This is a genomic window from Novosphingobium cyanobacteriorum (assembly GCF_029436685.1).
Classification (GTDB): domain Bacteria; phylum Pseudomonadota; class Alphaproteobacteria; order Sphingomonadales; family Sphingomonadaceae; genus Novosphingobium; species Novosphingobium cyanobacteriorum.
This window is the reverse complement of record NZ_JAROCY010000017.1, coordinates 1-99,948: the sequence shown is the minus strand read 5'-3', so window position 1 is coordinate 99,948 and position 99,948 is coordinate 1. Positions and strand designations below refer to the sequence as shown.

The following is a 99,948-nucleotide window of genomic DNA, read 5'->3' as shown; positions in this document are numbered from 1 at the left end:
GGACAGGAAGGGCCCTCGGGCCCTCCCTGTCCGGCAGAGAAGAGGGGGCTCGGATCATGTGTCCTGCTTGATTGGCAGAAGAGGACAGAAAGGACACGTTATGGATGGGACCTACCACGAGCTATCGCACTGGACCGGCCATGCCAGCCGCTTGGGACGGGATCTCAAGAACCGTTTCGGAACGGCAGCCTATGCCGCCGAGGAACTTGTCGCCGAACTTTCGAGCGCCATGCTCGGCGCCGAGCTGGGGCTGCCGGTCACGCACCTCGACAGCCACGCAAGCTATATCGAGCATTGGCTCAAGCTTCTGAAAGACGATGACCGCGCCATCCTGACCGCTGCAGCCAAGGCCGAAGAAGCCGCGAGCCTGCTCCTGAAGCTTGGCGGGAGGGCCATGCCTGAACAGTTTGACGACGCGTCTGTCGACGTGCTTGCGGCCTGAGGGAGGGTGCCATGGGTAGATCTGTCAGCTATCCCAGTGGCGCAATTGTCGCCTTCACGGTGCTCGAGTTCGAAGCCGAGGACGACTGGGAATTCGATTATGAATGGCTGCGCGAGGACTTGCGCGAGAGGGCGGCCAAAGCCTTCCCGTCCCTGATCCCGCATGACGGATGGCGTGGCCGGGTAGACCGGATCCTCATGCGCAATGCCTATGCGGATTTCGGTGTATCGATCTATGGAGGGCTGGTCGCTGTCTGGATCGTCGAACGCGATGACGGGGCATATCGGGACGCCGATTGGCGCGCGGCCCGGTCACCGCGGGCAAAGCGCTGGCTGTCCCAGATCGCATCCCGCTTCGATGTCATGTTTGGCGACTACGATTGCCTCGGGCACATGTCGAACGGCGAGGGGGTCTACACCAAGCGCGCAGCTTGAGGTCTGCGAGTTGGCCAGAAGCAGCGCTTTGGGTTGCCATCCCTGACTGAGCTTTGCCGGCCGCTCATGGTCTGGCGCCATGCGAGAGAGGCCCTGGGCCAGCCGCCAGCTTTGCGCAACCCGGCTTGGACGGGCCCGTGTTGGCCGTCGCCCTTCGGGCTCAAGGCCTGCCCGCGCCAGCCCGCCAAGCCGGGTTCCCCCTGACGGGTGCGCAATCCTGCCTGAAGCTGGCCCTGACGGGCTCTCGCTGGCGCAGCCATGAACGGGTGCGTCGGCCTCACGCCAGTCAGGAGGACTTCCCCATGCACACGTCATTTGCCGATCAACTCGCCGGGCTCGATCTTGCCGGCTTTTCCATCGGTCCTGCTCCCGTATCGACAAGCGATTTCCCGGTCCGCGAAGCGGTCGTCCAAACCCTCGAAGCGGTCTGGTCCGATCTTTTCGCCATGGTGTCCGGCACCGCTCTTGAAGCCGACGCCGAGGATCTTGGCTGGGCCTTCGTCAACATCTTCCACCGCTCGGCGGAACGCAAATCGACAGCTCTCGACCGGGCGACCGACGAGGTCCGCGCGCTGATTGCTACGGCCGACGGATCCGAGGTCCACACCCATGACCTTGAGACCCAGGTCGAGCGGGCGCAATGCGCCGAGAGCTCGATGCTGGCGCTCGAGGAGATGCGCGAAGTCGCAGCAGCCCTTTACCTGAACGAGTTCGGTTCCTCCTGGAAGCCGGTCTCCAGTTCGCGCTTCAATCACAGCGCCATGCTGACCTCGGCGCTCGTCGAAGGGCGCGACTTCCTGCGCGCCCGTGCCGAGGCCAAACGCCGTGCAGCGGTGCCCGAAGGAACCCCGGTCGTCTTCGCTGGCGGGCGCACTCGTCATGCCACCGAAGACGATGCACTGATCTTCGGCAACAACGTCTGGGCCACCCTCGACAAGGTCCGCGACCGCGTGCCTGACATGGTGCTCATCCATGGCGGCGACACCAAAGGCGTCGACCGTCTGGCATCGAGCTGGGCCGAACGGCGCGGCATCCCGCAGGTCACGTTCTCGCTCGATATGCGCCTGGGCGCCCGTGCCGGCTTCAAGCGCAACGAGCGGATGCTTTCCCTCGATCCTCGCTACGTCGTCGCCTTTCCAGGCAATGGCGTGCTCGAACGTCTGGTCATCGAAGCCAAGGCCCGGCGGATCACCGTGGTCGATCGGCGCGGGCCCCTCGGTACCAATCCGAAGAGCTCTTCGGTCAGGACCGACTAAGACCCTGTCGGTCTTCGCGCCAGCGCCGGATCGGCGCTGGCGTCGCCCATCAGAGGAAAGGCGCGCGCCTGTCAGTTTGAGCCAGCGGAGGTCGTTGGCTCCTTTCTACAGGAGGCAGTTCATGATCGATATCGAGGCTGTGATGGCCGATTTTGCCGTTCGCCAGGCCGAGCGGCAGATGCAGGTTGCTGAAGAGATTCAGCAGCTCAAGGTCGCCATTCTTCCGCGCTTGCAGGATGCCGGCATCGCCCGTGTCGAGATCCGCTTTGACGGCTGCGGCGACAGCGGTGCCGTTGAAGAATGTGCATGCCTCGATGCAGCCGGCGCGTGGATCCCGTGCCCGGATGTGACCCTCTTGGAAGGCGAAGCAGGCAGCGTTGATCGTACCGGTTCCAGAGAGCCGCAATCACTCGGGCAGGCACTCGAACAGCTGACCTACCTGGCGCTCGAACGTCACCATCCTGGCTGGGAGATCAACGACGGTGCCTGCGGCGAATTGGTGATCGATGTGGCTGAAGCGACCTTCGTGCTCGACTGCAGCCTGCGTTTCACCGCGACCGATGATCACTCGACCGAGCTCTAGGAGACCCGGCATGGCCCACTGCTACTACCACGCTCTCTCTTCGGTCCGGAAATGGGGCGGCACGGTCGATGACTATCTCCCGCTGCACCAGTGGTTCGACCAGTCCAAGGCAATCCTGGCAGACCCACGACACCGCGCGCTGCGGCACCATGCCGAGGGGATATTCATGCTGGAGGCGATCTTCGGCGAGACCCTCGTCAATGCCGATGGCCGGGTCGTTCCGGTGCGTCTGGTCGGCGAACAGCACGTGCGCGAAGACTTGGGCTCGATCCCCTCCTTTGCCGATTGGGCGCGCTTGATCACGCCGCAGGCCTGGATGCTTCGCGGCAACCCTTTGGACGGCGCTGAAGGGGTGACGATCGACATGCCTGGCCGCGGTGAAGCAGTTGCGCCCAGGAGCGTGCCACCTGCTGAAGCGGTCGGTACCGTGATCTAAGAGGGGGTTCTCCGGTGAAGGGGCGGGGTGGATGATCCTGCCAAGACCGGAGGGAAACGAGTCAGGGCAAACCTGTTCAAGGCATCCAGCTCCACCCGGCTTCGATGCAAACCTGTCCCTGAATCACCCCCCGTCGAGACGCGCAACCCGGATCAGGTCCGACCGAGTTGCCGGGCACGATTTTGCGCATCGCTGGTGCCGAAAACCGGTTCCCACTTTTCGGCGCGATGCTGCGTGCCCGGCTGCCCGCACCACCCGAACCAGTTCCGGGTTTCCCTTCGGTGCGCTTCGCCATGGGGCGCTTCTGCTCGGGTTTTGCAGCCGGGATGGACCCGGAATGCTCGATCAGGAGAAAGCCCATGACCAATCTCGTTATCCTCGTTGGCCGCATCGCTCGCGACCCCGAGACCCGCACCACCCAGGGCGGAACCAGCATCACATCGATCTCGGTCGTGACCGACCGTCCCGCCCGCAAGGATGGCAAGACCTACAAGGACGAAAACGGCTACACCGCCAAGGACAGCGAATTCCACCGGATCACCTGCTTCAACGGCCTGGGTCAGAACGTCGCTAAGTATTGCACCAAGGGTCAACTCGTGACGGTCGAAGGGCGCATCCACTACACCCAGTGGGAAGATCAGAGCGGCACCAAGCGCTACGGCTGCGAGATTATCGCCGACAAGGTCGACTTCCTCACCAAGGGCCGCTCCGGCAGCAACGAAGGTGCTCCCGATATCGATGAGGACTGAATGTCCTTGCCTCACGACAAGGCCCCGGTGGCAGGCGCCATCGGGGCCTTTTCTTTTATACGCCTACGATGCGGCGGCACGGGGCGTCGAACCCCTTGCCGCCGCGGGATGGGCTCTACGCGGGAGCAATCCGCTTCAGCGTTTCATCGATCCCGAGCGCCATCGATGCGCGAACGATCTGGCGCAACTGCGCCGGATCGATCGTCTCCGCGCCGCACTCGATCAGCAGCTTTCCGAGTTCGGTCGCTGCTTCTTCGCGGAGACGCGCCTCCTCGTTCTCGAGTTGGGCACGCTGTTCACGCAGCTTCTTCAGCGCATCGCGGGCAGTGGGTTTGGACCTGGCCATAGTGCTTCCTTCTTGCTGGCCGTTGGTCCCCTCCGCTGCCGATCTTGGCACTGCGGGGGCATGTAGGTGAACTTCGTGAGGGCAGGGGTGAAGGTCGTGTCAGCGCCGGCATAGGCGGCGCTCGCCGCAAGCGCCGCGATTGCGACCGGGATGGCAATGTTGAGGGTCTTGCCGAGACCCTTGACGCTCGCGCGCCTGGGGAGGGTGAGAGACTGCATGTGAAGCTCCGGTTGGAGGGGTGGTCACAGCGTTCTTGCGTTCGCTGTGTGTTCCACATGCATCTAGGAAATGGTCGTAGGAAAGTGTTCAGCGGCAAAACCGCCTGGAGGTGGAAGGATGCGGACGCATCTTTTCCAGTCCCGCGCCTGAAATCGACGATAACGACGTAAATTCAGTATTTTTATGTCGGCGACAGCCGTCAAGGCAGCTGGGGTTTGGCGACGAATCGGATAGAGGAACTGATTCGCCTCTAAACGAGATGTTCCGTATATGTTCTTTTCATTTTCCTACATGGGATGCTTCGCGTTATGCCTGCGAGTCGCACGAGTGCAGAACCTAGGAGACAACCATGTACCATCCAACCGCCGCCGCCAGACCGGCCAATGAAAGCCTGGCCCGCGTCCTTGCCCATGCGATCGAAGCCGCTGGCAAACCTCGCCACCGGATTGCCAATGAATGCGGCATGCATCGCGAGACCCTGCTTCGCCTTGCGCGCGGCGAGCGGCCTATCGGGCTCGACGAAGCAGCACGTGTGCTCTCCGCCTGTGGAGCCCATCCCCGCGCATCCATGATCCTCGCACTCGCCGGGCAGGAAGATCTCGCCTGCGAGTGGATGCATGGCGAGATGGGCGAATTTCTCGAAGAGTTCTTCACTAGCCTCCCAGTCCATCTTCAGCGGACCCTGGGACGGCGGATTGAGGATCTGCGGCCTCGGTGGGCCAACGGCACCTCACAGCTCGTGGCACGAATGCTTGCCAAGCACATCGATGATTTTGTGGGGCGCGACATCGCGATGTCGCTGTCGCGGTAAATCCCAAAGTTCGGAGGGGACCGAACCCAAGCGAATGAGATCAGCAATGCCGCTTTCTAATCAGGACACATCGAATACCCCTCAGCTTGCCGCAGCTGTGCCTGCCCGGTTTCTCCGCCTCCCGGAGGTCATCGCGCGGGTCGGGCTGCGCCGCTCCGCCATATATCAACGTATGAGCGAGGGGCGGTTCCCACGGTCGCGATCGCTAGGGCCGAAATGTGTCGTGTGGGTCGAAGCGGAAATCGACGACTGGATGCGCGAGATCGTATCAAGCTGATTCTCGCAGCCTATTTCATGTGGGAAGCGCGGCTTCCGACCAGGTCCGGTCGTTCATGTCTGGCAGGATCAACGTCTGGTTCCGCTCAAAGCCGTCACGTTGCTTTCGGGATTTTGCATCACTGCCGCACACGACCGTTAGTGGGTGGAATTTCGAGCGGCAGCAATGACGCAGTGCCGCATAAGATCAAAACTCGGCGTGCACACCGAAGCCCGGTCGAGAGTCAATGGTGGCTCTGCCAGAGTGTGCGGCAACGATTGCCGCAACCATTGCCAGCCCAAGACCATGGCCGGGCGTTGATCGGCTGCGGTCGGCCCGCGCGAAGCGCTTGAAGAGTTCTGGCGCCTCCATCTCCCCCACGCCCGGGCCATTATCGGAGACGGCGAGGCGGATGCCGTTTCGGGTGCTTTCGAGGGCGATGGAGACGGTCGTTCCCTGCGGCGTGTGCTGCGCGGCATTGTCGAGCAGGTTCGTGAGCATCTGCTGCAGCAGTCTTCGATCGCCGGGCATGGTCAGTCCGGGCGCAATGCTGGTGACAAGCTGGTGGCCGCTGCTCTCCATTGAGGGGCGGAACGCCTCCGCCACATCGGCCACCACTGCGCTGAGATCCACCGTCTGGAAGTGCGCGCGGGCGGCCAAACCTTCGACCTCCGCAATCCGCAGCAGGGCTGAAAAGACCTCCAGCAGCTCACCGGCCTCGCTTGCGGCCGCTTCGATCGCCTCGCGTTGTAGCTCTGGATTGCGCTCGCGTAAGGCCTCATCGAGACAGTTTTGCAACCGTGTCAGTGGCGTGCGCAGGTCGTGGGCTACATCGCTGGAGACCTGACGCAGATTCTCCATCAGCCCGGCGATCCGGTCGAGCATCCGGTTGAGCGTCGTGGCCACGCCGTCAAACTCGTCGCCGCTGCCGGTCAGTGGCACGCGCCGCGACAGATCGCCGGCAATGATCGCAGCAGCCGTGTGATCGATTCGGGCGAGCCGCCGCCGGGTGACGATACCAACCAGCCAGGCGGCACCGATGCCGAGCAGCAGCATTGCGCCAAACGCACCGAGGAACAGCAGGATGAAGCGGTTATCCATCTCGTCGATGGCGGCTCGATCCGCGCCGACAAGAAGGCGGTAACCACCCGGGAGGGCGGTGGTCAGCGATTGTGCGATACGTTCTTCGCCATTCGCCTTGTAAGGCAGCAGTTCGACATAGCCGGGCTTTGATGGGACAGTCGCATCGAGCGATCCCGCTACGGGTCTGTTTTGGGCATCAACGAGCCGATAGCCGAGGCTCGCTGTGCTGCTTGCCGCCTCCCGCCGACGGATGGCGGCGGCCACACCCTCATGCCCGTCCTGCCCTTCGTCGATCAGCGCCTGCGTTTCGATCGCGATGCGGTGATCGAGTTGCAGTTCGAGCGCTTCATGGGTGGTTTCGAAAGCCACCGCGCCGATCACCAGCGTCGCGAGAGCAAAGCCCACAGCGACGGCAGCCACCAGACCGAAAGTGCCGCGCCACCAGCGCTTCATCCGCCGTCCTTGATGAGATAGCCCGCGCCGCGCACGGTCTCGATCGGATCGCTGTCGAACCCGGCATTGAGCTTGGAGCGCAATCGGCTGAGGTGGGTCTCTACGATATTGGTCTTGGGGTCGAAGTCGAAATCCCACACCCGTTCGAGCAGCATGGTGCGGGTCATGATGCGGCCGGGGTTGCGCATCAGTTCGGCCAGAAGCGTGAACTCGCGGGGCTGGAGCGCAATCTTGTGGCCTGCGCGCGTAACCGTGCGGCGGTGCAGATCGAGCACGATGTCACCCGCCGTCAGCCGCGCAGGCTCCGCCGCCGCCGAAGGCCGACGCCCTAGCGCATGTAGGCGTGCCGCCAACTCGGTAAAGGCAAAGGGCTTCACGAGATAATCGTCCGCCCCGCCTTCGAGCCCCTCGACCCGGTCAACAATCCCGCTGACGGCGGTGAGCATCAGCACCGGGGTCATGTTTCCGGCAGCGCGCAGGGCCTTGACCAGCGCGAGGCCATCCAGCCCAGGCAGCATCCGGTCGACTACCATGGCATCGAAGCCGCCATCGGTCGCATGGAACAGCCCATCGCGCCCGTCGCCGCTGGTCACCACCTGATGGCCCAGTTCGGCCAAACCGCGGGCGATGAACTGGCTCGTATCGGCATCGTCCTCGACGATCAGGATTCTCATGGAGCTATTCTAACGGCTCGCCGCCGCTGCGCCAGCCACCGCCAAGCGCGCGGAACAGCGCCACCTGCGCCTGCGCGACGGCGAGTTCAGACTGCGCGAGCGACAGTTCGGCCTGTGCCAGCGTGCGGTCGGCGTCGACCCGCAGCAGCGGTGCGGCATCGCCGAGCCGGACACGCGCCTCGGCGCGGCGGGCGTAGAGGCGTCCTTCATCGCGGGCGTCGGCCAGCGCCCGGTTGCGGCGCACTTCTCCGTCATATGCCGCAAGCGCCGTCTCGACATCACGCAGCGCCCGGAGGACCGCGACATCCCACCCCGCCAACGCAACCCGTTCGCTTGCTTCAGCCTGTTCAATGCGCGCGCGGGCCGGGGCCTGATTGGGGAAGGCCCAGCTTACCAGCGGCGAGCCTGTCGCGACTAGTCCGCCGCTCAGTAGGCCCAGCGCCCCGCCAAGGTTGATTCGGGGGTAGAGATCGGCACGCGCCACTCCGATCCGCGCGGTGGCGGCAGCAAGGCGGCGTTCGGCTTCGCGAATGTCCGGGCGGCGCAGCAGCAAGGCCGTCCCGTCGCCGACCGGAGCCGCATTGCGTAGTTTCGGCGTTGCGGTGCAAGTCACGGGGTTGCTGCGTGCCTCTCCCGCCGGGCGTCCTGCGAGCGTGGCGAGGCGATAGCGCGCATTGGCCTGCGCTGCTTCCAGCGGCGCGATGGTCGCTTTGGTTACGGCGACGAGGTTGGCGGCCTGCGACACTTCCAGCGGGGAAACCTCGCCTGCCGCGAGCTGGCTGCGGGTGATTGTCAGCGCGCGGTCCTGAAGCGCGACCTGTTCTTGCACGACGGCAAGACTGCGGGTTGCGCCGCACAGATCGACATAGGCCAGAACGGTATCGGCGACGACCGCGACCTTGATGCCATCGAGCGCAGCGGCCTGGGCTTCTGCATCGGCGCGGGCAGCGAGCGCACCTGAGCGAAGCCGACCGAACAGGTCCGCATCCCAGCTTGCGGTTACCCCCAGGTCGTAGTCCGTCGTCGGCACATTGCCTGAGGCGCTGGGCTGATTGGCGGGATTGTCGATGCCGAGACTGCTCTCGATCGTGGTCTGAGGCAGCCGGGCGGCTTGCGCCTGACGCAGCGCCGCGCGCGCGCCATCGAGATTGGCATAGGCCACCCTGAGATCGGCATTGGTCGCGAGGCTGGCTTCGACCAAGCGGTCAAGCACAGGATCATCATAGAGCCGCCACCAATCATCGGGCACAGGCTCGATCGAGGCGACCGGCAGGCTCGCGAACGGTCCGGCAGCAATCGTGGGATCGATCTTAGTTGCCGCAGGCGGGGACGTGGTCGCGCAAGCGGTCACCATCAGGGCAGCGAGGGGAACAAACCGCTTCATGCCACCGCCTCCGCAAGGTCCGGCTCGGGTGCCGAGCGATCCTTGCCGAAGCGGGCATAGAGCGCGGGCATTAGGAACAGGTTGAGCGCGGTCGACGAGATCAGGCCGCCGAGGATGACGATTGCCATCGGATGCTCGATCTCGTGACCTGGCTTATCGCCCGCGATCACCAGCGGCACCAGTGCAAGCCCTGCGCACAGTGCGGTCATCAGGATCGGCACGAGACGTTCCTGCGCGCCGCGAAGTATCAGGGCCGGGCCGAACTCCTCGCCCTCGAACCGCCGAAGATGATCGTAATGCGAGAGCAACATGATGCCGTTGCGCGCTGAAATCCCGATCACGGTGACAAAGCCGACCAGCGATCCCAACGACAGAACCCCGCCGGTGAGCGCAACCCCGATCACCCCGCCGACCAGCGCGAAGGGCAGGCTGAGGCCCACCAGCGCGGTGATCCGAGCCGAACGGAACTCCAGCCAGACCAGCAGCAGGATACCCACGAGGCAGGCAAGGCCTACCGTCCACAGCCGCGAACGCGATTCCTTGAGCGCTGCATATTCGCCGAGGATCTCTGGGTGGTAGCCGGTGGCGAAGGGCACCTCGCTCACCGCCGCCTCGACCCCGCGCGCGACGGCTCCGAGATCGGCATCGCTAGCGATGTTGAGCGTGACATCAAGACGGCGCTGGCCGTCCTCGCGCTTGATTTCGTTAGGCGCGGGCACGATCACCACATCGGCGACGTCGCGCAGGCGGACGGGCGCGCCGACCGGGGTCTGGATCATCAGATCGGCAAGCGCGTGCTGGTCGCCGCGGATTTCAGGCTCGCCCCACAAGGCGACATCGAAAGCCTTCTGGTCGCGATAGATTTCGCCCAGCTTCTCTCCCGCCACGAGGGTCTGCGCCTGCCGTCGCACCTCGCCCGGCGTGAGGCCCAGGGTGACGAGATCAGCCGAGCGCGGGCGAATCTGTATCTGCGGCACCAGCACCTGCTGTTCGACCTTGAGGTCGGTCACACCGGGGATGCTGGCGACCTTGCCGCGCACCCGCTCGGCTGTGGCGCGAAGCTCCTCCTGATCGGGACCGTAGATCCGCACCACCACGGTCGCGCCTGCGCCGGAGAGCACCTCCTTGATGCGTTCGCGGAGATAGGTGAGCACGTCGCGGTAAAGGCCGGGGTAGCCTTCGACCACTTCCTTGATACGGGCGACGCTGGCGTCGTAGTCAGCTTCGTCATCGAGGCTGATCCACAGTTCGGTGAAGTTCGGGCCGACCACTTCGTCGGCCGCCTCGGCACGCCCGATATGCGCCCCGAAGTTGCGCACGCCGGGGATCGCGCGCAGCTCCTTCGAGGCGCGGATGGTGATGCGGTCCATCGCATCGATGCCGACGCCCGGCTTCTCGACGAAGTGCATCAGGAAGTCGGTCTCGCGGAAGTCGGGCAGGAACTGGTCCTTGAATCCCAGATAGCCCACGCCGGAAAGCAGCAAGCCGCCCGCGACGATGCCCATGGCAAGACGTGGCCGGTCGACCAGCCGGGGTAGGACGCCAAGATAGCGCTGCTTGAGGGAGGCGACAAAGCGCGTGTCGCGATGCTCCTTCATCGGCGCATTCGGCAGCAGCATCAGGCACATCGCAGGCGTCACCACCAGCGCTACCAGCAGGGAGGCGGCAATCGCCAGCACATAGGCAATGGCAAGCGGCCTGAAGAACGTCCCCGCCACCCCGCCAAGGAAGAAGATCGGCAGGAACACCAGCATGACGATCAGGGAGGCGAAGACCACAGCCGTGCGCACTTCGAGCGAGGCCGAGAGCACCACGGCAAAGGCCGAGCGCGGATTGCCCGCCTCACGGTTCAGGCGCAGGCGGCGGGCGATATTCTCGACATCGATGATTGCATCATCGACCACCTCGCCAAGGGCAATAACCAGCCCGGCGATCACCATCGTGTTGATCGTCGCCCCGCTCCACAGCAGCACGAGGCCCGCCGCCAGTAGCGACAGCGGGATCGCCACAAGGCTGATCGTCGCCTGCCGCCAGTCACGTGTGAAGGCGAACAGCACGATCGCCACCAGCAGGCAGCCGATCATCAGCGCGCGGGTGAGATTGTCGATCGACTTCTCGATGAAGGTTGCCGGGCGGAAGATCGTGGTGTCGATCTTCACATCCTTGAGGCCGGGGCGGAGCTCTTCGACCGCTGCCTCGACGTCGCGGGTCAGCTGGAGCGTGTTGCCGGTGGGCTGCTTCTCGACGATCAGCATGATGCCGGGGCCGTCGTCGATGATTGCATTGCCGATGGGGGCGGCAAAGCCATCGGTCACCCGCGCGACATCGCCCACCCGCACCGGCGCATCGCCTGCGATCTTGATGACCGTGCGGGAGAGGTCCTCGGCGGTCTGGATCGCGCCCGCCTGCTGAACGGGCAGTCGCTGGTTGGGCGTATCGACAAAGCCGCCGCCGCCGACCAGCACCGCATCCCCGGTCGCCGCGCGCAGTTCAGCCAGCGTGACGCCCGAGGCTTGCAGCCGATCGGGGTCGGCCAGCACCTGCAACTGCCGGTCGCGGTAGCCCCAGACGGCGACATTGGCGACGCCCGGCACCGACATTAGCTTGGGCCGGATCGTCCAGCGCACCAGCTCGGACAGCTGCATCTGATCGAGCTTCTTGGAGGAGATGCCGATCTTCATCGCACGGCTCGTGGACGACAAGGGCGGCAGCATCACAGGCGGGCGGGCAGCGGCAGGTAGCCGTGCCTGCACTTGTGCGACGCGCTCCTGTACCAGCTGGCGAGCGCGGATCACATCGGTGCCACGCTCGAACAGGATCGTCACCGACGAGAGGCCCAGCACTGACTTCGAGCGTAAGGTGGCCAGATCGGGGACGCCGTTGACTGCGGTTTCGATCGGTACCGTAATCAGACTTTCGACTTCCTCAGTCGACAGGCCCGGTGCCTCGGTCTGGATCTCGACGATAGGCGGGGCGAACTCGGGGAACACATCGAGCGGCACATCAGCAGACGCGCGTAAGCCGAGCACCACCAGCAGCGCCGCCATCGCAAGCACTAGCAAGCGCTGCTTGAGCGCGGAGCGAACGAGCCAGGCCAGCATCAGTGTGCGACCCCGAACTCGGTGCCAAACAGCTCGGCAGCGCCTGCGGTGACCACCAGTGTACCGGGACGCAGGCCCCGCGACAGGATCGCGCGGCCACCTTCGGTTGCGGCAACCTCGATCCGCTGACGCACATAGGTGTCGGCCTCGGTCTTCGCATAGACCCATTCACCGCCATAGATGTCTCGCAGGATCGCGGAGGTCGGCACTGAGAGCCCTTCGCTCCGCCTACCAGCAAGCGGGAGCGCGACGCTGACCCGCTGGCCGACGCGGTAGGCCCGATCACGATTGTCGAGCGCGAAATAGAGATCGACGGTGCCCGCCATCGCATTGGCAGACGGCGGCGCATCGACGGGACGCGCAGATCGTTTCGCGCTATCCTGTCCAAGCGGCGAGACCAGCGCCGACTGACCTTGTTGCAGCCCGGCAAGGTCGCTCCCGAACACCGGCACCCGCACCCAGACGTAGCGCTGGTTGCCAATGCTCGCCACCGCTGGCCCGAGCAGGCGGCGCTGGGCTGCGGCAGCGTCCGCTGCAGCCTTGGCAGCCCCGAGCGCCGCCGTCGCCTCATCACGCGCGCGAATGCTGCCTGCTTCTTCGTCGACCAAAGCCGATGCACGATCATAGGCGACGCGCGCCAAAGCAAGCTGCGCCCGTGCCCGCGCAAGTTCGCCATCAGCGGCGACCTGCTGGGCAGCGAGCTGTTGCAGATTGCTGGCGGAATTGATCGGCGCGCCACCGACCCCCGCCGGGACGACAATCTCACCGCTTGTCATGCGCATGGCCGATGCGGTGCCCGTCCCGATCCGCTCGGTCACAATCCCGAGCCGCTTCTGCGCTTCCGGCGTGAGCTTCAGGCGGACAAGCTCGGTCTCGTGCGCGATTGCTTCGCTGTGAACCGGAGGTTTGGCGGGCGCAGCGGGTTCGCCTCCGCAGGCGGTCAGGATGATGGCAGGAGCGAGAGCGACGAGGGCGAAGCGGTTTGGCATTCTCGCCTTGTAGAGCGCCCGGATTGGGGCAATGTTGGCAAAGCTATACAATATCCCAATGTTGAAGTGGATGCGGCTGCGCCGTAGGTGTGGCACAATGCAAAAGATGCATCGGGATCTTGGGTTTCAGGACGCTGACGTTCAATCGGCGCTCCACACTCTCATAGACAGGGTCGCGTCCGCTCCTGACAAATGCGGTCATTCGGTTTGCCATTCAGGTATGACGCCTATGTCCCACAATCTGGGTTTAGCGCGTACCGTTCTGTCAGGGCTTGAGCCAGCGATTGTCGCTCGGGTTGAGCCGGTCGGTCACATGGAATGTGCACCTTGTGAGGTCAGATAAAACGCCTAAGGCGAACGACCGTACGTCGCAAGAAACCCATTATGTGGGAGGAAATGTGGGAGAATGGATCTGAAAATCCATTATTTATCTATAAAATACAGTACTTAATGAGGTGGTTCGGTACAAGCCCTGCCACCACCGCTGCACTGCTCCGCTTCAAAAGCAGGTGGCCGCTTCAACTGAGCTGCCAAGTATTTTTGCGTGTGCTGGACATACCCGGAATTACCGTTGCCCGTTCATGCCAAGGCAGGACTGGCTCAGTACGGAGAGGGATGTGGGCATCTTGACCAGGCTCTGGCGCGACGAGGCAGGGGCGACAGCGGTTGAATACGGCCTGATCTGCGCGATCGTGGTCTTGACCGCGATGGCCGGGGCCTCGGTGCTGGGCAATACAGTGTCAAACACCCTGTTCGGGGCATCGAACCAACTCACCAACGCGCAGTAGGCCTGCCCAAGGGCGACGCGAGCCACGGAGAATGCGGCATGGACATGTTGTTGTTGGCGTTCCTGGTGGTTTTCGCATGCGGTGCGGGCACCGGCGTGCTGGTGATGCGGGCGTTGCAATAGAACCTCCTTCTAACACACGCGAGTTGTCGCCGGCTGCGGTGCACTGGTCCTCCAGGCTGGGCAGCCGTCGCTCGACGGCGGCCAACGCTTGGCTCTCTCCACACCCTTCGTTTTTCGCGCAGAAGGCCTGGCACCACGCCGCGAGCCGGGGCGAGCGCCTTGCGTGCCGGCGCGGGCAGGCTGCGTGGCGGGTGGATTTCGGGCTATCTGATGGTCTTGGGCAGCGGGCCTGATACTCCATGGCGATTGCCTGAAGAACGCACGTGCAGGGACGCGGGAGAATCGTGACAGGCCCGCGGCGGGTTGTGGATGGCGGCGCTTGCCCTTAGATGCAGCCAATGCCCGGAGACATTCTTGACAACCGCGGACGCGGTACCGCTGGCTGGAGCTGGCCCTCCATCCATCCCGAAGGACGCAAGTTTGCGCTGATCGCTGCGGCGGTCTGCGCCGGATGCGCATTCATGGCCTGGGAAACGCTGGCCTGGCCGCTGGGCGCGCTGGTGCTTGGCATCCTCGCCTTTTTCCGCGATCCCGAACGCGTCACCCCGCGCGACGACAACGCCATCGTCAGCCCGGCGGACGGCCTGATAACCCTGATCCAGAAGGTGAATCCGCCACGCGAACTGAGCGCCGACGATGGCAGCGGCGCAGCTGCCCTGCCTGACCGCCCGGTGACGCGCGTTTCGATCTTCATGTCGGTGTTTGACGTCCACATCAATCGCACGCCGATTGCCGGGACGATCCGCCGGGTGGTCTATATCCCCGGCAAGTTCCTGAATGCCGATCTCGACAAGGCGAGCGAAGAGAACGAGCGCCAGCACTTCCTGGTGGAGCGCGGCGACGGGGTGAAGGTTGGCTTCACCCAGATCGCCGGCCTGATCGCGCGGCGCATCGTACCCTTCGTGAAGGGCGGCGACATCGTTGCAGCTGGCCAGCGCATCGGCTTGATCCGATTCGGCAGCCGCGTGGATGTCTACTTGCCGGAAGGCACAGAACCGCGCGTGCTGATGGGCCAGAAGGTGATCGCAGGTGAAACCGTGCTGGCCGAGATCGGCCAGGCTCCGGCGATCGAGGGCATCCGCCAGTGACCGAGCCGGATGCGCCCGAAGATCGTGACCTGATCGCGCCCACGGGCGACGATTTCGGCAGGCGCAAGCTGCCGCGCGGCCTGACGCTGCGGGCGCTGGTGCCCAATGCGATCACATCGGGCGCACTGTGCTGCGGACTGACCGGCATCCGCTTCGCCATCGGCGGCGATTTCAAGGCGGCCGTGCTGGCGATCATCCTGGCCGGGATGCTGGATGGCATCGACGGGCGGGTTGCCCGGATGATGAAGGCGCAGTCACGCTTTGGTGCCGAGCTGGACAGCCTGTCGGACTCGATCTCGTTCGGGGTGGCGCCGGCGCTGGTGCTCTATCTGTGGAGCCTGCAACAGGTGCCGCGATTCGGCTGGTTCGCCGCGCTCGCGCTGGCGGTATGCTGCGCGCTGCGGCTGGCGCGGTTCAATGCGCAGATCGATCTGAAGGACCAGCCGCACAAGAGCGCAGGCTTCCTCACCGGCGTTCCGGCGCCTGTCGGGGCAGGGCTGGCCATGATGCCGATCTACCTGTGGATCGCGAGCGGAAACGAAATGTTTCGCCGGCCGGAAGCCGTGGCGGCTTGGACCGCGCTGATCGCATTCCTGATGATATCGAATACCGCAACGCTCAGCTGGGGGTCCATGCGTCCGCGCAAGGCGATACGGCTGGAGGTGATCGCGCTGTTCGGGCTGGTCTTTGCAGCCTTGCTGACAGAGCCGTGGCTGACGCTGGTGGGGATCTGCGCGGTTTATCTTGCGCTCGTCCCCGTGGGCGTGGTCCGCTATGCCCGGGTCAGGCGGCGCGCAGGTGATCGGGCCAGAGCGGACGCGGGCCAGAACGCCTGACCGACCGCTGCGGCACGCGGCGCAGGCGGGCGAAAGCGATCGGAGAGGTCCGCGTATCTCCCGTCATCCGAACGAGGAATTCGCGATCGTCGGAAAGCGACTGGGCATCGCACAGCACCTGACGCACTGCGCCGATCTGTTGACGCACGGTGGCCACGATTGCGATCACTGCCGCAACGCCGCCTGCAGCGATGAGGAGGGAAGCAAGAATTCCGAGCATCGTGACCGCCTTTCCGACCATTCCACCGACTGTTTCGCCACTGGCTTGACAGGTTGTGGATTTGCTGTGGATAACTGACCTGTTCCTGAACGGTTCCATTCCGTTCCAACGAGAGACAATGTTCTCTTTTTGTTCTCGCAAGTCAAGCGGGAATTGGGTGTTTTTGGAACACTTTCCCTAAGTTGTTCTGCTTAAGTCGGTTTTCGAGACGCTTTCGTTACGTCGCATATGCGCAGAACGGGGCTGGCACGCTGGTGACCTTCGGCCAGAGCACGGGGCGAAGACTGGCTGATTCGCACCCAGCCACTCCGCTTCGGCGCATTTGCGGTGGATTTCCCGGCAGGCGTAGGCTAAGGGCCGCGCCTTGCAGCCGGTGAGTCGGGCATTGGGCCCGGTTAGCGACAGGCGGCAAATCCACACGGGAAGCGCTTTCACCGGTGCCGCACGCGGGTTCCTCCGCCACGGTTCCAGCTTCCCGGAGGTGAAACCGGAAAGGAAAGACCTATGGCGGCTCCCGTCGTCACCATGCAGCAACTGATCGAGGCCGGCGCACACTTCGGCCACCAGACCCACCGCTGGAACCCGCGGATGAAGCCGTACATCTTCGGCGCCCGCAACGGCATCCACATTCTCGACCTGTCGCAGACCGTGCCGCTGATGGCCCGCGCGCTCGAATTCGTGCAGGCGACGGTGCAGGCCGGTGGCAAGGTGCTGTTCGTGGGCACCAAGCGCCAGGCGCAGGAACCGATCGCCCAGGCTGCGCGCGCTTCGGGCCAGCACTTCGTGAACCACCGCTGGTTGGGCGGCATGCTCACCAACTGGAAGACCATCTCGGGCTCGATCAAGCGCTTCAAGGCGCTGGAAGAGCAGCTTTCGGGTGACACCACCGGTCTCACCAAGAAGGAAGTTCTGCAGCTTACCCGCGAGCGCGACAAGTTCGAGCTGTCGCTCGGCGGCATCCGCGACATGGGCGGCATTCCCGACGTGATGTTCGTGATCGACGCCAACAAGGAAGAGCTGGCGATCAAGGAAGCCAACGTCCTTGGCATCCCGGTTGTGGCGATCCTCGATTCGAACGTCTCGCCCGATGGCATCGCGTTCCCGATCCCGGCGAACGACGACGCCAGCCGCGCGATCCGCCTCTATTGCGAAGCCGTGGCTGCTGCCGCGACCAAGGGTGGCCGTGACGCCGCCGTGGCTTCGGGCGCCGATCTCGGCGCGATGGACGAGCCCCTGCCGGAAGAATCGGTCGAGGCCTGATCCAGTGCATTTCGTGTGACGGCGCGCCCGGCGCGCCGTCACCGAATTGACCCAGGCATCCGTTATGGGCCGCGGCACTGCTGCGGCCTCACCCGTTTTCAAGAACAAGAAGGATCACTGCGATGGCTTACACCGCCGCTGACGTGAAGAACCTGCGCGAGCGCACCGGCGCCGGCATGATGGACTGCAAGAAGGCGCTCGACGAATCCGGCGGTGACTTTGAAGCCGCGGTCGACGCGCTGCGCGCCAAGGGCCTGGCTGCCGCCGCCAAGAAGTCCAGCCGCACCGCGGCCGAGGGCCTCGTCGGCGTGGCCGTTTCGGGCACCAAGGGCGTTGCGGTCGAGGTCAACTCGGAAACCGACTTCGTTGCCAAGAACGACCAGTTCCAGGACTTCGTGCGCAAGGCCACCGAAGTGGCGCTGGGCACCGGCGCTGCCGACGTGGAAACGCTGAAGGCCGCCGCTTATCCCGATGGCGGCACCGTGGCCGACAAGCTGACCAACAATGTCGCCACCATCGGTGAAAACCAGCAGCTGCGCCGCATCAAGCACGTTTCGGTGACGAACGGCGTGGTCGTGCCCTATATGCACAACGCCGCCGCCGCCAACCTCGGCAAGATCGGTGTGCTCGTCGCGCTCGAATCCGAAGCGGGTGCCGACGTGCTGGAGCCGCTGGGCAAGCAGATCGCCATGCACATCGCCGCAGCCTTCCCGCAGGCGCTGACCGCCGAGGACCTCGATCCCGAGCTGATCGCGCGCGAACGCAAGATCGCTGCCGAAAAGGCCGCCGAATCGGGCAAGCCCGCCGAAGTGCAGGCCAAGATGGTTGATGGCGCCGTGGCCAAGTATGCCAAGGAAAACGCGCTGCTCAGCCAGATCTTCGTGATGGACAACAAGACCTCGATCGCTGACGTGGTGGCGCAGGCGGGCAAGGCCGCCGGCACCAAGATCGCGCTGGTGGACTACGTTCGCTTCCAGCTCGGCGAAGGCATCGAGAAGGAAGAGACCGACTTCGCGGCCGAAGTGGCTGCCGCAGCCGGCATCAAGTAAGTTTCCTGCAACGCGGCGTCCCCGCGCGGGCGGTTCCCCTGCGGAACCTGCCTGCGCGGGGACGCCTGCGTCTGGAAAACACGTATTCTCCCGTTCTCGTGGCCTTCACACGCTGTTCATTGCGCGTATAAGGGCCGCCAAATTCCGCACCTGCCACGAGTGTTGACCGCCTTATGACTGCCCCTGCCTACAAGCGCATCCTCCTCAAACTCTCGGGCGAGGTGTTGATGGGGAACCAGCAATTCGGCATCGATACCGAATTCGTCGCCGCGCTGGCTGGCGAGGTGAAGGCTGCCAAGGACAGCGGGCTGGAACTGTGCCTGGTGATCGGCGGGGGCAACATCTTCCGCGGCATGGCCGGCGCCGCCAAGGGCATGGACCGCGCGCAGGCGGACTACATGGGCATGCTGGCCACGGTGATGAACGCCCTGGCGATGCAGAGCGCGCTGGAGCGGCTGGGCGTTCCCACCCGCGTGCAGAGCGCGATCGAGATGGACAAGGTGTGCGAGCCGGTGATCCGCCGCCGCGCCGAGCGCCATCTGGAAAAGGGCCGCGTGGTGATCTTCGCCGCGGGCGTGGGCGCCCCCTATTTCACTACTGATTCCGGCGCGGCGCTGCGTGCGGCGGAAATGAAGTGCGATGCGTTGCTGAAGGGCACGAGCGTGGACGGTGTCTACAACGCCGATCCCAAGAAGGACCCGACCGCGCGCCGCTATGACACGGTCGATTACGACACCGTGCTGGCCGACAACCTGCAGGTTATGGACGCCAGCGCCGTGGCGCTGTGCCGCGACAACAATATTCCCATCGTGGTCTTTTCGATCCGTGAACAGGGCAACCTTGCCCGCGTTCTGGCGGGTGAGGGCACGCAGACCATAGTCAAGAAGGACGTTTGAGCATGGCCAAGTATGACAAGGCGGACCTTGAGCGCCGCATGAAGGGCGCCGTGGAGTCGCTGAAGAACGACCTCAACGGCCTGCGCACCGGCCGCGCCAACGTCTCGCTGCTCGATCCGGTCACCGTGGAAATCTATGGCAGCCACATGCCGCTGAACCAGGTGGCCACCGTTTCGGCGCCCGAACCGCGCATGCTTTCGGTGCAGGTGTGGGACAAATCGAGCATCGGCCCGGTGGAAAAGGCGATCCGTTCGGCAGGGCTGGGCCTCAACCCCATCAACGATGGCAACGTCCTGCGCCTGCCGATCCCGGATCTGACCGAGGAGCGCCGCAAGGAGCTGGCCAAGCTTGCCAGCAAGTATGCCGAAGGCGCCCGCGTGGCGATCCGCAACGTGCGCCGCGATGGCATGGATGCGCTGAAGGTGGACGAGAACAAGAAGGAAATCTCGGAAGACGAGCGCAAGCGCGCCGAGACCGAGCTGCAGAAGCTGACCGACGAACAGATCAAGGCGGCAGACGAAGCCGCAGCGGCCAAGGAAAAGGAAATCCTCGGCAAGTGACCCTACCGCAGGCTCAGGGTGCGCGGGTCGATGGCCTGACGGGCGGTGCCGACCACGGCGCCCGCCACGTTGCCATCATCATGGATGGCAACGGGCGCTGGGCGAAGAAGCGCCACATGCCCCGTGCCCTTGGCCACAAGCGGGGGGTTGAGGCGGTCCGCCGCACCGTGCGCGCCGCGCGCGAGATGGGGTTGGAGGCGCTGACCCTCTATGCCTTCTCCACCGAGAACTGGAGCCGCCCCGAGGACGAGGTTTCGGCCCTGATGGGGCTGATGAAGCACTTCATCCTGTCCGATCTCGACGAGTTCGCCGCGGCAGGCGTGAAGCTGAAGATCATCGGCGATTACAAGGCGTTTGCGCCCGATGTTGTCGAACTGGTTGACCATGCCCTGGCGCGCACCGCCGGCAATGTGGGCACCACGCTGGCCGTCGCGCTCAACTATGGTTCGCAGGACGAGATCGTGCGCGCGGCGAACAAGGCGGCGGCCAAGGGGCAGATCACGCACGATACGCTGGCCGCCGAACTCGATACCGCGGACCTTCCGCCGCTCGACCTGCTGATCCGCACTTCGGGCGAGGTGCGCCTGTCGAACTTCCTGCTGTGGCAGGCGGCCTATGCCGAGATGCTGTTCGTGGATGTGCTGTGGCCCGATTTCGGCCCCGAGCACCTGCGCGAGGCACTGGATTGCTTTGCCGCGCGGGAGCGCCGCTTTGGCGGACGCTGAAGGTCCCCAGCCGGCTTCGCCTGCCGCGAAGCGCAGCGACCTGCCCGTGCGCATCGCCTCGGCAGTGGTCATGCTGCTGCTGGCCGGCTTTGCCTTCTGGCGCGGCGGATTGGTGAAGGATGGCTTCATCGGCCTTGTCGCTTTTGCCGTGTTCGTCGAATATGTCGGCCTCGCGGCCAGAATCGCGCCCAATCCTGCCAAGATGGGGGCGGCGGTGATCACCGGCGCGCTCTATATCGGCTGGGCCGGCCTTTCGCTGGTGGTCATTCCGCCGGCGCTGCTGCTGGCTGTTGTCGGGCTGGTGATCTGCACCGACACCGGCGCCTATTTCACCGGGCGCGCGATTGGCGGGCCCAAGATCGCCCCGGCGATCAGCCCTTCCAAGACATGGTCCGGCCTTGCCGGCGGCATGGCCGCGGCGGGGGTGTGGGCCGGGCTGGTCGTGCTGTTAGCAGGCTATGCGCTATCGGCGCTCGGTCCGAATGGGGCCAGCGTGGGTGAGGCGCTGCGCAACACCAACGTCGGTCTTGCCGCACTGGCCGGGGCAGGGCTGGCCTGCGTGGCGCAGGCGGGCGATTTCTATGAAAGCTGGCTGAAGCGCAAGGCAGGGGTGAAGGATTCGTCACGCCTCATTCCGGGGCATGGCGGGGTGTTCGACCGCGTTGACGGACTGTTGCCCGTGGCCATTGTCGTCGGTACGGTCTGGGCATGGGGTCAGGCAGCCTGATGCGGACGATCACCGTCCTTGGCGCCACCGGGTCGATCGGCGCATCCACGCTGGACCTGGTGCGGCGCAACCGTGACAGCTTCCGCGTGCTGGCGCTCACCGCCAATGCGCAGGCGGCGGAACTCGCCGTCCTGGCGCGTGAATTTGGCGCAGAAGTGGCCGTGGTCGCCGACGAATCCCGCCTTGCCGATCTGCGCGAGGCGCTGGCCGGATCGGGGATCGAGGCTGCAGCAGGCGAAGCCGCGCTGGTGGAGGCTGCCGCGCGCGGGGCCGACATCACGGTGGCCGCCATCGTCGGCTGTGCGGGCCTTGCCCCAACCATGGCGGCGATCGAGCAGGGCAAGGTCGTGGCGCTGGCCAACAAGGAAGCGCTGGTTTCCGCAGGCTTCGTGATGACGGCTGCCGTCGCGCGCACGGGCGCCACCCTGCTGCCGGTGGACAGCGAACACAACGCCATCTTCCAGTGCCTGACCGGCAACGACCCCGCCCACGTACGCTGGATCACGCTGACGGCGAGCGGTGGCCCGTTCCGTGACTGGTCGCTGGACCGGCTCCATGCCGCCACCCCAGCCGAGGCGGTCAAGCATCCCAACTGGTCGATGGGCGCGAAGATCAGCGTCGATTCCGCCACGATGATGAACAAGGGGCTGGAATTCATCGAGGCGTTCCACCTCTTTCCGGTGGGCGTCGAGCGGCTGCGGATCATCGTCCACCCGCAGTCCATCGTCCATTCGATGGTCGAATATCGTGACGGTTCGACCCTGGCGCAATTGGGCCCGTCGGACATGCGCGTGCCGATTGCTTCGGCGCTGGCCTGGCCCGAACGCATGGACACGCCCTGTGCCCCGCTGGATCTTGCCGCGATCGGCGAACTGACATTTCGCCACCCCGATGAGTCCCGTTTTCCCGCCACCCGCCTGGCGCGTGAAGCGGTGATCGCGGGCGGGGCCGCGCCAGCCATTCTCAACGCCGCGAACGAGATCGCCGTCGCTGCGTTCCTCGATGGTCAGATTGCGTTCACCCGAATCGTGCAGTGTGCTGAAAACGTGCTGGAATCCTGCCCGCTGCCACCGCCCGCCTCGCTGGACGAGGTGATTGCCGTGGACCGCGAGGCGCGGGTGAAGGCGCGTGAAGCGATGGAGCCCGTTCGTTGACGCCAGAGATGCATTCGCCCGGCCTGCTGATCACCCTGCTGGGCTTTGTGCTGGTGCTGGGGCCGCTCGTCTTCGTCCATGAATATGGCCATTACATCGTCGGGCGACTGTTCGGGGTGAAGGCCGATGTATTTTCGATCGGCTTCGGCAAGGAACTGGTCGGCTGGACCGACAAGCGCGGCACCCGCTGGAAGATCGCAGCGCTGCCCCTTGGCGGCTATGTGCAATTTGCGGGAGACATGAACCCCGCCAGCCAGCCCAGTGCGGAGTGGCTTGCGCTGCCGCCGGAGGAGCGCAATGCCACATTCCAGGCAAAGCCGCTGTGGCAGCGCGCGCTGATCGTGCTGGCAGGGCCGCTCACCAACCTGGCGCTGGCGGTGATCATCCTCGCCGGTTTCACCATGGCTTATGGCCGCGTCGTTTCGCCTCCGGTGATCGGGATCATCATGGAAGGCTCGGTTGCCGAAAAGGCCGGGCTGAAGCTGAACGACCGCGTCGTCTCGGTGCGCGGGGCCGCCGTGGAAAGCTTTACCGACATCCGCATGGCAGTGTCGCAGCATCCGGGCGAGGCGATGGACCTGGTGATCGAGCGCGACGGGCGCCGGATCGCGCTGCCGGTCACGCCGGCGGCCAAGGAACTCAGCGACAACTTCGGCAATACGCAGCGCATCGGCTTCCTCGGCATCGGGCCCACGCAGGTGGAGCGCGTGCCGGTCGGCCCCGTGGGCGCGGTGGGCGATGCAGTGGCGCAGACGCGCGACATCATCGGCATGACCATGACCGCAATGGGCCAGATCGTGACCGGCAAGCGCGAGGTGAAGGAACTGGGCGGGCCGATCAAGATCGCCAAGTTTTCGGGCGAGCAGCTCGTTTCCGGGTGGCAGCCGTTCGTCGCCTTCATCGCGATGATCTCGATTAACTTGGGGTTCATCAACCTCTTGCCAATTCCGGTGCTCGATGGCGGCCACCTCGCGATGTATGCGGCAGAGGCGGTGCGGCGGCGGCCCGTCAGCCAGCGCGGGCAGGAACTGGCGTTCCGCACCGGGCTGGCGCTGGTGCTGGGGCTGATGCTGTTCGTGACCTTCATCGACCTTTCGTCGCTGAAGCTGTTTGGAGGGTAGAAGTTCGGCGTCGTGGCTTCGGCCTGAGACGCCCTGATCGGTACCGGGCCGGGGAGCCGGATTTTCCACAATTTGCGGGGCTAAGGCCGTGGCGATTTGCGTGCTTGCTTGCGCGCCGCCCCGGCATCGGGCACAGGGCCGGAATTGTTTTTTCCGGCCATGCGCCCGCCTCGTCAGCGGCCTGCCGGAATGGTGTGCCGCACGAACTACGGGATGGCGCTTGGTGATGATTGCAAGGAACTCCTGCCCGGCCGCCAGCTTGGCCCACAGTGATGCCCGGCGCCGTCCGGGCTTCGCGGTAGCGCTGCTCGCCAGCACCGCGCTGTGCGTCGCACCTCAGGTCGCCTTGGCGCAGCAGAAGCCGGCCAAGGCCGAGAAGGCCAAGCCGGGCAAGGCCGTGCCGATCCCGCTCGATGCCCCGGCTGCCGCGCCAGCCACGGCGGCGCCTGCGCCGGTCGTGGCGCAGCAGCAGGTGAAGTCGATCACCATCGAGGGCGCCCAGCGCCTCGAATCCGATACGATCCTTTCTTACATCCGCATGCGCGTGGGCGATCCCTATACCCAAGCCAGCGCGGACCAGGTTCTGAAAGACCTCTACGCCACCGAGCTCTTCGCCGAAGTGCAGCTGCGCAACGCCAATGGCGACGTGGTGATCCAGGTGAAGGAAAACCCGGTCGTCAACCGCATCATCCTGGAAGGCAACAAGCGCCTGAAGGAAGACAAGATCCTCCCCGAGATCAAGCTGACGGCGCGGCAGATCTTTACCCGGTCCAAGGTGCGTGCGGACGTTGCCCGCATCATCGAGCTCTACAAGCGTCAGGGCCGTTTCGCCGCCTCGGTCGAACCGAAGATGGTCATGCTCGACCAGAACCGCGTCGACATCGTGTTCGAGATCCAGGAAGGGCCGAAGTCGAAAGTCCGCCAGATCAACATCATCGGCAACGACAAGTTCTCGGACAGCGAACTGCGCGGCCAGATGGTGACCAAGCAGGCGCGCGCCTTCCGCCTGTTCTCCAGCGGCACCAGCTATGACCCCGATCGCCTGGCGTTCGACCAGCAGAAGCTGCGCCAGTTCTACCTGACCAATGGCTACGCCGATTTCCGCGTCGTTTCGGCGGTGGCCGAACTCACGCCCGACAAGCGCGACTTCATCATCACCTACGTGGTCGAGGAAGGGCAGCGCTATCACCTTGGCGATGTGAAGGTGGACAGCCAGCTGCGCGATTTCGATGGCGAACAGCTGGCCAAGCGCCTGCCGCTGCGCAAGGGCGACTGGTATGACGCCAAGCTGGTGGAAGACACCGTCGACAGCCTTACCGAGACGGCGGGCAGCTTCGGCTATGCCTTTGCCGACGTGCGGCCCGACTTCAACCGCAACAAGGATGACCTGACGATGTCGGTCACCTTCCGCATTGCCGAGGCGCCGCGCGTCTATGTCGAGCGGGTGGATGTCAACGGCAACACGCTGACGCAGGACAAGGTGATCCGTCGCGAATTCCGCTTGGCTGAAGGCGATGCGTTCAACTCCTACCAGATCAAGCGCTCGTCCAACCGCATCAAGTCGCTCGGCTACTTCCAGGAAAAGTTCGAAGTCGAGCAGAAGCCCGGTTCCGCGCAGGACCGCATCGTGCTGGAAGCCAACGTCGAGGAAAAGCCGACTGGCCAGCTGCAGCTTTCGGCAGGTTTCTCCAGCCTTGAAAGCTTCATTTTCCAGGCCTCGATCCAGCAGAACAACTTCCGCGGTCGCGGCCAGACCGTCGGCCTGTCGGGTGACTATTCGCGCTTTTCGCGCTCGGTCCAGGTCAGCTTCACCGAACCTTACCTGTTCGATCGCAACGTCTCGATGGGTGTCGACATCTATCGCCGCGATTACAACAGCTTCAACTTCCTGAACACCAACCGCAACACGACCTACAAGCAGGCCACCACCGGCTTCCAGATCCGCGCTGGCGTTCCGCTCACCGAATACATGTCGCTGATCGGCCGCTACACGCTGAACTATGACGATGTGCGGCTGGACCAGGCCACGTACTTCCTCAATGGCAAGTGCTCGATCCTGCTGGCAGGGCGATACCTGTGCGATGCCATCGGCAAGCGCACCAGTTCGATCCTCGGCGCCTCGCTTGTCTATGATACCCTCGACAACCGCCTTCGCCCCACCAAGGGTACCACGGCCGTGGTCGGCGGCGACTTCGCAGGCCTTGGCGGGTCGGTGAAGTATGCGCGCATCACCGCGAACGCCGCACGTTACTTCCCGCTGGGCAAGGGCTTCGTGTTCTCGCTGCGCGGTGAGGGCGGCGCGATCAAGCCGTTGAGCAAGCGCTTCGACAATGACGGAGTCGAGATCGAAGGTGCGCGCCTGACCGATCGCTTCTTCCTGGGTGAGCCGCAGATCCGCGGCTTTGACATCCGCGGTGTCGGCCCGCGCGTGATCCGCAAGTTCTACAGCGGTTTCGATCAGGTGACCGGTGCGGGCGGCACTGTCTCGAATGATCGCAACAGCTGGTCGGATGACTCTGTTGGCGGGCGCTATTACTATCTGGCGCATGCCGAGCTGGAGATACCGCTTGGTTCTGGTGCGCGCGAAATGGGCCTTCGCCCTTCGATCTTCGCGGATGCCGGTGCCGTGTTCGGGGTGAGAAATCCCCTGATCTCCGCGACCAACCCGACCGGAGCTGGCTCGATCGGGCAGATCGTCTATCGCGATGCGAGTGGCAACCTGACCGACAAGCCGACCACCAATGGCGTCGCCAACACGCCCGCACAGAAGTATGACGAGCTTTATCTGGGCAACAGCCCCAAGCCGCGCATCTCGGTCGGTATCGGTGTAAACTGGAACTCGCCGTTCGGTCCTTTCCGCATCAACTTCGCCAAGGTCCTCAGCAAGGTCGATGGCGACGATCCCAAGACCTTCAATTTCAACGTGGGAACCCAGTTCTGATGAAACTCCGCATTGCTTCGGCCGCGCTGGTTGCCGGCCTTCTCGTTTCCGCCGCCCCGCACGCGATGGCCCAGGCCGCAGCGCCAGCTGGCCCGATCGTCGCCGGCATCGGCATTGCCGATCTGCCGGGCGTGCTGCGCGCGTCCAACGCCTATCGCACCGCGGCGCAGCAGCGCCAGACGACCTACAAGCCGCAGATCGATCAGGCCAAGACCCGTGCCCAGCAGATCCAGGCGCAGATCGACCCGCTGGTCGCCAAGTTCGATGCCGATCGCAAGGCCGCGAACCCCAACGAAGCCGCCCTGCGCGCCCAGTACCAGCAGATCCAGCAGATCCAGCAGTCCGGCCAGGAAGAGATCAACCGCATCCTGGCACCGCTGCAGCTGTCGGAAGCCTATGTCGAGGAACAGATTTCCGAACAGATCGGCAAGGCGCTGCAGCAGGCTTCGGCCAAGCGCAAGATCACCATCGTCCTGCCGCCGGATGGCGTCGTCACCGCCGACAAGGCTTATGACTTGAGCCAGGACGTGCTGACCGAGCTCAACACCCTGTTCCCTGCAGCGCAGCTGGTTCCGCCGGCCGGATGGATGCCGCGCGCGCAGCGTGAACAGGCCGCGCAGCAGGCGGCCGCCGCTGGCCAGCCGGCCGCTGCGGCTCCGGCTGCGGCCGCGCCCGCCGGCAAGAAGAAGCAGCCGGAAGGCCGCTGAGGCACGGCGCGGGGGCACGGGCAATGACCGAGACCGTGGAAGGGGCGGCGGCTGCGCCGCTCCAGCTCGATATCGTGAAGGTGATGGCGGCGCTTCCGCACCGCTATCCCCTGCTGCTAGTCGATCGCGTGGCCGAACTGGTGGTGGGTGAACGCATTCACGCCATCAAGGCCGTGTCGATGAACGAACAGTTCTTCCAGGGCCACTTTCCGGGCCGCCCGATCATGCCGGGCGTGCTGCAGATCGAAGCGCTGGCCCAGGCCGCGGGCGTGCTCGCGGTGGAAACGCTGAGCCTCGCCGGCACGGGCAAGCTGGTCTATTTCATGGCGATCGAGGAAGCGAAGTTCCGCACTCCGGTGGAACCGGGTTGCCTGCTCGACCTTCACGTCGAATTCACCCAGAAGCGCGCCCGCGTCTGCAAGTTTGCCGGCAAGGCCATGCTGGGTGACAAGATCGCCACCGAAGTCAGCTTCACAGCGATGATCGCGGATAGCTGATTGGTGCGCCTTGGGCATCCGCCCAAGGCTTGCGGCACCGGCCCGCTCCCCCGCCCGGCCACCCACGAGAGTACCCTGAATGGGTGGCCGGGCGGGGGAGCGGGCCGGTGCCGCAAAGCAAGGCCCGGATGGGCCTTGCGCACCCAACAAAGACTCATCTCGACAAAGCGCTGCCATTCCCTTATGCGCGCGGCTTTCCAGATTCTATGCGGCCGGTCGGAACCGGTTGCACATTGGAGCTAGACCCATGAAGGCCGATATCCACCCCGACTACCACATGATCAAGGTGCAGATGACCGACGGCACCGTGTTCGAGACCCGCTCCACCTGGGGCAAGGAAGGCGACACGCTGGCGCTCGACATCGATCCCACCTCGCACCCGGCGTGGACCGGCGGCACTCGTCAGCTGGACCAGGGCGGCCGCGTCGCCCAGTTCAACAAGCGCTTCGGCGGCCTCACTCTCAAGAAGTGAGCGCGTCCCCTTTGCGGGACCTGCGACAGAAGGGCGGCCTCGGCCGCCCTTTTTCGTGCGCGGTGCGGGCAGGCGGGTACACGCACCCCCATTGCTATCCTCGATAGCTATTTCTAGAGTGCCCCCATGGCACCGTTGACAAATTCGCTGGACAAGCTGCTGGGGTACCAGCTGCGTCGTGCGTCCACGGTGATGATGGCTGATCTCGCACGTGAACTTTCCGACGTGGAGATGCGTCCTGCGGAGATGACCACGCTGCTGATCATCGCCGAGAACCCCGATTGTTCGCAGAGCGAGGTGGGGGAGGCGCTGTCGATCAAGCGCGCCAACATGGTGCCGATCATCTCGCGCCTGATGGATCGCGGCCTGGTTACCCGCACCCGCGTGGATGGGCGGAGCCATGCGTTGCGCGTGTCGGCAGAAGGCGCCGCCATCGTCAAGGCCGCATGGGAGCGGATCGATCGCCACGAATCGCGCTTCACCGCCTTGTTTGACCAGAAGGATCATGGCGCGCTGATCGATGCGCTGCAGTCCATTCGCAACGTGCAGGACACGGATTGATCGCCTGCGCTTCCCGCGCGTAAGACCCTGCGGGTGAATGCTGCCATCCATCTCCGCCGCAACGGCTTCTCGCTGGTCGAGATGATGGTCGTCCTGTTCGTCATGGGCCTGCTCGCCGCCGTGGTGGTGATGACCCTGCCGGGCGACGAAGCCGCCCTGCGCAACGAAGCCGAGCGGATGGCCGCCCGGACTGTGGCCGCGCGTGACCAGGCCATCGCCACCGCCAGCCCTGTTTCGCTGGTGGTGGGCGATGCCGGATATTACTTCGAACGGCGCGATGACGGCCGCTGGCTGCCGCTTTCGGGGTTCGAACTGACCGCCTGGAGCAAGGGCACACAGGCTGCGGTGGGGGAAGGACGCACCCGCCTTGTCTTCGATTCGCTCGGCCTTGCCAGCGCCGATGCGACCGTGCGGCTGGCGCGGGACGATCGCCGGCTGGCGGTGCATATCGCCCGCAACGGGCAGGTCCGGCTTGATGCGCAATAGCCGCCGCCCTGCGCCTGATAGCGGTTTCACCCTGCTTGAACTGCTCGTCGCGCTGGCGGTCTTCGCCATTGCCGCGCTGGCCCTGATGCGCATGGAAGGCGCCTCGATCGCGCGCACTGCCGATCTCGACCAACGCCTTCTGCGTGAGGTGGTGGCCCAGAACATGGCGGCCGAAATCCTTACCGATCCCGCGCCGCCGCCCGTGGGCGATGCCACCGGCACCATCCGCAACGCCGGGCGGGTCTTCAGCTGGACGCGCACTGTTACCCGCCGCCCCGATGCCGCCGCGCTGGCCATCCGCCTGTCCGTGCGCGAGGTCACGCCCGGCCGTGCCAGCCAGGCCTTCACGCTCGATCTGGCCAGGCTGGCCGGCGCATGACCATGGCCCGCGTGCCGCGCAACGGCTTCACCCTCGTCGAAATGCTCGTCGCGCTCGCCGTATTCGCGGTGATCGCCGGCGGTGCGCTGGCGCTGCTGCGCTTCAGCGTCGATGCGGAACTTGCCAGCCGGGGCAAGACCGAGCAGGTTGCCGCCATGCGCCGCTTCCTTTCGGTGTGGACGGCGGATCTGGCGCAAGCCGCCGCCCGGCCTGCGCGTGATGAAGCCGGCCAGCCGCACCCCGCCTTCGAAGCAGGCGGGGGCTCGCTGGTCCTGCGCCTTACCCGCAGTGGCTGGGAAAACCTCGATGGTGCGGCACGGCCATCGCTGCAGAAGGTGGAATGGCGCTGGACAGGCAAGGCGCTGGAACGCGCGGGCTATCCATTTCCCGATGGCGCGGCATCGGATGCCGGCTCGGTGATGCTTCCGCTTGCCGCACCGCCGCGTCTGCGCTTCCGCATGAAGGACGGCCTGTGGCAGGACCGGTGGGAGCCGGAGCGCGCCGCCGACCTGCCCGTGGCGGTGGAACTGCTGCTGCCCCAGCCGAGCGGCGAACCGCTGCGCGCGGTCTCGCTGGTCGGGGTGAACTACCAGTGACCATCCGCCACACGGAACGCGGCGCTGCGCTGCTCTCGGTCCTGCTGCTTGTGGCGGTGATGGCGGTGATCGCGGCGGTCATGCTCGAACGGCTCAATCTCGCCACGCGGCTCGCGGCCAACGCCCAGGCGATGACCCAGGCTCGCCTTGCCGTTGCCAGTGCGGAAACGTTGGCGATGGCGCAGGTCAAGACGCTGGTCGATGCCGATCCCCGCGTCACCGTGGACCGATCCGGCCTGCTTGGCCGCCCGCTGCCGCTGCCTCTGGGGCAGGCCACGGTAGAACTGCGCATCGAGGACAGCGGCAACTGCTTCAACGTCAATTCGCTGGTGCAGCAGGACGCCGATGGCGTGCTCGCCCTGCGTCCCATCGCGCTTGATCAGCTGCGCGCGCTGCTCGCCACGCTCGCGGTTCCTTCGGCAGAGGCCATCCACCTCAGCGATGCCATGGCTGACTGGATCGACAGTGACGATTCGCCCGCACCCAACGGCGCGGAAGACGGCTGGTATCGCGCCCAGCCGGTGCCCTATCGCACTGCCGGGCGGCTGGTGGTCGACGTGTCTGAACTGCGTGCGGTGAAGGGGATGACGCCCCAGATCTACGAACGCCTGCGCCCCTGGGTCTGCGCACTGCCTTCGCCGGAACTTTCGCCGCTCAACATCAACACGCTGCGCCCCGATCAGGCGCGCCTGCTCACGATGCTCGCCCCGCAGGCGATGTCGGTTGATCGCGCCCGCGCGCTCATCACCGGCCGCCCGGCGCAGGGCTATGCTGATACGGCCGGGTTGCTGCAGGCGTCTGGTTCCGCAGGTGGCCTTCCACCAGGGCAGGTGCAGGTGCGCAGCCGCTGGTTCCTGCTCGATGCCGTGGCGCGGGTCGACCGCATTTCGGTGCAGGAACGCGCGCTTCTGGATGTGGGGCTCAGCCCGCCCCGCATTGCCGCGCGCAGTTGGGGCGGTGCGGACTCGCGTTGAACGATTGTGCGCTGGAATCATCCAGATGTCATTTTTCGCTTCCCATTTCGGCGCCTTTCTGCAAAGGGGCCGCTTCCCCGCCGCGGCGGGCATGGCGATCGTAGCTCAGTTGGTTAGAGCGCCGGTTTGTGGTACCGGAGGTCGAGGGTTCGAACCCCTTCGATCGCCCCATTTTCTCCCGAAAGCATGACAACGCGCAACACCATTGCGCAGGGCCGATCCAGCATCCCAAAACGCTGATCGCCGGGGCCTCCTTCGCGTAAGTTCTTGCTCCGCATGGGCGCTGGTGGCACAGCGCTTTCAAGCGCGGCGGCGGGGGTCGCCGGCGCAAGAGGATTCGAGTCCCACACGGACCATGCACGGTTTCGCCAATCCTGCCCGCTTCCTGCGCCTGGCGCGCTGGCTGATGCCGCTGATGCTCGTTCCCGGGCTGGTCATGGCGTTCGGCGCGCTGGCCTGGGGCCTGTTCATGGTTCCGCCCGATCGCCTGATGGGCGATACCGTGCGCATCCTGTTCATCCACGTTCCCGCTGCCTGGCTGGGCATGGCCGGATGGTCCACCATCGCCATTTCCAGCGTGGTCGAACTGGTCTGGCGGCACCCGCTGGCGGCCATCGCCGCACGCGCGGCGGCGGTGCCGGGGGCGGCCTTCACCGCCATCTGCCTCGCCACCGGCTCGATCTGGGCGCGGCCCACCTGGGGCACTTGGTGGGTATGGGACGGACGGCTGACCAGCTTCCTCGTGCTGCTGTTTCTCTACCTGGGCTACATCGCGCTGGCCGGCGCCGCGCAAAAGGATGCGCAGGCCGGGGGCGGCGCCAGCCGCGTCACCGCCATCTTCGGCCTTGTCGGCGCGATCAACATCCCGATCATCAACCGTTCCGTCGTCTGGTGGAACAGCCTGCACCAGCCGCCTTCGATCACCATGGGCAAGTCCTCGATCGATGGCACCTTCCTGTGGCCGCTGCTGATTGCGGCGGTCGGCTTTACGCTGATCTTCGGCGGGGTGGTGCTGGCGCGCATGCGCATGCTGCTGGCCGATATCCAGGCCGAGGCGCGGCTGCGCCGGAAAGCGATGGCCTGATTCCACCATGCACGAACGACTGAACCAATGGGATTTCGTGATGGCGGCGCTCGCCATCGGGGTAATCGGCACGGTGGTGCTGGTCGGGTGGTCCCTTTGGGCCATGGTGCGCGCCGAACGGCGACGGGATAAGGTGCGCGGCAAATGAGTGCGATCAAGCCCAAGCACCAGCGTCTCGTCCTGCTCGTCGTCGCGCTGATCGCGCTGGTCGGGGCAGGGCTGCTTGCCGCCTTCGCGCTGCGCAACCAGGCGAGCTACTTCTACGTGCCGAGCGAACTCGTGGCCAAGCCGCCGGAGCAGGGCCGTGCCGTGCGCCTTGGCGGCATGGTGGAAAAGGGCTCCATCAGGACACGCCCCGATGGCGTGACGATCGATTTCACGGTGGGCGATGGCAAGGCGCGCGTGCCCGTTCGCTTCACCGGCATCACGCCGGATCTTTTTGTGGAAGGCTCTGGCGTGGTGGCCGAAGGGCGGATGGAAGGGCAGACCTTCGTCGCCGACAATCTGCTCGCCAAGCATGACGAGAAGTACGTGCCGCGCGAGATGAAGGACATGAGCGCGCAGCAGGTGAAACAAGTGGTGGCCGAAACGAAATGATCGCGGAAATCGGCCTAGCAGTCCTGTGGATGGCGGCGGCGCTTGCCGTGCTGCAGCTTGTTGCCGGCGTGCTTGCGCTCAAGCCTCGGGGGGCAAACCTGATCGATGTGGTCCGGCCGGTGGCGGTGATGCAGGGCGTGCTGGTGCTGATCGCCTTCGCCTGCCTTGTCAGCCTGTTCCTCACCACTGACCTGTCGGTAAAGCTGGTTGCGGAAAACAGCCATTCGGCCAAGCCCTTCATCTTCAAGCTGGCAGGCACCTGGGGCAACCATGAAGGTTCGATGCTGCTGTGGGTCACCATCATGGCGGTGGCCGGCGGCATTGTTGCGCTGATCGAAAAGCGACTGCGGGAAGACACGCTGATCGCCACTCTGGCCGGTCAGGCCTTTGTCAGCCTTGGCTTCTACGCCTTCCTTCTGCTCAGTTCGAATCCCTTCGAACGGCTGCCCGAACCCGCGCCCGAAGGTGCCGGGCTCAACCCGCTGCTGCAGGACGTCGGTCTCGCCTTCCACCCGCCTACGCTCTATGTCGGCTATGTCGGCCTCTCGATCGCGTTCAGCTTCGCCATTGGTGCGCTGGTCACGCGCGATGTCGGCCCTGCCTTCGCCCGTGCCATGCGGCCATGGGTACTCGGCGCGTGGATATTCCTCACCCTAGGTATCACCGCCGGGTCCTATTGGGCGTACTACACGCTCGGCTGGGGCGGATGGTGGTTCTGGGATCCGGTGGAGAACGCCTCGCTTATGCCGTGGCTCGCCGCCACTGCTCTGCTCCATTCCGCATCGGTCCTTGCCAGCCGCAACGCCCTGCGCGCGTGGACGGTCATGCTCGGCGTGATCGCGTTCTCGATGTCGATGGTCGGCACCTTCCTCGTCCGTTCGGGTATCCTCACCTCGGTCCATGCCTTCGCGGTCGATCCGGAACGTGGCTCGTTCATCCTCGCGCTGCTCGCCATCTACATCGGCGGTGCGCTCACCCTGTTCGGCGTGCGCGCGTCAACCGTGACCGAAGGTTCGCGGTTCAGCTTCGTCAGCCGTGAAGCCGCGCTGGTGTTCAACAACGTGATGCTCTGCGGCATCCTCGGCATTGTCCTGGTCGGCACGCTCTATCCGCTGCTGACCGAGGCGATGGGGGTCAAGGTCTCGGTCGGCCCGCCCTATTTCAACCCGGTCTCTGCCATCTTTGCCATTCCCATGCTGCTGGTCCTTGCGGTCGGCCCGCTGCTGCGCTGGCGGCAGGACAGGCTGAACCGCATCACGATGCCCGTGGCCATTGCCGCGGTGCTGGCCGCAGCCGTGCTGCTCGGCGTGGAAGTGCTCGCGCCACAGATCAAGGTCCTCCCCCTGCTTGGCCTCGCCGTGGCGGTGGGTGTGGCCTATGCCAGCTTCCTGCCCCTGCGTGGGCGCAACCTGCACCGCACCCCGCTGCCGATCTGGGGCATGGTCATCGCCCACTTCGGCATTGCCGTGGCGCTGTTCGGCATGGCCAGCGAATCCGCCTTTTCCACCGAACGGCTCGCCGCGATGAACCCCGGCGACAGCCAGCAGGTCGGTCCCTACACGCTCACCCTGAAAAATATTGCCCCGGTCGCCGGACCCAACTGGACCGCGTTGGAAGCCACCGTTGCCGCCAGCTATGCCGGGGGCGAGCCTGCCATCCTGCATCCGCAGGCGCGCACCTTCTCCAACCCGCCGGGCAACCGCACCGAATCCGCGCTCAAGACGCGCTGGAACGGCCAGCTTTACGCCGTGCTGGGGGAAGAGGGCGAGGACGGGCGCTGGCAGATGCGCTTCTGGTGGAAGCCGTTCGTGCCGCTGATCTGGCTGGGCGGCCTGCTTGTTGCGCTCGGCGGCCTGCTTGCGCTGTTGGGCCGCGTGGCCAGCGACATCCGCCGTCTCGTCGCCACCGACAAGATTGCCTACCGCAGGCAGAGGCAGGGCCGATGACGACCGATCCCCGCGACCTCGTGAAGAAGAAGCCCGGCCTTGCGCTGTGGCTGCCGCTGGCGCTGTTCGGCGCGTTCTTCGTTCTCGTCATCTGGGGCCTCGTCCGCCCTGCGGATCGGGAGGTCGCTAGCGCCTTCATCGGCAAGCCGCTGCCCGAATTCAATCTGCCCCCCGCCACCGAAGCGCGCCCCGGCCTCGCCACCGCCACCTTCCGGGCCGGCAAGCCGCGCCTGCTCAACGTCTTCGCCAGCTGGTGCGTGCCCTGCGCGGTGGAAAGCCCGCAACTGGCCGCGCTCGCCGCCCAGGGCATCGAGATTGACGGCGTGGCCATCCGTGATCGCAAGGAAGACCTTGACCGCTTCCTCGCCACCAACGGCAACCCGTTCAAGCGCATCGGCAAGGATGATCTCAGCCAGGTCCAGCTCGCGATCGGGTCATCCGGCGTGCCCGAAACCTTCGTGGTCGATGGCAAGGGCGTGATCCGCTATCAGCACATCGGCGACATCCGTCCCGAAGACGTGCCGCTGATCCTCGGCAAGCTGGCGGAGGCGGCACAATGATCCGCCTGCTGTTCGCTCTGCTGGCACTCACGCTGACCGTCCCCGCCACCGCGCAGGACATGCTGCCGCCCGCACCCTATGCCTACAGGCAGCTGCCCGACTCCGCGCAAGAAGCGAAGGCCCAGGCGCTGATGGAAACGCTGCGCTGCCTCAAGTGCCAGAGCCAGTCGATCGCCGACAGCGATGCGCCGATGGCCGGCGACATGCGCCACCAGGTCCGCACCCGCATCGCTGCGGGCGAGGAGCCCGAACATATCCGCCAGTGGCTGATCGAACGCTATGGCGATTACGTCAGCTATACCCCGCAAGTGAAGCCGATCACCTGGCCGCTGTTCGCCGCGCCGCTGGTGTTCCTTGCGCTCGCCGCGCTGCTGCTGCGCGGGCGCTTCCGGCGGAGAGCCGAAACCCCCGTCGAAGGATCGGGCGAATGACCTGGGTTATCGTCCTCGTGCTTGCTGCCATCGCGTTCGGCACCATGGCCTTCATGCTCAAGCTTCCGCGCGCCGGGTGGGAAATCACCGGTGCGGCGCTGCTTTTCGGCATTTCCGGCTATGCGCTGCAGGGCCATCCCGGCCTGCCCGGCGCGCCGCGCACTGCTGTCGAGGATCAGAAGGTCGCGGATGCGGAGCTGATCAAGCAGCGCGCCGAAATGGGTGACCAGTTCGGCAAGGGGCAATCCTGGCTGGTCCTGTCAGATGCGCTGGCGCGGCAGGGACAGTATCGCGCCTCGGCCGACGTGCTGGGCAAGGCGGTGCAGGCCCAGCCCGGCGATGCGGACCTGTGGGTGGCGCTGGGCAATGCGCTGGTCGGCCACAGCGAAGGGATGATCACCCCCGCGGCGCAGTTCGCCTTCCAGAAGGCGGCAAAGATTTCGCCCGAGCATCCCGGCCCTCCGTTCTTCATGGGCCTCGCGCTGGCGCAGTCTGGCCGCCTGGCCGATGCCCGCGCGATCTGGGCGGAACTGCTCGCGCGTTCGCCCGCTGATGCCCCCTATCGTGCCGATCTGCAGGCGCGGCTGGCGCGCATCGATTCGATGCTGGCTGCTTCAGGGCAGGCACCTGCGACGCCGCCTGCGGCACCGCAGATGGAGCCCACCGCTGCACCCTCGGCCGATGCATCCGCTTCCGCCGAATAAACCCCTGATTTCCTTGGCTGGAACGCCCTGCTGCGCGTGGCGTTTCCCCATCGCGCAGCCCGATCGGCCTCCCATTGCGGGGTCTTGGGGCCAGTGCTAAAGCGCCGCGCCGCTCCGGCATCCGTGTGGATATCGGCGGCGTTGGGCGAAAGCCGGGGGCCCGCTTGCCATGGTTGATGCGCAGACCGTTACCGATGTTGCCCACAAGGCAGGAACCCCGGCGGGCAATGCGCCCTCTTCGGGCGCCCATTCCGATGGCCACGGGCATCATGGAGGACACTCCGGCAGCCTGCTGAAGCTTTCGGTCGGCGCGATCGGCGTCGTCTTCGGTGACATCGGCACCAGCCCGCTCTACGCCCTGCGCGATACGTTCGCCGGGCATCACAAGCTCCCGCTCGATCAGCTTCACGTCTATGGCATCATCAGCCTGATGTTCTGGTCGATGATGATCATCGTGACGCTGAAGTACGTCACCGTGATCATGCGTGCCGACAACAAGGGGGAGGGCGGCTCGCTGGCCCTGCTCGCGCTGATCAACCAGCACACGTCTGGCAGGCGCTGGGGCAAGGGCATCATCCTGCTCGGCGTATTCGCCACCGCGCTGTTCTATGGCGATTCGATGATCACCCCCGCCGTTTCGGTGATGGGCGCGATCGAAGGCCTGGCGGTCTACGAACCCTCTATGGGCCGTGCCGTGGTGCCGCTTGTCGTTGTCATCCTGATCGGCCTGTTCCTTATCCAGAGCCGCGGCACGGAAAAGGTCGCCACCTTCTTCGGCCCGATCATGCTGCTCTATTTCGCCACGATCTCTGTTCTCGGCGTGATGTCGATCGCGCTATTTCCGCATGTCGTCACCGCGCTTTCGCCGCACCATGCCGTGGCGATGTTCGTGGCCGATCCCTTCCGTGGCTTCCTTGCCATGGGCGCGGCAGTGCTGGCCGTCACCGGGGCAGAGGCGCTTTATGCCGACATGGGCCATTTCGGGCGCAACCCCATCCGCATGTCGTGGCTGGTCTTCGTGCTGCCCGCGCTGGTGCTCAACTATCTCGGCCAGGCTTCGCTGCTGATGCGGATGGGTGAACCGGCGCTGGAGAGCCCGTTCTATTTCCTTGCGCCGCAGTGGTTCCAGTGGCCGCTTCTGGCGCTGGCCAGCGCGGCTGCGGTCATCGCCTCGCAGGCGGTGATCTCGGGCGCGTTCTCGGTCACGCAGCAGGCAATCCAGCTCGGCTTCATCCCGCGGATGACGATCAAGCACACCTCCACGGCCGCCGGGCAGATCTATATCCCGGTGATCAACTTCGCGCTGATGATCGCGGTGATCCTGCTGGTGCTGGTGTTCCAGCATTCGTCCAACCTCACCGCCGCCTATGGCATCGCGGTGACGGGCGCGATGCTGATCGACAACTTCCTGCTCGCGGTTGTGCTGTTCAAGCTGTGGAGCTGGAGGCCGCCCTTTGCACTGGGGCTGCTGCTGCTGTTCTTCCTGATCGACGCCGGTTATCTCGGCGCGAACATGACCAAGATCCCCGATGGCGGCTGGGTGCCTCTGCTGATGGGCATTGCCATCTTCACGCTGCTCACCACCTGGTCGCGCGGCCGCGCGCTGATGCGGCAGAACATGGCCGAAGGCACCATCCCGCTGGAGGTCTTCACCAAGAGCGCGCACAACAGCGCCGCCCGGGTGCCCGGCACGGCCGTGTTCATGGCCAGCACATCGGACGGGGTGCCTTCGGCGTTGCTGCACAACATCAAGCACAACAAGGTTCTGCACGATCGCGTGGTGATCCTCACCGTCCAGATCGCCGACGTGCCCTATGTCGATGCGGGTGAACGCTTCTCGGTGAAGGACTATGGCAACGGGTTCTATCGCCTGTCGCTGCGCTTCGGCTTCCTGGAAGAAACCGACGTGCCCGCCGCGCTGCGCACCGTCACCATGTGCGGTGAACCGTTCGACATGATGAAGACCAGCTTCTTCCTCTCGCGCCAAACCCTGATCCCTTCGGACAAGCCGGGCATGGCGCTGTGGCGGGAAAAACTGTTCGCATGGATGCTGCGCAATGCCGCCAGTGCGATGGAGTTTTTCCGCCTGCCGACCAATCGCGTGGTCGAGTTGGGCAGCCAGCTGAAGATCTGATCGACGCTATCGAAAGACATCAGGTGTTTACACAGGGGTGTGTCAAAGGCTGTTGGCACCCGGTCGTAATCTGTTAATCCCTACAGGATTCAGGGGACGACGCCATGTTGCAAAATGCCGCCGTCTTGCGGGAAATACTCGACGATCAGCTTGAAATGGTCTGCCGTTTCCATGCGGATGGCACAATCCTGTTCGCCAATCGCGCTTATGCCAGCACAATGGGGCAGACGCCCGAAAGCATGGTGGGGCGCAGCTTGTGGGATTTTGTGCTGGCCGACGACCACGGCAACGTGCGGGCCGACATGGCCCGGCTCACGCCCGAAAAGACCGAAGTCACCATCGAAAACCGTCTGGATACGCCCGAGGGACCTCGTTGGACGCTATGGCGCAACCATGCGCTAGAATTTGATGACGAGGGCCACCTGCTGGTGGCCCAGTCCACCGGTATCGACATCACCGAACGCCGCCTGCTGGAAGAACGCACCAGCCTGCTGATCGAGGAACTGAACCACCGCGTGAAGAACACGTTGATGGTTGTGCAGGCGATGGCGCACCAGACCTTCCGCGGGCAGGACATGCCCCGCGATCCCGTGGTCAAGTTCAACGAGCGTCTCTCCGCGCTTGCCGCGGCGCACACGGCGCTGTCCAATGCGGCCTGGGCCGGCGCGCCGATCTTCGACCTGGTGCGGCAGGGCACCGCCATCTGTGGCCAAAGCGGCGCGGTGCGGTTGTGCGGTCCCGATCTGGTGATTCCCGCCGCGCCAACGGTTCCGTTGGTCATGGTGCTGCATGAACTCGCCACCAACGCCCTGAAGTACGGGGCTCTTTCGGTGGATGAAGGCTGCGTCGACGTGATCTGGCGGCGCATCGAAGATTGCCGGCGGCTTGAGTTGCAATGGCGCGAAATGGGTGGGCCCGCCGTTGTCGTTCCCACGCGCAAGGGTTTCGGTTCGCGCCTGATCGTCGATGCTGTCGAGCGCCAGATGCAAGGCACCGCCGAGGTTGCATATGCATCTGACGGGCTCGTCTGCACCATTTCCTTCCCCCTTGGAGCTTCTGCATGATTGCCGGCAAGACTATCCTGGTGGTCGAGGACGAGTTCATCGTCGCCGCCATGCTATGTGATGTTATCGAAGATGAAGGCGCCCAGGTTCTCGGCCCCGCCGGGTCGCTGGCGGAGGCGCTGGAGCTTGCCGCTGTGGAAGGGATTGATGCCGCTGTCCTCGATTGGAACCTTGGCGGCGAACCGGGCGAACCTGTCGCCCGCGCGCTGGCCAACCGTGGCGTGCCCTTCATCATCGCCACCGGCTATGGCAGCGTGGAAGGCGATTTTGCGGGAGTTCCGGTCCTGTCCAAGCCCTATGCACCTGGCAGGCTGCTGGAGACGTTGTCCGCTCTGTTCTGAAGCAAAGCACATCCAGATGCGTACGCCAGATACTCGTGGCGCCGCTCGTGATGAGCCATTCGAACCGCTTCTCCGCACAGAAAACCCGCCCGCAGCCAAAGGCCACGGGCGGGTCCTGAACCCCTTGAAGGGCGGGATGCTTACTTCGGCGTAGCGGTCGCCGTCGGGGTGGCGAGCACGTTCTTGGCGTCGCGCGCACCCTGCTTCACGCCATCGCCCATGCGGTCGGCAGCCTCGCCGGCCTTGTCGGCGGCGGCAGCGGCCTTGTCTGCAGCGGCGTCGGCGGCGCGGCCGGCGTCGTCCACTGCCTTGTTGGCAGCATCGCCCACGGCGTCGGCGCCTTGGGCGGCTGTGGTGGTCACGTCGCTGGCCGCGGTCGCCACGTCATTGGCGGCTGAGGTTGCCGTTTCAGACGCTGCGTCCTGCGTCTTTTCGGAACAGGCGGCCAGGCCCAGCGCGGCGGCAGCGGTGGCGGCGATCAGAACAAACTTGCGCATCGGATATCACTCTCCGTCCATGGCAGATGGGCGGGCAACGCCCGTTGCCCCTGCCGGTTCCTGCAAAAGCAGACGGCGCGGCGTTGGTGAACGCCGCGCCGCCCGTTTTTTGTCAGGTCTGGCGATCAGCCGAGGTTGGCGCTGACCATGCAATAGAGCATCGGCAGCGACAGCAGCAGGTTGGTGCGGCTGGCCATCAGCGCGCGCGGCGCAGCGGCGGCCTTCTCCTCGGCGCTCGCTTCCACGATGCCCAGGATCTTCTTCTGCGCGGGCCAGATGATGAACCACACGTTGAACGCCATCACCAGCGCCAGCCACATGCCCAGGCCGATCAGCTTCACGTTGCCTTCACCGGAGAAGGTCATCGCCTGGTGGGCATAGCCGGTGACAATCGCGATGCCGAGCCCGGTCACCACGGTGAGCAGCGCGGCATAACGGAAGAAGAAGAACACCTTGGGCGCGATGTGCCCGATGATCGCGGGCTTCTGCTCGGCCGGAATGGCCGGCATGGTCGGCACCTGCACGAAGTTCAGGTAGTACAGCAGCCCGATCCACAGGATGCCGAAGAACACGTGCAGCCAGCGCAGCACCGAATTTGCGTCCACCGGTGCGCTGGAGCCAAAGCCCAGCATCACGGCGATCGCGGCAACGAGGCCGACCACCAGCACCAGGTGCAGGTTTCCAAAGAACTTGGCCATAAAACGATATCCCCCTTATTTTTTACGCGCGTCCAGATCGGGCCCTGCCTGGCCGGGCGAGCCCTTCGCCGCGCATATTAAGGGGTGTGCGCCAAATGTCACACGGTTTTGCCGTGCGGCAGGGCGTTTCAATCGTGCGGCGGGCTCTCCACCACTTCATTTTCCGCTGTTTCGCCAAGACCATGGCGCAGCAACATGGGAATCTGCGTGAAGGTAAACAGGAACGAAATTGGAGTAACGAAGAACAGCTTCGCGTTCAGCCAGATCGGCGTGATCGGGTCTCGATCGTTCTTCAGAAGCACCTGCCAGTCGGGATATTGATGCTTCAAATACGCTATCAATCCCTCGTTCAATGCGGCCAGAACCAAGAAGAAGATTGCCCAATTGAAAGACAGCTTCAACCAGCCGAGATCGTTGAGTCCGGGGAAGGCCGATTGCAGAAGGTACTTCAGTGCAGCTTTGTCTCGCATCCAACCAGCAAATAGGACCAATGCAAACATAAGGTACACAGCCGTTGGCTTGTGCCAAATCCATTCGGGATCGCCCAGGAACACCGTCAGCGCGCCGAACCCGATGATCAACGCGGAAGACAGCCACAGCATTGGCGAGATCTTGCCGAGCCGCCATTTCGACACCACCAGCGCGATCACCGTTGCCACCATGAAGGCGATCGTGCCCTTGGTCACCGCCACAATGGCGCCCACGCCGCCCGCGTCCTTGGGGCTGAACTGGCGATAGGTGAGGAAGAACACCAGCAGCGGCCCGTAATCGACCGCCAGGTTCACCCAGGATGACGCCGCCTTCTTGCCGTCCGCGCTCACTGGAACACTCCCGCAATCACCTTGGCCAGCAGATCGGGGTCAAACGGCCGTAGGTCATCAATCTTTTCGCCCACCCCGATGGCATGAATCGGCAGGCCATATTGCTCCGCCGCCGCCACCAGCACGCCACCGCGCGCGGTGCCGTCCAGCTTAGTCATGATCAGGCCGGTCACTCCCGCCACCTCGCGGAAGATCTCGATCTGCTGCAGCGCGTTCTGCCCGTTGGTTGCGTCGAGCACCAGCACCACGTCATGCGGCGCCTCGGGGTTCAGCCGGCCCAGCACGCGGCGCACCTTGGCCAGCTCGTCCATCAGCTCGCGCTTGTTGTGCAGCCGCCCGGCGGTATCCACGATCAGGGCGTCGATGCCGGTTCCGGTCGCCTCCTTCACCGCATCAAACACGATCGAGGCGGGATCGCCGCCTTCCGGTCCGGTCACGATCGGCACGCCCAGCCTGTCGGCCCACACCTTCAGCTGGCCGATGGCCGCGGCGCGATAGGTGTCACCGGCGGCCAGCATCACCCCATAATCCTGTTCCTGGAACAGGTGCGCCAGCTTGGCGATCGTGGTGGTCTTGCCCGATCCGTTCACGCCGATCACCAGGATCACCTGCGGGCGGGGGAAGGCGACAACGTCCAGCGGCTTGGCCACCGGACGCAGGATCGCGGCGATCTCCTCGGCCACAGCCTCGCGCAGCGTGGTATCGTCCAGCCCCTTTTCGAAGCGCTGTGCCGCCAGCTTGCCCCGGATGCGCGCCGCCGCCCGTGGGCCCAGGTCCGAAAGGATCAGCGCGTCCTCGATCTCGTCCAGCTGCTCCTCGGTCAGCCGCGTCGCTCCGCCAAAGCCGGCCAGGTTGCCTGCCAGCCGCTCGGATGTCTTGCGGAAGCCGCCGAGAAGACGGTCGGACCAGCTTTCGCCACTCATGCCAGCATTCCTTCGATGATCCTTGTCGGCGTGATCGTCACCAAGTCCCCCGGCGCCACGCCTTCAGGCAGGCGATAGGGGGCAAAGTCCGGGGCATGGCCCGTGCCGTCGCGTTCGGCAAGCACTTGCGCAGGCTTGCCCAGCCGCGTCTGCAGCCAGCGGGCGCGCTCCGCCGCCACCGTCGCGCGCACTTCGCCGGCGCGTTCGCGCACCAGCGGCGGCGACACCTGCGGCATTCGCGCGGCGGGCGTGCCGGGGCGGGGGGAATAGGGAAAGACGTGCCCGTGCACCACCGCGCATTCGCGCACGATGGAAAGGTTGTCGGCATGCATGCCTTCGTCCTCGGTCGGAAACCCGGCGATCAGGTCGGCACCCACGGCGATCCCGGGCCGCGCCGCCTTCAGCAGATGCACCAGCGCGATTGCGTCGGCGCGGCTGTGCCGGCGCTTCATCCGCTTCAGCACCATGTCACTGCCCGATTGCAGCGAAAGGTGGACATGCGGCATCACCCGGTCCTCGCCGGTGATAAGCTCGAACAGCGCGTCGTCGATCTCCACCCCGTCCAGCGAGGACAGCCGCAGCCGTGGCAGGGCGGGGAAGGCGCGCAGGATCGCGTCCACCAGCACGCCAAGCTTCGGCGTATCGGGCAGGTCCGCGCCCCAACCGGTCACGTCCACGCCGGTCAGCACCACCTCGCGCACGCCCAGCGCCAGGTGCCGCTCCACCGTCGCCAGCACATCGGCCACCGGCGTTGAAACGCTGCGCCCGCGCCCCTGCGGGATCACGCAGAACGTGCAGGCATGGTCGCATCCCGTCTGCACCGGCACGAACGCGCGGGTGTGGATCTGGGACGATTGCAACATGGCGGCACTTCCGCCCCAGCTTGCCGGCAGCAGTTTGCCCGCATTGGCCACCACGCCATCCACTTCCGGCATCGCGGCAAAGCTCTCGGCCTCGATCGTCGCGGCGCACCCTGTCACCAGCAGGCGCGCATCGGGATGGTCACGCCGCAGCCGCCGCACCGCGCGGCGCGACTGGCGCACCGCCTCGGCCGTCACGGCACAGGAATTGACCACCACCGTCGGTCGCTCCGCTTCCGCCAGCATGGCGCGGATCACCTCGCTCTCGGCCAGGTTCAGGCGGCAGCCCAGCGTGACGACTTCAGGCAGGATAGTCCGCATCCTCGAACACGCCGGTAAAGCTGGTCGTCGCCGGCCCGGTCATCAGGATGGTGTCGTCCGCCGTCCATTCGATGGTCAGCGGCCCGCCCGGCAGGTCAACGCGGACCTTCCTGCCCGTCAGCCTGCGCCGCATGGCGCCAACCGCCGTGGCGCAGGCGCCCGTGCCGCACGCGCGGGTCAGGCCCGCACCGCGTTCCCACACCCGCAACTTCAGGTGATCCGGCCCCACCACGCTCGCCACGTTCACGTTGACGCGCTCGGGAAACAGCGGGTCGGTCTCGATCACCGGGCCCAGCCGTGCCAGGTCCACCGCATCGGCGTCGGGCACGAAGAAGATCGCGTGCGGGTTGCCCACGTTCACCGCGGTCGGCTGGTCCAGCTCTTCCCAGCCCACCGGCATGGCCAGGGTGTCCATCGCATAGGCCAGCGGGATCGCCTGCCAGTCAAAGCGCGGGCGGCCCATGTCCACCGCCACACCTTCACCCGTCACTTCAGAACGGATCAGGCCGCCCAGCGTCTCGATCGCCTGCGTGCCGCCCAGCAGCAGGCCCACCGCGCGGCTGGCGTTGCCGCAGGCTTCCACTTCGCCCCCGTCGTTGTTGAAGATGCGCATCCGGACGTCGGCCACGTCGCTCGGCTCCAGCACGATCAGCTGGTCGCAGCCGATGCCGGTGCGCCGGTCGGCCAGCGCGCCCGCGCGCCGCGTAGTCATCGCCACGGGCATCTCGCGCGCGTCGATCACCACGAAGTCGTTGCCGAGGCCGTGCATCTTGCGAAAGGGAACCTGCATGCCGCGCGACTTAGGCCTGCGCGCGGCCCTATGCAACCGGCGGAGGGCGGGAAATCAGCCGTTCACCACCGCTGCCGGACCTTCATCGTCCTGTGCAGGCGCGGTACCGGCCAGCAGGCCCTTCTCGCCCAGCTCGCGCCGCACGTCCTCGGCAGCCGCGGGCATGCCATAGAGATAACCCTGACCCTTGAACGATCCGAACTGGCGCAGCGCTTCCAGCACCTCGCGGTTCTCGATCCCCTCCGCCGTGATCGGCAGGTCCATGCCGCGCCCCAGAGAGGAGATCGCCTCGATGATCGTCGCGCTGTCCTTGCTGCGACCCAGCGTGGAGACGAAGCTGCGGTCGATCTTGATGCGGTCGAACGGCAGCGTGCGCAGCTGCGATAGGCTGGAATATCCGGTGCCGAAGTCGTCCAGGCTGATGCGGATGCCCTGGTTGCGCAGGCTGGTGATCATCGAACGCACCACGCCGATGTTCTCGTGAAGGCAGGTTTCGGTGATCTCGATGTCCAGCCTGTGCGGCGGGAAGTTCGCCTCCACCAGCAGCCGCAGGATGCGCTGCGCAAACCACGGATCGCGCATCTGCAGCGGCGATATGTTGACCGACAGCGTCAGCGCCGGGTCCCAATCACGCGCATCGCGCAGCGCACGGGCGATCAGCTGTTCGGAAAGGTCGGAAATCAGGCCGATTTCTTCGGCCACCGGAATGAAGATCTCCGGCCCCACCAGCCCGTGGCGGGGCGATTGCCAGCGCGCCAGCATCTCGAACCCGGTGATTTCGCCGGTGTCGATGTCCACCTGCTTTTCATAGAAGGGCACGAACTCGCCCTTGGCCAGTCCCTCGCGGATCCCGGCTTCCAGCTCGCTGCGAAAGCGCAGCTCCTTTTCCATTGAAGGTTCGAACCAGCAATAGCGGTTCCGCCCGGCCTTCTTGGCCTGGTACATGGCAAGGTCGGCACGGTGGACCAGGTCCTGCACCAGCCGGCGCCCGTCGCATTCCTCCGGAATCGGCATGGAGCGCGAAAGGCCGATGGAGGCGGTCACCTCGATCGTCGTGTCATGGGTGCGGATCGGCATGGCGATCGTCTCGTTGATCCGCGCCACGATGTTCTCTGCCGCACTGGGGTCTTCGGTCGTCAGCACGCCCGGCTCCAGCGCCAGCGCGCAGGTGAATTCGTCGCCGCCGAGGCGCGCGATCACCGCATGGCCCGGCAACTGCGCGCGGATGCGGCGGGCGGTCTCCATCAGCACCTCATCGCCCACCTTGTGGCCGTGCAGGTCGTTCGATCGCTTGAACTTGTCCAGGTCGATCATCATCACCAGCACTTCGCCGCCGCTGGCGCGCGCGATGTCCACCAGTTTCTCGATCGCCGGTTCCAGGCTGCGCCGGTTCAGGCACCCGGTCAGCGCGTCTGTCTGCGCCAGCCGCTGTGCGGTTTCCTCGGCCTTGCGCCGTTCGCCCACTTCGGTGCTGAGCTCCTTGTACCGTCGCCAGCCGAAGATGATCAGTGCGATGTTCAGGATCAGCGCGTTGCCCAGCAGCGCGTCGGTATTGCTCTCGCCAAACAGGTACGAGCGGGTGATGCGGGTCAGCACCGAAGAACCAGTGCCCACGAACAGGATGATTGCCGCCGCCAGGATGCCCAGCGCCACGATGTCGCGCTCGGCCTTCACCAGTTGGGGCTCGGCTCCCTTTGCCGCAGCGGCGTCATGGCTGGTCGCGTCCGGCTTGTTCATGCCCAGGGGTTCCGAAACTCCACATGCCGCCAAATGTCATGGCGTGCATTCCGGTCTTTACGGAAACTGTCCTCAACATTTGGTTAAGACCAGCTTTCCGACCCACCGCAATCCCCGGCTAGCGTCTGCAAACCTTGCGTTCCGGCCCAAAGGCGCGTAAGCGGCCGCGCAGGAAGGCAGGCCCCGCGCCCGCCAACCGTGGTTTTCCGTGTCGGCATCCGATGTTGACGCCCACGCTGGTCGGCGAGGTTTCGCCCACCGGCGTTTTTGGCGTTTTGCGGGCCTGATGCGCGGAAATCCTTGGGATTTGTGCAGGAGTTGCATCGTGTTCGATAGTCTTTCAGACCGGCTGAGCGGGGTCTTCGACCGCCTGCGTGGCCGCGGCGCGTTGCAGGAGGACGATGTCCGCGCCGCCATGCGCGAAGTGCGAATCGCCCTGCTCGAAGCAGACGTCGCGCTCCCCGTGGTCCGCCGCTTTGTTGACAGCGTGACGGAACAGGCCGTGGGCCAGTCGGTCCTGCGCTCGGTCACGCCGGGTCAGCAGGTCGTCAAGATCGTCAACGATGCGCTGGTCGAAATGCTCGGCGCTGAAGCCGCCGATCTCGATCTCAATGCCGCGCCGCCGGTCGTCATCATGATGGTCGGCCTGCAGGGCTCGGGCAAGACCACCAGCACCGCCAAGATCGGCAAGCTGCTGAAGGAAAAGCGCGGCAAGAAGGTCATGATGGCGTCGCTCGACGTTAATCGTCCTGCCGCGCAGGAACAGCTGAAGGTCCTTGGCGAACAGGCCGGCGTTGCGACCCTGCCGATCGTGCCGGGCCAGTCGCCTGTCGAGATCGCCACCCGCGCGCTGCATTCCGCCAAGCTCCAGGCCGTCGACGTCCTCCTGCTCGATACTGCGGGCCGCCTGCATGTCGATGCGGCCCTGATGGACGAGATGAAAGCCGTCGCTGCGGTCTCGGCGCCAAAGGAAACGCTGCTCGTCGTCGATGCGCTGACTGGTCAGGACGCGGTCAACGTTGCGCAGTCTTTTTCGGGCGAGGTCGATCTCACTGGCGTCGTGCTCACCCGCATGGATGGCGATGCGCGTGGTGGTGCGGCGCTTTCCATGCGCGCCGTCACCGGCAAGCCGATCAAGTTCGCCGCCACGGGTGAAAAGCTCGATGCGATCGAGCCCTTCCATCCCGAACGCGTGGCTGGCCGCATCCTTGGCATGGGCGATATCGTCTCCATCGTTGAAAAGGCGGCGGCGACGATCCAGGCGGAAGACGCCGAAAAGCTCGCCGCGCGCATGGCCAAGGGTCAGTTCGACATGAACGACCTGCGCACCCAGCTGCGCCAGATGCAGAACATGGGGGGCCTCGGCGTGCTGGCGGGCATGATGCCCGGCATGAAGAAGGCCAAGCAGGCGATGGCCCAGTCGGGCATGGACGACAAGGTCCTGCTCCACATGGATGCCATCATCGGCTCGATGACGCCCAAGGAGCGTGAACGCCCCGAACTGCTCAATGCCAAGCGGAAGATCCGCGTGGCCAAGGGCTCCGGCACGCAGGTGCAGGACGTCAACAAGCTGATCAAGATGCACATGGAAATGGCCAAGGCCATGAAGCAGATCCGCAAGATGGGCGGGCTGAAGGGCCTTGGCGCGCTGTTCGGCAAGGGCGGCATGGGTGCCGCGATGCCAGGGCTCGATCAGCAGATGGGGCCTGGGGGTCTTGCTGGTCTTGGTGGTGGTGGAATTGGAGGCCTTCCGGGTCTGGGCAGCGGCATGCCGTCCAACCTGGGTGACCTGCTGAAGAAGAAGTAAGTTCGCAAAGTTTCTGGAAAGGTAGTGTAAATGTCTGTTTCTATGCGTCTTTCGCGCGGCGGTTCGAAGAAGCGCCCCTATTACAAGATCGTCGTTTCCAACAGCCGCGCCCCGCGCGATGGCGCCTATCTTGAACAGGTCGGCACCTACAACCCGCTCCTCGCCAAGGACAACGCCGATCGCGTGCGCCTGGTCGAAGACCGTGTGCGCTACTGGCTGGGTGTTGGCGCGCAGCCGACCGACCGCGTTGCCCGCATGCTCGACAAGGCCGGCATCAAGGAACGCGCCGCCACCGTGAACCCGCAGAAGGGTGAACCCGGCAAGAAGGCCAAGGACCGCGCCGAGGAAAAGGCCGAGAAGGCCCGTGAAGCTGCCGAGGCTGCTGCCGCTGCAGCCGCCGCTCCAGCGGAAGAAGCTCCGGCCGAAGCCGCTGCCGAAGAGCAGACGGAAGCCTGATCTTGCAGGACAAGCCCGTAACCCTCGCCGCCATTGCCGGCGCGCACGGGGTCACGGGCGAGGTCCGCCTCAAGCTGTTCGGAGAAGGCGTGGCGGCGCTCAAGCGCTACCGCGCCTTCAACGACTCCAGCCTTACGCTGGAGAAGCTGAAGGAGGACGGCAAGGGCGGGGCGATCGCCCGCTTTGCCGAAGTGACCGATCGCACCGCGGCAGAAAAGCTGCGCGGCACCGCGCTCACCGTCCCCCGTTCGGCGCTGCCCGCGCTGGCCGATGGTGAATACTACCATGCCGACCTGATCGGCCTGCCCGCAGTCTCCACGACGGGAGAGGCGCTGGGCACCTGCATCGCGGTCGAAAACTTCGGCGCCGGCGATGTCCTCGAAATCCGCCGCGAAAATGGCAAGCGCTTCATGGTACCCATGCGCGCTCAGGCCGTGCCCGAATGGAATGCCGATCGCATCCTGATCGAAGCCGCCTACGCCGAAGACTGATCGCATGGGCTTCTTCATCATCCTGATGGTGCTGGTGGTCCTGCCCGCCATCCTCTCCACCGTCATCGCCTCGATCCTCGGCTACCGCAGCAAGACGATGCCGCGCGCCCGCCGCATCGCCTATGCCGCGCTTCCCGCTGGGCTGCTGCCGGTCTCCCCCGCCATCGTCTCGGTCCTCCACACGTACTCTTCGCCCGTCCCGGTTATCGCGGTCACCGCACTCGGCCTGATCGTCGCCGCAGTCATCGCCGCCCCCGCGGCCTGGCTCGCCACCCGCTCCAAGACCCCGCCGCCCGATCCCAAGGCCTTCGACTGAAAAGGCGTTGGCACGCGCCTTCCGGCGCGGCAGGTTCTTCCCGCAACACAGGGGAGGGCGCATATGCGGGCATTACTCAGGTTCATCGCGGCTGCGCTCGCCCTGCAACCCCTTGCTGCCCACGCCCAGACCGCGCCAGACCTCGCCGCGCTCGACCCGCAGATCGACGCTGTCCTCACCAAGTGGATGGCCGCCAACCACATCCCCGGCATGGTCTTCGGCGTCGTCAAGGATGGCCGCCTCGCCTATGTGAAGGGGGAAGGGGTGCAGGACCTCGTCCAGAAACGCCCGGTCACGCCCGATACCCTGTTCCGCATCGCCTCGATGACCAAGGCCTTCACCGCTCTCGCCATCCTGCGCCTGCGTGACGAAGGCCGCCTCGGGCTCGATGATCCGGCGGATCGCTATGTGCCCGAACTGCGCGGCTGGACCTATCCCACCGCCGACAGCCCGCGCATCACCATCCGCGATCTGCTCACCCACTCGGCAGGCTTCGTCACCGACGATCCGTGGGGGGATCGACAGACGCCCCTGTCGCAGACGGCCTTCACCGCGCTGCTGCGCACCGGCGTTCCCTTCACCCGGGTGCCGGAAATGAAGCACGAATACTCCAACCTCGGCTACGCCATCCTTGGCCGCGTCATCGCCAATATCACCAAGGCACCTTACCGCGCCTATGTCGAAAAGACCCTGCTCACGCCCTTGGGCATGACTGCCAGCGGTTTTGACGTTCTCGCCCATCCCAAGCACAGGCGCGCCCTGGGCTACCGCTGGGAAAACGACGCCTGGGCCGAAGAGCCGACGATGAAGGACGGCGCCTTCAATGCCATGGGCGGGCTGGAGGTCTCCGCCACCGACTATGCCAGGTGGCTCGCCTTCGTCCTCTCCGCCTGGCCGCCGCGCAACGATGCCGACACCGGCCCCGTCCGCCGCGCCACCGTCCGCCGTGTCGCACAGGGCCTGAACTTTTCCGCCGTGTTTCACCGCTACGCCACCGGCGGAGACAAGCAGTGCCCCGGTACCATCTCCTATGGCGTGGGCTGGCGGGTGATTGGCGATTGCGACTACGGCACCGTCCTCGCCCACGGCGGCGGCTACCCCGGCTATGGCAGCCACGTCATGGTCCTGCCCGAATACGGCGTTGCCCTCTTCGCGCTCACCAACAAGACCTACGCCGGCCCCAGCCAGCCGGTGTGGGACGTCGCCGCCCTGCTGCGCGAAAAGGGCGTGATCGCCAGGCGGCAGGAACCGGTCAGCCCCGATCTCGCCACCTTCTACGCCACCGCGCAGACCGTCTGGTCAGCCGGCACCGTCGACGCGCTGCAGGGCCGCGCCGCCATGAACTTCCCCATGGACCGCACCCCCGCAAACTGGGCCCGGGTCCTCGCCGAAATCAAGGCCAGATCCGGCCCCTGCGAAACATCCGCCCCCATCCAGCCCGACGGCAAAATGACCGGCACCTTCACCTGGCCCTGCGCCAACGGCACAATCACCGGCACCCTGATCCTCGCGCCCACCACGCCGATCACCCTGCAATCGCTGAAATACGCCTTCGAGCCGAAGGATTGAAAAGTGGAGCGCTAGCGTATATACAGAACGTATATACGGAGGCCGTTATGGGCATCGAGCATACTGCCAAGAGCTTCAAGTCCGGAAACTCGGTCGCAATCCGCATCCCGGCGGCCTTGGGCGTTGAGCCTGATCGCGAATGGAGCGTCGAGGAAAAGGATGGCGAACTGATCCTGCGCCCGAAGGACAGGCCCAAGCGCAAGTTCAACATCGACAAGGTGTGGGGCATCGGGCGGGGATCTGGCCTGAAGAGGATCGAGCCTGAAGATCGGGTGTTCGAGCATAGTCCGCGTCTTTGGGACGATCCCGAATGGCGCGCGAAGCATGGCTGGCCCGAGCCAACCGACGATGGCGCTTCCGCTTGAAATACATGCTGGATACCAATGCGGTGATCGTTGCCATAGAGGGCGACGATCCCGCGTTTCGTGCGCGCATGGCTGAGGCCGACGAGGGCGATATGGTCATCTCGTCGATCGTGCTCGGAGAAGTCGCCCTTGGCACCGAGCAGGGTAAGCCGCCTCCGGCCAGGATCCTGGAGATCTTTCTCGAAGAAGTGCCGCTCCTGCCCTTTGACGAGAACGCGGCCAGGGCTTACGCGAAGATTCCGTTCAGGCGGGCGAGCTATGACCGGCTGATTGCGGCTCATGCCATTTCGCTTGGGCTGACGTTGGTTACGGCGAATGCAAAGGACTTCGCCGATGTGCCGGGGCTGGTGGTTGAGAACTGGACGGTGTGATGTTCGCTGATCCGTGCATGGTCACGAGTGAAGAGACCATAATCTTCCTCGCCATGTCAGCAGCCTTCGGTGTCTTTATCGCGATTGCGCTGGCATGGATTATCCGGACCCGACTCCCGGAGCAGGGTGCCAAGGTCGGCTGCTTGGGTATGTCGTCGACAGGGGTGCTTGCAGGCTATCTAGCCAGGCTAGCTTTGCCTGACGGACGCACTTTCGCCGAATGTGGTCTCACACCCGACCTGATGTTCTTCCCCGGCTACGCATTCATAGTTGCGCCGTTGGCGATGCTGGCGGCGTTATTTCTCTTCCTTCGCGGGCGCCGTCGAGGCTAGGCGGCGCAAATGACCTTCGCCGCCACCGTCCTCACCCTCTACCCGGAGATGTTCCCCGGCCCCCTCGGCGTCAGCCTTGCCGGGCGGGCGCTGCGGGAAGGCACCTGGGCGCTCGATGCGGTGCAAATCCGCGATTTCGCCATCGACAGGCACAAGACCGTGGACGACACCCCCGCCGGCGGCGGCGCGGGCATGGTCCTGCGCGTCGATGTGCTGGCCAAGGCCATCGACCACGCGCGCACCTCCGCACCCGCAGCGCCCGTCATCGCGCTCACCCCCCGCGGAAAGCCGCTCACCCAGGCCCGCGTGCGCGAACTGGCGCAAGGGCCCGGCGTCATCCTGCTGTGCGGCCGGTTCGAGGGTTTCGACGAGCGCATCTTCGCCGGGCGCGATGTCGAGGAAGTCTCGGTCGGCGATATCGTCCTGTCGGGCGGGGAATGCGCCGCGCTGATGCTGCTGGACGCTTGCATTCGCCTGCTTCCCGGCGTAATGGGCGCGGCTTCCAGCGGGCATGAGGAGTCGTTCGAGAACGGCCTCCTTGAATACCCGCACTATACCCGGCCCGCTGAGTGGGAAGGGCGCACGATCCCTGAAGTGCTGCGATCGGGGGATCATGCGAAGATCGCGGCTTGGCGCAAGTCACAGTCCGAGATCGATACACGGCTACGCAGGCCGGACCTTTGGGAGCGCCACACCGGCGTTCGGGTCCAGTCTGCCTCTGGTGCGCAGCGTGAAGTGCAGGACGATTGAAAAATGAACCTGATTCAGCAGCTTGAAGCTGAAGCCATCGCCGAGTTCAAGGCGAAGAAGGACATCCCGGATTTCCGTGCGGGCGATACCGTGCGCGTTGGCGTGCGCGTTGTCGAAGGCGAGCGGACCCGCGTGCAGGCCTATGAAGGCGTGTGCATCGCGCGGTCGAACCGCGGCCTCGGCTCGAACTTCACCGTGCGCAAGATCTCGTTCGGCGAAGGCGTAGAGCGCGTGTTCCCGCTCTACTCGCCCAACATCGATTCGATTACCGTCGTGCGCCGTGGTGTCGTGCGTCGTGCGAAGCTCTACTACCTTCGCGGCCGCACCGGCAAATCGGCGCGCATTGCCGAGCGCAAGGTCACCAAGGCCAGCGCGGAGTGACCAGGAGGGGCTGAAAAGCTCCACGCCGCAAAACGGACAACACCGTAGGAAGGCGCCCTGGCACACCAGCCGGGGCGCCTTTTTCTTTGCGCGCCGAACCTTGCACCAGACCCACGCCGTTCGTGTCGAGCGAAGTCGAGACACCCCACCGTCTCGACAGGACCGATGGAAGAGCTACCCTGCCGGCATTCCCCGATGAAAGGCCCGCCCTTGTCATGCGCTTGCTCTCTCGCCTGCTTGTTGCATCCGCGTTCGTTCTCGCGTCCCCCGCGCTTGCCGCGCCTGCAGGCAACCCGCCCGTGACCGCCCGCGCGCCCGAACCGGCACCCGCGCTCACCCTGCAGCGCGTCTTCGCCAGCCCCTCGCTCAATGGCCCCGCGCCGATGGGGGTAAAGCTCTCGCCCGATGGCCGCACGCTGTCGCTGCTGCGCAACCGGGCCGACGATGCCGAACGCTATGACCTGTGGGGCTATGATCGCCAGTCGGGCCAGTGGCGCATGCTGGTCGATTCGCTGAAGCTGTCCTCGGGCCGCGCCCTGTCCGAAGCCGAAAAGATGCAGCGCGAACGCAAGCGCATCGGCAACCTGAAGGGCGTCGTCAGCTATGAATGGGCGCCCGATGGCAAGTCGGTGCTGGTGCCCCTGGATGGCGATCTGTTTCTCGCCGGGCTTGATGGCAGCGTGCAGCCCATCGCCGGTGCCAATGGCGGCGTACTCAACCCGGCGCTCAGCCCCAAGGGTGGCAAGCTCGCATTCGTCCGCGATGGCCGGGTTTATGTCGTGCCTGTCGCAGGCGGTGCTCAGCCGCTGGCCATAACCCCTGCCGAAACATCTCACACCGTCCACTGGGGCGAGGCCGAATTCGTCGCGCAGGAAGAAATGGATCGCATGAACGGCTTCTGGTGGTCTCCCGCCGCAGACCGTCTTGCCGTCGAACGCTTTGACGAGGCGCAGGTCGGCGTCGTTACCCGCGCCGCCATCGGTGCAGACGGCACCAAGACCTTCGACCAGCGCTATCCTGCCGCCGGCACCCCCAATGCCGATGTCTCGCTCTGGGTGATCGGTGCAGACGGGCAGGGCCGCGTGCAGGTCGATCTGGGGGCCGACAAGGACATCTACCTCGTCCGCGTCGATTGGGCACCCGATGGCAAGACGCTTTACGTCCAGCGGGAAAACCGCGCGCAGACCCGGCTCGACATGCTCGCGGTCGATCCCGCCACCGGCGCCTCACGCGTGCTGTTTACCGAGAACGCGGCTGAAAAGAGCTGGATAAACCTTTCCAGCAATTACCGTTTCCTCAAGGACGGCAGCCTGCTCTGGTGGTCCGAACGCGATGGCTACGGCCATCTCTACCACTTCAAGGATGGCGGCTGGACGCAGCTGACCAGCGGCCCGTGGATGGTCACCGGCCTCGTCGGCGTGGACCAGAAGGCCGGCCGCGTCACCTTCACCGCCACCAGGGACGGCGTGCTCGAAGGGCAGGTCTATGCCCTCGATATTGCGCATCCCGGCAAGATCGAGCGCCTGACGGAAACCGGATTTGACAACGCCGCGACGATGGACGCCGCAGGGCAGACGCTGCTCGTCTCGCGCAGTGCCGATACCCAGCCGCCGCAAAGCTATCTCGCCGATGCCCATGGCAAGCGCATTGCGTGGATCGAACAGAACAGGGTGGTCGGTTCGCATCCTTATGCACCCTATGTGGCCAGCCATCGCCCTGCGCAGTTCGGCACGATCAAGAGCCCCGATGGCAAGACCGACCTGCACTGGGTGATGATCACCCCGCCGCTGGAAGCCGGCAGGCAGTACCCCGTGTTCACCTATCACTATGGCGGCCCGCACTCCCGCGTGGTTCACGGCGGGTGGCAGGGCGCGCTGGCCCAGGCTGTGGTGGACAAGGGCTATATCTGGTTTGCCATCGACAATCGCGGCTCGTCCGATCGCGGCGTCGCCTTCGAAAGTACGATCTGGCGTGCGATGGGTTCTGTCGAAGTGGAGGACCAGCTCGCCGGCGTGAATTACCTGCGCACGCTGCCCTATGTGGACCCAAAGCGGATCAGCACCTTCGGCTGGTCCTATGGTGGATACATGACGATCAAGATGCTTGAAGCGCACCCCGGCGCGTGGAACGCCGGCATCGCGGTGGCCCCGGTCACCAAGTGGGAGCTTTACGACACCCACTACACCGAACGCTATCTGGGCGATCCGCGCACCGAGCCGCAGGTCTATACGAAGTCCGGCGCGCTGGCCGATACGGCGAAGATCGCCGATCCGCTGCTGATCGTCCACGGCATGGCCGATGACAACGTGGTGTTCGAAAACACCAGCGCCATCGTCGCCAAGTTGCAGGGTGAGGCGGTGCCTTTCGAGATGATGCTCTACCCAGGCTTCACCCACCGCATCAGCGGGCCCAAGGTCAGCCAGCATCTCTACGAAACCATGTTCCGCTTCCTTGACCGCAACGGCGTGGGGACGGGCCAATGATCTGATCCGCAATGCTCGGGAAACATGCAGAGGAAGCCCCCGCCCGATTGGGGAGGGGGTTGGGGCTGGGGTTCCAAGCCACCCGCAAGGCGAAGCCCCACCGCCACCCCGAACAGTTTCGCGTCCAAGCCGGGGTGTCTCCGGCAAAAGCGTTTTTAACTTGGCTGGTCGGCACCAGCCGCTAGGGAACGGCCCGAGCCTTCGGGCCTGAGGGAGTAAGACAATGGGTTACCGGGTTGTTGTCGTCGGTGCGACGGGGAATGTCGGCCGCGAAATGCTCAACATCCTCGCCGAGCGCGAGTTTCCCTGCGACGAGATCGCCGTGCTGGCGTCCTCGCGTTCGCAGGGCACCGAGATCGAGTTCGGCGAGACCGGCAAGATGCTCAAGGTGCAGAACGTCGAGCACTTCGATTTCACCGGCTGGGACATCGCGCTCTTCGCCGCCGGTTCTGGCCCGACCAAGATCTATGCGCCCAAGGCAGCCTCGCAGGGCTGCGTGGTGATTGACAACTCGTCGCTCTATCGCATGGACCCGGACGTGCCGCTGATCGTGCCCGAGGTGAACCCGGACGCCATCGACGGCTACACCGCGCGCAACATCATCGCCAACCCCAACTGCTCCACCGCGCAGCTGGTTGTGGCGCTCAAGCCGCTGCACGATGTGGCGAAGATCAAGCGCGTCGTTGTCGCCACCTACCAGTCGGTTTCCGGCGCAGGAAAGGAAGGCATGGATGAACTGTTCGAACAGAGCCGCGCCATCTTCGTCAACGATCCGATCGAGCCCAGGAAGTTCACCAAGCAGATCGCCTTCAACGTGATCCCGCACATCGACGTGTTCCTTGACGATGGCTCGACCAAGGAAGAATGGAAGATGGTCGCGGAAACCAAGAAGATCCTTGATCCCAAGATCAAGCTTACCGCCACCTGCGTGCGCGTGCCGGTCTTCGTCGGCCATTCCGAAGCCGTGAACATCGAATTCGAGGAAGAGCTGCCCGCTGAAAAGGCGCAGGAAATCCTGCGCGAGGCGCCGGGCGTCATGCTGATCGACAAGCGCGAGGACGGTGGTTACGTCACGCCGATCGAATGCGTCGGTGATTTCGCCACCTTCGTCTCGCGCGTGCGCGATGACAGCACCGTGGACAACGGCCTGTCGCTGTGGTGCGTGTCGGACAACCTGCGCAAGGGCGCGGCGCTCAACGCGGTGCAGATCGCCGAACTGCTCGGCCGCCGCCACCTCAAGAAGGGCTGATCCCTTCTTCATGGCCAACCGCAAGGACCCGGCCCGCACCCGTGCGGGCCGGGTCTTTTCGTGCCAGTCGCCCGATCTGCCGATCGCGCATCCGCGTCCAAACGCCCTGCCGCGCCAGTGAAGCGATGAAACTCCCCGCGTTTCCGCGCGTTGGCAAACTACGGGGGGTCCTGTCCGGCTGAGGGAAACCCGCGCCAATTCAATCCATGAAGTAGAGATTTTCCCGTTGCAGGTTCCCGGCTCCCGCCGGTATGGACCGCCGCGGGGATTATGGGACCCGGCCACGGGACCACAGGGGGACGAATGCTGGAACATCTGGATCTGCTTCACGGCATCGCCGGCCTGATGGTCGGCATACTCGTGGGGCTTACCGGCGTCGGCGGGGGCTCGCTGATGACCCCGCTGCTCATCCTCATGTTCGGGATCAAGCCGGAAACCGCCGTCGGCACCGACCTGCTCTTCGCCTCGATCACCAAGATGGCCGGTTCCGCCGTGCATCACCAGCGCGAAACCGTGGACTGGCACATCATGCGCCGCCTCGCCATGGGCAGCGTGCCGGCGGCGATCGTCACGCTCATCGCCGTCTCCACATTCGGCAAGCTGGGCAAGGAAACCGGCCACGTCATCATGACCGTGCTCGGCGTGATGCTGATTGCCACCGCCGTGGCCACGCTGGCGCAGAAGAAGATCGCCGTCTTCGCCAAGAGCCATGACCGGCTCGATGATCGCGAGGCGCTGATCCCCACCGTCGCGCTTGGTGTGGGGCTTGGCGTCGCCGTGTCGATCTCCTCGGTCGGGGCGGGCGCCATCGGCGTCACCGTGCTGCTGGTGCTCTACCCTGCGCTGCGCGTGGCGCGGATCGTGGGGACGGACATTGCCCACGCCGTGCCGCTCACCCTGGTCGCCGGCTTCGGCCACTGGTTCATCGGCGATGTGGACCTGTGGCTGCTGCTCAACCTGCTGCTCGGCTCGCTGCCCGGCGCGGTCATCGGCAGCATGCTCTCCAGCCGCGCGCCCGATCACCTGCTGCGCCCTGCGCTCGCCGCCGTCCTCGTCTTCTCGGGTTGGAAGCTGCTGACGTCATGACCGAACCTGTCACCGAATTCTTCACCGGCCACGGCGGCACGCGCCTCGCGCTTCATCGCATGGGGGCAGGGCGGCCCGTCGTCCTGCTCCACGGCCTGTTCTCCTCGGCGCAGGTCAACTGGATCAAGTTCGGCACGGCGGCACAGCTCACCGCTGCCGGGTTCGAATGCCTGATGCCCGATCTGCGCGTCCACGGGCAAAGCGAGGCACCGCACGATCCCGCAGCCTATCCGGCCGATGTCCTCGCCCTCGATGCCGAAGCCCTCATCGCCCACCTGAACCTTACCGATTACGATCTCGTCGGCTTCTCGCTTGGCGCGCGCACCGCGGCGCGCAGCGTCATCCGCGGCATGCGCCCGCGCCGCCTCGTGCTGGCGGGCATGGGGCTTGAAGGGCTGGCGGGCTGGGCCAAGCGCCAGGATTTCTTCGTGGATGTAATCGATCGCTTCGGTACCATCCGCCCCGGCGATCCGGCATACGTCTCGCAGCAGTTCCTCAAGACGATGAACGTCGATCGCGTCGCCGCGCGCCTGCTCCTGGGCTCGATGGAAGACACCGCGCCCGCCGCGCTTGCCGCCATCACCATGCCCACGCTGGTCCTGTGCGGAGACAAGGACGACGACAACGGCTCGGCGGACAATCTCGCCGCCGCGCTCCTCCACGCAAGCCGCGCCACCGTGCCCGGCACGCACATGAGCAGCGTCACCGTGCCCGAAATGGGCCGTGAACTCGTGGCTTTCCTCCATTAAATAGGCGCTTGCCGCATCCCGGTCTTTGTGAGAGCCTGCGGGCAACAACAAAGACAAATTCCCGAGGATGCCCCGCCATGAAGTCGTTTCGCGACTCGATCTGCAGGATCATTGCGCCCATTGCCATGCTGGCTCCCCTGCCTGCAGTGGCCGCTCCAGCGCCTGCCGATACTGTTTCCGCCACCCGTCCCCAGTCCATCGTCGTCGCGCTCCAGGCTGCCGGCTACACCGCGCAGCTTGGCCAGGACGATGCCGGCGATCCGCTGGTGAAGGCGGATATCGGCGGCTGGCAGACGCTGGTGGTGTTCTACGATTGCAACGAGGTGACGCACGAAGGCTGCCAGTCGCTGCAGTTCAATGCGGGTTTCATGCCCGAACGCCCCTTTGGCGCCACCCAGGCCGCCGCCTTCGTGCGGGATAACCGCTTCGGTGCGGTCTCGGTCAACGACGACAAGTCGCTCAACGTCACGTGGGACGTGATCACGGGCGAGGGGATCGATCCGTCCGTCTTCGCCCTTGTGGTCAAGAGCTACCGCCTCGCGCTCGATTCCATCGGCACCCAGGTTTTCCCCGGTAAAGGCCCGATGCAGGTGGCCAGCGCCTCACGCTGAAGCAGCCTGAGCAGCATAAATCCGTTCGCATCCCTCGTGTTGAAGGGTAGTCTTCCGCGATAGGGGGACGGATGGCGCGCATACTTCTGGCATGGGAACTGGGGGGTAACAGTGGTCACGCCGCGCGTCTGGCCGCCATCTCGCGCGGCCTGCTCGATGCCGGGCACCACGTCACCCTCGCGGTGCAGCGGCCCGATGCCTTTCGCAATGCACGCGATCTGGAAGGGCGTGTTGCCCTGCGCCAGGCGCCGGTCTGGCCCGGCCTGTGGCGGCATGGCGGGGCCGATCCGCTGGGTGAACCCGCCAGCTTCGGCGATGTCCTTGCCAACCTCGGCTTCACGGACTCGGGCAGCGTGGAATACCTCCTGCGCGCATGGGATGGCCTGCTGGCCGATTGCGCACCCGATGCGCTGATCGCAGATTTCGCCCCGCTGGCGCTTCTCGCCGCGCGTGGCCACATGCCGCGCATGGCCGTGGGTACCGGCTTCACCGTGCCACCTGCGGATGGCCCGTGCTTCCCACCCTTCGCGCCCGATGCAAGGCCGCTCGTGGCAGAGCCCATGCTCCTCGACGTCATCAACCGCGCGCTCGAAAGGCTCGGCCGCCCGCAGCTTGCCCGCCTGCCAGAACTCATCGCCGCAGAGGCCATGCTCCCCGGCGCCTTTCCCCTGCTTGATCCCTACGCCGGCCGCCGCGCCGAAGCGCTGCTGCCGCCTTTCCTCTCCGGCGCAACGCCCCTGCAGCCGGGCCCACCCGGCAATGCGGTCTTTGCCTATCTCCCCGGTCTCAGGCCTGAATCCGCCGCCGCCGCCGCGCTGGCCCGTGCCGCAGGCGCAGGCCTGCGCGTCGGCCTCCATGCCCCGGGCCTTTCACCATCTCAGGCCGATGCGCTTTCCGCCACGGGGATCGGCCTGCTGGCGCATCCCTTGCCCCCTGCCGAAATCGTGCGGCAGGCCCGCCTGGTGGTCTGCGCCGGTGGGCAGGGGCTTGTGTCTCTGGCGCTGGCTGCGGGCCTCCCGCTGGCCATCGCTCCCGCCAACATCGAACAACGCCTCACCGCCCGCGCACTGGCGGCGACCGGCCTTGCCCACACGGTCTCTGCGCAGACTGACCTGACGGCACTCGCCGCCGACGAAGCCCTGCAACAGCGTGCCCGCACCGCCGCTCCGCAGTTCCGTGCGCCGGCCGCAGCGTATGAAAGCGCGGTCACGGCCCGACTAGCTGTGCTGCTCGCCTGAATTGCCATCTCGCCAAAGGGCTGACTTCCCATGTGTCACGATTTTGCAATATTAATTACCTAATGATGATCTATATTTCCGATAATATGTAATAAATAATTACATATTCAGATTTCATTCTGTATATATAGCAATATATCTCGGTAATGATAAATACTTATATTTTAAATTGGTGGTGTATTTAATCGATGCATTATTGTGAATCATGATCGTATTGTTTAGTGGATCATCGCTCACTAGGTGATGGTTCGGAAAAATGACTTCGATAATTGATGTCGATTTCTCGCTGGCGATCTACAATCGCACCGGAAAATACTTTGTCGGCCGTGATATTCTCGAAGATCAGGGTCATCTTGTTGGCTCGGTTTATTATTGGCGACTTGCCGCCAATCGTCCTCCGGTAGGACTGAGGGCGAAGTTGCTAGGACGTGCACTCGCTATCGAAGATGGTCTGCGCGCCCGCTATGGTGACAGTACTGTTGCCGCACTCCGAAGCCGGCGACCGATGTTGCATATGGACCCGTCCACCGTCGTCCACGCCGCGCTGCGCGCCAGCGACATCGTGCTGTGCCACGATCTCGGTCCGCTCACCCATCCGGAACTGTTCACCCCCGCCGTTTGCGATCTCTATCGGCGCGCCTACGCCGTTGTCTCACGCGCAGATGCCCGCATGGTCTTCGTCAGCCAGGCCTCGATGGACGCCTATCGCGATCTCTATGGCGATAACTCCGACATGCGCGTGATTTACCCCGCAATCCGCGCCGAAATCGGCGGGCAGGGGGATCCGGTCGCCATTCCCGGCCCTTTTCTGCTCACAGTCGGCAGCGTTGGCAATCGCAAGAACCAGGCGACCTCGATCGAAGCGTTTGCCCGTTCGGGCCTCCACCAGTCGGGCGTGTCCTATGTCATCTGCGGCGCGCGCGAACCCGGCGCCGATGCCGTGGCTGCGGTTGCCGCGTCCACTCCGGGCGTGATCCTGCTACCCTATGTCACCGATGCGGAACTGCAGTGGCTTTATGGCGCGGCCTCCGGCTTCGTGCTGATGAGCCGGCTCGAAGGATTCGGCGTCCCCGTGGCGGAAGCCATTGCCCGTGGCCTCGTCCCGCTTGTCACCGCGGACAGCGTGCTTGAGGAAGTGGCCGGCGAAGGCGCGCTCGTCGCGCCCTGCCACGATGCCGATGCCATCGCCGCGCAGATGAACCGTCTCGTGGCGCTCACCTCGGCAGAACGCGCCCTGCGCCAGCAGCGCTTGGCCCGATCCATCGCCCGTTTCTCACGTCAGTCCTTCGCCCAAGGCTGGTCCACCCTGATCCATGATGTGGCCGGCCGCGCGCAACTTGTTCCGGCGGGGACCGTCGCATTCCAAGGGATGCAATCTGCCAGCCAGGCCTGTTGAAAGATACTTCGGCCGACCGTCCTGCACCATCCGAGCGCCGGTGGCGCACCGACAACTGCGAATGTGCCAACGGCCTATGGTGCAAATGACAGTCCGGTGCATACCGGCATGTTATCGTCAGCAGCGATGCCTCGCCTTTGCTCATGAGGGCCTGGCAGGCATGGGGCAGAGCCGGTTCCTTTCACCTAAGATCACCCATCGCCGCCTTCGGTACGATCCCCTATGGCGTAAAACCTAATCGGGCGCCGCCGTCCTTCCCGGAACTGGTAAACACAATTGGGCGGAGACGGCGGATGAGCCTCGATTTTCACGGCGGCGATTTTGGTGGCCTGCGCCGCGCGGCCCGCATCGGCGTTGAACTTCCGGTGCGCTGCAAGCACGGACTGACACGGTCTACGGTGATGCTTAAGGATCTCACACCGTTCGGTGCGCGGATCGAAGGCATAGGGCTGCAGCGCGAAGGCGAATCCGTCACCCTGATGCTGCCGGGCCTTGACCGCGCGATGACAGCTTTCGTCGTCTGGTCGGAACCGGCCACCTCGGGCCTGGAATTCGATATCCCTTTGGATGAAGGCAATTTCGCCCGCCTAATCGCCGATTATGCCATCGGCCAGATGGAACGTGTTGAAAAGGAAAAGGCCCCGGTCCGGCGTTTCGCGGCCTGAGTGTCCGATCCGAAACTCTCGTTTCGGATGGTGCGGTGCCTGCCAGCTCACCCCGGCCCTCCACGCGAGTATCCTGAATGGATGGCCCAGTTGGACATTCGGCTGGGGAGCGGGCCGGTGCCGCCTCCGGGATCGCCCAAATAACGGACTGGACGGATGCGGTTCCGGTCCTTATCGGCGCGCAGGTTGCGCAGCGTGGCTGCGCCATTTGTCGGAATGGACCGTTCGGCAATGGCCGGGACTGAATCGAGGCTTCACCACCTGGACGCTGCGCGCGCGCTGTTCCTGCTGCTGGGAATCCCTTTTCATGTCGCCACCACGGCGATCATGATCCTCTCGCCCGAAGCGCCCGGTTTCCGTGAAGACCCGGTGATTGGCTTCTCGCTCAGCGCGATCCATTCGTTCCGCATGTTCGCCTTCTTCATGCTCTCGGGCTTCTTCGCCGCGATGATGCGTGAACGGAAGGGCCGCAGTTCCTGGCTGGCGGATCGCTGGGTGCGCATCGGCGTGCCGCTGGCAGTCAGCGTCGCCAGCCTCGCGGTGATCCAGCACCACCTCAAGGTCGGCCTGTCGGAACTGTGGGCGGGCGGGTTCCACGGATTGCCGCTCGCCTTCGAACACCTCTGGTTCCTGATCGTGCTGCTGATGTTCGTCACCAGCTATTCGATCCTGCCGGTGCGCTGGAAACTGCCGTCGGACCGCCTGCGCCGCGCGTTGTGCCTCGAAGGCATGGGCGGTGCTGCGCTGCTCGGCGTGCTGGCGCTGTGGGGCGCGGCCTTGGCGGCGATCGTCTACCTGTTCGAACTGCAGGACAACGAAGCCTTCTTCGAACACCAGCTGACCATTCGCTATATGCAGTATGCACCCGGCTTCCTGCTGGGCGCGATGGCGTGGCACTGGCGCGTGGGCGCGCGCATGTTCAACCTGCCGCTGCGGGCGCACCTGCTCACCACGGCTGGGCTGCTGGCGGTCCACCTCTGGCTGGAACCGATGTTCCGGCCGGCGCTGGGCCTGCCGATGGAGATCGATCCGCCGCTGCGCCTGCTCGATGGTGCGGTGATGCAGCCGCTCGGGCTGCTGCTGTCGCTGCTCGCCTTCCGCCTGCTCGCCCGCGTCGCCAACCGGCCCAGCCGTGCCATCGCCTTCCTCGTCGAAGGCGCAATGGCGATCTACCTGTTCCACATGACGTGGGCGATGGTCACCGTCACCCTGCTTGCGCGCTTCCTGCCCGGTGCGCCGCTGCCGGTGGCGCAATGGCTGGCAGCCTCGGCGCTGGTGCTGGCCATGTCCACTCTGTGCTTCCTCCTCGTGCGCCGCCAGCCCCTGCTTGCGCTGGCCTTCTGCGGCACCCGCCTCGCGCGCCCTGCCGCAGGACGCGAAGCCACGGCGTGAGGCTTTCCCCAATCACTTCTTGCATTCGGCGGGAATCTCGCTAAGGGCCACCGCTTCCGCACACCTTGCGGGAATTGAAGAAAGCCGGAGGGGCCCCGCAATCCCGCGGATCAGCCAGCGATCGGTTAGTTAGATAAAAGGACGCGAAAGCATGCCGCTTTACGAGCATGTGTTTCTGGCGCGCCAGGATCTGAGCCAGGCTCAGGTTGATGCGCTTGCCGCCACCGCCACCGAGATCGTCGAGAGCAACAACGGCAAGGTCACCAAGACCGAAACCTGGGGCCTCCGTTCGCTGGCTTACAAGATCCAGAAGAACCGCAAGGCGCACTTCGTGATGCTGAACATCGAAGCTCCGGGCGACACCATCGCCGAGCTCGAGCGTCAGACCCAGATCAACGAAGACGTGATCCGCTACATGACCATCCGCGTCGACGAGCACGAAGCTGGCCCGTCGGTGATGATGCGCAAGAATGACCGCGAGCGCAGCCGCCGCCGCGAACGCGAAGGGGAATAAGACATGGCTCGTCCGTTTTTCCGTCGCCGCAAGAGCTGCCCGTTCTCGGGCAAGAACGCGCCCAAGATCGACTACAAGGACGTGCGCCTGCTGCAGGGCTTCATGTCTGAACGTGGCAAGATCGTGCCGTCGCGCATCACCGCCGTCTCGGCGAAGAAGCAGCGTGAGCTGGGCCAGGCGATCAAGCGCGCCCGGCACATCGGCCTCCTGCCCTACATCGTGAAGTAAGGAGCGCCCGCCATGCAGATCATCCTGCTCGAACGCATCGAGAAGCTGGGCACCATTGGCGACGAAGTCACCGTCAAGGACGGCTACGCGCGCAACTACCTGCTGCCCAACAAGAAGGCGCTGCGCGCCAACGACGCCAACCGCAAGGTCTTCGAAGCCAACCGCGCCCGCATCGAGGCCGACAACGCCGCTCGCCGCGACGAAGCCGGCAAGGAAGCGGGCAACGTTGAAGGCAAGGAAGTGGTGCTGATCCGCGCCTCGTCCAACGCCGGTCAGCTCTATGGTTCGGTCTCGGTGCGCGATATCGTCGACGCGCTGGTGGCGCAGGGCGCCAAGGTGACCAAGTCGATGATCGTGCTGGAACGCCCGATCAAGACGATCGGCGTGTTCGACGTGCGCGTTTCGCTGCACCCCGAAGTGGTCGTCGGCGTCAAGGTCAACGTCGCCCGCTCGCCCGACGAAGCCGAACTGCAGTCGCAGGGCGTCAACGTCATCGACGCGATGTTCGAGACTGACGAAGGTGGCTTTACCGAAGCCTATGACCCGAATGCCGAGCCGGGCGAAATCCCGGCTGAGCTGCTGGAAGAGGGTGAGGCGGAAGCCTGATCCTTCACCCGCAAGGGCTGCAAGACAAAGGGGGCGCTCCTGTTTGGGGGCGCCCTTTTTGCTGGGCTGGATCTTTTACGAACGTACCCACAGGCGATATGGTGAGTTTTGCGGATATCCTTTTATATCAAAAGGATATCCGATGCGCTGAGAGCGGGCAGGTTGGTGAGTGTGGCGATCAGGATCGCGCCGGCCGAGCCCGCCGTATTGCCGCCCACGTCATAATAGAGCGCGCCGGTGGTGGTGTTGTAGACGAGCACGTCATCGGCATCGTGGGCGCGGACTGCACCAGCGGCGGCGAAGAATTCCCCGGCTTCGAGCGTGGGGCCGATCGCGGTGAAGGCGGACTTGGCGAAGGCGAGCTTGTCCGTCCCGTGGACGAAATCGGTGATCACGTCGCGGCTGGAGGCCAGCGCGGAATCGAACACGAGACGGTCCGCCCCGTCCCCCCCGGTAAGCGTATCGCGCCCTGCTCCGCCGTTCAGCACATCGGCGCCGAGGCCACCGAGCAGCACGTCCTTGCCATCGTTGCCTGACAGCGCGTCATTCCCCGCGCCGCCATCGAGATAGTCGGCGCTGTTGCGCTGCAGGCTCTGCGTGGAGAAGGCGACATCGCTGATCCAAACGGCCTGATCGGTGGTGCCGCCGTTTTCATAAAGGATGGTGATGCGCTGCACCGGCCCGGCCACGCGCACCAGCACCGAGCCGGCAGCATCATTCTGCAGATCGGTGCTGTTGCCCGCGGTGATGGTATTGCCGGAAATGGTATCGTTGCCCGCAGCGACGAGGGTGACGGGCACTTCCTGCCCCGCGGCATTGAAAGCGCGCACGGTGAGCACGTCGACATGCCCGCCCGTGTCGATATCGTTGATGCGGAAGACCACGTCGCGCGCGTCGAAGGCCGCGCCGGTGCGCCTGGTGAAGGTGAGATCGAGCGTTCCGACCGGGGAATCGTCCACCCCGGCGAATTCCAGCGACGAGGCGGCGGAGAGTCCGCCGTCGCCCGTTTCGACATAGACGGGATCGGTCGAGACATCGGCATAGGAGAAGCCGATCCCCTGCGTGAGCGCGACGGTGACCGCCGCTTCGCCGGTCACCTGGGTAAAGCCGGTGCCAATGGTGACGGTGTCATCCGCAAAATCGGTCCACGACAGGTGCTCGGAATAGTCGACGGCGCCGGTGGCATCACCCACCAGCACATCGTTGCCATCACCGCCCAGCAGTCGATCCTTCCCGGCACCGCCGGTGAGCGAATCGTTGCCGCCTTCGCCCTGCAGCACATCGCCGCCGCCGCCGCCATCGAGGGTATCGGCAGATGCGCCCGCCTTGAGGACATCGGCACCGCCGCCACCCTTGATCACGTCAATTCCGGCACTGCCGACAAGCTTGTTGCCAAGGCCATTGCCCGTCAGTTCGGCAAAGGCGACGTTGATATCGAGCGTCACCGCCGGCTTTGCCTTAAGCGGGCTGCCGGTTTCGGAGACCCTGATCTTCACATCGAGATCGGGATGCCCTTCGAAATCGAGCGCTGCGCCCTTGCGCAGGTAAAGCATGCCATTTTCGATCTCGAACAGTTTGGCATCGGCGCCGCTGAGCACATAGTTGAGCGTGTTGGTGGTCTCGTCCGGATCGTCCACCGGCACCGCGCCAAGGAGGACGCGGCCATCGCGAGCGGCATGTTCCAGCAGGGTGAACGGCGCGGACATGCCCGGTGCGGAGATGATCGCCGGCTGTTCGTTGACGTTGTCGACCTCGATCCGCACGACATCTGCGGCAAGGCCGCCGACGCCATCGTTGTAGCTGACCTGGACGTAGAATTCCCGGAAGAGTTCGTAGTTCAGCGCCTTGGCCAGCACGATCTGGCCCTGCGCGTTGACCGTGAACGGGGCCTCGCTTCCGGTGAGCGTGACTAGCGAGCCATCGGCGCGCACGCCCTTGGCGACGAACGAGGTGATGGAGGGCAACTGGCCCGGCAGGTTGCGCAGGCCCAGCTGGCCGACGACCCGCCCCACGGTGGCGTTTTCAGGCAGGTAGGCATCGACATCAAGATGACGGCCGTTGAGCGTCAAGCCGGTGGAGGCGGAGGACTGCACTTCGGACAGCAGCCAATCGCCATCGGCAAAGCGGAACTGCGCCGGAAAACTGGCCGACGTGATGATGAGGTCGGTGCCATCGGGGCTGCCGCTGCGCAGATCGTGCAGGGTGATTTCATAACCGGTGGGATTGCCGCCACCATAGGGATCGGACCCGGTGCCGACCACGGTAATATCGTAGTCCGACCGTTTGCCCGAAAACACGGTGGTGGCATCGCCACGCACGGTATCATCGCCCGCGCCCGGCAGCGCAAAGCCACCGACAGTGCTGGTGAAGTCATCGGCGGAGGCGGTGCCGCGATCGACCACCACGCCATCATCGGAAACGCCGATCACCAGCGTGCGGGTGACACTGGCTCCGCTGCCGGCGGTGGCCTTTACCGAAACGGTGAAGCTGCTGGCATGATCGAAATCGAGCAGTGCACCTTCCGTGAGGCGCAGGCGATTGCCATCCAGGAAAACGGCGCCGCCGGCATCATCGAGCAAGGTATAGGTGAAACCGCTGCCACCTGCCGCCAGGCTGGCGCCGAGCAGGCCGATGGACGTGCCACCGCCGGACGATTCCGCGATCGTGGCATTCGCAGCGACACCATCGGCAAGGCTGCCGTTCAGAAAAATCGAGTCAACGGCCATGGTCCCCACCAGTTAGCTGTGTGTGGGCGCTGTTTAACACGGCGATTGGTCATCGCAACGTGCACGGTTACTTTGTTTTCACCTACGTTATTGTTTTATTACAGGTATTTATTGGAAATCAGACTTTTTGGTGGGGCGCTCGAGGTGATTTCGCGCGGCGTTTTGCGGTCGGTTGGGGGGAAAGCGGGACAACAGGTGGCGCAGCCAACGGACGGGTTGTTTGGACCCCAGGCTTACGTTCCGGCAAGGTCTGGCGTGTTATGGCAGGATGCGCCGTGGCTTTGCCAGGGGCGGCGATGGGGTGCGGGATGGATATCGAGGAGCAGCCGGGGGTGTTCAGCCGATTTGCCGACCGGGAGACCGAGGCGCGATACAACCTGCGCGCGCGCACGCTGCGGCGGCCGTTCGTGCGGGTTTACGGCGCCATCTTCATGCTGGTGGCGCTGGCCTATTCGATCGTGAACCCGATCTACCTGCAGCCGACGGAGAACGCGACGCTGGCAGTATTGCTGGGCGCGGCGCTGCTGGTGTGCGGAGGCTATATCGCGGCGACATTCTGGGACGACTATGTCCGCCACCCGATCATCGATTTTGCCGCGCTTCTGGTGCTGGCATTGCTGGTGGGGCGGATCAACGTGGTGCTGTTCGAGCATCTGGACGGCCAGGTGAGCACGCTGCACGCGGTGGGAGTGATCAACCGGCTGGTGATCACGAGCTTTGCCGCGGTGACGCTGGCCGGGCGGCCGCAGCTGTTCCTGGCGTGGCTGGGGTGCGATGCGCTGGGCTGGATCGGGCAGGTGGCGACCGGGCAGCCGGAGCTTTCGGCGCTGGTCTATGCCATACTGAGCTATTGCAGCGGCGCGCTGATCATGATCGCGGTGAACTTTGCGGTGGGACGCACGAGCCGTTCCGCCTTCAAGCTGGCCGACCAGCTGGACGCCGAGCGCGCGCGCAACGAGGAGCTGGTGCTCAACATGCTGCCACCCGCAGCGGTGGACCGCATCCGCAGCGGTTTGCTGGTGGCGGATGCCTATGCCGACGCGAGCGTGATCTTCATCGACATGGTTGGCTTTTCCAACCTGGCCAAGCGGGTCTCTCCCGGGCATCTGGTGGAGTTGCTGAATACCTTCTTCAACCATGCCGACGCCTGCGCGCGTGAGCTGGGGGTGGAGAAGGTGAAGACCGTGGGCGACGCCTACCTCGCCATTGCCGGGGGCAACGTGCCCAGCGGCAACAGCGCTGACGCGGCGATTGCCTTTGCCCGCGCGGTGATTGCCGGGGTGGCTGAAATGGGCCGCCTGGGCGGCGTGGACGTGGCGCTGCGTGCCGGCATCCATTCCGGGCCGGTGGTCGGCGGGGTGATTGGCGCGACACGCATGGCCTATGATTACTGGGGCGATACGGTGAACATCGCCGCGCGCATCGAAGGCACAGCCGAGCCCAACGGCATCGCCATTTCGGAAAGCACCTGGCTGCGCGCAAAGGACCGCAGCGGCTTTGGGCCGCCACGATTGATCACGTTGAAGGGCGTGGGCGACGTGGGCGTGTTCCACTGCGCGCCGGTGGTGATCGAGGCGGAAGAGGGGGCAGAAGAAAGCGCTGCGGCGGCCTGAACCGCCGCAGCACGGGTTGAATCAGTTGCTTGGGATGCTCGACGTCGCTTGGGCAAGTGCGGCGTGGTAGATGCCGTCTGACATGGGCGTGGCACCGAGAACGAAGCGGTTGGGCACTTTGCCACCATCCTGCGGCGCGCGATTCGGGTAATCGCTGCGGTCAAGCCCGGCATTGAGCGTGAGCACGACATCGTCCCAGAATGCGCGCTGGTCGAAATAGAAGCTGTGTGAAGGCGAAGGATCGAGGCTGTCGCGAATGGTGGGTGGCAGCGCTTCGAACACGCCGGTGCAGTTTACTTCAACCATTGGGCGCGGGGAATCGTCTGGCAGTCCGACGCGGCCAATGCGCGGGGCCAGAGCCAGGCGCTTCACGTTCGAAGCGAGCAGCGCCTTGTCGCGCCGGTTGGTATAGCATGTGAGCCGTCCGGCGTGTTCGACGAAGGCCTTGGCAGTGGCGTGTTCGGCCGAAAACACGGTGTGATCGACATCGCCAGACACGAGCAGGACCTGGCCTACGCGCCAGCCTTTCGGCACATCCTGATAGGCGTTGGTGAAGGCCTGCTGTGTGACGAAAGCGCCCATCGAATGTGCCATGACGTGAACGTTGATGGTGCAGTCCTTGGCCTGCCGATCCTGCAATACGCTGATGGCGGACCGGATCATCTTGCTGGCCGCATCGCGAGCGTCCTCCCGGTCGGGCAGATAGGCGAAGACAAGGCCGTCGGAGGGCCAGTCATAGCTGATGACCACCCCTTTCCACCCGCTGGCACGCAGGCTGGAGGCGCAATTGTGGTGGAATTTGAGCGCCTCGGCGGAATCGACGTTAAACCCGTGGACCAGAAACAGGATGTCGCCGGTACGGACGACCCGATCGGGGTTCTTCATTGCAATGGGTGGGAACTGGGCGATGACACGACTTGCCCAAGCGCTGAGCCCCAGTTGGGTCGGCGCAGCGGCACCATCCTCGATCACCAGATAGCGTGGTGCGGTCCGCCGCTTGGGATTGCGGGGATCGCGCAGTGAAATCATGAAATCCATGGCCCGTCCTCCTCGTTTGAGCGAGGAGGATGGGATCACATTCCGGCGACCGTTACGAGACGAATATACGTAGTTTTACTGCCATATTGGCAGGGGCGATCAGCGCTGCTTCTTCGAAATCGGCGCAGTGAAATCGGGGTCCTTGTTGGCCACCCAGTCAACGAACTTGCGGATTGCCGGATTGGCCAGCAGCGCTTCGACATCCAGCCCGTGACGCTGCAGTTCGGAATTGGTAAAGTTGGCGGTCAGCGTCTGCTGGCAGATGCCGTGCATGGGCACGACATCGCGCCCGCCGCGGCTCTTGGGCACGGGATGGTGCCAGACTATGGTGGAGCCGGTTGGGCGGCCGCAGAGCCAGCAAGGCACGGGCGGGGGCGCTTCGGCCTCGTCCGGTTCTTCGGCCCAATCATTGCGGCTGTGTTTGGAATGCTTGCGGGCCATGGCGTGCCTTACCGTGCCAACTGCTTTTCGACCAGCGCGATCGCAGCGGCAACGGCGGCTTCGCGGCCAAGCGCGCTGGTATCGAGCAGGGCGGCGCCGGGGGCCTGGACCAGCGGGGCGGTGGCGCGGGTGCGGTCGCGCTCGTCACGCGCGGCGAGGTCGGCTTCAATCGCTTCGCGGGTCACGTCCTCGCCACGCTTTCTCATCTCCATGAAGCGGCGCAGGGCGCGCGCCGCCACGCTGGCGGTGACGAAGAGCTTGGCGTGGGCATGGGGGGCGATGACGGTGGCGATGTCGCGCCCGTCGAGCACCGCGCCGCCGGGCTGGTTGGCGAAGGCCTGCTGCCGGGCGAGCAGCGCGGTGCGCACGGCGGGGTGGACCGAGACGCGGCTGGCGAGGCCGCCGGTGGCTTCGCTGCGCAGTTCGGGATCGTTGAGCAGGCCTTCGGGAAAGGTGGTGGCGGCGAGCGCGCTTGCCGGATCGTCGGGGTTGCCGCCATCGAGGAAGACCTGGCGGCCAACGGCGCGGTAGAGCAGCCCGGTATCAAGATGCGGCACGCCGAAATGCGCGGCCAAGGCCTTGGCAATCGTGCCTTTTCCCGATGCGGTGGGGCCGTCGACGGCGATGATCATTTGGCGCTCCGCTGGCGGAAGGCCTTGACCAGGCCCCAGATGGCAATGGCCGCCCAGAAGAATTCCAGCACCAGGCTGGCCGGGTTCATGTTGACCATGAGCGAGACCGTGAGCAGCGCTGCGCCCGCCAGGTTCACGCCGTGCTGGGCGAAAGGGTTGGGCGTGGCAGACCGGGTAGCATAGCCATAGGCGAAGATGATGCAGGCCATGCCGAGGAAGCCGCAGGTGTTGGCGAAAGTCTCGCTCATGCGGAGCCGGTCGCTGTCGCCAGCAGGCTTTCGAACACGGGGAAGCTGGTTGCGATGGGGCGGGTGTCGTCCACTTCCACGCCGGCGCGGCTGGCGAGGCCGGCAACGGCCATGCTCATGGCGATGCGGTGATCAAGGTGAGTGACGACTTGTGCGGCAGTGGCGGTGCCGGGCAGGGGATCGCCGCCGGTGCCATCAATGATCAGGCCGTCTTCGGTCTCGGTTACGCGCGCGCCGGCAAGTTCGAGCGCGGCGCGCATGGCGGAAATGCGGTCGCTTTCCTTGACGCGCAGTTCTTCGAGGCCGGTGGTGACGGTGCGGCCCTTGGCCAGCGCGGCGGCGACGAAGAGCACGGGGAATTCATCGACCATGCTGGGCACGACCGCGGGATCGACGTTGATGCCGGTGAGGGCGGAGGCGCGCACGCGCAGGTCGGCCACGGGCTCTCCGCCCACGTCGCGCGGGTTCAGTTCCTCGATGCTGCCGCCCATGGCGCGCAGCATATCGAACAGCGCGGCGCGGGTGGGGTTGAGACCGACGTTCTCGATCACCAGGTCCGAGCCCGGAACGATCAGCGCGGCCACGACGAAGAAGGCGGCGGAGGAGGGATCGCCCGGAACCTCGATCACCTGCGGCTTGAGGTCCGCCTCGCCCACAATGCGGATGGTGCGGGTGCCGGCGGAGTCCACCTCCACCGAAAGGTCCGCGCCGAAGCCGCGCAGCATGCGTTCGGAATGGTCGCGCGTGGGCACCGGTTCGATCACGGTGGTGACGCCGGGGGTGTTGAGCCCGGCGAGCAGGATCGCGCTCTTCACCTGGGCCGAGGCGACGGGCAGGCAGTATTCGATCGGCACCGCAGGGAAGGCGCCGCGCAGGGTGAGGGGCAGGCGGCCACCGGGCGCAGCCGTGAATTCCGCACCTATCTGCGAAAGCGGATCGATCACCCGGCTCATCGGCCGCTTTGACAGCGAAGCATCGCCGGTGAAGGTGGCGGTGATCGGGTGGCTGGAGACGAGGCCCATGAGCAGGCGGGTGGAAGTGCCGGAATTGCCCATGTCGAGCGCCTGCTGCGGTTGCAGCAGGCTGCCCACGCCGACGCCGTCGACTGTCCATTCGCCACTGTCATGCCGTTCGATCGTGGCGCCCATCGCGCGCATCGCGGCGGCGGTGGAGAGCACGTCCTCGCCTTCCAGCAGGCCGGTCACGCGCGTGCGCCCGACCGCGAGCGCGCCGAGCATGATCGAGCGGTGGCTGATCGACTTGTCCCCCGGAACGCGGATGCGACCGGTGAGCGGGCCCATGGCGGCGAAGCGGCGCGGGGTGGCGGATGCGGTATCGTGGGCGGACAACGTCAGGATTCTTTCGCGTGCGGCGGATATGAAAGCGCGCGGGCTTTTGACAGCGCGTTGCCGCTATGGCAAGGCGCGCGCTCTCTTGATTCCGCCGTCATGCGGAACCATCAAGTGTGCAGCTTTTCCGCCCGGTGCATCCACCGGGCAAGACTTGAGGAATTTTCATGGTCAAGCCTGAATGGGGCGCCAAGCACAGCTGCCCGAAGTGTGGCACCCGCTTCTATGACCTGGGCAAGGACGACCCGGTCACCTGCGTCGAGTGCAAGTATGCCTGGCAGCCGGAACCGGTGCTCAAGTCGAAGCAGCCGATCCCGTACGAAGAGATCCAGAAGGAGAAGGTCGAGGCCGATCCCGACGTTGATCTGGCGGACGAGGATCTGGACATCGACGAGGACGGCGATTCGCCCGACAACGACGTGGACCTGGGTGGCGACGACGACCTGGGCGTGGCCGGGCACGACGGCGAAGACGAAGAAATCTGACATCTTTTGCCGGGGCCGCGCGCGCAGGCGGCGGCCCCGGCGAGAAAATTCCGGCCGGCGAATTTTTCATCTTGCCAGCCGAATGGGCCTCCCCTAAAGGCCCGGCTCCCGGCGGCGAACACCGCCGGAAAGGCCGCCTCCCAGGGCAGCCTTGATGAAATGAATGGGGCCTTAGCTCAGCTGGGAGAGCGCCTGCATGGCATGCAGGAGGTCAGCGGTTCGATCCCGCTAGGCTCCACCATTTCTCTACTTTTTCCTGACATCGTTGAATGCGTGCCGGTGCTGGCCTGATGGCTTTGTGCGCGGCTCCGGATAGCCTTGCTCCGCTCGCCGCGACGGTCAGGCGGCAAGGCCCGCTTGCGCTCCCTGTACCTCGTGGCATGAGGAACTGAAGCAAGGGGCCAGATACATGATAGCCATTTCCATCGATGGGCCAATCGCGACCATCGCGTTCGATTCGCCGCGCACGCGCAATGCGCTGAACATGGCGGGCTGGCGGGCACTGGCCGATGCGGTGGAGCACGTGGCGGCCAGTGACGCGCGGGCGCTGGTGCTGCGCTCGGCCACGGCGGGGATGTTCTGTTCGGGATCGGACCTGAAGGAAATCGCCGCGCTGGCCGATCACCCCGATCGGCGCGTGCCCTTCCGGCAGGCGATGCGGGCGGCGATGGAGCCTTTGGCCAGCCTGCCGATTGCCACGGTGGCGGTGGTGGAAGGTGATTGCTTTGGTGCGGGCGTGGCGCTGGCGCTGGCCTGTGACATGCGCGTGGCGGCACCGGGCGCGGTGTTTGCGGTGACTCCGGCGAAGCTGGGCATCACCTATCCGCAAGAGGATGTGGCGCGGCTGGTGGCGCTGGTCGGCCGCGGGCAGGCCGCGCGGCTGCTGTATGGCGCGGGGCCGGTGGACGCGGCGGAAGCGGCGCGGATCGGGCTGGCCGAAATCGTGGCGGAAGACCCGATGGCGGCGGCGCTTGCCTGGGCGCGGGCCGCAGCGTCCAATGCGCCAGGCAGCGTGGCCAGCCTGAAGGCGATGGTGCAGGCCGATTATTGCGACGAAGCCTTTGATGAAGCGTTCGATTCGGCCTTTGCCGGGGCGCATTTTCGCGAAGGGCTGGTCGCGTTCCGGGATAGACGGCGGCCCGTGTTTACCTGATCGTTGGGTAACCCCCGCGATTGACGCGCGTCACACCCGGCCTTAGTTTTCTGCGCTATCGGGTCGCACCGTAGAACGATGCAAGCAAAGCAACGGAACGACGGCATAAGGGGGCCGTCGCCGAGCCCCTGCGAAGGATAACGATTCGATGATCAGTACCCCACGCAAGTCCGCGATGGCCGCCGCGCTGGCGTTCGCCATGGTGGCGCAGCAGGCCAGCGCCCAGTTTGGCGGGTTCAGCCTGCCGTCTTTTCCCACGTCATCCTCAAGCAGCTCGTCCAAGAGCAGCGACGGCTGCCCCAAGGGCAAGAGCAAGAGCGAGGGATCGGCGATGCTGGGCGGGCTGTTGAGCCAGGGTCTGGGCCGCGCGGCGAGCAATGCCGGGGTATCCAGCTATTTCCCCACGGCGGAAGTGGCCGATACGCTGACCAACGCCATCGCCTGCAGGCTGGACCCGGCCGAACAGCAGCAGGCGGCGCAGGCCACGTTGGCGGCGACGCGCGGCTCCGACGATGCGGAAGATTCGCCCCCCGAAGTGGGCAGCAGCAGTTCCTGGACCAGCGGCACGCGCGAGGACGTTTCGGGCACCAGCACGGTGATTGCCCGCAATGACAACGCCAAGGGCGGGATGCAGTGCATCACAGTGACCGACGTTATCATCGTGAAGGGCGAGGAAACCACGGCAGACAAGCGCATGTGCCGCAAGCCGCCAGCCACGCGTTACGCGCTTCAGGCGTGATGGCGGGAATCGCGCGCAAGGGACTGGCGCTTGGCGGTTTTGCGCTGGCGCTGATGGGGGCGGCGCCGCCGCCGCCCGCGCTGGACAAGGAAAACCCGACCTGTCCGGCCAAGCCCGACTGGGGACAGGCCAAGGCGATCACGGTGACGCCGGCGGTGCGCAACGGCAAGCACGTGCTGATTGCCGACGGGATCATCGACGCGGGCTTTCCCAACCGGCTGAAAGCGGCGATCGATGCCGACGAGCAGGTGGAGGAAGTGTGGATCCGCAGCCGCGGCGGCGATGCGCATGCGGGCAATGCGGCGGGCAAGGTGATCCGCAGCTATCCGGGCATGGTCACCCGCATTCCGGCAGGGTGGACCTGCTTTTCGGCCTGCAATTTCGTGTTCATGGGCGGGGACCGGCGCTTCGTGGACCCGGGCGGGGTGTTCATGGTGCACATGTTCACCCACACCGGGGATCGCGACACCATCGAGCTTTCGGTGGAGGAAGGGACCGAGGAGACCACCCGCCTGATCGGCGAGATCGAGCAATCGAGCGCGCTGCTGGCGAGCGAGGACAACGACTTCCTGATCCGCATGGGGATCAGCCGGAAACTGCTGACCGAGGTGATGTACAAGCAGCAGGCGGTGGCGAGCGCGGCGAACAAGAGCACGCGGTATTGCCTGACGCAGGACGAGGTGCGGAAGTACAACGTGATGCCCACTGAAAAAGTGGGTTAGCGACTGCTGATCCTCCCTGTTTTTGCAAAGCACAAACGGGGAGGGCGACCGCGCCTCGCCATTTGTCCTTCGGAAAGACGGGGAGGACCTTGGTTACTTCAGCCCGATCTCGCGCAGGCGTTCCTGCAGGTAATCGTCGGCGGTGATGCTTTTGGGGTAGCGGTCCGGGTTTTCCGGGGTGATGCAGCCGGGCAGCGTGGCGAAGCGGAAATCGCTGCGCAGGTGCAGGAAGAATGGCATCGAATAGCGGCTGGCGTGGGCGCGGGCCCCCGCCGGGTTGCGCACGCGGTGGGTGGTGCTGGGCAGGACGTGGTTGGTCAGGCGCTGCAGCATGTCACCGATGTTGACCACCAAGGCACCAGGCGGCGGCGAGACCTCCAGCCATTCGCCTTCGCGGGTGAGCAGTTCGAGGCCGGCTTCCTCCGCGCCCAGCAACAGGGTGATCAGGTTGATATCCTCGTGCGCGCCGGCGCGGATGGCGCCGGCGGCGTCACCCGTGACCGGCGGATAGTGCAGCAGGCGCAGCACCGAGTTGCCATCGGCGATGGCGGGATCGAACCACTGCGCGTCCAGCCCCAGCCACACCGCGATGCGCGCAAGGATGCGCGCGCCGGCATCCTCGAATGCAGCGAACAGGGCAGTGAAGGTTTCGCGGAAGCCGTCTGGTTCATCTGGCCAGACGTTGGGCGGCATCGAGGGGGAGAGCAGGGGGTGGCCGGGCGGCAGATCACGCCCGACATGCCAGAATTCCTTGAGATCGGCCACGGGGGCGCCCTTGGCAATTTCGCGCCCGAAAGGGGTGTAGCCCCGCGCACCACCTTGGCCCGGCACGTGCCAGCGGCGCTTTTCCGCATCGGGCAGGGCGAAGAACGTGCGCGTCAGTTCCCACCCGCGCGCGACCAATGCGGGATCGAGCCCGTGGTCCTTCACCATGGCGAAGCCGAACGTGCGAAAGCTGTCCCCAAGGCTTTGCGAGAGGGCTGCGGGATCGTCTTCAAGCGAAAGGATGGGGAGGGACTTGAGGGGCATACTGTTCCTGTGGCCGAAATCGGGTAAGGGCCCGGCTTAACGGGAATCGCCGGGGGTACCATGGGCAAAATCAACGTTAGCGACACCGAAGGACGCCAGCTGTGGCTGATGAAGTCCGAACCGGACGTCTACAGCTATGACGACCTCGTGGCCGAGGGCGAGGGCACGTGGGACGGGGTGCGCAACCACCTTGCCGCGCGCAACCTGCGCACGATGCAGCCGGGGGACCTGGCCTTCTTCTACCACTCCAACATCGGCAAGGAGATCGTGGCGGTGGCGATGATCAGCGTGGGCGGGATAACCGATCCGACCGACTTCGATGGCAAGTGGGCGGCGGTGAAGGTGAAGCCGGTGGTGAAGCTGAAGCAGCCCGTCACGCTGGCGCAGATCAAGGCGACCGAGGCGCTGCAGGAGATGGAGCTGATCCGCCTTTCACGCCTGTCCGTGTCTGCGGTGCGGCCGACCGAGTGGGCGCTGCTTCTGGAGATGGCTGGCGGAACCGAGTGACGCGCGGCGCGTAGTTTGCGGCAAGTGCGGGCGGAAACGCCTGCCCAGCCAAGGAGATACGCGATGGGTGAACTGACCGACCGGGCCAAGGCCGCAGGCAACAAGATTGCTGGTGGCGCCAAGCAGGTTGCCGGTGAAGTGACTGGCAACGACAAGCTGAAGGCCGAAGGTGCTGCGCAGTCGCTCAAGGGCGATGTGCAGAACGTTTCGGGCAAGGTGAAGGGCGCGCTGGGCGACGACGTCTGAGCCGCGGCTGACCTGTGATTGACGGCAGGGCCGCTTCCGCAAGGGAGCGGCCCTGTTGCATTGGGGCCTGTTGTCCCGTTGCGGCACGGGGCTTCAAAAACTGGCGAAGGGGCGGGTGCCAAATGGTCAACAAAGCGTTAACGCCTTTGTCATGAGTACGCCGCACCTCACCGCTGCCGCACCCTCCGGCCACCCGTTCCGCCGCAGCCTGCCGCCGCGCGTGCTGCGCCCGATGCCGCAGTTTGAGCCGGAAGTGGTCGCCGCGATGGAGCGCGCCGAAATGCAGCTGCGATCGCCCGATGTGAACTGGAAGAAGCTGACGCTGCAGGACGTGAAGGACTTCCTGCTGGCCTACTGCGCGTGCTTCCTCGCTGTGGCGACGTTCATCAGCTGAAAGCTGTTTGCTGTTTCAGCGAGGCTGAAACAGAGGGCGGCACCGGCCCGCTCCCCCGCCCAAATGTCCAACTGTGCCACCCAACGGAATTGAACGCTGTGGGCGGCCGGGCGGGGGAGCGGGCCGGTGCAGTGTCCGCGTAAGCGGAAGTAATCTTAGAAACTGTGGCCGATCTCGCCAGGGTGGGCGAGTTCGGCCTTGTGCAGCAGCCAGCCGAGCAGCGCGGAGACGAGGCACATCGCGGCGCTGAGCAGCAACTGGTTGACGATGCTGACGCCTGCCGCCGAAAGCCCCATCGCCAGCACCGCGCCGATCGCCATGGCAAAGGAATTGACCACGTTGTTGGCGGCGATGGTGCGTGCGGTTTCCGCCTTGTCCACCATGGTGGTCAGGAAGGCATAGAGCGGCACCACGAACATGCCGCCCGCCACCGCGATGCCGAGCAGGCTGAGCAGCAGCGGCACGGCGAGCGGTTCGGCCACGAAGGCCCAGGCATCGAGCAGGGTGCCGGTGGGATGCGGGGTCCATGATTGGCAGACCACGTGGAAGGCCACGATGAACAGGCCCATCACCAGTACAGAGGCGGGGGCGAAGCGGGCCGAAACCTTGCCCTTCAGCATGCGGTTGATCGCCACCGAGCCGATGGCGACGCCCACCGAGAACACGACGAGGAACAGGCTGGCCACTTCCTTGCTGGCATCGAGCACGTTCTTGGCCAGCGGCGGGAACTGGATGAACAGCACCGCGCCGATGGTCCAGAAAAAGCTGATCGACATGATCGCAAGGAACACCGGACGATAGTGCAGCGTGTTGCGCACCAGCCGCCAGGCCGAAAGGCCCTGGTCCGCCAGCAGCACCGGCAGGAAGCCGAGCGCGCGGGCCAGCGGATTGCGCCAGTGGTTCAGGAACGGGCGCAGCAGCGGGAATTCGAGCGGGCGATCGGCTTGCTGCGGCGGGGCAGAGGGCACCTGCCGCCCGGCGAAGAAGCCGAGCAGGGCGGTGACGACCACGGTAACCGCGGCGGCCTCAACCGGGATCCAGCCCGCCAGGATCGTGCCGGCAAGGATGGCGATATAGGTGCCCGCCTCGACCATGCCGGTGCCGGCGAGCACTTCTTCCGGGTGGAGATGCTGCGGCAAAATCGCATATTTGATCGGGCCGAAGAAGGTGGAGTGCAGGCCCATGGCGAAAAGCGCGGCGAGCATCAGCGGGATGGCGATGGTCGTGACCTGCACGCCCTGCCACGCCATGAACAGCCCGCCCGCGCCCACGGCCATGATGCCGATCTCGCAGGCCTTCACGATGCGGATGATCCCGGCCTTGTCGCGCAGGTCCGCCAGCTGTCCCGCCAGTGCGGACAGCGCCACGAACGGCACGATGAACGCGGCCGAGGCGATGGCGGAAAAGCGCGCTTCTTCAGCCTCTGAATTGTAGAGGCTGTAGACCACGTAAAGGACCATGGCGTTCTTGTAGAGGTTGTCGTTGAACGCGCCGAGAAGCTGGGTCACGAACAGCGGCAGGAAACGGCGCTGGCGGAGCAGGTGGGTTGTCGTGGTCATTCCGTCTGCCGGGTATCCTCGGATGACGCGCAGCCTTAGCGGCATGGACGCGCCCGGCAAGGGGCATTCGTTGCGGTCAATCTTTGCCCAAGTCTCGCATGGCGGTGCGAAGCGGGTTTGCAAGCGCCCCTGACGCGGTTAGGCAGAGGACGATGCTGACCCTGCCCAACCTGCTGACGCTATCGCGCATCGTGGCCGTGCCGCTGCTGGCCGGGCTGCTGTGGTGGCCGGAATGGGCGCTGGGCTATGGCCTTGGCTTTGCCATGTACTGCCTGATGGGCATCACCGACTACTTCGATGGCTACCTTGCCCGCGCGCAGGGTACGGTGAGCAAGCTGGGCGTGTTCCTTGATCCCATCGCCGACAAGATCATGGTGGCGGCGGTGATCCTGGTGCTGAGCGCGCAAGGCGTGCTGCGCGGACCCTTCGTGGGAGACCTGCACGTGGTGGCAGGGCTGGTGATCCTGGTCCGCGAGATCGCGGTGTCCGGCCTACGCGAGTTCCTGGGCGGGCTGCAGGTTTCGGTGCCGGTGTCGAAGCTGGCGAAGTGGAAGACCACGTTCCAGATGGTATGCCTGGGCGCGCTGATCCTCGGCCATGCGCTGCCCGGCTGGACGATGACGGTGGGCGGATTCGAGGCCAACGTGCCGCATACCGTGGGGCTGACCACGCTGTGGGGCGCGGCGGTGCTGACAGTGATTACCGGCTGGGATTACCTGCGCGTGGGCCTGAGGCACATGGACTGAGAGGTGGGCGCGGCGGCTTCGGCCGCCGGTTCGGGCGTGGTGGCGGCGTTGTCCACTTCCACCCCGAAGCGCTTTCCGTCGGTCCAGCGGACCACGCCCCAGAGCGACTGGCCCGGCGCGAGATCGAGCGTGACCATGTCTCCCACCGCGGGCGGACCATCGGGCGCGAGCGCCTGGACCCCGCTGAGCGAGACGTTTTCCACCACGACATCGCGGGCGAGCCCTGCGCCATCCACCATGCGCACACGCGCCATCAGGCGGCGGCGGCGCGGCCGCAGCACCGGAGTGGGCCGGAAACGCGATTTGTCGACGGTGGTCACGCGGAGCAGCCTAGACACGCATGGTTGCGGGGTGCTGATCGCGCCTTACGGGTTTTCCCGGTTCAGAAGCCGGTGACGAGCATGTCGAGCGCGTTGCCGATCTCATATCGGTGGTCGATCAGCGACGTGACTGGCTCGCCCAGATCTCGCGTTTCCACAGTCGCGGCCCAGTCCGTCATCATCACGTAAGGTGCACTGTCGATCGCGAAGACCGGGTTGAGCCGTGCGGCCGGCTTGGGCGCTTCAGCCAACGGGAGCAATGGCACGACCAGCCGGGTGGAGAGGTGTTCGAGCAGATCGGCCTGGCATTCCAGCAACAATGGGCCGCCGTTGCGGGAATGCCAGACTTGGAACTTGGCCATCAGAACTTGCGGAATTCGGCCAGCGGAAGGCCATTGTTTTCCACCCACTCGTTATGACTGCGCAGGGCGTCGGCATTCTCCTCCTGCCAGCGCTTGCCCTTCTCGGCGGAGAGTTCCTGCCGCAGGCCGGCTTCGCAGGCGCGCGAGATGTTGATGCCGAGGCTGCGCGCTTCGGCCACCAGCGCGCTGTCCAGCGTGACATTGGTGGGCTTGCGCACCGGCGCGTCGGGAACCTTGTGGCTGTGCTCGGTCATGCGCATGAACATGCGCGTGGCCGCGCGCGGCGTCAACCGGCGCGCAGCTCCTGCGCAAGCAGGCGGAATTCCTCGCCACGCGGGGAATTCCGCCGCCAGACCAGCGCGATCTCGCGAAAGGCGTGGTCGCTCTTCAGCGGGCGCGCAACGATCTGGGTGTCATTGAGGATGCCCGCCTCCACCGCCATTTCGGGCAGCATCGTGAGGCCTAGGCCATTGTCCACCATCTGCACCAGCGTGTGCAGGCTGGTGCCGATCACGCCTGCGCTGGCGCGCAGTTCGGGCCGGTTGCACGCGGCCAGCGCGTGCTCCTTCAGGCAGTGCCCGTCTTCCAGCAGCAAAAGGCGGTTCTCGTCGATCAGGTCCGGGCTGACGACGGCAGGCGGATCGCGCGGGTCGTCACGCGGGAAGGCGACGAACAGGCGGTCGTCGAAGAGGTGCTCCACTTCCACCTCGCCAGTGGCAAAGGGTAGCGCCAGCAGCACGCAGTCCGCGCGGCCGTGATGCAGCGATTCGATGGCGGCGGCGCTGGGCTCTTCACGCAGGAACAGCTTCAGCTGCGGACGTTCGCGGCGCAGGCGCGGCAGGATGCGCGGCAGCAGGAACGGCGCGATCGTGGGGATCACGCTCATGCGCAGCTCACCCGCCAGCGGCGCGCCGTGGCTCTGGACGAGTTCGGACAGCTCCTCCGCCTCACGCAGCAGGCGGTGCGCCTTGGCCACCACCTGGTTGCCCAGCGGGGTGAAGCGCACCACGCGCCGGGTGCGTTCGACCAGCGTGACGCCGAGCAGCGATTCCAGTTCACGCAGCCCGGCCGAAAGCGTTGACTGCGAGACGAAGCAGGAATCCGCCGCGCGGCCGAAGTGCCCGTGTTCGTGCAGCGCAACGAGGTATTGCAGCTGCTTGAGCGTGGGCAGGTAGGTGCTCATGCGGTCACTCGCCCGCTTCGACCTGCGGTTCCGCCTCTGCCTCTACGTCCTGAGCCGCATCGACCACGGCGGGTGCGCCGTTGCTGCCGATGTCGTCGATATGCGCCATCTTCAGCTTGCCGTTCACCACCGCGAAGGCGAGCTTGCCCTCCACCAGTTCCAGCGCATCGCGGCCGAACTGTTCGAAGCGCCAGCCATCCAGGATCGGCAGGTTCTTGCGCTGCCCGGCGGCCAGTGCCTCCAGATCGTCGCTGCGTGCCAGCAGGCGGGCGGCAATGTCGATCTCGCGGCTGCGGATCTTCAGCAGCAGCTTCAGCAGGTCGGCCACCAGCGCGCCTTCCTTGCCCAGCGGGGCGCCGCGCGGGGCCTTGGGCGGCATTTCCGCCTCGGTCAGCGGCTTGGAATCGGCAAGGCACTGCATCAGGCGGCGGCCGATCTCGTTGTCCTTCCATCCGCTGGAAAGGCCGCGCACCTTGGCCAGCTCGTGCTGTTCGCGCGGGGGGTGGCTGGCGATGTCGGCCAGCGTCTCGTCGCGCATGATGCGCCCGCGCGGTATGTTCTTGTCCATCGCCTCCGCCTCGCGCCAGGCGGCGAGCGAGCGCAGGCGGCCGAGCACCGCCGGGTTGCGGCTGGGCGGGCGGATCTTCTGCCACACGGTTTCGGGATCGGACCTGTAGTTGGCCGGGTCCGCCAGCTTTTCCATCTCGATGTCCAGCCATTCGCCGCGCCCGGTCTTGATCAGGCGCTTGAGCAGGCGGGGGAAAATCTTTGACAGGTGCGTCACGTCGCCGATGGCGTATTCGATCTGCCGTTCGGTGAGCGGGCGGCGCGCCCAGTCGGTAAAGCGCGCGCCCTTGTCGATCGACAGGCCCAGCCAGCTTTCCACCAGGTTGGAATAGCCGATCTGTTCGCTCTGGCTGACGGCCATCATCGCGATCTGCGTGTCGAAGATCGGGTGCGGGGTTTTGCCGGTCAGGTTGTAGATGATCTCCACATCCTGTCCACCGGCGTGGAAGACCTTCAGCACGTCCTCGTTGTCCACCATCAGGTCGAGCAGCGGGGCAAGGTCTATGCCGGGGGCCAGCGGGTCGATCGCCGCGGCTTCCTTGTCATCGGCGATCTGCACCAGGCACAGTTCCGGCCAATAGGTGTTCTCGCGCATGAACTCGGTGTCGACCGTGACGAAATCGGCCTTGGCCAGACGCGCGCACAAGTCTGCCAGCGCGTCGGTCGTGGTGATCAGCGGGTGTATCTTCATCGTTCTTTTCTGTATGGGGCTCGCACAGCGGAAACTGGCGGGCCCGGCTGGTGGTCCCACCGGGACCTTCGGCTTGACAAAACGACGGCCTTCGCCACAGGGCCGCGCGCGTTCCCTGCCTTATTGCAGCCCGATTGGAAAGAGTTTCGATGCACCCTTATCGTTCCCATACCTGCGGCGCCCTCTCGCGCGAGCATGTCGGGCAGACCGTCCGCCTTTCCGGCTGGGTGCACCGCAAGCGTGACCACGGTGGCGTGCTCTTCGTCGACCTGCGCGACCACTATGGCATGACGCAGATCGTCGCCGACAGCGACAGCGCCGCGCTTTCCGTGCTCGATCACCTGCGCGTGGAAAGCGTGGTTACTATCGAGGGCGAGGTGAAGGCGCGCAGCGAAGGCACCGTGAACCCCAACCTCGCCACGGGCGAGATCGAGATCTTCGCGCGCTCGGCCACGGTGCTGTCCGCCGCGGAAGAACTGCCGATGCCGGTGGCGGGCGAGCAGGAATATCCCGAGGATATCCGCCTGCGCTATCGCTTCCTCGATCTGCGGCGCGAGACACTGCACGCCAACATCGTGACGCGGACCAAGGTGATTTCCGACATGCGCCGCCGCATGGAAGGCGCCGGGTTCACCGAATATTCCACCCCGATCCTCACCGCATCGAGCCCCGAGGGCGCGCGTGACTTCCTGGTGCCGAGCCGCATCCATCCGGGCAAGTTCTATGCGCTGCCGCAGGCGCCGCAGCAGTATAAGCAGCTGCTGATGGTCGCAGGCTTTGATCGCTATTTCCAGATCGCACCGTGCTTCCGTGACGAAGACCCGCGCGCTGATCGCCTGCCGGGCGAATTCTACCAGCTCGACCTGGAGATGAGCTTCGTCACCCAGGAAGAAGTGTGGGAGACGATGGAGCCGGTGATCGGCGGCGTGTTCGAAGCGTTCGCTGGAGGACGCTCGGTCACGCCGACGGGCAGCTTCCCGCGCATTCCCTATGCGGAATCGATGCTGAAGTACGGGTCTGACAAGCCGGACCTGCGCAACCCGCTTGTGATCAGCGATGTTTCGGCCGAATTCACCCAGTCGGGCTTTGGCCTGTTTGAAAAGATCGTCGGCACCGGCGGCGTCGTGCGCCTGATCCCGGCGCCGAACACTGCGGACAAGAGCCGCAAGTTCTTCGACGACATGAACGACTGGGCGCGCAGCGAAGGCCACGCCGGCCTCGGCTACGTCACCCGCAAGGGTGGCGAGTTCGGCGGGCCGATCGCCAAGAACCACGGGGCGGACAGGATGGCCGCGCTGTTTGACAGCCTCGGCCTCGGCCCCGATGACGGCTGCTTCTTCGCCGCGGGCAAGGAAGAGCAGGCGGCCAAGCTCGCCGGTGCGGCGCGCACCCGCGTGGGCGAACAGCTCGGCCTGATCGACAAGGACCGCTTCGAGCTGTGCTGGATCGTCGATTTCCCGTTCTACGAATGGGACGAGGACAACAAGAAGGTGGAGTTCAGCCACAACCCGTTCTCGATGCCGCAGGGCGGGATCGAGGCGCTGAACACGCAGGACCCGCTGACGATCAACGCCTTCCAGTACGACCTCGTCTGCAACGGCTTCGAGATCGCGAGCGGCTCGATCCGCAACCAGTCGCCCGAAACGATGGTGAAGGCGTTCGAGATCGTGGGCCTTTCGAAGGAAGACGTCGAGGAGCGCTTCGGCGGCCTCTACCGCGCGTTCCAGTATGGCGCGCCGCCGCACGGCGGCATGGCCGCGGGCGTGGACCGCATCGTCATGCTCATCTGCGGCGCGCAGAACCTGCGCGAAATCACGCTGTTCCCGATGAACCAGCGCGCCGAAGACCTGCTGATGGGCGCGCCTTCACCGGCCGCGCTGAAGCAGCTGCGCGAACTGAACATCCGCGTGGTGGAACAGACGAAGGGGTAAGAACCCGCAATTCTCTGCCATTCTTCCCCCCTCCCCGGCGGGGAGGGGCCGGGGGTGGGGAAACGACGCCAGCGGTGTTGCGCCCCCGACAAGACAGAACCCCCATCCCAACCCTTCCCCACCGGGGAAGGGATTTCGGGCGGTATCAGATCTCGTCACCCGGCGGCGGAGCTTCGCGCCCGGCGTTTCCATCTTGATTCTCCAATGCCATCGCACAGTCATATCTGACCTATAGAACCACTTCGTCGCCGAGCTGCTGTGGCTCAGGGCGATCCTGTAATGCCCGTCCATTGGGCGCACGTCCGAAAGCCTCCCCCGCACGGCGATGTGGAATGCGAGAGGTGCCACTTGCCAGCGCCGCACCGGCACATTAGGGCGATTCCCGAAATCATGGCCAACCCAAGTTCCGTTCGAAGGGGCATAATAATGAGCGATACCGCCGACCGCGTTAAGAAGATCGTTGTCGAGCACCTCGGCGTGGAAGCCGACAAGGTGACCGAGGACGCCAGCTTCATCGATGATCTCGGTGCCGACTCGCTCGACATCGTCGAGCTGGTGATGGCGTTCGAGGAAGAATTCGGCGTCGAGATCCCCGATGATGCGGCCGAGAAGATCTCGACCGTCTCGGACGCGATCAAGTACATCGACGAAAACAAGGGCTGATTGCCCTCGTCCCCGTTTCGCCTGAGTCCTGAGCCAGTCGAAGGATCGTAAGGGCTGCCACGGCATGGATCGGCCGGGCAGGGGAGGACTTCGGCAGGCTCAGCTCCTTTCTGGAAGGGGCTGGGCCTGTTTGCGTATTATCCGGAGAATGCAATGCGTCGTGTCGTCGTAACCGGCCTTGGCCTCGTCACCCCGCTGGGCGCGGACGTGGAAACCGTGTGGGCCAACCTGCTGGCCGGCAAGTCCGGCGCCGGGCCGATCACCCGTTTCGACACCACGGGCCAGAAGTGCCTGATCGCCTGCGAAGTGAAGCCGGCCGATCACGAATACGGCTTCGATGCGGGCAAGCGCGTGGACCACAAGATCCAGCGCCAGGTCGATCCTTTCATCGTCTATGGCATCGACGCCGCGGGCCAGGCGCTGGAAGACGCCGGCCTTGTCGACATGAACGACGACCTGAAGATGCGCACCGGCTGCTCGATCGGTTCGGGCATCGGCGGCCTGCCGGGCATCGAAAGCGAATCCATCGTGCTGCATGAAAAGGGACCGGGCCGCGTCTCGCCCCACTTCGTGCATGGTCGCCTGATCAACCTGATCTCGGGCCAGGTCTCGATCAAGTATGGCCTGATGGGGCCGAACCACGCGGTGGTCACCGCCTGCTCCACCGGCGCGCACTCGATCGGTGATGCCGCGCGCATGATCAAGGACGGCGATGCCGACGTGATGCTGGCGGGTGGCGCGGAAAGCACCATCAACCCGCTGGGCGTGGCCGGCTTCGCGCAGGCGCGCGCGCTGAACTGCAGCTACAACGATCGCCCCGAACAGGCGAGCCGCCCCTATGACAAGGACCGCGACGGCTTCGTGATGGGCGAAGGCGCGGGCGTGGTGGTGCTCGAGGAATACGAGCATGCCAAGGCGCGCGGTGCGAAGATCTATGCCGAAGTGGTCGGCTATGGGCTCTCGGGCGATGCCTACCACGTTACCGCCCCGCATCCCGAAGGCAAGGGCGCCGAACTCGCCATGCGCATGGCGCTGCGCAAGGCCGGGCTGCAGGCGGGCGACATCGACTATGTCAACGCGCACGGCACCTCGACCATGGCCGACACCATCGAATTGGCCGCGGTGAAGCGCGTGCTGGGCGATGATCTTTCGGGCGCTTCGATGAGCAGCACCAAGTCCGCCATCGGCCACCTGCTGGGCGGCGCGGGCGCGGTGGAGACGATCTTCTGCATCCTCGCCATCCGTGACCAGATCGTGCCGCCGACGCTGAACCTCGATAACCCGGACGAGGGCACCGAGGGCGTGGACCTGGTGCCGCACAAGGCGAAGAAGCGCACGGTGCGCGCCGCGCTGAACAACTCGTTCGGCTTTGGCGGTACCAACGCCAGCGTCATCGTGAAGGCGATCTGAGCAGCACACGGCGCAGGAGGCGCGGCATGAAGCGTCCCGGCAAGTTGATGATCCTGGCCCTTGCCGTGGCGCTGGTCGCGGCGGGCTGGGCCGTTCATTTCCTCTATGGCTGGTACGGGCCGGGGCCGCTGGCCAAGGACATCTCGTTCCTCGTCCCCGAAGGTTCCAGCCTGAGCGGCCTTGCGCCCGAACTGGAGAAGGAAGGCGTCGTCGCCTCTGCCACCACGTTCAAGGCGCGGGCGCGGCTTCTGGGCGGCAGCGCGGGGGTGAAGGCGGGCGAATTCACCATCCCCGCCCATGCCAGCGCATCGCAGGTGCTGCGCATCCTGCAGGGCGAGGAAGGCGTGACGCGCCGGATGGTGACCGTGCCCGAAGGCATGCCATCGATCATGGTCTATGACCGGCTGATGGGGCAGAAGCTGCTCACAGGCAGCATTTCGGTGCCGCGCGAAGGATCGATCCTGCCTGACAGCTATGATTTCCAGCGCGGCGAATCGCGCGCAGGCGTCCTGGCACGGATGCAGAAGGCGATGGACCGCACCCTGGCCGAACTGTGGGAACAGCGTTCGTCCGACACCGTGGCCAAGACGCCGCAGGAAGCGCTGATCCTCGCCTCGATCGTGGAAAAGGAAACCGGCAAGCCTTCGGAGCGCAAGATGGTGGCCGGGCTCTATTCCAACCGGCTGCGCAAGGGTATGCTGCTGCAGGCGGACCCCACGATCATCTACCCGATCACCAGGGGCAAGCCGCTGGGCCGCCGCATCCGCCAGTCCGAAATCCAGGCGGTGAACGACTACAACACCTATACCATGACCGGGCTGCCCAAGGGGCCGATCACCAATCCGGGGCGTGATTCGATCGAGGCGGTGCTCAATCCGGCCAAGACCGATGCGCTTTACATGGTGGCCGATGGCACCGGCGGGCATGTGTTCGCGTCCACGTTGGAAGAGCATAACGCCAATGTTTCCAAGTGGTTCGCCATTCGGAAGCAGCGTGGCGAGCTTTAGTAGCTAGTTAACTTCACTTAAGGGATTTTACTGCATATAAGGCGGCAGGGGAACATTGCGACCTTGCCGAACCTCCATCTGCGGCTACGGCACCCTGGCCGAGTGTTCCCCGCCTTTCCTGCGCTTTCCCGGAACCCGTGCCGCCTGCCATCGTTGCGCTGGCCGAGGAGTGCAGGCCATGATCGACAAGCAGATTCCCGATGTTACGCTGAAGACCCGTGTGCGGGACGAAAGCGTGGGCGGCGACAATCCCTTCCGCTGGCAGGACCTGAACGTGCGCGAAGCCTTTGCCGGCAAGCGCGTGGTGGTGTTTTCGCTGCCCGGTGCGTTCACCCCCACCTGTTCCAATGAACAGTGCCCGGCGTTCGAGAGAATGTATCAGGATTTCAGGGATCTGGGCGTTGACGAGGTCTATTGCATCTCGGTCAATGATGCCTTCGTCATGTATCAGTGGGGCAAGCACCTGGGGCTGGAGCAGGTGAAGCTGCTTCCCGACGGATCGGGCCATTTTACCCGCCGCATGGGTATGCTGATCGACAAGGATCACTTGGGCTTCGGCTATCGTTCTTGGCGCTATGCGATGATCGTGGACGACAACAGGGTGACTGCGTGGTTCGAGGAACCGGGCATCAATGATGAAGGCGCGGACGAGGACCCTTACGGCGAGAGCAGTCCGGAGCGGGTTCTGGCTGCCCTGAAGGGCGTAAGTTGAGAACGACTGAAAGGGTGTTGAGATCGACTGATAGGGGGTAGAGGCCATCTGACCATGGCCCAAGCTCCCCTGATCGTGACCGCCGACCTGCCTCCTGCGCTGCAATCGCGCATGGATGCCTTGCGCCGCGCACACTTCCCGCCGGAACGCAATTTCCTCTCCGCCCACGTCACCCTGTTCCACGCGCTGCCGCCCTTCGTGGAGGACGAGGCGCGGGGCCTGCTGGCGCAGCTGGCGGGCGCGGTCGCGGCGCCGGCGGCGCGACTTTCAGGCGTGATGAACCTGGGCGGCGGCACCGCGTTCCGCATTGACTGCCCTGCGCTGCTGGACCTGCGCGCAGGAATTGCCGAACATTTCCACGGGATGCTGACCAACCAGGACAGCCACCCGCCGCGCCTGCATGTGACGGTGCAGAACAAGGTGACCAAGGATGAGGCGCGGGCGCTGCAGGTGAAACTGGAGGCGGACTTCCGGCCAGAGGACTTCCGCTTTGCCGCGCTTTCGCTCCACCGCTATCTTGGCGGGCCGTGGGAGGCGGTGGGGCGCTGGCCCTTCAGGGGGTGAGCCGCCTGATTTATACTTATATTTCAATGTTTTGGGATGTGGTGCCGGGGACGGAACCGCGAAAATCTCTTATATATCTGATACTTAATTGAAAGGCTGATGTGATTTTTCGGGCATGCCCCCAAAAAAGCCCCCAACAAAAATGGCCTACATTTTGGAGCGAACAGGGTGGCGACGATCTGCCCGGAATAAGTGGACAGATCGAACAGCGCGACGCTGGTGGAAATCGACTGTCCGCCAAACAGCCAGGCCTTGAGCTGGTGCCCGCCCGGCGCGCGCTGGTCGGGATCATCGAACAGCGCCAACCAGTCGCGCTGGCGCTGTTTGCTTGCCATGGTCAGGTGACGGACCGAAGCAGCATCGATCTTCTCGCGTCGGTAGAGGTCGCGGATGCGCGGCAGGAGATTGCCCAGCGCCAGCACGCGGCGCACCATCTGCTTGGGCAGGCCGAAGGTCGCGGCAATGTCCTCGAGCTTGCGCCCCTCGCGCACCAGCCGCACGAAGGTTTCCCACTGGGTGACTTCGTCGGGATCGAGGCGCGCGATGTTCTCGAGCAGCGAGGCTTCGAGCGCGGCAGCATCGTCGCCGGGCCCGATGATCGCGGCGGGCAACGGCTCGGCCACACCCGTTTCCTCGGCGATCAGGGCAGCGGCAGCGTTGCGACGCCGCCCGGCGACGATTTCGAAGAGGTCGCCATGGCCCTCTGGCCGGACGATGATCGGCACGAGCACGCCGCGCGCGCGGATCGAAGGAAGGATATCGGCAATGCCGGGCGCCTTGCGCCCCGAACGCATGTTGGTGGTGCTGACGCTGAGCTTGTCAAGCGGGATAAAATCTAGTTTCATGGATTGGACTCCTTGAGAGTACCGGTCCTGTTGATCTTGCCGGATGGGCGGGACCGGCAGAAAAGCGGCGGAACGCGCCGCGCGTCAGCCGTGGTCCTGCGCCCCTTCGGGCGAAGGACCGGGCGGAAGCCGGGATGAAAGTTCCGGGGACTGGCGGCGCAGAGCGCGCTCGGCGGCGATGATCGAGCCGCCTTCACGGGCATGCGCGGCCCAGCGCGACAGCGGCGCGAGGCCGACAAAGCCCTCGTCGCGCTCGATGCCGAGACCAAAGGGAAGACGGACCTTGGCAATCTCGGACAGCGAGAAGTAGCCAAGCTCCGGGCACCCGAAACCAAGATCGGCGAGGCCGAACAGCGTATCGCCATCCTCGCACAGCTCGGTGGCAAGCCATGTCGCCGCGCCAAGCGGATTGAACAGCTTGAGCACCGGCAGCGGGTCTGGCTCGGCCTGCTCACGTCGCACCGCCGCGCGCCGGGCCACATGGTTGGTCCGCAAGGCAAGGCGAATGCTGGGGGGCAGGAGGATCATGCCGCGACCCTCCCTTCGCCCGCAGCCTCGCGATGGAAGGCCAGCAGGAAGTCGGCGGCCTTGCTCGCCGCGCTGGCGGCGCGGAAAATGGCGCGGTTGTCCTCGTGCAGCACATCGAGCCAGCAGCCGAGGTAATCGGCGTGGCGCACGGTCGGCTTGATCCCGAGCGCCGCGCACAGGAAAGCCGATCCCAATTCGGCGGTCAGTTCCTCGCGACCGTAAGCCTGCGAGCCGAAGCGCCCCGATTGGTCGCGCGCCAACCGTGAGCGGTGCCCGGTCCAGTGGGTCAGTTCGTGCAGCGCCGTGCGGTAATAGTTGATCTGGTCGAAGAACGCGGGCTGCGGCGGCACCTGCACGTAGTCCGCAGATGGCGCATAGAACGCCTTGTCACCGCCGATCCGGAAATCGGCTCCAGAGGCCGCGATCAGCGCCTCGGCGACGGGTACGATCTCGCGCTCGGGCAGCGGCAGGGGGGCGCAGGCCAGCCCCGGCCTCAACCCCTTGCATTGGACGACATTGAAGACAGTGAAGCGCTTGAGGAACGGCACCGCGCGCGCGTCCTCGTCGGCGCGGACCGCGCGTTCGGCTTCGCCCTTGGGAATGAAGCGATCGGCATAGACGACGGTCACGCCGCGCTCGCCCTTGCGCACGCCTCCACCGGCTTCCTGCGCCTGCCGGAAGGTCAGCCAGCTTTGCGAAGGGTGGCCATGCTCGATAACCGCGCTCCACAGGATCAGCACATTGACCCCGCTATAGGGCCGCCCGGTCAGCGCATTGCGCGGCAGACCCGGTGCGGCGGCACCTGTCGATCCCCACGGCTGAACCCACGGGAAATGCCCCGCCTCCAGTTCGCCGACGATCCGGGAGGTCACCTCGTCATAGAGACTGGAACGCGGCCCCTCGGCCGGAACGACTCCAACTTGACGGCAAACACGACGCTTGGACTTCGAACGCATGGCCTTGACCTCCTCGCGCCCAGAACCAGCAGGCTTGCCCGGAAAGCGGGGGTGGGCGGCGAGAGAGACCGGAAGGGCCCGCTTCGAGCGGGCGACCGCACCCAAGGCGCCAGCCGCAGGGGCGCAACGCTAGTGAAGCAGCCGCCAGGCTTGCGGCCGGCCGTGGCGGGCCCAGGAGGGATCGACGCCCGCACCCGCTTTTTCGGGAAAGCCATCAGATACACCGAGGCATGCCGCGACCGCATGAATGGCAGCGTCAGTCAGCCGTCAGCGATCGTCACCTCGCGTCGAGACCTGTAGTGGCTCGGTACGCAGGCGCGCCCAAGCATATAGCGCGGCGCCGAAGGCAGACCCGGGCCAACTGTCATGGGCACTGGTTCATTGGCCATGGCTACTTCGGGTTGGAGTTCCAACGAGGCTGGACTTGAAGTCAGCAAATTCGTCGGACCGGCGAGTATTTGTTATTCAACCCAAGGTGCGCTTCACAATCATCGGAACAGCGAGGCTGACGCGTTTAGGTGTTGCATGGCAGCTGGGCGGTGAATAGTTTGCCAAAAGATTCTCGGGCAAAGCATGCGGTATTCTTGTCGGTGCAGTTGTCTTGCCGGGCAAGAAAGGGGAAAGCATGGCAGATCCGATCAAGGGCGATAGCCTGGATAACATTCTGAAGGGCACCGAAGGCGACGATACGCTGCAGGGGTTCGCCGGAGCGGATACGCTAATAGGCTTTGGCGGCGCGGATATGCTCGACGGCGGCACTGGCGCGGACACCATGCGCGGCGGTGCGGGCGATGATACGTACAAGGTGGACGATGCCGGCGACCTTGCGCTGGAGAATGCTGACGCCGGGACCGACACGGTGCTCGCTTCGGTGAGCTTCGTGCTCGGCGGCGGGGTGGAGAACCTGACGCTGACGGGCAGTGACGGCATCAATGGCACGGGCAATACCCTAGCCAACACGATCACCGGAAATCTGGCCGCAAACGTGCTTGATGGCGGCAAGGGCATTGACACGCTCATCGGCGGCAGGGGCGATGATGTCTACCACGTTGACCGCGCGCTCGACGTGGTGGTCGAGGCCCTGAATGAGGGATACGATACCGTCGTATCGACTGCAGCGAGCTATGTTCTTGCCGATAACCTTGAGAGACTGCTGCTGGCCGGAACCGGAAACATTGCCGGGACGGGCAATGCGCTGCAGAATGTCATTCATGGTAATTCCGGCAACAATACTCTGAATGGCGGTGCCAATGGTGCGAAAACTGGCACAGACGAACTATATGGTGGCTTGGGCGATGACACTTACATAATCAACGACACGTTTGCGCAGGTCATCGAATATGCCAACGAAGGCAATGATACGGTCATCACCAATCGCAACTTCGCGCTGGGCAACAGTTTCATCCCGGGCGGTACCGAGCACATTGAAAACCTGATCCTGACCGGCGAAACTGCGACTAACGGCATCGGCAATTCGCTGGCAAACACCATCACCGGCAATGCCGCAGCCAATTTTCTCGATGGAGGCATCGGCAGCGACACGCTGATTGGCGGCCTGGGCGACGACACTTACCGGATGACCTATGAAGCCGACAGGATTATCGAAAAGGCCGGTGAGGGCATTGATACCGTCCAGACTTCGATCGATTATACGCTCAGCGCCAACGTCGAGAACATCATTGCGATAGGCTCGTCAGCCGTGACCCTCACCGGGAACGCGCTCGCAAACAGGTTCTCCAACATTGGAACCGGCAAAGCCACTATGATCGGCGGCGACGGCGATGACACCTATGACCTCGCGAATCTGTTCGTTCCTGACGCCACCGTGATCGAACTGCGCGGGCAGGGAGTTGATACGATCCTTGTGGCCCGCAACTATATTCTGCCCGACAACGTCGAGAATCTGACCATGAACGGGAGCTCTTCGGTCACGCTGACCGGTAACGGGCTGGCCAATACCTTGACCGGCAATGCTGGTGATGACTTGTTGGACGGCCTCGGCGGCGCAGACACGATGGTCGGCGGCCTCGGGGCGGACTTCTACCGTGTCGACAATGTCGGCGATGTCGTGATCGAAACGCAGGGCTCGGATCGTGACGGTGTCTCCTCGACGATCAGCTATACTCTCCCCGACAGGGTTGAGGGCCTCTACCTCATGGGGAAAGCCCGGATCAACGCTACCGGTAATGCGGCGGCCAACGAGATATACGGCAACGGCGCCAGCAACATCATCGACGGCAAGGCTGGCGGCGACACCATGGTTGGTGGTGGCGGCAACGACACCTATTATGTCGACAACGCCAAGGACGTAATCGTAGAGGGCGCCATTTTCGGCGGATCCGGGTTCGACACCGTCCACGTCGGCTTCTCCTATATTCTTCCCGAAGACGTGGAAAAGCTGGTGCTCGAGGGCACTGCACAGCGCGGTAAGGGCAATGCGAAGGACAACGTGTTGGTTGGCAATGCTGCGGCCAACGTGCTGGACGGCCAGCAGGGAACCGATACGCTCACTGGCGGGGATGGAGACGATACCTATTACGTCGATCTGGCCACCGACCGGATCGTCGAGCAGGCCGACGAAGGCATCGACACGGTGATCGCGGCGTCGGTTTCCTACACGCTGTCGGCCAATGTGGAGAACTTGCAATTCGCGGGCGTATCCGGAGTGACAGCAAACGGCAACGCGCTGGCTAACAAGCTGACAGGGACCGCCGGCAACGACATCATTGACGGGAAAGCGGGTGTGGACACCATGGTCGGTGGCCTCGGCGACGACAGGTATGTCGTCGATGACAACAGCGACCGAATCATCGAGCGAGCAGGCGAGGGATTTGATACGGTATCGGCCACCGTTGCTTACGTCCTTGGCGCCAATCTGGAAAACCTGCAGATCGCCGGACGCGACGCGATTGATGGAACCGGCAACGCAGATGCCAATATCATTACCGGCAACAGCGCTGCGAATGTGATCGACGGCCGCGCCGGCGATGATCAGCTTTTCGGCGGTGCCGGGGCGGATATACTTATTGGCGGGGACGGCAATGACATCCTTACAGGCGGTCTTGGTCGTGACACGATGCGTGGCGGGCTGGGCGATGACACCTACGTCGTCGATGTCACCGGCGAGGTCCTGATAGAAAGCTCTGGAGCGGGCTTTGATACCGTGCTCGCTTCGGCCGACACTACGCTGGCTTCGAACATCGAGGCGCTTGTGCTGGTGGAAGGCACCTCGGGCGCGCAGGCGCTTCGCGGCACCGGCAACGCGCTTGACAATACCATCACCGGAAACGGCGCGGACAACGTGCTTGACGGCGGTAAAGGCGCGGACACCTTGATAGGTGGTGGCGGCTTCGACACCTTCATCGTCGATAATGCTGGCGATACGGTGGCAGGCAACGGCAAGGTTCTAGCCTCCGTATCTTTCACCCTGGCCGGAGGGCCGGCGCTGCTCGATCTCACCGGCACGGCCAACATCGACGGCACCGGTTCGGAAGGCAACGATACGATCAACGGCAATAGCGCTGCGAATACGCTTTCCGGGCTAGTTGGCAGCGATCGCCTCTTCGGAAATGCAGGCCGCGACACGCTGCTTGGCGGCGATGGCGACGACACGCTGGGCGGCGGAACTGATAACGACACGCTGGATGGCGGCAGCGGCAACGACCTGCTCGACGGCGGAACAGGCGCGGACAAGATGTCCGGTGGCGAGGGAACGGACCGCTACATCGTGGACAACGTCGGCGATGTCGTGATCGAAGCCGGCACGGCGCTCGATCTGGTCTACACGACAGTCGATTTTACCGCGGCGGTGGGAGTAGAATTCATCTCTGCGATCCTTGCCTCCGAGATTGGCGTCACGGGTGATGGTCTCTTCACTACCAATGCCTTGGTGCTTACCGGCAATGGGAGTGACAACACGATCGTCGGCAACGATGGCGACGGCACTTACGACGGCAAGGGCGGCAACGACGTCATTGTGGGCGGAAGGGGTGATGACACCCTGTTGGGCGGCGCGGGTAACGATTGGCTGATCGCCCTTGATGGGCGAAACAGCGTGACCGGCGGTGAAGATGCCGATGTGTTCCTGCTGAGCCTAAATGCCGATGGGACTAGTGGTGTCACAACCGTGACGGACTTCACAGCCGGGACCGACAAGGTCGGAATCGATACGGACCGGGTGTTTGGAGCAGGTTTTGATGGCGAACTCAGCGCGCAGTCCAAGGCTTTCGTTCTGGGCACCACGGCCGCAGACGCCGATAGCCGGGTGATATATGATCAAGCGACGGGCAAACTCTACTTCGATACAGATGGCACCGGGGAGAAGGCACAAGTTCTGACGGCCCAATTCGCGGCGAACACCGTGCTGTCGGCTGACGACTTTCTGCTGGTTTCGGAGATGACCACAGGAGCGATGCTACAACCCGCGTTTGGCCTAATCTTCATGTAACAAGGGTGTCACCGGGCGCAGCGCTCCCGGTGACAGGCAGGCGCCAGATCGCGGAGCTGTTCAGCCCCGGCGCTATCGCCGCGCAAGTCCTGCAGGCCACTGACCTTTGCTTGTACGGCGGTTGCTACTTTCGGTCTTGCAAAAGCGTCTGCTCGACCGGTTTGCCGACTGGGGGAAGAACAAAATCAAAAAGGAACCCCGCGTGCCACCGCTGACGTAGTGCCTGCCCATCACCCAAGAGCAGCCCCCAATGCTTTGGTCTTGCGGACATCAGAAGCCGTCATGGCAGTCTGCTTCTCTCCCGCCCGCTCATAAACGGCGCGAACGAGCCGCTCCCTGTCATCGGTGACCACAATGGCCTCGCTCCTGGCGCGCGACACCGCGACATAGAGCAGCTTCTGGTCGACCAGGTTGGTGGAACGGCTGTCGGCGTGGATGAGGACACGCTCGGCGGTCTGACCCTGCGCGGCATAGACGGTCTGGACCCAGGAATGGCGGAGATGGCAGTCGCGGGCATCGGTCAGGTCGAGCCGCTGCTCGCGCCCGTTCGCCAGCTTCAACGTCGCCGAAGCGGTGCCCGGCTCGATACCAGTCACCGTCCCACCCAGCCCGTTGACCCGGCCCTGCTCGCGATCGTTGCGCGTCAACTGCACCCGGTCGCCGGTCCGCAACTCCATGGGCCTGGGCTCGAACACCTCGACCGTTCCCGCGCCCCATTGCCGGGGATGCCAGTCGATCGGCCGGCCCCGGCCGTCCTCCAGGCCAATGCGCCCCCGCTCGGGATCGACGGCGCTGATTCTCAACGCCTCGCCTCGAGAGACAGACCTGCCCGCATAATCACGATTGAACCGGACGACGTCACCAACCGCGTAGCTCGCCGCCTCGCGGGCCTCAGCGCGCGTCAGTCCCTTCGGCTCCAGCGCGGTAAAACGGACTGCATCCGCCGACAGCTCACCCCGCCCAACCAGTTGCCCGCGGATCAGGCCGGTGAGCCTGTCGCATCCGTCTCGAGAGGGCTCGATGACCAGGGTACGCGCGCGCTCGGCGGGCGCCATGGCGACATATTCACGCGCCAGAGCGCGAAGTCGCTCATCCTGCGTGGCCGCCTCGATCACCTTGCCGCCGCCTCTTTCGAGGGCGGCAAGCGCCTTGCCGGCATGACCCTCGATCGAGGCAAGGACCGCTTCGCGCGCTTCGGCATTGGTCTGGCGTACGATCTCGGCGAGCCGGGTGGTCGCCATGCCGGCCTGCTGCAGTTGCGCGAAGGCAGCGCCGGCCCCGACCGAACCCAGCTGCCGAACGTCCCCAACGAGGACGAGCCGCGCACCGGCCTTGTCCGCGCCGGCCATGAGCCTTGCCATGTCGTGCGCCGACAGCAGCGAGGCTTCGTCGACGATCCAGACGGCGTCCTTGCCCGTCATTCGCGCCTCGGGCGTCAGCAGATGGCGCGCGACGGTATCACCGCGTCGCCCCAACGCTTCACCGAGGACGGTTGCGGCCGAAGCCGTGGGCGCAAGCGCCGTCACGGTCAGCCCCCGCCGCTCGGCCTCGCAAGCATAAGTTGCGAGCACAGTGGTGGTCTTGGCGGTCCCCGCATAGCCCTGGACGGCGATGACACGGTCTCGCGACACCAGCAGGTCCGCAGTCGAGCGCTTCTGGTCCTCGGTCCAGGCAAAGCCGGCGCGCGCGGACTGCCGCGCTGCGCGCTCGACCGTCCGCGCCGCCCCCATGGGGCTAGCCAGCGGCTGGAGCATATTCCGCCCCGCAGCTTCGATCCGCAGCATGGTCCGTTCGATCTCGATCGCCCGTGGCGTGGTGAAGCCCGCATACTCGGTACCGCGCCGGTCGCGGAAGATGCGCGGAACGAGCTCCCCGCGCTCTTGCGCCTCCGAAATGACCGAAGCGATTGCGTCATGACTAACCTTGCCGAAGGCAAAGTCCCCGGCCTCACGTGCCAGCGTGCCTGCCGCAAACACCGCCTCACGCTCAGCTAGCTTGGCCGAGGCAAAGGCCACCGCCTGCCGCGCCAGCATCTCCGGGGTGGCCACCACGCCTTGCTTATCCTCTGCTTGCCTGTCAATCGGCGTTCAAAGTTGACCCCCTGATCGGCGCGTAAAACTGACCCCCCTATCGGTCTGGCAGGCGGTTATCCCGGTAGTCCATGGGAGGGGCCCGCGCATGCCGTCGCGCGCCGTCA

Annotated in this window: 107 protein-coding genes, 2 tRNA genes and 1 pseudogene; 78 read left to right on the top strand and 32 right to left on the bottom strand. The window is 65.0% G+C overall.

The window, feature by feature from the left end; translation table 11 throughout:
• Positions 1-115 precede the first annotated feature (115 nt).
• The 6 genes and pseudogenes from POM99_RS16925 to POM99_RS16900 all read left to right on the top strand — a co-directional run.
• Positions 116-442: pseudogene (locus tag POM99_RS16925) on the top strand (zincin-like metallopeptidase domain-containing protein); the annotation flags it as partial.
• Between the two features lie 11 nt (positions 443-453).
• On the top strand, positions 454-876 hold the full coding sequence (locus tag POM99_RS16920; RefSeq protein ID WP_277279656.1) for a hypothetical protein: 423 nt from the start codon (positions 454-456) through the stop codon (positions 874-876).
• Between the two features lie 302 nt (positions 877-1,178).
• Positions 1,179-2,132 (top strand): DUF2493 domain-containing protein, encoded by a 954-nt coding sequence (locus tag POM99_RS16915; protein ID WP_277279655.1) that lies wholly within the window; start codon positions 1,179-1,181, stop codon positions 2,130-2,132.
• A 121-nt stretch (positions 2,133-2,253) separates the two neighbouring features.
• On the top strand, positions 2,254-2,715 hold the full coding sequence (locus POM99_RS16910; RefSeq protein ID WP_277279654.1) for a DUF6878 family protein: 462 nt from the start codon (positions 2,254-2,256) through the stop codon (positions 2,713-2,715).
• A 10-nt stretch (positions 2,716-2,725) separates the two neighbouring features.
• Positions 2,726-3,151 carry a DUF6915 family protein gene (locus POM99_RS16905; RefSeq protein ID WP_030092318.1) on the top strand — a complete coding sequence of 142 codons (426 nt, stop codon included), beginning with the start codon at positions 2,726-2,728 and terminating at the stop codon, positions 3,149-3,151.
• A gap of 359 nt (positions 3,152-3,510) precedes the next feature.
• The gene (locus POM99_RS16900; protein ID WP_007688363.1) at positions 3,511-3,900 is read left to right on the top strand and encodes a single-stranded DNA-binding protein; all 390 of its coding nucleotides are present in this window, start codon (positions 3,511-3,513) and stop codon (positions 3,898-3,900) included.
• 115 nt (positions 3,901-4,015) lie between these two features.
• Here the strand turns inward: POM99_RS16900 and POM99_RS16895 are convergent, their stop codons facing one another.
• Entirely contained in the window at positions 4,016-4,246 is a 231-nt protein-coding gene (locus tag POM99_RS16895; RefSeq protein ID WP_277279653.1) for a DUF6437 family protein, read from the bottom strand.
• 568 nt (positions 4,247-4,814) lie between these two features.
• Here POM99_RS16895 and POM99_RS16890 point away from each other — a divergent pair.
• Entirely contained in the window at positions 4,815-5,276 is a 462-nt protein-coding gene (locus POM99_RS16890; RefSeq protein ID WP_277279652.1) for a transcriptional regulator, read from the top strand.
• Positions 5,277-5,322: 46 nt separating this feature from the next.
• Complete coding sequence (locus POM99_RS16885) at positions 5,323-5,553, top strand: AlpA family transcriptional regulator (RefSeq protein ID WP_234178734.1); 231 nt, start codon at positions 5,323-5,325, stop codon at positions 5,551-5,553.
• Between the two features lie 186 nt (positions 5,554-5,739).
• Here the strand turns inward: POM99_RS16885 and POM99_RS16880 are convergent, their stop codons facing one another.
• The 5 genes from POM99_RS16880 to POM99_RS16860 are packed head-to-tail and all read right to left on the bottom strand — an operon-like array spanning position 5,740 to position 13,216.
• A complete protein-coding gene (locus POM99_RS16880) occupies positions 5,740-7,068 on the bottom strand; it encodes a sensor histidine kinase (protein WP_277279651.1) in 1,329 nt (442 codons plus the stop codon).
• Positions 7,065-7,742, bottom strand: a complete 678-nt coding sequence (locus tag POM99_RS16875; RefSeq protein ID WP_277279650.1) for a response regulator transcription factor — start codon at positions 7,740-7,742, stop codon at positions 7,065-7,067. Before POM99_RS16875 ends, POM99_RS16880 begins: the two co-directional genes overlap by 4 nt.
• A gap of 4 nt (positions 7,743-7,746) precedes the next feature.
• Positions 7,747-9,126, bottom strand: a complete 1,380-nt coding sequence (locus POM99_RS16870) for an efflux transporter outer membrane subunit (RefSeq protein WP_277279649.1) — start codon at positions 9,124-9,126, stop codon at positions 7,747-7,749.
• Positions 9,123-12,227 carry an efflux RND transporter permease subunit gene (locus POM99_RS16865; protein ID WP_277279648.1) on the bottom strand — a complete coding sequence of 1,035 codons (3,105 nt, stop codon included), beginning with the start codon at positions 12,225-12,227 and terminating at the stop codon, positions 9,123-9,125. Before POM99_RS16865 ends, POM99_RS16870 begins: the two co-directional genes overlap by 4 nt.
• Complete coding sequence (locus POM99_RS16860) at positions 12,227-13,216, bottom strand: efflux RND transporter periplasmic adaptor subunit (RefSeq protein WP_277279647.1); 990 nt, start codon at positions 13,214-13,216, stop codon at positions 12,227-12,229. Before POM99_RS16860 ends, POM99_RS16865 begins: the two co-directional genes overlap by 1 nt.
• Before the next feature lie 626 nt (positions 13,217-13,842).
• Here POM99_RS16860 and POM99_RS16855 point away from each other — a divergent pair.
• The 3 genes from POM99_RS16855 (at position 13,843) to POM99_RS16845 (ending at position 16,050) form a co-directional block, all read left to right on the top strand.
• Positions 13,843-14,004 carry a Flp family type IVb pilin gene (locus POM99_RS16855; RefSeq protein WP_279644908.1) on the top strand — a complete coding sequence of 54 codons (162 nt, stop codon included), beginning with the start codon at positions 13,843-13,845 and terminating at the stop codon, positions 14,002-14,004.
• Positions 14,005-14,464: 460 nt separating this feature from the next.
• Positions 14,465-15,214 carry a phosphatidylserine decarboxylase gene (locus tag POM99_RS16850; protein ID WP_277279645.1) on the top strand — a complete coding sequence of 250 codons (750 nt, stop codon included), beginning with the start codon at positions 14,465-14,467 and terminating at the stop codon, positions 15,212-15,214.
• The gene (locus POM99_RS16845) at positions 15,211-16,050 is read left to right on the top strand and encodes a CDP-alcohol phosphatidyltransferase family protein (RefSeq protein ID WP_438823024.1); all 840 of its coding nucleotides are present in this window, start codon (positions 15,211-15,213) and stop codon (positions 16,048-16,050) included. The genes POM99_RS16850 and POM99_RS16845 overlap by 4 nt, the downstream gene beginning before the upstream one ends.
• Here the strand turns inward: POM99_RS16845 and POM99_RS16840 are convergent.
• Positions 15,998-16,219 (bottom strand): hypothetical protein, encoded by a 222-nt coding sequence (locus tag POM99_RS16840; RefSeq protein WP_277279644.1) that lies wholly within the window; start codon positions 16,217-16,219, stop codon positions 15,998-16,000. The genes POM99_RS16845 and POM99_RS16840 overlap by 53 nt on opposite strands.
• A gap of 555 nt (positions 16,220-16,774) precedes the next feature.
• Here POM99_RS16840 and rpsB point away from each other — a divergent pair.
• The 28 genes from rpsB (at position 16,775) to POM99_RS16700 (ending at position 40,236) form a co-directional block, all read left to right on the top strand.
• A complete protein-coding gene (rpsB, locus tag POM99_RS16835) occupies positions 16,775-17,530 on the top strand; it encodes a 30S ribosomal protein S2 (protein ID WP_277279643.1) in 756 nt (251 codons plus the stop codon).
• 122 nt (positions 17,531-17,652) lie between these two features.
• A complete protein-coding gene (gene tsf, locus POM99_RS16830; RefSeq protein ID WP_277279642.1) occupies positions 17,653-18,579 on the top strand; it encodes a translation elongation factor Ts in 927 nt (308 codons plus the stop codon).
• A 173-nt stretch (positions 18,580-18,752) separates the two neighbouring features.
• Positions 18,753-19,475, top strand: coding sequence for a UMP kinase (gene pyrH / locus POM99_RS16825; RefSeq protein ID WP_277279641.1), 723 nt, complete (start codon positions 18,753-18,755; stop codon positions 19,473-19,475).
• A 2-nt stretch (positions 19,476-19,477) separates the two neighbouring features.
• Positions 19,478-20,035, top strand: a complete 558-nt coding sequence (gene frr, locus POM99_RS16820; protein WP_277279640.1) for a ribosome recycling factor — start codon at positions 19,478-19,480, stop codon at positions 20,033-20,035.
• An 80-nt stretch (positions 20,036-20,115) separates the two neighbouring features.
• Positions 20,116-20,760 (top strand): polyprenyl diphosphate synthase, encoded by a 645-nt coding sequence (uppS, locus tag POM99_RS16815; protein WP_277279662.1) that lies wholly within the window; start codon positions 20,116-20,118, stop codon positions 20,758-20,760.
• On the top strand, positions 20,747-21,487 hold the full coding sequence (locus POM99_RS16810; protein WP_277279639.1) for a phosphatidate cytidylyltransferase: 741 nt from the start codon (positions 20,747-20,749) through the stop codon (positions 21,485-21,487). The genes uppS and POM99_RS16810 overlap by 14 nt, the downstream gene beginning before the upstream one ends.
• Positions 21,487-22,641 carry a 1-deoxy-D-xylulose-5-phosphate reductoisomerase gene (locus POM99_RS16805; protein ID WP_277279661.1) on the top strand — a complete coding sequence of 385 codons (1,155 nt, stop codon included), beginning with the start codon at positions 21,487-21,489 and terminating at the stop codon, positions 22,639-22,641. The genes POM99_RS16810 and POM99_RS16805 overlap by 1 nt, the downstream gene beginning before the upstream one ends.
• 8 nt (positions 22,642-22,649) lie before the next feature.
• Positions 22,650-23,762 (top strand): RIP metalloprotease RseP, encoded by a 1,113-nt coding sequence (rseP, locus tag POM99_RS16800; RefSeq protein WP_277279660.1) that lies wholly within the window; start codon positions 22,650-22,652, stop codon positions 23,760-23,762.
• 259 nt (positions 23,763-24,021) lie between these two features.
• A complete protein-coding gene (bamA, locus tag POM99_RS16795; RefSeq protein WP_277279638.1) occupies positions 24,022-26,703 on the top strand; it encodes an outer membrane protein assembly factor BamA in 2,682 nt (893 codons plus the stop codon).
• Positions 26,703-27,410: an OmpH family outer membrane protein gene (locus POM99_RS16790; RefSeq protein WP_277279637.1), complete on the top strand. Its 708-nt coding sequence runs from the start codon at positions 26,703-26,705 to the stop codon at positions 27,408-27,410. The genes bamA and POM99_RS16790 overlap by 1 nt, the downstream gene beginning before the upstream one ends.
• 23 nt (positions 27,411-27,433) lie before the next feature.
• On the top strand, positions 27,434-27,907 hold the full coding sequence (gene fabZ, locus POM99_RS16785) for a 3-hydroxyacyl-ACP dehydratase FabZ (RefSeq protein WP_277279636.1): 474 nt from the start codon (positions 27,434-27,436) through the stop codon (positions 27,905-27,907).
• Positions 27,908-28,154: 247 nt separating this feature from the next.
• The gene (gene rpmE / locus POM99_RS16780) at positions 28,155-28,379 is read left to right on the top strand and encodes a 50S ribosomal protein L31 (RefSeq protein ID WP_277279635.1); all 225 of its coding nucleotides are present in this window, start codon (positions 28,155-28,157) and stop codon (positions 28,377-28,379) included.
• Positions 28,380-28,505: 126 nt separating this feature from the next.
• Complete coding sequence (locus tag POM99_RS16775; RefSeq protein WP_277279634.1) at positions 28,506-28,940, top strand: MarR family winged helix-turn-helix transcriptional regulator; 435 nt, start codon at positions 28,506-28,508, stop codon at positions 28,938-28,940.
• A gap of 33 nt (positions 28,941-28,973) precedes the next feature.
• The gene (locus POM99_RS16770; protein WP_277279633.1) at positions 28,974-29,426 is read left to right on the top strand and encodes a GspH/FimT family pseudopilin; all 453 of its coding nucleotides are present in this window, start codon (positions 28,974-28,976) and stop codon (positions 29,424-29,426) included.
• Complete coding sequence (gspI, locus tag POM99_RS16765) at positions 29,416-29,805, top strand: type II secretion system minor pseudopilin GspI (protein WP_277279632.1); 390 nt, start codon at positions 29,416-29,418, stop codon at positions 29,803-29,805. The genes POM99_RS16770 and gspI overlap by 11 nt, the downstream gene beginning before the upstream one ends.
• On the top strand, positions 29,802-30,401 hold the full coding sequence (gspJ, locus tag POM99_RS16760; RefSeq protein ID WP_277279631.1) for a type II secretion system minor pseudopilin GspJ: 600 nt from the start codon (positions 29,802-29,804) through the stop codon (positions 30,399-30,401). The genes gspI and gspJ overlap by 4 nt, the downstream gene beginning before the upstream one ends.
• Positions 30,398-31,375, top strand: a complete 978-nt coding sequence (gene gspK, locus POM99_RS16755) for a type II secretion system minor pseudopilin GspK (RefSeq protein ID WP_277279630.1) — start codon at positions 30,398-30,400, stop codon at positions 31,373-31,375. The genes gspJ and gspK overlap by 4 nt, the downstream gene beginning before the upstream one ends.
• Positions 31,376-31,469: 94 nt before the next feature.
• Positions 31,470-31,546 (top strand) — tRNA-His (locus POM99_RS16750).
• Between the two features lie 184 nt (positions 31,547-31,730).
• Entirely contained in the window at positions 31,731-32,459 is a 729-nt protein-coding gene (gene ccmC / locus POM99_RS16745) for a heme ABC transporter permease CcmC (protein ID WP_277279629.1), read from the top strand.
• 7 nt (positions 32,460-32,466) lie between these two features.
• Positions 32,467-32,607: a hypothetical protein gene (locus POM99_RS16740; protein ID WP_277279628.1), complete on the top strand. Its 141-nt coding sequence runs from the start codon at positions 32,467-32,469 to the stop codon at positions 32,605-32,607.
• Positions 32,604-33,056: a cytochrome c maturation protein CcmE gene (gene ccmE, locus POM99_RS16735; protein ID WP_277279627.1), complete on the top strand. Its 453-nt coding sequence runs from the start codon at positions 32,604-32,606 to the stop codon at positions 33,054-33,056. Before POM99_RS16740 ends, ccmE begins: the two co-directional genes overlap by 4 nt.
• A complete protein-coding gene (locus POM99_RS16730; RefSeq protein WP_277279626.1) occupies positions 33,053-35,002 on the top strand; it encodes a heme lyase CcmF/NrfE family subunit in 1,950 nt (649 codons plus the stop codon). Before ccmE ends, POM99_RS16730 begins: the two co-directional genes overlap by 4 nt.
• Positions 34,999-35,562: a DsbE family thiol:disulfide interchange protein gene (locus tag POM99_RS16725; RefSeq protein ID WP_277279625.1), complete on the top strand. Its 564-nt coding sequence runs from the start codon at positions 34,999-35,001 to the stop codon at positions 35,560-35,562. The genes POM99_RS16730 and POM99_RS16725 overlap by 4 nt, the downstream gene beginning before the upstream one ends.
• Positions 35,559-35,993, top strand: a complete 435-nt coding sequence (locus POM99_RS16720; protein ID WP_277279624.1) for a cytochrome c-type biogenesis protein — start codon at positions 35,559-35,561, stop codon at positions 35,991-35,993. The genes POM99_RS16725 and POM99_RS16720 overlap by 4 nt, the downstream gene beginning before the upstream one ends.
• Positions 35,990-36,697 (top strand): tetratricopeptide repeat protein, encoded by a 708-nt coding sequence (locus tag POM99_RS16715; RefSeq protein ID WP_277279623.1) that lies wholly within the window; start codon positions 35,990-35,992, stop codon positions 36,695-36,697. The genes POM99_RS16720 and POM99_RS16715 overlap by 4 nt, the downstream gene beginning before the upstream one ends.
• A gap of 169 nt (positions 36,698-36,866) precedes the next feature.
• Positions 36,867-38,831, top strand: a complete 1,965-nt coding sequence (locus tag POM99_RS16710; RefSeq protein WP_277279622.1) for a potassium transporter Kup — start codon at positions 36,867-36,869, stop codon at positions 38,829-38,831.
• Positions 38,832-38,935: 104 nt separating this feature from the next.
• Positions 38,936-39,895, top strand: coding sequence for a sensor histidine kinase (locus POM99_RS16705; protein WP_277279621.1), 960 nt, complete (start codon positions 38,936-38,938; stop codon positions 39,893-39,895).
• Complete coding sequence (locus POM99_RS16700) at positions 39,892-40,236, top strand: response regulator (RefSeq protein ID WP_277279620.1); 345 nt, start codon at positions 39,892-39,894, stop codon at positions 40,234-40,236. The genes POM99_RS16705 and POM99_RS16700 overlap by 4 nt, the downstream gene beginning before the upstream one ends.
• A gap of 140 nt (positions 40,237-40,376) precedes the next feature.
• Here the strand turns inward: POM99_RS16700 and POM99_RS16695 are convergent, their stop codons facing one another.
• The 7 genes from POM99_RS16695 to POM99_RS16665 all read right to left on the bottom strand — a co-directional run bounded on the left by POM99_RS16695 (position 40,377) and on the right by POM99_RS16665 (position 46,883).
• A complete protein-coding gene (locus POM99_RS16695) occupies positions 40,377-40,733 on the bottom strand; it encodes a hypothetical protein (RefSeq protein WP_277279619.1) in 357 nt (118 codons plus the stop codon).
• A gap of 125 nt (positions 40,734-40,858) precedes the next feature.
• The gene (locus tag POM99_RS16690) at positions 40,859-41,431 is read right to left on the bottom strand and encodes a urate hydroxylase PuuD (protein WP_277279618.1); all 573 of its coding nucleotides are present in this window, start codon (positions 41,429-41,431) and stop codon (positions 40,859-40,861) included.
• Between the two features lie 128 nt (positions 41,432-41,559).
• Entirely contained in the window at positions 41,560-42,252 is a 693-nt protein-coding gene (locus tag POM99_RS16685) for an inner membrane-spanning protein YciB (RefSeq protein ID WP_277279617.1), read from the bottom strand.
• Positions 42,249-43,175, bottom strand: a complete 927-nt coding sequence (ftsY, locus tag POM99_RS16680) for a signal recognition particle-docking protein FtsY (RefSeq protein WP_277279616.1) — start codon at positions 43,173-43,175, stop codon at positions 42,249-42,251. The genes POM99_RS16685 and ftsY overlap by 4 nt, the downstream gene beginning before the upstream one ends.
• Positions 43,172-44,356, bottom strand: coding sequence for a MiaB/RimO family radical SAM methylthiotransferase (locus POM99_RS16675; RefSeq protein WP_277279615.1), 1,185 nt, complete (start codon positions 44,354-44,356; stop codon positions 43,172-43,174). Before POM99_RS16675 ends, ftsY begins: the two co-directional genes overlap by 4 nt.
• On the bottom strand, positions 44,337-45,146 hold the full coding sequence (gene dapF, locus POM99_RS16670) for a diaminopimelate epimerase (RefSeq protein ID WP_277279614.1): 810 nt from the start codon (positions 45,144-45,146) through the stop codon (positions 44,337-44,339). Before dapF ends, POM99_RS16675 begins: the two co-directional genes overlap by 20 nt.
• A 54-nt stretch (positions 45,147-45,200) precedes the next feature.
• A complete protein-coding gene (locus tag POM99_RS16665) occupies positions 45,201-46,883 on the bottom strand; it encodes a putative bifunctional diguanylate cyclase/phosphodiesterase (protein WP_277279613.1) in 1,683 nt (560 codons plus the stop codon).
• Positions 46,884-47,208: 325 nt separating this feature from the next.
• Between POM99_RS16665 and ffh the strand changes: the two genes are divergently transcribed.
• The 16 genes from ffh (at position 47,209) to POM99_RS16585 (ending at position 61,137) form a co-directional block, all read left to right on the top strand.
• The gene (ffh, locus tag POM99_RS16660) at positions 47,209-48,690 is read left to right on the top strand and encodes a signal recognition particle protein (RefSeq protein ID WP_277279612.1); all 1,482 of its coding nucleotides are present in this window, start codon (positions 47,209-47,211) and stop codon (positions 48,688-48,690) included.
• 30 nt (positions 48,691-48,720) lie between these two features.
• Complete coding sequence (gene rpsP, locus POM99_RS16655) at positions 48,721-49,146, top strand: 30S ribosomal protein S16 (RefSeq protein WP_277279611.1); 426 nt, start codon at positions 48,721-48,723, stop codon at positions 49,144-49,146.
• Between the two features lie 2 nt (positions 49,147-49,148).
• Positions 49,149-49,637, top strand: a complete 489-nt coding sequence (rimM, locus tag POM99_RS16650; protein WP_438823023.1) for a ribosome maturation factor RimM — start codon at positions 49,149-49,151, stop codon at positions 49,635-49,637.
• A 4-nt stretch (positions 49,638-49,641) separates the two neighbouring features.
• Positions 49,642-49,953: a hypothetical protein gene (locus tag POM99_RS16645; protein ID WP_277279610.1), complete on the top strand. Its 312-nt coding sequence runs from the start codon at positions 49,642-49,644 to the stop codon at positions 49,951-49,953.
• Positions 49,954-50,016: 63 nt separating this feature from the next.
• Positions 50,017-51,522 carry a serine hydrolase domain-containing protein gene (locus POM99_RS16640; protein ID WP_277279609.1) on the top strand — a complete coding sequence of 502 codons (1,506 nt, stop codon included), beginning with the start codon at positions 50,017-50,019 and terminating at the stop codon, positions 51,520-51,522.
• A gap of 47 nt (positions 51,523-51,569) precedes the next feature.
• The gene (locus POM99_RS16635; protein ID WP_277279608.1) at positions 51,570-51,887 is read left to right on the top strand and encodes an AbrB/MazE/SpoVT family DNA-binding domain-containing protein; all 318 of its coding nucleotides are present in this window, start codon (positions 51,570-51,572) and stop codon (positions 51,885-51,887) included.
• Positions 51,833-52,258, top strand: a complete 426-nt coding sequence (locus POM99_RS16630) for a type II toxin-antitoxin system VapC family toxin (protein WP_277279607.1) — start codon at positions 51,833-51,835, stop codon at positions 52,256-52,258. Before POM99_RS16635 ends, POM99_RS16630 begins: the two co-directional genes overlap by 55 nt.
• On the top strand, positions 52,258-52,590 hold the full coding sequence (locus POM99_RS16625) for a hypothetical protein (RefSeq protein WP_277279606.1): 333 nt from the start codon (positions 52,258-52,260) through the stop codon (positions 52,588-52,590). The genes POM99_RS16630 and POM99_RS16625 overlap by 1 nt, the downstream gene beginning before the upstream one ends.
• A 9-nt stretch (positions 52,591-52,599) precedes the next feature.
• Positions 52,600-53,340, top strand: coding sequence for a tRNA (guanosine(37)-N1)-methyltransferase TrmD (trmD, locus tag POM99_RS16620; RefSeq protein WP_277279605.1), 741 nt, complete (start codon positions 52,600-52,602; stop codon positions 53,338-53,340).
• Positions 53,341-53,343: 3 nt separating this feature from the next.
• Complete coding sequence (gene rplS, locus POM99_RS16615; protein WP_277279604.1) at positions 53,344-53,721, top strand: 50S ribosomal protein L19; 378 nt, start codon at positions 53,344-53,346, stop codon at positions 53,719-53,721.
• A gap of 215 nt (positions 53,722-53,936) precedes the next feature.
• Positions 53,937-56,204: a S9 family peptidase gene (locus POM99_RS16610; RefSeq protein WP_277279603.1), complete on the top strand. Its 2,268-nt coding sequence runs from the start codon at positions 53,937-53,939 to the stop codon at positions 56,202-56,204.
• A 223-nt stretch (positions 56,205-56,427) separates the two neighbouring features.
• Positions 56,428-57,453 (top strand): aspartate-semialdehyde dehydrogenase, encoded by a 1,026-nt coding sequence (locus POM99_RS16605; RefSeq protein ID WP_277279602.1) that lies wholly within the window; start codon positions 56,428-56,430, stop codon positions 57,451-57,453.
• 303 nt (positions 57,454-57,756) lie between these two features.
• On the top strand, positions 57,757-58,539 hold the full coding sequence (locus tag POM99_RS16600; RefSeq protein WP_277279601.1) for a sulfite exporter TauE/SafE family protein: 783 nt from the start codon (positions 57,757-57,759) through the stop codon (positions 58,537-58,539).
• The gene (locus POM99_RS16595; RefSeq protein ID WP_277279600.1) at positions 58,536-59,288 is read left to right on the top strand and encodes an alpha/beta fold hydrolase; all 753 of its coding nucleotides are present in this window, start codon (positions 58,536-58,538) and stop codon (positions 59,286-59,288) included. The genes POM99_RS16600 and POM99_RS16595 overlap by 4 nt, the downstream gene beginning before the upstream one ends.
• 77 nt (positions 59,289-59,365) lie before the next feature.
• Positions 59,366-59,899 carry a YbjN domain-containing protein gene (locus POM99_RS16590; RefSeq protein ID WP_277279599.1) on the top strand — a complete coding sequence of 178 codons (534 nt, stop codon included), beginning with the start codon at positions 59,366-59,368 and terminating at the stop codon, positions 59,897-59,899.
• Positions 59,900-59,970: 71 nt separating this feature from the next.
• Entirely contained in the window at positions 59,971-61,137 is a 1,167-nt protein-coding gene (locus POM99_RS16585) for a glycosyltransferase family protein (RefSeq protein ID WP_277279598.1), read from the top strand.
• Between the two features lie 226 nt (positions 61,138-61,363).
• Here the strand turns inward: POM99_RS16585 and POM99_RS16580 are convergent, their stop codons facing one another.
• Complete coding sequence (locus POM99_RS16580; RefSeq protein ID WP_277279597.1) at positions 61,364-61,489, bottom strand: hypothetical protein; 126 nt, start codon at positions 61,487-61,489, stop codon at positions 61,364-61,366.
• A gap of 162 nt (positions 61,490-61,651) precedes the next feature.
• On the opposite strand from POM99_RS16580, the gene POM99_RS16575 reads away from it, so the two are divergent.
• The 6 genes from POM99_RS16575 to rplI all read left to right on the top strand — a co-directional run bounded on the left by POM99_RS16575 (position 61,652) and on the right by rplI (position 65,938).
• Positions 61,652-62,533, top strand: coding sequence for a glycosyltransferase (locus POM99_RS16575; protein WP_277279596.1), 882 nt, complete (start codon positions 61,652-61,654; stop codon positions 62,531-62,533).
• A gap of 143 nt (positions 62,534-62,676) precedes the next feature.
• Positions 62,677-63,198, top strand: a complete 522-nt coding sequence (locus POM99_RS16570) for a PilZ domain-containing protein (protein ID WP_277279595.1) — start codon at positions 62,677-62,679, stop codon at positions 63,196-63,198.
• A gap of 216 nt (positions 63,199-63,414) precedes the next feature.
• Positions 63,415-64,590, top strand: coding sequence for an acyltransferase family protein (locus POM99_RS16565; protein ID WP_277279594.1), 1,176 nt, complete (start codon positions 63,415-63,417; stop codon positions 64,588-64,590).
• 151 nt (positions 64,591-64,741) lie between these two features.
• The gene (rpsF, locus tag POM99_RS16560) at positions 64,742-65,104 is read left to right on the top strand and encodes a 30S ribosomal protein S6 (RefSeq protein ID WP_277279593.1); all 363 of its coding nucleotides are present in this window, start codon (positions 64,742-64,744) and stop codon (positions 65,102-65,104) included.
• Between the two features lie 3 nt (positions 65,105-65,107).
• Positions 65,108-65,332 carry a 30S ribosomal protein S18 gene (rpsR, locus tag POM99_RS16555; protein WP_169492015.1) on the top strand — a complete coding sequence of 75 codons (225 nt, stop codon included), beginning with the start codon at positions 65,108-65,110 and terminating at the stop codon, positions 65,330-65,332.
• Between the two features lie 12 nt (positions 65,333-65,344).
• Positions 65,345-65,938 (top strand): 50S ribosomal protein L9, encoded by a 594-nt coding sequence (gene rplI, locus POM99_RS16550; RefSeq protein ID WP_277279592.1) that lies wholly within the window; start codon positions 65,345-65,347, stop codon positions 65,936-65,938.
• Positions 65,939-66,060: 122 nt separating this feature from the next.
• Here rplI and POM99_RS16545 read toward each other — a convergent pair whose 3' ends face one another.
• Complete coding sequence (locus tag POM99_RS16545; RefSeq protein ID WP_277279591.1) at positions 66,061-68,664, bottom strand: calcium-binding protein; 2,604 nt, start codon at positions 68,662-68,664, stop codon at positions 66,061-66,063.
• A 275-nt stretch (positions 68,665-68,939) separates the two neighbouring features.
• Here POM99_RS16545 and POM99_RS16540 point away from each other — a divergent pair, with 275 nt between their 5' ends.
• Entirely contained in the window at positions 68,940-70,277 is a 1,338-nt protein-coding gene (locus POM99_RS16540; RefSeq protein ID WP_277279590.1) for an adenylate/guanylate cyclase domain-containing protein, read from the top strand.
• A 21-nt stretch (positions 70,278-70,298) separates the two neighbouring features.
• On the opposite strand, the gene POM99_RS16535 is transcribed toward POM99_RS16540, so the two are convergent.
• The 5 genes from POM99_RS16535 to aroA form a co-directional block, all read right to left on the bottom strand.
• On the bottom strand, positions 70,299-71,315 hold the full coding sequence (locus POM99_RS16535; RefSeq protein ID WP_277279589.1) for an alpha/beta fold hydrolase: 1,017 nt from the start codon (positions 71,313-71,315) through the stop codon (positions 70,299-70,301).
• Positions 71,316-71,414: 99 nt separating this feature from the next.
• The gene (locus POM99_RS16530) at positions 71,415-71,756 is read right to left on the bottom strand and encodes a hypothetical protein (protein ID WP_277279588.1); all 342 of its coding nucleotides are present in this window, start codon (positions 71,754-71,756) and stop codon (positions 71,415-71,417) included.
• Positions 71,757-71,764: 8 nt separating this feature from the next.
• Positions 71,765-72,388, bottom strand: a complete 624-nt coding sequence (locus tag POM99_RS16525; protein WP_277279587.1) for a (d)CMP kinase — start codon at positions 72,386-72,388, stop codon at positions 71,765-71,767.
• On the bottom strand, positions 72,385-72,636 hold the full coding sequence (locus POM99_RS16520; protein WP_277279586.1) for a CBU_0592 family membrane protein: 252 nt from the start codon (positions 72,634-72,636) through the stop codon (positions 72,385-72,387). The genes POM99_RS16525 and POM99_RS16520 overlap by 4 nt, the downstream gene beginning before the upstream one ends.
• Positions 72,633-73,937, bottom strand: coding sequence for a 3-phosphoshikimate 1-carboxyvinyltransferase (aroA, locus tag POM99_RS16515; RefSeq protein ID WP_277279658.1), 1,305 nt, complete (start codon positions 73,935-73,937; stop codon positions 72,633-72,635). The genes POM99_RS16520 and aroA overlap by 4 nt, the downstream gene beginning before the upstream one ends.
• Before the next feature lie 215 nt (positions 73,938-74,152).
• Here aroA and POM99_RS16510 point away from each other — a divergent pair, with 215 nt between their 5' ends.
• The 5 genes from POM99_RS16510 to POM99_RS16490 all read left to right on the top strand — a co-directional run bounded on the left by POM99_RS16510 (position 74,153) and on the right by POM99_RS16490 (position 77,084).
• Positions 74,153-74,470 carry a TIGR02300 family protein gene (locus POM99_RS16510; protein ID WP_277279585.1) on the top strand — a complete coding sequence of 106 codons (318 nt, stop codon included), beginning with the start codon at positions 74,153-74,155 and terminating at the stop codon, positions 74,468-74,470.
• A gap of 165 nt (positions 74,471-74,635) precedes the next feature.
• Positions 74,636-74,711, top strand: a tRNA-Ala gene (locus tag POM99_RS16505).
• 168 nt (positions 74,712-74,879) lie between these two features.
• Entirely contained in the window at positions 74,880-75,623 is a 744-nt protein-coding gene (locus POM99_RS16500; protein WP_277279584.1) for an enoyl-CoA hydratase/isomerase family protein, read from the top strand.
• Positions 75,624-75,771: 148 nt separating this feature from the next.
• Positions 75,772-76,362 (top strand): hypothetical protein, encoded by a 591-nt coding sequence (locus POM99_RS16495; RefSeq protein WP_277279583.1) that lies wholly within the window; start codon positions 75,772-75,774, stop codon positions 76,360-76,362.
• Positions 76,362-77,084 carry a COG3904 family protein gene (locus POM99_RS16490; protein WP_277279582.1) on the top strand — a complete coding sequence of 241 codons (723 nt, stop codon included), beginning with the start codon at positions 76,362-76,364 and terminating at the stop codon, positions 77,082-77,084. The genes POM99_RS16495 and POM99_RS16490 overlap by 1 nt, the downstream gene beginning before the upstream one ends.
• 93 nt (positions 77,085-77,177) lie before the next feature.
• Here POM99_RS16490 and POM99_RS16485 read toward each other — a convergent pair whose 3' ends face one another.
• Entirely contained in the window at positions 77,178-78,113 is a 936-nt protein-coding gene (locus POM99_RS16485) for an isopenicillin N synthase family dioxygenase (protein ID WP_277279581.1), read from the bottom strand.
• A 60-nt stretch (positions 78,114-78,173) separates the two neighbouring features.
• Here POM99_RS16485 and POM99_RS16480 point away from each other — a divergent pair, with 60 nt between their 5' ends.
• The 3 genes from POM99_RS16480 to POM99_RS16470 all read left to right on the top strand — a co-directional run bounded on the left by POM99_RS16480 (position 78,174) and on the right by POM99_RS16470 (position 79,260).
• Positions 78,174-78,620: an EVE domain-containing protein gene (locus POM99_RS16480; RefSeq protein ID WP_277279580.1), complete on the top strand. Its 447-nt coding sequence runs from the start codon at positions 78,174-78,176 to the stop codon at positions 78,618-78,620.
• A gap of 63 nt (positions 78,621-78,683) precedes the next feature.
• A complete protein-coding gene (locus tag POM99_RS16475; protein WP_277279579.1) occupies positions 78,684-78,866 on the top strand; it encodes a CsbD family protein in 183 nt (60 codons plus the stop codon).
• A gap of 151 nt (positions 78,867-79,017) precedes the next feature.
• On the top strand, positions 79,018-79,260 hold the full coding sequence (locus tag POM99_RS16470) for a hypothetical protein (RefSeq protein ID WP_277279578.1): 243 nt from the start codon (positions 79,018-79,020) through the stop codon (positions 79,258-79,260).
• Positions 79,261-79,415: 155 nt separating this feature from the next.
• Here the strand turns inward: POM99_RS16470 and POM99_RS16465 are convergent, their stop codons facing one another.
• Complete coding sequence (locus POM99_RS16465; RefSeq protein ID WP_277279577.1) at positions 79,416-80,819, bottom strand: MFS transporter; 1,404 nt, start codon at positions 80,817-80,819, stop codon at positions 79,416-79,418.
• 152 nt (positions 80,820-80,971) lie between these two features.
• Between POM99_RS16465 and pgsA the strand changes: the two genes are divergently transcribed.
• Positions 80,972-81,565, top strand: a complete 594-nt coding sequence (pgsA, locus tag POM99_RS16460; RefSeq protein ID WP_277279576.1) for a CDP-diacylglycerol--glycerol-3-phosphate 3-phosphatidyltransferase — start codon at positions 80,972-80,974, stop codon at positions 81,563-81,565.
• On the opposite strand, the gene POM99_RS16455 is transcribed toward pgsA, so the two are convergent.
• The 5 genes from POM99_RS16455 to rnd all read right to left on the bottom strand — a co-directional run bounded on the left by POM99_RS16455 (position 81,532) and on the right by rnd (position 84,688).
• Positions 81,532-81,885, bottom strand: a complete 354-nt coding sequence (locus POM99_RS16455) for a PilZ domain-containing protein (RefSeq protein WP_277279575.1) — start codon at positions 81,883-81,885, stop codon at positions 81,532-81,534. The genes pgsA and POM99_RS16455 overlap by 34 nt on opposite strands.
• Before the next feature lie 62 nt (positions 81,886-81,947).
• Positions 81,948-82,247 (bottom strand): CcdB family protein, encoded by a 300-nt coding sequence (locus POM99_RS16450; RefSeq protein ID WP_277279574.1) that lies wholly within the window; start codon positions 82,245-82,247, stop codon positions 81,948-81,950.
• Positions 82,247-82,537, bottom strand: a complete 291-nt coding sequence (locus POM99_RS16445; protein ID WP_313792145.1) for a type II toxin-antitoxin system CcdA family antitoxin — start codon at positions 82,535-82,537, stop codon at positions 82,247-82,249. The genes POM99_RS16450 and POM99_RS16445 overlap by 1 nt, the downstream gene beginning before the upstream one ends.
• Positions 82,534-83,430 carry a hydrogen peroxide-inducible genes activator gene (locus POM99_RS16440; protein ID WP_277279573.1) on the bottom strand — a complete coding sequence of 299 codons (897 nt, stop codon included), beginning with the start codon at positions 83,428-83,430 and terminating at the stop codon, positions 82,534-82,536. The genes POM99_RS16445 and POM99_RS16440 overlap by 4 nt, the downstream gene beginning before the upstream one ends.
• Positions 83,431-83,434: 4 nt before the next feature.
• On the bottom strand, positions 83,435-84,688 hold the full coding sequence (gene rnd / locus POM99_RS16435) for a ribonuclease D (RefSeq protein WP_277279572.1): 1,254 nt from the start codon (positions 84,686-84,688) through the stop codon (positions 83,435-83,437).
• A 149-nt stretch (positions 84,689-84,837) separates the two neighbouring features.
• Between rnd and aspS the strand changes: the two genes are divergently transcribed.
• From aspS to POM99_RS16405, 6 genes are all read left to right on the top strand, one after another.
• A complete protein-coding gene (gene aspS / locus POM99_RS16430; RefSeq protein ID WP_277279571.1) occupies positions 84,838-86,619 on the top strand; it encodes an aspartate--tRNA ligase in 1,782 nt (593 codons plus the stop codon).
• 426 nt (positions 86,620-87,045) lie between these two features.
• On the top strand, positions 87,046-87,282 hold the full coding sequence (locus POM99_RS16425) for an acyl carrier protein (RefSeq protein ID WP_028657713.1): 237 nt from the start codon (positions 87,046-87,048) through the stop codon (positions 87,280-87,282).
• A 153-nt stretch (positions 87,283-87,435) separates the two neighbouring features.
• The gene (gene fabF, locus POM99_RS16420; RefSeq protein ID WP_277279570.1) at positions 87,436-88,692 is read left to right on the top strand and encodes a beta-ketoacyl-ACP synthase II; all 1,257 of its coding nucleotides are present in this window, start codon (positions 87,436-87,438) and stop codon (positions 88,690-88,692) included.
• Between the two features lie 26 nt (positions 88,693-88,718).
• Positions 88,719-89,699 (top strand): endolytic transglycosylase MltG, encoded by a 981-nt coding sequence (mltG, locus tag POM99_RS16415; protein ID WP_277279569.1) that lies wholly within the window; start codon positions 88,719-88,721, stop codon positions 89,697-89,699.
• 178 nt (positions 89,700-89,877) lie between these two features.
• On the top strand, positions 89,878-90,411 hold the full coding sequence (locus tag POM99_RS16410) for a peroxiredoxin (RefSeq protein WP_277279568.1): 534 nt from the start codon (positions 89,878-89,880) through the stop codon (positions 90,409-90,411).
• Between the two features lie 54 nt (positions 90,412-90,465).
• The gene (locus POM99_RS16405) at positions 90,466-90,975 is read left to right on the top strand and encodes a 2'-5' RNA ligase family protein (protein WP_277279567.1); all 510 of its coding nucleotides are present in this window, start codon (positions 90,466-90,468) and stop codon (positions 90,973-90,975) included.
• A gap of 23 nt (positions 90,976-90,998) precedes the next feature.
• On the opposite strand, the gene POM99_RS16400 is transcribed toward POM99_RS16405, so the two are convergent.
• The 3 genes from POM99_RS16400 to POM99_RS16390 form a co-directional block, all read right to left on the bottom strand.
• Entirely contained in the window at positions 90,999-91,820 is an 822-nt protein-coding gene (locus POM99_RS16400; RefSeq protein ID WP_313792144.1) for a ParB/RepB/Spo0J family partition protein, read from the bottom strand.
• Positions 91,821-91,904: 84 nt separating this feature from the next.
• Entirely contained in the window at positions 91,905-92,348 is a 444-nt protein-coding gene (locus POM99_RS16395; protein WP_277279566.1) for a DUF2958 domain-containing protein, read from the bottom strand.
• Positions 92,345-93,304 (bottom strand): ArdC family protein, encoded by a 960-nt coding sequence (locus POM99_RS16390; RefSeq protein ID WP_277279565.1) that lies wholly within the window; start codon positions 93,302-93,304, stop codon positions 92,345-92,347. Before POM99_RS16390 ends, POM99_RS16395 begins: the two co-directional genes overlap by 4 nt.
• A gap of 625 nt (positions 93,305-93,929) precedes the next feature.
• Between POM99_RS16390 and POM99_RS16385 the strand changes: the two genes are divergently transcribed.
• Entirely contained in the window at positions 93,930-97,751 is a 3,822-nt protein-coding gene (locus tag POM99_RS16385) for a beta strand repeat-containing protein (RefSeq protein WP_277279564.1), read from the top strand.
• A 230-nt stretch (positions 97,752-97,981) separates the two neighbouring features.
• On the opposite strand, the gene POM99_RS16380 is transcribed toward POM99_RS16385, so the two are convergent.
• Positions 97,982-99,802, bottom strand: coding sequence for an ATP-dependent DNA helicase (locus tag POM99_RS16380; RefSeq protein WP_277279563.1), 1,821 nt, complete (start codon positions 99,800-99,802; stop codon positions 97,982-97,984).
• Positions 99,803-99,948 lie beyond the last annotated feature (146 nt).

What these genes read in the sequence shown, in the direction of transcription:
- tsf (WP_277279642.1), top strand. Translation starts at nt 17,653, where the DNA reads ATGGCTTACACCGCCGCTGACGTGAAGAACCTGCGCGAGCGCACCGGC.
- fabF (WP_277279570.1), top strand. Translation starts at nt 87,436, where the DNA reads ATGCGTCGTGTCGTCGTAACCGGCCTTGGCCTCGTCACCCCGCTGGGC.
- ftsY (WP_277279616.1), bottom strand. Translation starts at nt 43,175, where the DNA reads ATGAGTGGCGAAAGCTGGTCCGACCGTCTTCTCGGCGGCTTCCGCAAG.
- POM99_RS16895 (WP_277279653.1), bottom strand. Translation starts at nt 4,246, where the DNA reads ATGGCCAGGTCCAAACCCACTGCCCGCGATGCGCTGAAGAAGCTGCGT.
- ccmC (WP_277279629.1), top strand. Translation starts at nt 31,731, where the DNA reads ATGCACGGTTTCGCCAATCCTGCCCGCTTCCTGCGCCTGGCGCGCTGG.
- aspS (WP_277279571.1), top strand. Translation starts at nt 84,838, where the DNA reads ATGCACCCTTATCGTTCCCATACCTGCGGCGCCCTCTCGCGCGAGCAT.
- POM99_RS16690 (WP_277279618.1), bottom strand. Translation starts at nt 41,431, where the DNA reads ATGGCCAAGTTCTTTGGAAACCTGCACCTGGTGCTGGTGGTCGGCCTC.
- rnd (WP_277279572.1), bottom strand. Translation starts at nt 84,688, where the DNA reads ATGAAGATACACCCGCTGATCACCACGACCGACGCGCTGGCAGACTTG.
- POM99_RS16495 (WP_277279583.1), top strand. Translation starts at nt 75,772, where the DNA reads ATGATCAGTACCCCACGCAAGTCCGCGATGGCCGCCGCGCTGGCGTTC.
- rplS (WP_277279604.1), top strand. Translation starts at nt 53,344, where the DNA reads ATGAACCTGATTCAGCAGCTTGAAGCTGAAGCCATCGCCGAGTTCAAG.
- mltG (WP_277279569.1), top strand. Translation starts at nt 88,719, where the DNA reads ATGAAGCGTCCCGGCAAGTTGATGATCCTGGCCCTTGCCGTGGCGCTG.
- POM99_RS16580 (WP_277279597.1), bottom strand. Translation starts at nt 61,489, where the DNA reads ATGACCCTGATCTTCGAGAATATCACGGCCGACAAAGTATTTTCCGGT.
- POM99_RS16900 (WP_007688363.1), top strand. Translation starts at nt 3,511, where the DNA reads ATGACCAATCTCGTTATCCTCGTTGGCCGCATCGCTCGCGACCCCGAG.
- POM99_RS16860 (WP_277279647.1), bottom strand. Translation starts at nt 13,216, where the DNA reads ATGCCAAACCGCTTCGCCCTCGTCGCTCTCGCTCCTGCCATCATCCTG.
- frr (WP_277279640.1), top strand. Translation starts at nt 19,478, where the DNA reads ATGGCCAAGTATGACAAGGCGGACCTTGAGCGCCGCATGAAGGGCGCC.
- dapF (WP_277279614.1), bottom strand. Translation starts at nt 45,146, where the DNA reads ATGCAGGTTCCCTTTCGCAAGATGCACGGCCTCGGCAACGACTTCGTG.
- POM99_RS16485 (WP_277279581.1), bottom strand. Translation starts at nt 78,113, where the DNA reads ATGCCCCTCAAGTCCCTCCCCATCCTTTCGCTTGAAGACGATCCCGCA.
- POM99_RS16625 (WP_277279606.1), top strand. Translation starts at nt 52,258, where the DNA reads ATGTTCGCTGATCCGTGCATGGTCACGAGTGAAGAGACCATAATCTTC.
- POM99_RS16385 (WP_277279564.1), top strand. Translation starts at nt 93,930, where the DNA reads ATGGCAGATCCGATCAAGGGCGATAGCCTGGATAACATTCTGAAGGGC.
- POM99_RS16475 (WP_277279579.1), top strand. Translation starts at nt 78,684, where the DNA reads ATGGGTGAACTGACCGACCGGGCCAAGGCCGCAGGCAACAAGATTGCT.
- POM99_RS16450 (WP_277279574.1), bottom strand. Translation starts at nt 82,247, where the DNA reads ATGGCCAAGTTCCAAGTCTGGCATTCCCGCAACGGCGGCCCATTGTTG.
- POM99_RS16565 (WP_277279594.1), top strand. Translation starts at nt 63,415, where the DNA reads ATGGACCGTTCGGCAATGGCCGGGACTGAATCGAGGCTTCACCACCTG.
- pyrH (WP_277279641.1), top strand. Translation starts at nt 18,753, where the DNA reads ATGACTGCCCCTGCCTACAAGCGCATCCTCCTCAAACTCTCGGGCGAG.
- POM99_RS16695 (WP_277279619.1), bottom strand. Translation starts at nt 40,733, where the DNA reads ATGCGCAAGTTTGTTCTGATCGCCGCCACCGCTGCCGCCGCGCTGGGC.
- POM99_RS16700 (WP_277279620.1), top strand. Translation starts at nt 39,892, where the DNA reads ATGATTGCCGGCAAGACTATCCTGGTGGTCGAGGACGAGTTCATCGTC.
- POM99_RS16400 (WP_313792144.1), bottom strand. Translation starts at nt 91,820, where the DNA reads ATGAAACTAGATTTTATCCCGCTTGACAAGCTCAGCGTCAGCACCACC.
- POM99_RS16605 (WP_277279602.1), top strand. Translation starts at nt 56,428, where the DNA reads ATGGGTTACCGGGTTGTTGTCGTCGGTGCGACGGGGAATGTCGGCCGC.
- POM99_RS16610 (WP_277279603.1), top strand. Translation starts at nt 53,937, where the DNA reads ATGCGCTTGCTCTCTCGCCTGCTTGTTGCATCCGCGTTCGTTCTCGCG.
- POM99_RS16850 (WP_277279645.1), top strand. Translation starts at nt 14,465, where the DNA reads ATGCCCGGAGACATTCTTGACAACCGCGGACGCGGTACCGCTGGCTGG.
- POM99_RS16500 (WP_277279584.1), top strand. Translation starts at nt 74,880, where the DNA reads ATGATAGCCATTTCCATCGATGGGCCAATCGCGACCATCGCGTTCGAT.
- POM99_RS16870 (WP_277279649.1), bottom strand. Translation starts at nt 9,126, where the DNA reads ATGAAGCGGTTTGTTCCCCTCGCTGCCCTGATGGTGACCGCTTGCGCG.
- POM99_RS16525 (WP_277279587.1), bottom strand. Translation starts at nt 72,388, where the DNA reads ATGATCATCGCCGTCGACGGCCCCACCGCATCGGGAAAAGGCACGATT.
- rpmE (WP_277279635.1), top strand. Translation starts at nt 28,155, where the DNA reads ATGAAGGCCGATATCCACCCCGACTACCACATGATCAAGGTGCAGATG.
- rpsF (WP_277279593.1), top strand. Translation starts at nt 64,742, where the DNA reads ATGCCGCTTTACGAGCATGTGTTTCTGGCGCGCCAGGATCTGAGCCAG.
- fabZ (WP_277279636.1), top strand. Translation starts at nt 27,434, where the DNA reads ATGACCGAGACCGTGGAAGGGGCGGCGGCTGCGCCGCTCCAGCTCGAT.
- POM99_RS16470 (WP_277279578.1), top strand. Translation starts at nt 79,018, where the DNA reads ATGAGTACGCCGCACCTCACCGCTGCCGCACCCTCCGGCCACCCGTTC.
- ccmE (WP_277279627.1), top strand. Translation starts at nt 32,604, where the DNA reads ATGAGTGCGATCAAGCCCAAGCACCAGCGTCTCGTCCTGCTCGTCGTC.
- POM99_RS16710 (WP_277279622.1), top strand. Translation starts at nt 36,867, where the DNA reads ATGGTTGATGCGCAGACCGTTACCGATGTTGCCCACAAGGCAGGAACC.
- trmD (WP_277279605.1), top strand. Translation starts at nt 52,600, where the DNA reads ATGACCTTCGCCGCCACCGTCCTCACCCTCTACCCGGAGATGTTCCCC.
- POM99_RS16705 (WP_277279621.1), top strand. Translation starts at nt 38,936, where the DNA reads ATGTTGCAAAATGCCGCCGTCTTGCGGGAAATACTCGACGATCAGCTT.
- POM99_RS16390 (WP_277279565.1), bottom strand. Translation starts at nt 93,304, where the DNA reads ATGCGTTCGAAGTCCAAGCGTCGTGTTTGCCGTCAAGTTGGAGTCGTT.
- POM99_RS16440 (WP_277279573.1), bottom strand. Translation starts at nt 83,430, where the DNA reads ATGAGCACCTACCTGCCCACGCTCAAGCAGCTGCAATACCTCGTTGCG.
- POM99_RS16585 (WP_277279598.1), top strand. Translation starts at nt 59,971, where the DNA reads ATGGCGCGCATACTTCTGGCATGGGAACTGGGGGGTAACAGTGGTCAC.
- POM99_RS16880 (WP_277279651.1), bottom strand. Translation starts at nt 7,068, where the DNA reads ATGAAGCGCTGGTGGCGCGGCACTTTCGGTCTGGTGGCTGCCGTCGCT.
- POM99_RS16720 (WP_277279624.1), top strand. Translation starts at nt 35,559, where the DNA reads ATGATCCGCCTGCTGTTCGCTCTGCTGGCACTCACGCTGACCGTCCCC.
- POM99_RS16645 (WP_277279610.1), top strand. Translation starts at nt 49,642, where the DNA reads ATGGGCTTCTTCATCATCCTGATGGTGCTGGTGGTCCTGCCCGCCATC.
- POM99_RS16405 (WP_277279567.1), top strand. Translation starts at nt 90,466, where the DNA reads ATGGCCCAAGCTCCCCTGATCGTGACCGCCGACCTGCCTCCTGCGCTG.
- POM99_RS16865 (WP_277279648.1), bottom strand. Translation starts at nt 12,227, where the DNA reads ATGCTGGCCTGGCTCGTTCGCTCCGCGCTCAAGCAGCGCTTGCTAGTG.
- pgsA (WP_277279576.1), top strand. Translation starts at nt 80,972, where the DNA reads ATGCTGACCCTGCCCAACCTGCTGACGCTATCGCGCATCGTGGCCGTG.
- POM99_RS16600 (WP_277279601.1), top strand. Translation starts at nt 57,757, where the DNA reads ATGCTGGAACATCTGGATCTGCTTCACGGCATCGCCGGCCTGATGGTC.
- POM99_RS16635 (WP_277279608.1), top strand. Translation starts at nt 51,570, where the DNA reads ATGGGCATCGAGCATACTGCCAAGAGCTTCAAGTCCGGAAACTCGGTC.
- rpsR (WP_169492015.1), top strand. Translation starts at nt 65,108, where the DNA reads ATGGCTCGTCCGTTTTTCCGTCGCCGCAAGAGCTGCCCGTTCTCGGGC.
- POM99_RS16885 (WP_234178734.1), top strand. Translation starts at nt 5,323, where the DNA reads ATGCCGCTTTCTAATCAGGACACATCGAATACCCCTCAGCTTGCCGCA.
- POM99_RS16425 (WP_028657713.1), top strand. Translation starts at nt 87,046, where the DNA reads ATGAGCGATACCGCCGACCGCGTTAAGAAGATCGTTGTCGAGCACCTC.
- POM99_RS16530 (WP_277279588.1), bottom strand. Translation starts at nt 71,756, where the DNA reads ATGGCCCGCAAGCATTCCAAACACAGCCGCAATGATTGGGCCGAAGAA.
- POM99_RS16890 (WP_277279652.1), top strand. Translation starts at nt 4,815, where the DNA reads ATGTACCATCCAACCGCCGCCGCCAGACCGGCCAATGAAAGCCTGGCC.
- POM99_RS16915 (WP_277279655.1), top strand. Translation starts at nt 1,179, where the DNA reads ATGCACACGTCATTTGCCGATCAACTCGCCGGGCTCGATCTTGCCGGC.
- POM99_RS16410 (WP_277279568.1), top strand. Translation starts at nt 89,878, where the DNA reads ATGATCGACAAGCAGATTCCCGATGTTACGCTGAAGACCCGTGTGCGG.
- POM99_RS16465 (WP_277279577.1), bottom strand. Translation starts at nt 80,819, where the DNA reads ATGACCACGACAACCCACCTGCTCCGCCAGCGCCGTTTCCTGCCGCTG.
- POM99_RS16905 (WP_030092318.1), top strand. Translation starts at nt 2,726, where the DNA reads ATGGCCCACTGCTACTACCACGCTCTCTCTTCGGTCCGGAAATGGGGC.
- POM99_RS16535 (WP_277279589.1), bottom strand. Translation starts at nt 71,315, where the DNA reads ATGGATTTCATGATTTCACTGCGCGATCCCCGCAATCCCAAGCGGCGG.
- rpsB (WP_277279643.1), top strand. Translation starts at nt 16,775, where the DNA reads ATGGCGGCTCCCGTCGTCACCATGCAGCAACTGATCGAGGCCGGCGCA.
- POM99_RS16730 (WP_277279626.1), top strand. Translation starts at nt 33,053, where the DNA reads ATGATCGCGGAAATCGGCCTAGCAGTCCTGTGGATGGCGGCGGCGCTT.
- POM99_RS16805 (WP_277279661.1), top strand. Translation starts at nt 21,487, where the DNA reads ATGCGGACGATCACCGTCCTTGGCGCCACCGGGTCGATCGGCGCATCC.
- POM99_RS16595 (WP_277279600.1), top strand. Translation starts at nt 58,536, where the DNA reads ATGACCGAACCTGTCACCGAATTCTTCACCGGCCACGGCGGCACGCGC.
- gspI (WP_277279632.1), top strand. Translation starts at nt 29,416, where the DNA reads ATGCGCAATAGCCGCCGCCCTGCGCCTGATAGCGGTTTCACCCTGCTT.
- POM99_RS16910 (WP_277279654.1), top strand. Translation starts at nt 2,254, where the DNA reads ATGATCGATATCGAGGCTGTGATGGCCGATTTTGCCGTTCGCCAGGCC.
- POM99_RS16570 (WP_277279595.1), top strand. Translation starts at nt 62,677, where the DNA reads ATGAGGGCCTGGCAGGCATGGGGCAGAGCCGGTTCCTTTCACCTAAGA.
- POM99_RS16395 (WP_277279566.1), bottom strand. Translation starts at nt 92,348, where the DNA reads ATGATCCTCCTGCCCCCCAGCATTCGCCTTGCCTTGCGGACCAACCAT.
- rseP (WP_277279660.1), top strand. Translation starts at nt 22,650, where the DNA reads ATGCATTCGCCCGGCCTGCTGATCACCCTGCTGGGCTTTGTGCTGGTG.
- POM99_RS16740 (WP_277279628.1), top strand. Translation starts at nt 32,467, where the DNA reads ATGCACGAACGACTGAACCAATGGGATTTCGTGATGGCGGCGCTCGCC.
- POM99_RS16715 (WP_277279623.1), top strand. Translation starts at nt 35,990, where the DNA reads ATGACCTGGGTTATCGTCCTCGTGCTTGCTGCCATCGCGTTCGGCACC.
- POM99_RS16520 (WP_277279586.1), bottom strand. Translation starts at nt 72,636, where the DNA reads ATGAGCGAGACTTTCGCCAACACCTGCGGCTTCCTCGGCATGGCCTGC.
- POM99_RS16675 (WP_277279615.1), bottom strand. Translation starts at nt 44,356, where the DNA reads ATGCGGACTATCCTGCCTGAAGTCGTCACGCTGGGCTGCCGCCTGAAC.
- POM99_RS16665 (WP_277279613.1), bottom strand. Translation starts at nt 46,883, where the DNA reads ATGAACAAGCCGGACGCGACCAGCCATGACGCCGCTGCGGCAAAGGGA.
- POM99_RS16575 (WP_277279596.1), top strand. Translation starts at nt 61,652, where the DNA reads ATGGACCCGTCCACCGTCGTCCACGCCGCGCTGCGCGCCAGCGACATC.
- POM99_RS16725 (WP_277279625.1), top strand. Translation starts at nt 34,999, where the DNA reads ATGACGACCGATCCCCGCGACCTCGTGAAGAAGAAGCCCGGCCTTGCG.
- POM99_RS16640 (WP_277279609.1), top strand. Translation starts at nt 50,017, where the DNA reads ATGCGGGCATTACTCAGGTTCATCGCGGCTGCGCTCGCCCTGCAACCC.
- POM99_RS16545 (WP_277279591.1), bottom strand. Translation starts at nt 68,664, where the DNA reads ATGGCCGTTGACTCGATTTTTCTGAACGGCAGCCTTGCCGATGGTGTC.
- POM99_RS16775 (WP_277279634.1), top strand. Translation starts at nt 28,506, where the DNA reads ATGGCACCGTTGACAAATTCGCTGGACAAGCTGCTGGGGTACCAGCTG.
- gspJ (WP_277279631.1), top strand. Translation starts at nt 29,802, where the DNA reads ATGACCATGGCCCGCGTGCCGCGCAACGGCTTCACCCTCGTCGAAATG.
- POM99_RS16920 (WP_277279656.1), top strand. Translation starts at nt 454, where the DNA reads ATGGGTAGATCTGTCAGCTATCCCAGTGGCGCAATTGTCGCCTTCACG.
- POM99_RS16490 (WP_277279582.1), top strand. Translation starts at nt 76,362, where the DNA reads ATGGCGGGAATCGCGCGCAAGGGACTGGCGCTTGGCGGTTTTGCGCTG.
- POM99_RS16590 (WP_277279599.1), top strand. Translation starts at nt 59,366, where the DNA reads ATGAAGTCGTTTCGCGACTCGATCTGCAGGATCATTGCGCCCATTGCC.
- POM99_RS16790 (WP_277279637.1), top strand. Translation starts at nt 26,703, where the DNA reads ATGAAACTCCGCATTGCTTCGGCCGCGCTGGTTGCCGGCCTTCTCGTT.
- rplI (WP_277279592.1), top strand. Translation starts at nt 65,345, where the DNA reads ATGCAGATCATCCTGCTCGAACGCATCGAGAAGCTGGGCACCATTGGC.
- rpsP (WP_277279611.1), top strand. Translation starts at nt 48,721, where the DNA reads ATGTCTGTTTCTATGCGTCTTTCGCGCGGCGGTTCGAAGAAGCGCCCC.
- aroA (WP_277279658.1), bottom strand. Translation starts at nt 73,937, where the DNA reads ATGGGCCCGCTCACCGGTCGCATCCGCGTTCCGGGGGACAAGTCGATC.
- uppS (WP_277279662.1), top strand. Translation starts at nt 20,116, where the DNA reads ATGGATGGCAACGGGCGCTGGGCGAAGAAGCGCCACATGCCCCGTGCC.
- POM99_RS16875 (WP_277279650.1), bottom strand. Translation starts at nt 7,742, where the DNA reads ATGAGAATCCTGATCGTCGAGGACGATGCCGATACGAGCCAGTTCATC.
- POM99_RS16510 (WP_277279585.1), top strand. Translation starts at nt 74,153, where the DNA reads ATGGTCAAGCCTGAATGGGGCGCCAAGCACAGCTGCCCGAAGTGTGGC.
- POM99_RS16480 (WP_277279580.1), top strand. Translation starts at nt 78,174, where the DNA reads ATGGGCAAAATCAACGTTAGCGACACCGAAGGACGCCAGCTGTGGCTG.
- POM99_RS16630 (WP_277279607.1), top strand. Translation starts at nt 51,833, where the DNA reads ATGGCGCGCGAAGCATGGCTGGCCCGAGCCAACCGACGATGGCGCTTC.